The organism is Flavobacteriales bacterium (assembly GCA_016699575.1).
Lineage (GTDB): Bacteria > Bacteroidota > Bacteroidia > Flavobacteriales_F > PHOS-HE28 > PHOS-HE28.
Window position 1 is genome coordinate 864,074 of sequence record CP064979.1, and the last position, 115,343, is coordinate 979,416.

Genomic DNA, 115,343 nt, shown 5'->3' on the forward strand with positions numbered 1-115,343 from the left:
CGTGACGCTGTCGAACGCGGTGCTGAGACGCTTGGCGGGTAGACCTTGGCTCACGTAGTGGAAGCGCTTGTTGGTGCGCTCGGGTCCGCCTTCGCCGGCGAACATCCGCGCGGGGTCCTCGCCTTGACGCTTGAAGGGATAGATGCCCGCGGTGTAGGGGAAGAAGCCGGGCGTATTCTCCTGCATGGCCCAGCGGACCTTGTCGCCCCAGCTGCGGAACTTCGGCAGTGCCACTTTCGGGATCTTCAGGTGACTGAGGCTCTCGGTGTGGTTGGGGACCTTGATATCCTTGCCACGCACGAGGTAGGTGTAGAACTCGCCGCTGTACTTCTCCTCTTCGCTCTTCCAGTTCTGGAGCATGGACCAGAGGTGGGGGTCGAGGTCCTTACGTAGCTCTTCGAATTTGGCAACGAGTGCCTTTAGCTGTTGGCCATTGGCTATTGGCTGATCCGTGGTCGAACCGGGATCAGCCAATAGCCAAGAGCTAGCGGCCAACGGCGCATTCAACAGATCCGGTCCACCGAAGGTGATGACAGCGGAGTACAGACCATAGAGTTGATCCGCAATACCTGCCTGCTTCTGCACGTGGGCATCGTAGCGACGGTTGTTCTCCGAGATCTCGCTCAAGTAGCGGCTCTTCGCAGGCGGAATGATCCACACCTTCTCGCTCATCTCATCGTGCGCGTGAAAAGCGCTGTGGAAGTCGACGCCGGTCTTCTTCTTGATGGTCTCCATCAACCGCACGTACAGGTTGTTGGTGCCGGGATCGTTGAACTGGCTGGCGATGGTGCCCACCACGGGCAGCGTGTCATCGTCGGCGTCCCACAACTGGTGGTTGCGCTTGTACTGCTTCTTCACATCGCGCACGGCATCGAGGGCGCCGCGCTTATCGAACTTGTTGATGGCCACCACGTCGGCGAAGTCGAGCATGTCGATCTTCTCCAGCTGCGTGGCCGCACCGAACTCCGGCGTCATGATGTAGAGCGAAACATCGCTGTGGTCGAGGATCTCCGTATCGCTCTGGCCGATGCCGCTGGTCTCCAGGATGATCAGGTCGAAGCCCGCGGCCTTGAGGATCTCCACCGCTTCCTTCACGTGTTTGCTCAGCGCGAGGTTGCTCTGGCGCGTGGCCAGTGAACGCATGTAAACGCGCTCGCCGCGGATGCTGTTCATGCGGATGCGGTCGCCCAGCAGCGCGCCGCCGGTCTTGCGCTTGCTCGGGTCCACGCTGATGACGCCGATGGTCTTCGTCGGCTGATCGAGGATGAAACGGCGGATCAGTTCATCCACCATGGAGGATTTGCCCGCACCGCCCGTGCCCGTGATGCCGAGGATCGGTGCCTTGTTCGCTTCGGCCTTCTTGTGGATCCCGTCGGCGATCTTGGCGAAGACCTCCGGATGGTTCTCGGCCGTGCTGATCAATTTGGCGATGGCCGGCCAGTCCTGCGGCGTCAGCTTCTTCGCCTCGCCGTTCACCTTGTCGCTGAGGTCGAAGTCGGCCTTCTCCAGCATGTCGTTGATCATGCCCTGCAGGCCCATCGCGCGACCGTCATCGGGATGGTAGAGCCGCGTGATGCCGTACGCGTGCAGCTCCTTGATCTCTTCCGGAAGGATCGTTCCACCGCCGCCGCCAAAGATCTTGATGTGCCCCGCCCCTTTCTCTTTCAGCAGGTCGTGCATGTACTTGAAGTACTCCGTGTGGCCGCCCTGGTAGCTGGTCATCGCGATCGCGTGCGCATCCTCCTGGATGGCGGTGTTCACCACGTCCTCCACGCTGCGGTCGTGCCCCAGGTGGATCACCTCGGCGCCGGTGCTCTGGATGATCCGCCGCATGATGTTGATGGCGGCATCGTGGCCATCGAACAAACTTGCGGCTGTTACAACGCGGATCTTGTTCTTGGGGATGTAAGGAGGGGCTTGGACAAAGGACATGAGGCGAAGGTATCGGGAGCAGGCTGAAATGATCGACCTTGGTTGTCGTTAACAGTCCTGTGAGAATGCGCTGGCAACTTCTTCTTGTGTTCTTCTTGGCCCTCGGCTTCACCTTCATAGGCATCCTCATTGCCCTAGCCCTCAACATCGAGGAACCGCCGCATGACGGAGAGCTTCTTTCCATCGGCACCGTTGCCCTCGGAAATGCGCTATGGTTCGTTCCATGGACGATCATTCAACAGCGCCGGAAGGAGTGAGGATTGGTCCTCGCTGGAATGGTCCTTTTCGGCCTTTGTTGGCTTCCATTTCCATTCAACTATTTCTACCATCCTTCCTTCGACCAGGAGGAATGGAAGAATTCACTGGATCACAACTACATGTATGTGGACGAGCGCTATCCTGCCCACAAGGCAGGCAACATGGTCCCGGATATCATCGAAAGCGGCATCTGCTTGGGAAAGTCAAGGACTGAGGTCGAGGACCTACTTGGGAAGGACCATTTCCACGAAGTTGGATTATGCGATAGCTGCTTCGCCTATTTCTACTCCGGCGGAGGACTATTCGATGGCTGCAATAAGCTCGCCTTTCGGTTCGAGCTCGGACGCTGTGCAGGAGTTTCGTATTGGGGGTGCGATTAGTGGATCACCTCGGCGCCGGTGCTCTGGATGATCCTGCGCATGATGTTGATGGCGGCATCGTGGCCATCGAAGAGGGAGGCGGCGGTGACGACGCGGATCTTGTTCTTGGGTGCGTAGGGAGGGGCTTGGATGAACGTGGACATGGAGGCGAAGCTACCGGTCGCCGTCCGAACCGCGTGGACCTTATGAGCGCTCTAGATCGAGTTCGATCGCCCGCTTGCGCAACAAGGCCGTTTCCGCTGGTGAGGCCGTCAGATCCATGGCATGGTCATAGGCCACAAGCGCTTCATCCTTCCGCTCCAGCTCCCGTAATAGATCACCGCGCGCCGCATGGTAGAGGTGCCATTTCGCTAGCCCCTCCACGGCTTCCAGCGCCTTCAGCCCCGCGGCGGCACCCTGTGCCTTGCTCACCGCAATGGCCCGGTTGAAGCGCACGATGGCCGTCGGTGCCAAGGTGAGCAAGCGGTCGTAGAGGGCGACGATCGTGGACCAATCCGTCTCTTCGAAGGACGGCGCATGTGCATGGATGCCCGCGATGCCGGCTTCGAGCAGGTAGGCGCTTACGTCACCACCGCGCCCGGCTTCTTGCAGAAAACGTTCGGCCAGTAGGATGAGTCGGCGGTCCCAACGGCTGCGGTCCTGATCGGCGAGCAGGATGATGGCACCATCGGCATCCAAGCGCGCCTCGCTGCGCGCCGCATGGAAGAGCATCAAGGCCAGCAACGCATGGGACTGGGACCCAGCGGTGAGCGGGTGGCGCACAAGCATGTCACCGAGGCGCAACGCTTCCTCGATAAGGTCCTCGCGGATCAGGTCCTTGTGATCGGTGCTGTTATAGCCTTCGTTGAAGAGCAGGTAGATGGTGGCGAGCACGGGCTGCAAGCGCAAGGGCAGTTCCTGCGTTGGCGGGAGTTCCACGCGACCGATGGCACGGAAGGCCTCGCGGGCCCGATATAGCCGCTTGTTGATCGTCTCCTCATTGGTGACGAAGGCACGCGCGATCTCCGCTACGCTGAAGCCGCACAGGGTCCGCAGTGCCAACGCCACCTGCTGCTCCTGCGGAATGGAGGGATGACAGCACGCGAAGAGCATCCGCAACTGGTCGTCCGCGATGGTCTCCTCACTGAACGCCTCGGCCACTGTAGCGCTGAGGGTCCATTCGCTTCGCAGCAGCGCCGCGTTCTCCTTCAGCAATTCCACCCCGCGCGACTTCCGTCGCAATTGGTCGATCGCCAGGTTCTTCGCCACGCGATGCAACCATGCCGCTGGGTTCTCCGGCACACCGTGGTAAGGCCAATCGCGCATGGCCTTCAACAGGGTTTCCTGCACCACGTCCTCCGCCAACTCCAGGTGTTGCGTGCCGAACAAGCGCGTGAGCGCGCCGACCATCCTTCCCGCCTCGTGGCGGAAAAGACGGTCGGTGAGTTCCTCTATTGTAGCGCTATCGCTCAAAAGTCCACATGCTGGATGGAGCGCACCTCCACCACACCATCATGCGTGTAGATCGGGCAGCCCTTGCTCATGGCCACGGCCTCGTCCAACGATGCCGCTTCCACGATCACGTAGCCACCAACGACTTCTTTGCCTTCCATGAAGGGTCCGTCGGTCATTTTCATGGCTTTGCCGGAGATGGTCTTGCCACCCGGCTCCAGCGGATCGCCACCGAGGTACTTGCCGGTCTTGGCCAGGTCCTGCATCCAGGTCTTCCAGGTCATCATGTACGCGCCGAAGCCCGCCGGATCGCTCATGGGATCGATGCCGGGTTCGCCGCCGCGGAAAAGGAACATGTACTTGCTCATGGTCGTGTGTGTTGTGGGCCTCTGCCCGTTCGTGTTGGTTTTCACCCTCCTTGACGAACGGGCCGGGAAGATCCGGACAAGTTGTGTGAAGATCGCCATGGTACAAGGCGTTGGATCCAGAACGCCTGCTCCCCTCCCAGCCTTCAACTGCGCACCTTACATTGCCGACAGTTCAAGGCAGTATGACCAGATCAGCGCATCTGCTCCGCATCCTCGAACTCGCCTTCCGCTGGCACGTGGCCCTTTCCATGTTCGTTTACGGCATCGCCAAAACGGTGCAGTTCGATGCCACCGCCGGGAACGATGCGCCGGTGAACAGCCTGAGCGGCCAACAACTGATGTGGGCTTTCTACGGGTACTCGCTCGGGTATGCCAAGTTCCTCGGCGTCGTGGAGATGCTTGGCGCCGGACTCCTGCTCTTCCGCCGGACCACCTTGCTCGGTTGTTTGGTGGTGACCACCGTGCTCGTGAACGTGATCGTGCAGGACATCGTGTTCGGTGTCTTGGAAGGCGCTCTCCGGGCTGCGATCATCTACCAAGTGCTCACCGTGGTGATCCTGCTGCTCAATTGGCAGCGCGTGATGGCCGTGTGGCAGGCGTTCACCACCCCGGTGCGCAGCGCCTCCGCGCTACGCTGGTATTGGCTGGCACTTGGCGCGGCCGCTGTACTGGCGTGCACCTTGTTCCTTGAACACGCGATAACGCATTGAATCCGTCGGGCCGTCGATGGCATGGTGAAGCCCCAACGCGGGGCCGCAATACCGATGCATCAGCAGGCACAGCGGCCGAGGCATTTGGCAGTGCCGCGTCCGACCACCCTGCGCCACGTCAGCGGAACCGATAGATTGGCTGCTCCCTGCCGATGCGCATCCTTCGAAAGCTCTCCGTTCTGTGTTGTTGTTGCCTTGCGCTCGTGGGGTGGTCGCAGTGCGCGAACAACAACGTGCTCACCGGTGCGGCGATCACACCCGCCTGCCCCGGCACCACCAACGTGCCATGCGTGCAAGGCGGCCAGTACGCGCTGGTGAACGTGGTGAGCGGCAATACCTACACGTTCAGCACCTGCGCGGCCACGTTCGATACGGAGATCACGCTCTACAACAACGCGGGCGGCGGTTCGCTGGGCTACAGCGACGACGCCTGTGGACTCCAATCGACCGTGGTGTGGACGGCGACCTTCACCGGCCAACTACGCGTGCTGGTGGATGCCTTCCCGTGCCTGAACAACACCACTTGCGCCCCGCTCAGCATCACCTGCGCCGCACCGCCTGCAGGTGATTGCATCTACACCCTCACGCTCTACGACAGCTTCAGCGACGGCTGGGGAACGTCGTTCGTTGGTGTGAGCATCAATGGTGGCCCCTTCACCAACTACACTGTGCCGCCCGGCCTGCCCTCGGTCTCCTTCCAGATCGGTGTGTTCATCGGGAACATCGTTGTGCTGAACTACAACAACACCGGTGCATTCCAGACCGACAACTCGTATGTGCTGCTGCTGAACGGTGCGGCCTTGTTCAATTCAGGTACGCCGCCAGCGCCGGGCCTTGTGTTCACGAGCACGGTGGATTGCACGCAGCCACCGGCCGCGCAGGAGGATTGCATCGGCGCCATGACGATCTGCAGCAACACGGCGTTCAGCAACAACACCACCAACACAGGCAACATTTCCGATATCAGCATTGCCAACTCGGGCTGTCTCGACATCGTGGAGTACCAAGGAACGTGGTATGTCTTCTCGCCGAGTTCCAGCGGCAATGTGGGCCTCAGCATCGCGCCCTTGGGCCCCGACGACTACGATTGGGCCATCTGGGGCCCCTATCCTCCTGGCTCAACACCGGCCTCCATCTGTCCTCCGGCCGGGCCTCCGATCCGGTGCGCTGCATCGAGCGGCCCGGCAACTTTCGGAGCTACCGGCAGCTACGCCACCGGTATGGGCCACGCCACGTACTCCCCGCCACAGTTTGCGAGCACGGCCGTGAGCTACGGCATCCCGGCAACGCTGAACGTCTGTCCGCTTGTGCCGCCACAATACTGTGGCTGGGTACCCGGCATGCAGGTGACCGTCGGCCAGGTGTACCTCATGTACATCAGCAACTGGAGCCAGAGCAGCCTCGGCTTCAGCCTCGGTTGGACGCTGCAGAACGGCGCCAGTCTCGATTGCACCGTGCTCCCCATCGAACTCCTGTCGTTCGATGCAGCAGTGAACGGCCCAGCCGTGGACCTGCACTGGAGCACGGCACACGAGCAGAACAACGATCGCTTCGTGGTGGAACGCTCGGGCGAGAACAATGACTTCTCGGAGATCGGCGAAGTGGACGCGGTGGGCAACAGCCAGACCACAACCCACTATGGTTTAGTTGATCGCACCCCGCTTCCTGGGGTGAACCATTACCGGTTGCGCCAGGTGGATGACGACGGCCAATGGGAGCATTCGCCTGTGCGCACTGTGATGCTCAGCAACGATGCCGAGTCCATTCATCTCTTCCCAAACCCCGGGCACGATGAGCTGGAGATCCTGGTGGCCAAGGACCGGATGGTGACGGGCGCACAACTCATCGACCCGACAGGTCGCGTTATCCTGGACGAGCCCATGACCGGTGATCGGCTCGTGCTCAACACGGGGGGACTGCCATGCGGCCTGTACGCCGTGCGGCTCATTGCGGTGCAAGGCCAGGAAGTCGCGGCGGCCAGGTGGGTGAAGCAATAGTTGCGGTTTCGGACAGTCGGGCCGGAGTTGGCCTACCTCAACCCTGTTGAGGGGCATCGTAATCTCCAAACTTGACATGCGGGTCGGCAAGGGTCGAGTTTCGATCGACCAAGACTTGAATTCACCCGATGACCCCTCGGCTGCCCAACCACCAGCCCGTGATCGCCTTAGTGGTGTTCGTGGGGTTGCTGTGCATCCGTGCAGCCCCTCCGGTGATCCCTGAACGTGAATACGAGATCCACTTCGTCGGCCCCATCACCGCAGCCGGTGAGAAGTACTTGATCGAAGGCCTTGTCGACCAGGATCCGGAGGTCCGGTTCTGGATCGACCGTCCCACCCAAAGCGCGTTGGCCCGAACGACAGTGCACTTGGACCAGGCTGCGTTGCAAGAAGTCATCACGCCGTCAGGTCTTGTGATCGGCTACATGGGCCTCCTCTCGGAGGACCCGACAGTTCCGGTGGAAGGGCCAGCAAGAGCCTCCTTCCCGGTGTACATCGATGCGGGTGATCCCACGATCGATGCACCCCGATACCTGCAAGCCAAGACCGCTTGGTTCGCCGCTCATAAGCCGTCCGGCAGTCCATTGATAGACCAATGAAGAACCGGGCTCCAGAAACCGGGTCATCGGCACCGATGATCCCCGTGATCACACGCAGTGCGTTCATCTCCTGCTTGATCATGATCGCTGCCCGCGGGCTCTCACAACCCGTCAACGACAATCCTTGCAACGCCACGGTGCTCACCGGGAACGTCACGTGCATCAACGTATCGGGCACCAACGTGGCTGCCACCGCCACGCCTACGGCTGGTCTGCCTGCACCGGGCTGTGCAGGCTACAACGGCGGGGACGTGTGGTACCAAGTGACGGTGAACGGCAGCGGTCAGGTAACGGTGACCACGACCACGAACGGAGGGTTCACCGACAGCGGTATTGCTTTCTATACGGCCGCCAGCTGCGCCGGACCGTTCACCCTGCAATCCTGCGACAACAACAGCGGAGCGGGATCAATGTCACAAGACACGTACGTAGGTGCGCCAGGCACTGTGCTATGGATCAGAGTATGGGAGAACGGGAACAACTCCTTCGGCACGTTCAACATCTGTGCAACAGCCCCGTTGCCACCACCAGCGAACAATGACCCTTGCGGGGCCATCGCCGTGAACGTGACGCCCGCGTGCAGCTTCACCGGATACACCAACGCGAACGCCACCAATACAGCAGGTTTCACAGCACCCGGTTGCGGTGCGTTCGGAGCGGGCTCACTTGATGTTTGGTTCACGTTCGTGGCACCGCCCACCGGCATCGCGATCATCGAAACATCGGCCGGGACAATGACCGATGCCGCCATGGCGCTCTACCTCGATGCCCCTCCTCTGTCTTGTGCCGGCCCCTTCACCCTTGTGCAATGCGATGACGATAGCGGGCCCGGCAACATGCCCTACCTCACCTTCAACAACCTGACACCCGGCGCCACCTACTATCTGCGCGTATGGGGCTACGGCACAGCGTCAGGCACGTTCAACTTGTGCGTGCATGGGCCTTCCGCCGTACCGGCCACGGGTTGCGTTTACATGCTCGAGCTCTTCGACTCGTTCGGCAATGGCTGGGGCAGTTCGTCGGTGGGCATCAGCATCAACGGTGGTCCGTTCACCAATTATTCGGTGACCGGTTCGTACGGGGTGATCCTGCTTGGATTGAACGTCGGCGACATCCTATTGGTGCAGTACACGGCCAGTGGTCCGGACCAGGGCCAGAACAGCTATGAGCTGTCCTATTTCCCATCAGGCAGCAACCTGTACGCTTCCGGTGCAACGCCACCATCCGGCATCGTGTTCACCCAGGTCATCGACTGTGTGCCCCCACCAGCAGCGCAACAGGATTGCGTGGGCGGTGCCACCATCTGCAACAGCCAGGCCTTCAACAACACCTCCAGCAACACCGGGAACGTTGTGGACCTTACCGCTGCCAATCGCGGCTGTCTTGCAGGGAACGAACGGCAGGGCACGTGGTACTACTTCTCTCCTTCGGCCAGCGGCAACATCGGCTTCACGATCGATCCGTCAGGAACGGACGATTATGACTTCGCGGTGTGGGGGCCCATGACCGGCGTTACCTGCCCGCCGCCGGGGCCGCCGTTGCGGTGCAGCTGGGCGTTGCCTTCAGGACCATGCCCCGCTTGCTACAACACCGGTTGTGGCAATGGTGCCGTGGACGTATCGGAGGGTGCGGGAGGCAACGGATGGGTTGCTCCCTTGACCGTCACAGCGGGCCAGGTGTTCTTGCTTTACATCGACAACTACAGTACCACGGGCCAAGCCTTCAATCTGACCTGGAACCTCACCAACGGAGCTTCCCTCGACTGCACCGTGTTGCCAGTTGAACTCATTTCGTTCGAAGCACTCCCGGCCGGTGATGAGGTGGATCTCCAATGGGTGACGGCAAGTGAGACGAACAGCGACCGGTTCGAAGTGGAGCGTTCCAGGGACGGGATCGAATTCACGACCATAGGCAGCGTGCCAGCCGCAGGCACCAGCTCCATGACCACGCATTACGGTTTTATCGACAGCTCTCCTCACAGCGGCCTGAACCATTACCGTTTGCGGCAAGTGGACGTCGACGGACATTGGGAGCATTCGTCCGTGCGCACCGTGATGATGAGCCCCGACGCCCCAGCCGTGCATCTCTACCCCAACCCCGGGCATGACGAACTGGAAATCCTTACGGCCAAAGGCGATGCGGTGGGACGCGCACAACTACTTGACGCGACCGGTCGCACGGTGCTGGAGGCACCCATGGCAGGTGATCGGCTGATGCTCAGTACAGGAACATTGCCGAGCGGCATCTACGCCGTGCGCCTCACCTCGGTGCACGGGAGCGAAATGGGCATGGCGCGCTGGGTGAAGCAGTAGTTTGCGCGGGACGCCTTGATGCGCGTTGCACTACCTTGACCTCCGTAACAACCCACGCACATGAAAAACACCTACTTCTCCTTCGCGCTCGCGGCGCTTTCATGCATGTCTGCCGCCGCGCAGAATCTGATCGTGAACGGCGGCTTCGAGACAGCCACGGTGCCCGTGCCCACCGGCACACCACTGCCGTTCTACCCGAACACCCTTGACGGTTGGGGAGCGGTAACCACCGATGGCGAGTTCATATTGGGAGCCGCCCAAGCGCACACTGGCACCGGCTTCATGAGCATGCTGGACAACGGCGGTGCGAATCCCGGCACACCTTGGTTAGGCACATCAGGTGGTGCCGGTTATGACCGCGGTTACCAGGAGGTGGATGTCGACCCCAGCACTTCCTACACGCTCACCTATTGGTACCGCGCCGGCGATGGCAGCCGCTACGGCTATGGCGCCGGGTCCACTTCCGTGCAAGTGGAAGAAGTGCTGCCCACCAACATTTCGCTGATCAATGCGCAGGAACCCGCCACGAACGTGTGGCAGCAGGCTTCGGTGCAGTTCACCACGGGATTGAACACCACGCGCATCATCGTCATGTTCAGCGCCCTGGGGCCCACGTCCACGGACACTTGGTACGACGATGTGGTCCTGCAGGAGAGCAAAGGTGAAGGCATCATGGAACACGGGCTGTCGGCAAACTGGGGCTTCGACCTCGCGGGTTCCTTGTGGGTGGAGCCATCCACCGTTTCGTCCGACCTGCGTCTGGAGATCATCAACGCTGCCGGTATGCGGGTGATGGCTCCTATCGTTGTGCAAGCCGGTCGTTCCACAGTGGATCTGTCGACCCTGGCCAGCGGTGCGTACGTTGCTGTGTTGCGCAATACAACCGGCTACACGACCCAAAAGGTGATCGTAGGGCGCTGAAGCTATCCGACCGCCGTTGCTGTGATCACTTCCGCTCGTAGTAGAACACGATGCTCGCCTTGGCCAGCATCATGCTATTGAGCGTGTAGCCTACCACCGCGGGTGAAGCGTTGGCATCGAGACCGGTCTTGTCGGCCTTCAGCGCATACACCGTCACCACGTATTGGTGCGGTCCGTGGCCGGGCGGCGGACAAGGACCACCGTAGCCGGGCGCACCGAAATCCGTGCGGCTTTGGATGGCGCCTGCGGGCAGCAGGTTCTTCGCCGGATCGCCTGCGCCTTGTGGAAGGGTGGTTGTGCCGGCGGGAAGGTCGAACACCAGCCAATGCCACCAACCGCTGCCCGTGGGCGCGTCCTTGTCGTGGATGGTGATGGCGAAGCTCTTGGTGCCTTCGGGTGCGTTGCTCCAGCTCAGCTGCGGGCTTTGGTTCTGCCCCGTGCAACCAAAGCCGTTGAAGACTTCCTGCATGGTGGCCTGTCCACCAACGCTGCTGCTGGTGAGGGTGAAGGTCTGGGCGTTCAACGCAACGGCGAACGAGAGCGATGAGAGGAACGTGAAGGTGCGCATGGTCTTGGGTTGGGTGCGCTAACGTACGGTCGGACAGCCGCCGCTCCACCGTACTGGGCGAACGCTACTTTTCCAACGCATCTTCAGAACGGACCATGACCTTCAGCCGCTTACGCACGCAAGCCGACTACGACAACGCCTATGCTCTGAGCGTCCGCGACCCGGAAGCCTTCTGGGCGGCACAGGCCGAGCACTTCACTTGGAAGAAGAAGTGGGACCGGGTGCTCGACTGGAACTTCGATGGGCCCGATGTCAAGTGGTTCAGCGGCGGCACGCTCAACATCACGGAGAACTGCCTGGACCGGCACTTGGCGACGCGCGGCGAAAAGACCGCCATCCTCTGGGAACCGAACGACCCGCAGGAAGCCGCACAACGGATCAGCTACCGCGAACTGCACGATCGCGTTTGCCGCTTTGCGAACGTGCTGAAGCGCAACGGCGTGAAGAAGGGCGACCGTGTTTGCATTTACATGCCCATGATCCCGGAGCTGGCCATGGCAGTGCTGGCTTGCGCACGCATCGGTGCGATACACTCCGTGGTCTTCGCGGGCTTCAGCGCACAGAGCATCGCCGATCGCATCCTGGATGCCGATGCCGCCTTCGTGCTCACCAGCGATGGCATGGCGCGCGGCGCGAAAAAGGGACCGGTTAAGGCCATCGTGGATGAAGCACTGAGGACATGTCCCGGTGTCAGGAAGGTGATCGTAACGAAACGCACCGGAGAGGATGTGTCCATGACCACCGGCCGCGATGTTTGGCTGCATGAAGAACTCGCACATGTGGACGCGACTTGTCCCGCTGAAGCGATGGACAGCGAGGACATGCTCTTCATCCTCTACACCAGCGGGAGCACCGGCAAACCCAAGGGCGTGGTGCACACCTGCAGCGGCTACATGGTGTACGCGGACTACACGTTCCGCAATGTGTTCCAGTACGAGGAGAACGACGTGTACTGGTGCACCGCCGATGTGGGTTGGGTAACGGGGCACAGCTACATCATCTACGGGCCGCTGCTCGCAGGGGCAACAACGCTGATGTTCGAGGGCATTCCAACCTTTCCGGACGCCGGACGCTTCTGGCAAGTGATCGACAAGCACAAGGTCAACATCTTCTACACCGCGCCAACGGCCATCCGCTCGCTCATGGCCCAAGGGCTCGGCTTCGTGAAGCCGAATTCACTTGCTTCTTTGAAGGTCATCGGCAGCGTGGGCGAACCGATCAACGAAGAAGCCTGGCATTGGTACAAGGAGCATATCGGCAAGAACAACTGCCCTGTTGTGGACACATGGTGGCAGACGGAAACCGGCGGCATCCTCATCTCCTCGCTCGCCGGGGTGAACGACGAGAAACCGAGCTACGCCGCGTGGCCGCTGCCCGGTGTGCAACCCGTGCTGCTCACAGCCGATGGGAAGGAGATCAAGGAGAACGACGTTGAAGGCCTGCTCGCGATCAAGTTCCCGTGGCCGAGCATCATCCGCACCACCTACGGCGACCATGAGCGCTGCCGCCAGACCTACTTCAGCAGTTACAAGGGTTACTACTTCACCGGCGATGGCGCGCGCCGCGATGCCAGTGGCCGCTACCGGATCATCGGCCGCGTGGACGATGTGATCAACGTGAGCGGCCACCGCTTCGGCACGGCGGAGATCGAGAACGCCATCAACGAAAGTGAGTTCGTGGTGGAAAGCGCCGTAGTGGGCTATCCGCACGACATCAAGGGCCAGGGCATCTACGCCTATGTGATCGCGGAGAAGAAGATCGACGACCCCGACAAAGCCCGCGCGGAGATCCTTGCCACGGTGGCCAAGGTCATTGGCCCCATCGCCAAGCCCGACAAGATCCAATTCGTCAGCGGCCTTCCCAAAACGCGCAGCGGCAAGATCATGCGCCGCATCCTGCGGAAGGTCGCGGAGGGCGAGATGAGCAACCTGGGCGATACGACCACACTGCTGGACCCGGCGGTGGTGGAGGAGATAAAGGCGGGGCGTCTTTAGTTCACCGCATGCTATGCCCTCGAAGACATCCTCCCGGTACATCAGTCTGCTCAAGCGATCTTTGACCGATTACCACAACGTCGGAACTTCAGAACTGCATCCCCTTTCAACGGTAGAGCCGAACTGGAAAACAGCGCTTCTCCATTCCCTGGACCAGCTGCTGCGCATGCGGAACTTCACCATCTGCAAGATGGAACCCGTAACCGCCGAGGGTCGAACAGGTGGATCGGACTGGCCGGCGAACGCACTGACGATGGTCGGCATGGAACGACTGGACCATCTGGAAGAGTGCATCACGAAGATCGCGGAACAGAACATCCCCGGTGATCTCATCGAAACAGGGGTGTGGCGTGGTGGGGCGGCCATCTTCATGCGCGCCATGCTGAACGAGCTCGCATTGGAAGACAGGAACGTGTGGCTGGCGGATTCCTTTGAGGGGATACCGGTCCCCGACCCTGATGCATGGCCTGCGGACAAGGGTAACGCACTGCACAAAGTGCGGATGCTCAGTGTTCCCTTGTCGGTGGTGCAGGGCAACTTCGCGCGGTTCGACCTGCTCGATGACCGGGTGAAGTTCCTCAAGGGCTGGTTCAAGGACACCCTGCCCATTGCCCCGATCCAGGAACTCGCGCTCCTACGCTTGGACGGTGATCTGTACGGCTCAACGATGGTCGCTTTGGAATGCTTGTACCCGAAAGTCTCCATCGGAGGGTTCGTGATCGTCGATGACTATCACTCCATTCCAGCCTGCCGCAAAGGCGTCGAAGACTATCGGGCAGCGAACGGCATTCCCGACCGCGTCCGTGCCATAGATCGAGAAGCGGTTTACTGGAGAAAGAGCCGATGAAGTTCATCTACTGGTTCGCGTACTTCAACCTCGGGTCGCCAAGCGTTCGATACAGGGCCCAGTATCCTTTGGCCTATTTCGAGCGCGAGCACGGCGTAAAGCATTTGCTCGTCGTTCCGGGTTACTCGCCGGGCAAGCTCCTTTGCTTTCTCGGAGCCTATTTCTCGGCGCTGCTCTTCCGGAAGAAGGGATCCCTCATCGTCATCCAACGCGTGAGTTCCGGTTTCATCTATGCCGCTGCGCTCAAGTTGCTTGTGAAGGTGCGTCGCAAAAGGACCATCTACGACCTCGACGACGCCGACTACCTCGAGCACGATCCGCACACCATCCACTTTTTCGCGGCCAACTGCGAACGCGTTTCGGCCGGAAGCCGGGCCATCATGGAGCACTTGGGCCAGTTCAACAAGAACATATCCTTCGTTACCTCCCCGGTCATCGACCTGGGCATCGTAAAGAAGGAACGGGCGGCGGTATTCACCATTGGCTGGATAGGTGATTTCGGTGGCGGGCACAAGCAGGGGCTGGTACAGCTGGTCTTCCCCGCGCTCAAGTGTTTCACGCTGCTCACCAAGGTCATCCTCATCGGGGTCAGGCAGCAGGAGGATGTGCGATGGATCCGCGAACACTTCGCCGCCAGTCCGCACATCGTGCTGGAATTCCCACAGCCCCCTTCATGGGAGGATGAGCACTGGATCCAACAACGGATCGCCGGGTTCGACGTGGGCGTTGCCACACTGGTGGACACGCCCATCCAGCGGGCCAAGTCAGGCATCAAGGCGAAACAGTACCTGAACAACGGAGTTCCTGTCCTTAGCACCTATCAACCGGAGAACGATCACGTGGTTGTCGACGGAGTGAACGGCTACTTCTTCTCCAACGCGCAGGAGTTCCACGAGCGGATATCCGTACTGCGTTCCATGAGCCATGCGGAGTACACGACGCTTTCAACCAATGCGCGAGCGTCGATCAAGGCGTTCGACCACGCGCACTACTACCGGAACTTCCTCGAGCTCAGTAGACCTGTCTCCACGGACCTGCCGGGCGCGTCCTGCCCGATATGAAGTGTAAGGGCTCCACTGCTCCCCCCGCACGACTAGTCCCGCACATCTAGGAGAGCACCGGCTCCGCCTTCGGGTACTTCACCTTCCCGAATTGCTTCATGTACAGGTCGTAGATGATGCCGTCGGCGAGACCGACCTTGGGAACGAACACCTCTTCGATGTTGGCGGCGCGCATGATGCGCAGGAAAATGTCGGCGGCCGGGATGATCACGTCGGCACGGTCAGGGCGGAGCCGCAAGAGCTTAACGCGGTCATCGAACGAATAACCCGCTATCCGTTCGCGCTGTGTGGTGATGTCCACCGTGGTGAGCGGTTCACCGAACGAGCTGCCCGTTTCCTTGAACAGCCGGTTGATGTTCCCACCGGTACCGATCGCCATCAGGGTGCCATGCTCGGCGCGCAATTCACTGAGGAAGGCATCCACCTCGTTCCAGACGGACGCATCGACTTTGCCCTTCAACGTGCGCACGGTACCCACTTTGAAACTGGCGCTCTTCTTCCGTTCGCCCTTCTCCAGCCAAGTGAGTTCCGTGCTTCCGCCGCCCACGTCGATGAGCAGGTAGTTGCGGTCCTTGAGCAGGTCCTGTGTCCAGAACACGTTGCTGATGAGGTCGGCTTCCAACTTCCCGTTGATGACCTCAATGTGCACGCCGCTTTCCATCTCCACCCGGGCACACACCTCCTCACCGTTGCTGGCCTCGCGCATGGCACTCGTGGCGCAACAGCGCATGTAGCTGAGACCGTATACCTCAGTGAGCAACCGGAACGCCTTCAAGCTCTTGATGAGGTAATCGCGCTTCGCGCTGGTGATGGCGCCGCCGTCGAACACATCCTCGCCCAAACGGATGGGCACGCGCACCAGTGTCTGCTTCTTGATGATCGGGTGGTCGTCCCGTTCGATCACTTCGCCCACGAGAAGGCGCACGGCATTGGAACCGATGTCAATGGCGGCGTACGTGCGGTCGCGGTCCATGCGCCGAAGGTAGCCGCCAAGGGGCTCCGCCATCCGCCGGGCCGATTGTCATGCGAACGCCATTTTCGGTCAAGAGCGTGATCCATCACCCCCCGCTGGATCGTTCGTGGAGCACATTCGCCGCCGAAATGAAAACACCGCTCCTCCTCGCCGCTCTCATCGCCGCCACCACCGTGGCGGCCCAGACTTCCGTAACCGTCACCACCGGCCCGGGCAATGCCCAGCAGACCTGGTACAACCTGAACACCGACGCCACCACTTCAGCCCCGCTGGCGGAATGGGACCTCGCCTTCGAGATCAATGGCGGGTTCAATGCGGGCATCATGGCCAACACGGCCAAGGGGGTGAAGGTTTACCAAGCGCCCGTCGCTGTGGGCGATTGGGGCAGCATGGACACCACAGGCATGGCCGCCAACTGGCAGGGCCTCCACAACAGCGACAAGGACTGGAGCCTCGGGGCCTTCAACAGCGATGTGGACCTCGATGCCTACAATATCGGCTGGGGCATCTATAACACAGTAACGCACGTGGTTGCCGGCGACAGCATACAAGTGGTGGTGCTTGCTGACGGAGCGGCCAGAATGATCCGCATCGACGCGCTGGGCGCAGGTACATACACCTTCACTTACGCGAACCTTGATGGCAGCGACGAGCAAACACATCAGATCGCAAAGGCCGACTACAGCGGCAAGAACTACGCCTATTGGTCCATGACGTCCCACAGCGCCATCGACCGTGAACCGATGAGCGCCGATTGGGACATCTTGTTCGGCAAGTACACGACCAACATCGGCACGTGGTACGGTGTTACCGGCGCGCTGCACAACAAGAACGTCCAAGCTGTACAAGTTGGCGGTGTTCCGACACTCGATGCGGTGTTCCAATGGAACGACCTTGGCAACGACATCAACATCCTGGGACACGACTGGAAGTACTTCGACATGGGCACGTTCCAGTACGTGATCGAGGACTCCCTCACCTACTTCGTGAAGGACGTGACGGGCAACGTGTGGAAGATGTGGTTCACCGGTTTCGGTGGAAGCACCACGGGCGACATCAGCTTCAACAAGCAACTGATCAGCGCGGCAAGCGTTGGCGAAGTGACCAACAGCACCGTGGTTGCGCTATACCCGAACCCGACCAGCAACGGTCAAGTGAACGTTGTAATGGACGGCTTCAACGGCACCACGCGACTGCTGCTGACCGACCTGAACGGCAAATTGGTGCGCCAGCAAAGCAGCAACCAGGGCGGCGTCCTCAGCAACATCGCGTTCGATGTGAACGGTGTTGAAGCGGGCATCTATCTGCTGCGCGTCGACGATGGCGCGACGAACGCAGTGCAACGCTTGGTGGTGCAATAAGGCATGCGCCTCGGCTGGGCATCGCTCTTCATGATCACCTGCCTCGGTGCTGTGGCACAGGTGCAGGTGATCGTGCTTGATGCCGGTTCAGCGCAGCCCGTGCCTTACGCGCACGTTTCATGGATGGCCGGTGCTTCCACTGCTGTGGTAGCTGGTGACGCGAATGGCAAAGCCGCTCTGCCCCTCACTGCTGAACAAGTCACACGAGGGGTGCTGCTGAACGTGCGTGCCCTCGGGTACCATCACGCCACGGACACAATACGGTCGTTGGCACCGTTCACCGTGCGTCTTCAGGCCAAGGCACTGGAACTCGAACAAGCGGTCGTGACCGGCCAATACAAGCCCGGTACTGCGGATCGCGCGGTGCATCGGTTGCGCGTCATCGACGCCAAGCGCATGGAGCGCATGGCTGCGGAAAGTCTCGGCGATGTGTTGCGACAGGAGTTGAACATCCGCCTGGAACAAGACAACATCCTGGGCACGAGCATGCAGATGCAAGGGCTCGGCGGCGAGAACGTGAAGATCCTGGTGGACGGTGTGCCGATGATCGGCCGCCAGAACGGCAACCTCGACCTAGCGCAGATCGACCTCAGCGGGATCGAGCGCATTGAGGTGGTTGAAGGACCATTGAGCGTGAGTTACGGCACGAACGCACTGGCAGGCACCATCAACCTGATCACGCGCAAGAGGGCGCGCTCCTCGTCGACGCTGAACGCCAACGCGTATGCTGAGCACGTCGGCCGCCTGAACCTGGCCGCGACAGCAGGCCGCCGCTTCGGCCGCAACGACTTGCTCCTCACCGTGGGCCGCAACTTCTTCGGTGGCTGGGATCCGCGCCAGGGAGGCGACCTATACAACTTCGAGCCGCAGCTCGCCGACACGAACCGCTTCCAGCAGTGGAAACCACGCGAGCAGTATTTCGCACGCCTCAACTATCGTTTCGCGCTGAACGACCGCTGGACGTTGGGCTATAAAGGCGAAGGCATGCAGGACCGGATCACGAACCGTGGCAGGCCGCGCACACCCTATGGCGAAACCGCATTCGACGAACAGTACCTGACCGAACGGCTGGACAACGCCCTCTTCACCGAGGGCCAGTGGGGAAGCGGCAAACGCTTGAACGCACTTATCGCTCACAACCGCTACCGACGCCTGCGCAACACCTGGCTGCGCGACCTCACTACGCTCGACGAGCAATTGGTGAGCACCGAAGGCATGCAGGACACGTCGCGGTTCACGCTCACCAATGCACGCCTCGTCTTCAGCAGCGCGCCCGACAGCAGCAAGCTGGCCTACGAGATCGGCACCGACCTGAACCACGAGACCGGCGCGGGCGAACGCATCGGCGATGGCAACGGTGAAACGATCGGCGACTATGCCGTGTTCGCCAGCCTGGAGTGGAAACCCTTGTCGCGACTGACGTTGCGGCCCGGTGCACGGTACGCGCACAACACGCGCTACGGCGCACCGCTGATCCCATCGCTCAATGTGCGGTGGCAACTGGACAGCGCCATCACCTTGCGCGCCAGCTACGCGCAAGGGTTCCGCGCACCATCGCTCAAAGAGTTGTACTTCTTCTTCGTGGACGTGAACCATGACATCGTGGGCAACGAAGACCTTGAAGCCGAACGCTCGAACAGTTTCAACCTCGGGCTCACTTACCGGAAGAACATGGAACGAGGGGTGTTCACTGCGGATCTCTCTACGTTCTGCAACGTCATCAGCGACCTTATCACTCTGGTGCAGATCTCACCGACGCGGTACAGCTACGTGAACATCGGCGACTACCGCACGGTAGGCGGCAGCGCCGGCATCGGATGGGACAACGGCCACTGGCTGCTGAACATCGCCGGAGCGTTCACTGGCCGCTACGACGAACTGGGCGAGACCAGTGGTGGCGATGCGTGGCTGTACACACCTGAAGTGCGCGGCACCATAACACGCGAATGGCGGAAGTACGGCTGGAGCGCTTCGGTCTTCGCCAAGTACCAGGGCGAACTGGGCAACTATGTATCCCTCTCGGAAACAGAAGTGGGGCGCAGCACGCTGGACCCGTACGTGATGGCCGATGCCAACATCAGCAAGTCACTTTGGAAGAAGCGGCTGCGCATTGGCATGGGCTGCAAGAACATCACCAACGTCTCCAACATCGGTTCATCGATGGTGGCCGGTGGTGTGCACAGCGGTGGCGGCGGGCAGGTGCCGATGGCCATCGGCCGCACATGTTTCCTCCGGTTGGACATCGATCTGAAGAAGCAAGAATGAAGAACGTTTGGTCCATCGGTGCGGTCAGTGCGTTGCTGCTCAGCAGCTGCTTGAAGGATGAACTGCCGGTTCCTGCGCGTCCGCAAGGCGGAGTGGTGACCGGACAGGCGTGTTTGGGCAGCGACTACGGCGATCAGCTCTGGTACGACCTGGGCAGCAATGCGATCGTGAGCGCGAACAGCAAGAACGCATGGGACCTTGCCTTCGAGTGCAGCGCCGATGGTTGGCTCGTGCGCCTCAACACCGCCCGGTTCATGCGCGCAGCGGAACTGAACACCACGGACATCGCGCAACCGGTTGACACGAACGGGTTCGCGGCATTGTGGCGTATCGACCATAACGGCGGTTCACCGGACTCCACCGCGATCCGCGACTGGCGCACCAACTTGCCGGTGTACGCGCTGGAAATGGGCTTCAGTGACATCGGCTTGCCCATTGGCGTGAAGTTGCTGCGCATCACCTCGGTGGATCCCAACGGCTTCACGTTCGAGACCGCCAACATGAACGGCACCAACGTTCAACAGCACACGGTGGCGAAGGACCCCACCCGCAGCTACGTGCACTTCAAGATCAGCTCAGGACAAGTCGTGAACATCGCACCGCCCACCGGTTCGTACGATCTGGTCTTCACGCAATACACCTACCAGTTCTACGAGCCCTACACGGCCTACTTGGTCACTGGGGCCATCAATGCCTTCAGTGGTGCACGCGTGGCACCGATGGTCACCAGCGATTTCAACGCTGTGACGGTGGCCGATACGCTCGCGCATCCGTTCACCGCCGGTGACGACGCCGTGGGTTACGAGTGGAAGGAGTACGATTTCGACCTCGCCGTCTACACCGTTTTCCCCGAACGGGTGTACATCATCGAAGACAGCGAAGGACAGTTCTTCAAGCTGCACTTCACCGACTTCTACAACGACCAAGGCGAGCGTGGCTGCCCGACGTTCGAGGTGGTGGCGTTGTGATCAGCGCAGCACGATCAGGCGTTCCTCCAACGACTTGATCTTCGCCTCGGCGTCAGCCTTCTTCTTGCGCTCGTTCTCCAGCACCTGGGGCGGAGCACCGGCAACAAAGCGCTCGTTCGAGAGCTTCTTGTCCACGCTGGTGAGGAAGCCGCGGAGGTAATTCAGCTCCTCTTCGGCCTTCTTCGCCTCAGCGGCGGGATCCACATTGCCGCCGAGGTCCACGGCATACTCAGTGGTGCCGACGAGGAAGGTCACGGAACCATCGGCCGGTTTCGCAACGGCGTTGATGGCGCTCACGTTGGCGAGTTTGCCCACCAGCGCGATGGTCGATGCACTTAGCGGTGTCGTGCCTTTCACCTTCAACTCCATTGCCTCCTTCGGGCTCATGCCACGTTCGTTGCGCGTGTTGCGCACGGCGGTCACAAGATCGAATGCGTGTTGGACTTCGGCTTCGAGCTTCGCATCACCGTCGCCGCCCTTCGGCCAGGCGGCAATGATCAGCGCATCCTTTGGGCCTTGGCGCTCGCGCAAGTGGCTCCACAACTCTTCGGTGAGGAAGGGCATGAAGGGATGCAGCAACTTCATCACATCCTCGAATAGGCTGATGGTCGCTTCGTACGTCGTGCGGTCTATGGGTTCGCCTACGCCGTTCACGAAGGAGGGCTTGATGGATTCGAGGTACCAGCTGCACAGATCATCCCAGATCAGCTTGTAGGTGGCCATGAGCGCCTCGCTGATGCGGAACTGCGCGTAGAGGTCGTCGATCTCCTTCGTGGCATGCTCGACGCGTGAACGCATCCATGCACAAGCCACCGCGTTGCCGGCACTCTGCGCGCGATCATCAACGCTCCAGCCCTTCACCAGGCGAAAGGCGTTCCAGATCTTGTTGCTGAAGTTGCGGCCCTGCTCGCAGAGGGAATCGTCGTAAGGCAGATCGTTGCCAGCGGGTGAGGTGAGCAACATGCCCACGCGCACGCCATCCGCACCGAACTTCTCGATCAGCTCCAGCGGATCCGGACTATTGCCGAGGCTCTTGCTCATCTTCCGGCCCAGCTTGTCGCGCACGATGCCAGTGAGGTACACGTTCTTGAACGGCACCTCGTTGCGGTACTCCAGCCCGGCCATGATCATGCGCGCCACCCAGAAGAAGAGGATCTCCGGTGCGGTCACCAGATCGTTCGTCGGGTAGTAGTACTTGATGTCGGCATTGTCCGGATCCTCGAAACCGTCGAACACGCTGATGGGCCAGAGCCAGCTGCTGAACCAGGTGTCCACCACATCCTCGTCCTGCTTGATGCCCGTGGTGCTTTGTCCTTGTGATTTGAAGTAAGCGACCGCCTCGGCCTCGGTCTTGCACACGGCCGCGTCACCGTTGTCGTTGTACCATGCGGGCACCTGCTGGCCCCACCACAACTGGCGGCTGATGCACCAGTCGCGCACGTTCTCCATCCAATACTTGTAGGTGTTGGTGAATTTCTGCGGATGCAGTTTCACCTTCCCATCAAGCACCACTTCCAGCGCGGGCTTGGCCAGCTCGCTCATCTTCACGAACCATTGCAAGCTGAGACGTGGCTCGATCACAGCATCCGTGCGCTCGCTGTAGCCCACCTTGTTCTTGATGTCCTCGATCTTGACGAGGTGGCCTTTCTCCTCGAGGTCCTTCACGATCTTCTTGCGTACGGCGAAGCGGTCCTCGCCCACGTAGAGCTGCGCGGCCGCGCTCAGGGTGCCGTTGGGCTCCAGCATGTCGATCGTTCCCAGGCCGTGCTTCTTGCCCAGCTCGTGGTCGTTCGCATCGTGCGCCGGCGTCACTTTCAACGCACCGGTACCGAACTCGCGCTCCACGTACTCGTCGAAGATGATGGGTATGCTGCGGCCGATCAAGGGCACCAATGCGCGCTTCCCCTTCAGGTGGGCATAGCGCTCGTCTTCCGGGTGTACGGCGATGGCGGTATCACCCAGGATGGTCTCAGGCCGCGTGGTGGCGATCGTGATGTATTCGCCCTCATCCCCTGGCCCCTTCTCCGAGGGAGAAGGGGGGTCGATCCGGTATCGGACATGGAAGAGACGTGAGTTCATCTCTTTCATGATCACTTCCTCATCGCTCACGGCGGTGAGGGCCACGGGATCCCAGTTCACCATGCGCTGGCCACGATACACGAGGCCTTTCTTGTGCAGGTCGATGAAAACATCGAGCACGGCTTCGCTCAACTTCGGCTCCATGGTGAAGCGCGTGCGGTCCCAATCACAGGAGGCACCCAGCTTCTTCAACTGCTCAAGGATCACGCCGCCGTATTTGTCCTTCCAGGCATGTGCATGCTTCAGAAATTCTTCGCGACCGATCGCGCTTTTCTTGATCCCTTGTTCAGCAAGCAGGCGCACCACCTTCGCTTCCGTGGCGATGCTCGCGTGGTCCGTTCCCGGAACCCAGCAGGCATTCTTGCCCTGCATGCGCGCGCGCCGAACGAGCACGTCCTGGATGGTGTTGTTCAGCATGTGCCCCATGTGCAGTACACCTGTCACGTTCGGCGGCGGTATCACGACGGTGTACGGCTCGCGGCCGTCGGGCACGCTTCGGAAGTAGCCGTTGTCGAGCCAGTACTGGTACCACTTGCGTTCCGTGGTGGAGGGGTCGTAGCGCTTGTCGAGTTCCATTGCATCCGCCGTAGCCTTGGCGAAGGCGGATGGTTCCGCTCTTGCACCTCGTTTTCGGCGCTGCGAAAGTAGCCGGGTCCCCTGCCCGTCACTTCCGCTGTTAATCGCCTGTTAAGGTCCGAACCTTGGTTTCCGACCCCCGTACTTTTGGTCGCGTTACCGCTTGGTGCGGAACGTTGAACCGAAAACCAAACACACACCTCAACATGAAGAAGGTTCTTTTTTCCCTCGCGCTGGTGTCGCTCTTCGGCGATGCCATGGCCCAGGACAACACCCGCGCCGTGGGCGGCAACGGTCCGCAACTGACCATCGACAAGGAAGTGCACGACTACGGCACCGTGGCCAAAGGCGCCAACGGTACCAGCGAGTTCACGGTGACCAACACTGGCGACCAGCCCCTGATCATCACCAACTGCAAAGGCAGCTGCGGTTGCACGGTTCCCAAGTGCGACACCGCCCCTATCGCGCCGGGCAAAACCACCATTATCACGGTGAAGTACGACACGATGCGCCCCGGTCCGATCAACAAGAACGTGACCATCACTAGCAATGCCACCAATGCCCCCAACAAGGTGGTGCGCATCACGGGCAACGTGGAAGCCGGTCCTGACACCCCGACCAGCCCTGTGAAGGACGCCAGCCCGATGTCGCCTGTGGCGAACCCGGGTGGTGGCATGTAAGCCGAACACCTTTTGAACGAAGCCCCTGCCGGTTTGCCGGTGGGGGCTTCTTCGTTCTTGGCCATCACCGATCTTCGCCGCCTCAACCGGCCTACCGAACATGCCATCCATCAGCAAGAAAGGCGAGCGTATGCCGCCCAGTCCCATCCGCAAACTGGTGCCCTACGCCGAAGCTGCCAAGAAGCGCGGCACCAAGGTGCTGCACCTCAATATCGGCCAACCTGACATTGCCACGCCGCAGGTCGCCCTGGAAGCCCTCCACCACATGGACCTAAAAGTGGTGGAATACAGCCACAGCGCCGGCAACGAAAGCTACCGCAAGGGCTTGGTGAAGTACTACGCCCAACATGGCATCACCATCACGCACGAGCAGATCATCGTCACCAACGGCGGAAGCGAGGCCCTGCTCTTCAGCATCATGGCCACCCTCGATCCCGGTGATGAGGTCATCATCCCGGAGCCGTTCTATGCCAACTACAACAGTTTCAGCGTTGCTGCCGGTGCGGTGGTGGTGCCGGTGCGCTGTAGCATCGACAATGGCTTCGCCTTGCCGCCCATCACGGAGTTCGAGAAGCTCATCACCCCGAAGACGCGCGCGATCCTGATCTGCAACCCGGGCAACCCCACGGGCTACCTGTACAGCAAGGAGGAACTAGAGCGTCTCCGGGACATCGTGAAGAAGCACGACCTCTTTCTGTTCGCTGACGAGGTGTACCGCGAGTTCTGTTACGATGGCGCAGAACACATGAGCGCGCTGAACTTGGAGGGGATCGACGGGAACGTGATCCTCATCGACAGTGTGAGCAAGCGCTACAGCATGTGCGGTGCTCGTGTCGGGGCGGTCATCAGCCGGAACAAGGAGGTGATGGCGGCCGTCCTGAAGTTCGCACAAGCGCGTTTGAGCCCGCCAACGTTCGGACAACTCGCCTCGGAAGCGGCACTGGCCACGCCGGCGTCCTATTTCAGTGAGGTGATCGGCGAATACCGGCAACGCCGCGATGTGCTGGTGGATGGTCTAAACAGCATTCCGGGCGTGAAATGCCCCAAACCCAAAGGGGCTTTCTATTGCGTCGCCGAGCTGCCGGTGGACGATAGTGACCGGTTCTGCCAATGGCTCCTGGAATCGTTCGAGCACAAGGGCCACACGGTGATGATGGCCCCGGCCACGGGGTTCTATTCAGTCCCCGAACCCGGCCGCCAGCAGGTGCGACTGGCCTACGTACTGGAACAGGACAAGCTGAAGCTGGCCGTGGAGTGCTTGGCCGAGGCGCTGAAGCTCTATCCCGGAGTAACCCGTTCGGTGCCTGCGGAGGCCGCGGCGTCCTGACTACCCCCGCGTACTGGGAAAGCCGACCCGAGGGTCGGCTTTCCTGTTTTCGTCGAACTGTAACCAGGGGTTCGTCGAAGCCGTTGAAGCGCCCGGTCCGATCCCCCCATCGCGGCGAACGGACCGAAAAAAGGACGCTATGCAACGCTTCAGAAACCTCCTGTTGGGCACCATTACGGTTGTCCTTGGCCTCATCGTATCCGGCACTGTGAACGCACAGGACACCAGTGAACGCCGACATGCCTTCCGCTGCAGTGGGATCAATAGCCCCGCCAAGCAGAAACAGCTGACGGAACTATTGCGGGGATTCGACCCGGAAATGGTGGTGTCGGTGGACGAAACGTCCCAGTTGATGAAGCTGTTGACCACCGTTCAACTGGACATAGGTGAGGTGCGCAACATGTGTTCGCTCATCGGAGTGCAACTGCAACCGGTGCAGCGCCGCGATGGTAATTGGGTGAACGAATGATCAATCGAAAATCCCTGACGATGAAATCCACATCGATCATAACAAGTACGGTCCGATCACTAGTGCTGCTTTCGACGTTCGCATCCGCGATCGGCGCCCATGCGCAAAGCAGCAGCGATGGTTGCGGTTTCGCGGTCGCGAACCAATACACCGTGAACAGCTCATGCTCGTTCCAGACCTTCAACAAGCCCACGGCATACGTCAATAACACGAATCCCGGTGGTTGCAACTCCTCGGCCAACGACGACGCGTTCGGCTGGTTCACGGCAACCTCGACGCTCACTGCCATCACGTACGATCCGCTGAACAACCATGATCCAGTTCTGCACGTGCTCAGCGGCACCTGCGGGTCCCCCACCGTGATCGGATGCGCGGACAATGGCGGCAACGGGGTCAACGAAACGGTGACCGTTGCCACGACCGTCGGGGCCAATTACCATTTCCGGGTGCAACGCTATTTCACGAACTCCGCCATGGACGGCTCCATCTGTATTTACAATGTGGTTCCGCCCGCCAACGACGACCCGTGCGGCGCCACCGCGCTCACCTTGGGAACGACATGCTCTTCAACGAGCCATACCAACGTGAACGCGACGTTCACCTCATCCTTGCCTGATCCGGGCTGTGGTGGCTACAGCGGTTCTGTTCGCGATGTTTGGTTCTCCTTCGTTGCCCCCAGCACCAAAACCGTGCACTTCCAAGTGACCTCGGGCACAATGGGAAATCCTGCCATGGCACTGTATACCGCCACGGCTTGCGGCAGCACCTTTTCCTTGATCGAATGCGACGACAACGACGGCATCGGTAATGCCCCGTTCCTGTACCTCTATGATCTCGTTCCCGGAGATACGTACTACCTGCGCGTGTGGGGCAGCGGAGGCGGCCAGGGCACGTTCGACCTCTGCGCGGTGACACCACCCACAACGGCCGACTGTTTCTACGCGCTTCATATGAACGACAGTTTCGGCGACGGTTGGGACGGCAGCACGGTCGGGGTGAGCATCAACGGTGGCGCTACGACCAACTACACCTTGGCGGACGGCAACAAGGGAATGGTGTACATCCCCTTGGACAACGGGGATATCATCACGCTCACGTACACGCCGGCCGGGAGCTGGCAGAACGAGATCAGCTACATACTCCAAAGCGGGCAAGGCGTCCTGTTCTCCGACGGCCCAACCCCGGCCTCGGGCACGGTCTACGCGAACCCCAACGATTGCGTGGCCCCAGACCCACCGCGTGAGGACTGTTACGGCAGTCTGGCCATCTGCGCGGCCAGCGGTAACAGTTCCAATCCAGCGAGCACAGGCTTGAAACCGGACCTGAACCTACATACGCGCGGGTGCCTGAGCAATGACGAGCGCCAAGGCACATGGTTCAACTTCACCGTGTCGGCCTCGGGCACCATAGAGTTCACGATCGTCCCGTCCAACTCGGGCGATGATTACGACTTCGCTTTGTGGGGACCCGAAACCTCCGTTGCCTGCCCTCCGTCCACCTCCCCTTACAGGTGCTCCTACTCTGACGACTCCGGCGATACCGGGCTCTTGGTCTCCTCGACCGATGTCAGCGAAGATGCTAGCGGCGACAAATACGTGCAAGCCATTGATGTGAGCGTGGGAGAGGTGTACGTACTTTACATCAGCAATTGGAGCCAGAGCGGCCTGCAGTTCGATCTGGACTTCAACATGATCAGTGGTGCGAGCATCGACTGCACTGTGCTTCCCGTGGAACTGCTGACCTTCGAAGCCGGCGCAAAGGAGCGTACGGTGGAATTGGATTGGGCCACGGCGTCGGAGGCCGGCAGTTCGCACTTTGTGGTGCAACGTTCGCCCAACGGCGAGGACTTCGCGGACATCGGTACGGTGAACAGCGCAGGAACATCCTTCACCACCACGGAATACGCCTTCGTTGATGACCGGCCGATCGCCGGCACCAACTACTACCGTTTGAAACAAGTGGATACCGATGGTAGTTTCAGCTATTCGGACATTGCCACGGTGAACTTCGGCAGTGCAGTAGTGATCGGAACACCTTACCCCAATCCAACGGACGGTACCGTGAACGTGCCACTGAACGCCAATGAAGACGGCCTGGCCCACTTGGAAGTAAGCGATGCAACCGGCCGTACAGTGCATCGTTCCGCACATGCCATAACCAGTGGTACCAATACATTGAGCTCGGACCTGCAAGGACTGAAGCCGGGCACGTACATGGTCACTGTGATCACACAGGATGGTCTCCCCACACGGTGCGGTCGGTTCATGCTCCGTTGATCCATTCACCCCATTCCCCGAAGAGCCCCCATACGGGGCTTTTCGGCTTTCAAGGCCCTGCCGCCCAACAGGCAACCGATCGACCATGGCATCGTTCGTTGGTTATATTGCCGTCGCTGATATCCATGAGATTCCCATCACTGATCGTCTTGGGCCTGTTGGCCTTTGCACCAGCGTTGCTCTTGGCGCAGGGCCCGAAGAAGACCGTGCTTTTCGGGCGCTGCACCACCACCATCAGCCAGGGCCAGGAAAAGCAATTGCAAATGCTGCTGAACAGCACGGATCCATTGGGCCTGCTGTCCGTCCACACGAACAGGCACCATGTGAAAGTGCTGCATTCAACAGATCTGGCGCAGGGCGCTGTGGCGTCCATCTTCCAATTGGTCGGCCTTGACCTGGAGGTGTTCCAAAGTGCTCCGGGAACAACAGCGAACCGCGCGCCAGACAGCACTAAGGCCCCCGTGTTCGTGGATACGGGCAACCCCGATCTTGATGCGCAGAACTATGCCGCCGCCAAAGCGGCGTGGGCTGAAACGTATCCGCACCAGTACGAAGAGTTCTTTGGGCAATGATGAAGCGTGGTATTGCACTGGTCGCATTGGTCGTCGTTTTGACCGGACCAACGGTGCACGCCCAGTGCCCTGATAACAACACCTTGTTCGGTGTGGCCATCACCCCACCTTGCCCCGGATCAACGACGAGCGGATGTGTGCCGGCGGGCCAGTACATCCTGGTGAACGTGGTGGCCGGCAACGTGTACACCTTCAACACGTGCGCCGCGGCCTGGGATACACAGATAACGCTCTACAACAACGGCGGCGGAGCTAGCCTGGGCTACAACGACGATTTCTGCGCACCCGGGTCGCAGGTTACCTGGACCGCCACCTTCACCGGGCAATTGCGGGTGCTGGTGGACCAGTGGAACTGTACAACCAGCGCGAATTGTGTACCCATCGGCATCGCATGCTCGGCGCCGCCGCCACCGGTCACGAACAACGAGCCGTGCACCTCCGTCAGTCTCCCGGTGAACACTTCCTGCGTTGCGCAGAATTTCTCGAACGTCGGTTCCACCATTACCATCAACCCACCAACACCGAGCTGCGGTTTGATCACGGGTGGTGACGTTTGGTTCAGCTTCGTTGCGCCTCCATCCGGTATTGTGAATTTCCAGACCGCCGCCGGCACATTGCTCGACGCCGTCATGGCCGTGTATTCCGCCACCAATTGCTCAACCGCTCTGGTTGAAGTCGGCTGCGATGACGACTCAGGACCCGGCACCATGCCCTATCTGTCACTTACGGGGCTCACACCGGGCAATACCTACTTCATCAGGATCTTCGGTTTCAGTGGCACCACCGGCACCTTCAGCATATGCCTCACCACGGTTGCACTTCCCGCAGGTGATTGCATCTACCAGTTGAGCATGTTCGACAGTTTCGGTGACGGATGGGACGGTAGCACCGTGGGCATCAGCATCAATGGCGGCCCCTTCACCAACTACACGCTTCCCGGGGGCTCCAACGGCATCGCTCTCATTGGGGTGAACATCGGCGACATCGTTATCGTGCAGTACACCGAGAACAGCTTCTTCCCCGGCGAGATCAGTTATTCCATCGGGCCCGGATGCATCTGGAGCGACGGACCTACGCCCTCGACCGGGATCGTGTTCACGCAAACCGTCGATTGCCAGCCTGCCCCCTCCCCTCCGGAAGACTGTGCCGGTGCGATCACCATTTGCAATAACCAGGCGTTCAACAACAATACGCAGAGCACAGGTTGCGCATTCGATCTGGATGCCGCCAACCAGGGCTGCCTGGCAAGTGCAGAGCGCCAAGGGACGTGGTATTACTTCAGTCCAAGCACCAGTGGAAACGTCGCGTTCACCATTTCCCCGACCGATCCAACGGACGATTACGACTTCGCCATCTGGGGGCCCTTCCCACCGGGGAATCCCATTTGCCCTCCACCCGGTGCACCGCTCCGTTGTTCTTATGCGGCCCCTGCTGGTGATACCGGTCTCAACTACACGGCGGTCGACAATACGGAAGGGGCAGGTGGGGACAAATGGGTGAACGACCTGGCCGTGGTGGCTGGCCAAGTGTATATCCTGTACGTTTCGAATTTCAGCCAGAGCGGTCTGGCCTTCAACCTGAACTGGAACCTGACCAATGGTGCCAGTTTGGATTGTACGGTCCTGCCGGTTGAACTCGTCTACTTCGAGGCGAAAGCCGCAGCGGCGGCAGTTGATCTTACCTGGGGAACGGCTACTGAGCTCAATAGCGACCACTTCCTGGTGGAACGTAGCACGGATGGCGAGTTCTTCACTACGGTGGGCCATGTGCAGGCTGCCGGCAACAGTCTCGTGGATCACCACTACGTCTTCGTTGACCGGAACCCACCCACTGGACTGCTGCAATACCGCCTCAGGCAAGTTGACACGGACGGCCGATCAGCGTACTCCGATCGGGCGACGGTTCTCATGGGCAGCCTGGTCCTGGCAGGTGCTCCGTACCCCAATCCTTCCTCCTCGGAGGTCCGCCTTGACCTCGCCGTGGCCAGCGAGGGGCTTTACCGGGTGCAGTTCATCGACCTCTTGGGCCGAGCACATTTGGACCAACGGTTCAGCGCCCATCGAGGGCAACAGACCATGGTCATGAACGTTCAGCCGTTGGATGCCGGGCCTTATCTGGTGCGGATCGTGGCCCCGGACGGCTCGGTGGTCACGACCGGTAGCTTCGCTAAATACTGACCATCCCCCGGGGCGCGGTTGAAAACCTGCGGGCAACCTGCGCAACCACAGGTCGTCATTCATGCGCAATGTCCCTTGGCTTTCCCTTCCAACCTGTTCATGACTTGCGTCCCGACCACCTTGCGAATGCCTTGGCGGGTCGGCTACATTTGGCGCTTGCCGTTCAGTCCATTGATCCCGATGGCCCACATAACGTTTGCCCCGTAACATGAAGCAACTCTCCGCTCGCGCGCTGTGGACGATGGTCCCCGCCGCATTGCTGGCAACGGCCACCATGGCCCAAAGCACCGCCATTAACACCACTGGCGCGGTAGCCGCAGCTTCGTCCTTGTTGGACATCTCGTCCACGAACCGGGGCTTGCTCATACCCCGCATGACCCAAGCCCAGCGGACGGCGATAGTTGCCCCTAGCGATGGCTTGTGGGTGTACCAGATCCCCAATGCCGGCAATACGCTTCCCAACGGGTTCTGGTACTACGATGCCAGCGCTCCCGATGCCGGCTGGTACCGGATGAGCAGCGGATCGGGGTGGTTGTTGGCCGGTAATTCGGGCACCAACCCGGTAACGAACTACCTGGGCACGACGGACAACGTGCCGCTGGTGATCGCCACCAACGATGTGGAGCGTATGCGGTTGTTCCACAACACGGCGCCTACACCCGCCTCGTTCCTGGGCATCAACAACCCCGCACCCGTCGAAGCACTATCCGTGACCGGCGGTATCCACTTGGGCACCGGCGCTGCGCCCGGCAGTCTCACCACCACCCCAGGTGTCATCCGTTACAATCCCGCTCCCACCCTGCCAGCGCCGTTCCCGGCCATGAACCCGGTGATCCCTTACCACGAGGGAGGCGCTTCCTATACGTATGGCGTGCTACCTGCCGTCAACACCATGGAAAGGCTTGAAAATGCCTTCCTGGAGGTGAACGACGGAAACTATCCCGGCAGTGTATTGCAATGCGGCAGCGGTTCTGCGGAAACCCCGAACAACGGTGGTATCAGCAACGCGGGCGGACCGAACTTCAATGACACCCCCTTCCCGACCAGCGTAGGTCGTGGCTCCAAGTTCCAGTACATCTTCACGGCTGTCGAACTCACTGCCATGGGCTTGTGCCCTGGCTTCATCACCGAGTTGGCTTTCCGCCCGGTGCAGGACGACAACAACTTCCCGGGCCCTCCGGTCTCCTCCGCCAGCATTGGCTTGGAAATTCGAATGAGGAACGTTGTGGGTCCGGTGAACCTCGCGGCCGGATACGACCTTACCCTCAGCCAATCCGCATCCTTGAACGGTGTAGGCGGTCAGACCATTCTTGTGGCCAGTGGTCTTCTGCCCGTACCGCTGACCACACCGTTCAACTGGACGGGCGGCGACCTGATGATCGATCTGAGCTACACCCGCGCACCGCAGGTGGGTATCAGCCCTGCGGTCCAGGTGAACACCGGCTTCGCCAACTGTTCCCGTTGGGGCTGGTTCGGCACGCCGGTTCCGGGTAACACCATCCACACCTCGGCCGCGGCTGGTTTTACAGTGGTGCCTGCCGCTCAAACCGGCTCACATGGCGAACGTCCTGTTACCCGGTTCACGGGGCAGGCCCAGGTGCCGGTGCCCACAGTGCTGCAGGGCGATTATGTGCAGTACAGCGGTGGTTTGCTGGTCGGCTCAGCCGCTTGGGCCAGCACGCCTGGCGTCTTCCAAGGGCCGGGGGTGGTGCGTGCCGAAGTGGCCTGCTATGACGGTAACGTGCAATTGAGCGACCACATTTTCGACCGTTACTTTGATGGTGCCGCCAAAACGGGCGAAGGCCATCTGGCCGGTTCACTGACGCCCTTGGATGAGCTGGAAGGCTACCTGGCGGCCGAACGGCATTTGCCCAGTATGCCCAGCAGGCACCAGTGGGAATCGCGGGGGCCGAGCAGTTTGGGTGAACTATCCACGGGCCTCTGGGAGGCGGTGGAGGAACAAGCCCTGTACATCATTGAACTGAACAACGGCTTGAAAGACCTCGAGACCGCAGCGTTCGGCGAAAAATTGAGCACCACCGAGCTCGCCGACAGGATCGCCATGGTGCAGGACAGCCCGCGATTGACCTCCGAAGAGAAAGCACGGATCATTGCCGGGTTGCGCGGCGCCCAACGGAACCAGCACAACTGATCCAAACACCTCCACAGCACATGAACAACGCTCTATCGATGACCCGCATGCGCAAGCTGACGCTCATCTCCGGTGTTTTGGCGGGATCAACGTTGCTGGCCCAGACCAACAACGTGGCCATCAACAACAACGGTGCTGCACCCAACACCTACGCCATACTTGATGTGCAGAGCACCGGGAAAGGCGTGTTGATACCGCGCATGACCGATGTGCAGCGCAACGCCATTGCCGCACCGGCGCAAGGCCTTACCGTGTACGTGACCGCACCCGATGCCGAAGAAGGCTTCTGGTACTACGAGGCCGGCGTATGGACCCGCATCAATCCGGGTTCTCCTTGGACCCTTAGCGGCAACGCCACCACCGTACCGGGCACCGGTGTTGGACAGAACTACCTGGGCACTGCCGATGCACAACCGCTGGTGTTCCGCACCAACAACATCGAGCGGGCACGCTTGCTTACCACGGGTGAATTCGGCGTGGGCACCACCACTCCGGTGGAGGAACTGGACGTGAACGGTGCTATCATGCTTTCGGGTACCCAGGCCTCTGCTGTTCCCGTGGCAGGTACCATCCGTTACACGACCTACAGCGCCGTTACCCCCATTGCACCGTTCACGGCCTACAGCCAGACCTACCACGAGGGTAATCTGAACGGCACCAACGTTGGTTTCACCGGTTGGCGCAAACTGGAGAACGATTACACCGAGGTGAAGGGGATGAGCTATGCAGCCTCAGGGTCACCCGTGGCGTGCAATCCAGCACCGGCTAGCGTGGCTTTGGGCACGGCCAACGGAGTTGATGCCACATCGAACATTACCCCGTTCGCGAACAACTCCGCCACAACGCATCGCGTGCGCCATCAGTACCTGTTCAGACCGAGTGAATTGGATGTTGAACTCAACCAGTTGTTCAACAATCCAGCCGCAACCCAAGGTCTATGCGCTGGTGCCCAGGTCGCGAGCATTGGTTTCAACGTTATCGTTAATCCTGGTCAAAAGGCGTGGGCCGGGAGCGTCGCCATCAAGCACAGCAGTTTGAACGCGCTTACCGGCGCGATGGATAACACCGTAGATCCAGCTGGCCGTTGTGTTGCGACTGTCGGTTTACAACCGAGTGCCGGTGTTGGCTGGAAGACGTACACCTTCCCAACTCCTTTCGTTTGGGACGGAATCCGGGGGATCGTTATCGAGGTTTCATTTGCTGGCGGCATTTCTGCCATCGCGAATGCGCAAGTGCAAGTGACCACCAACACCGGCTTCAACTCCACTGCTTATAATCATGGAGCCGCCGGCGGGACATGCAACGGTACGGGTGCTTGTGGGAATGTGCCCGGATTGTGTACGAACAATGGCGTATCGGTCATTCGACCGGTGGTCCAATTCAATACCAACGCCAACGGCGTTAGCACCGCCCCACCTGGTACCACATCCAGCGGCGACTTTGTGAACTATCATGGGGCACTTTTGGTTGAAGGCAATCTCCCTTGGGTGTTGCCGACTGTGCTCAATTGGAGCGCTCAATCCGCGCCCTACTACTCCTTCAAAGGACCCGGCACCATTGCGGCCCAACAAGGCATTTATGACGATGCCGTACGCCTGACCGACCATGTGTTCGACCGCCATTTTGATGGTCGTGTGATGTCTTCCGATGCCGCTGAGCACGGCACTGGCCGCAACCTCAGCATCGGTGAAATGACCGCGCATACACGGACGAAGCGTCACCTGCCCACCATGAAAGGCCGGGCGGATTGGGAGAAAAGTGGCGGCTTTGCCTTGGGCGACGTGACCAACCAGTTGTGGGCCACCACCGAAACACAAGCCTTGTACCTCATCGACCTGCAGGAACGGACCGAGGGGTTGGCCGTGCTTTCCGGCACAGGCCCCATCAGTCCAACGCAATTCGAAGCAGCCAAACAAGCGGTGGCTTCCATGGGCACGCTCACAGAGGCCGAGAAGGCCGTGCTCCTCGACGGTTGCAAGCAACGCATCAGCACCACCACCCGCTAAGACGCACATCCTATGAAGACCACTTCTACACGTCTTTCGCTCCTCGCCACAGGTCTGCTGGCCGTGCTTCCTGCGGTTGCCCAGGTGGGCATCAGCCGGAATGCGGCAGCACCTGCGGTTGACGCCATGCTGGATGTGAACGTCGCCAGCTTGGCCACCAAGTTGGGCATGCTCATTCCGCGCATGACCGACGCTCAGCGAATCGCCATTGCGCCCAACGCCACTGCCGAAGGACTATTGGTCTACCAGACCAACGCGCCTGCGGGCTTCTGGTACTGGGATGGCGCCGTTTGGCTGCCCTTCACCGCTGGTGATGCGTGGGGCTTGTTCGGCAACACCGGCACTCTTCCCGGGACGGACTACGTGGGCACGTTCGACAATACGAACTTCCGCATGAGGACCAATGGCGCTATCGCTGTGCCCCCCGTAGGCGTCACCATCACGGCAGGGGTAACGCCGGGGCGTGTTGGGGTGAACACTGGCACCACCACGGAGATGATGGAAGTGAGCGGTGCGATCCTGCTCAACGGCGGTGCCGTTGGTGCCACGGCGGGCAACCTACGTGGGACGCCCGGGGTGTTCCCGGGCACTACCGTGCACCAAGGGTACTTGGGTGCCCCGTTGAATGCTTGGTATCAATTGGAGAACGTGTTCGGCGAGCGCCGGAACCAGATCTATCAGGTGGTGACCGCAGCCTGCAATTACCCTATTGTTGCCGCGCCGAACCCGGATTTCAGTTCCACCAACCTTGTTGGAGACTACGTAACGATCGGCACTGGCGCTGCTGGTATCAGTTCGGCCACCATCGAAACACCCTATGCGACGTTCTGGGAGGACCACAAGGTGCAGTACCTCTACCGGTCCACGGAATTGCAGGCGGTTATTCCGAACGGCTCGGCTGTGCCCACCAGCATCTGCCCCTTGCCGGAGGTCATTGAGGGTTTGGCTTTCAGGACGGGGTCTGCCGGTGTCCAAGCTTGCGCCGGCGCAGAGATCAAGATGGCCAACACAACGTTGACAACGTTGACAACGTTCGCCGCAGGACCGTTGCAGTTGTGTTGGTCCAGTCCTTCGTACTTGGCCGTCAACGGTTGGAACGTTCACCAGTTCTCCACACCGTTCGGCTGGAACGGCACTGGTAACGTCGTTGTGGAGTTCTGCTTCAACAACAACAACTGGACGAGCAACACCGGTATCTACTTCGACGCCACGGCCTACTCGGGCCTGTTCGGCTCATATTGCGATGCGTGCGGCGCACTTTTCGGGGGATTGTGCAACTTCACTTCATGTCCACCGGGAGCACCGGCGGTTGCTGGTGTTACCTGCACCGGGTACAGTCATACTCCAGGCTGCCAGCACACGGCCGGTATGAACCTGTCAACGTGCGACGGTACCTTCCAGTTCACCGGCCAACAAGGGAACGCGAACAAACACCCGCAGATCCGGTTCTACACGAAGGTCGGCTCTGTAGGAAGCACACCTACGTTGGGCGATTACATCTACACGGGTGGGAACGGTGTGGTGATCGGTACCCCTGCTTACGCTGCAGCAAACTTTAAAGGTCCCGGCACACTGCTTGCGCAGAACCAGGTTTGGGGCGGTACCGTGCTCTTGAGCGACCACGTATTCGATAGCTACTACGACGGCGAGGTACGCGCACAGGACGGTGCAGGTGCACGCAGCTATGCCCACCGTTCCATCGAGGAAGTGGAAGCCTTCGTTAAAACCAACCGCCACTTGCCCACCATTGAAGGACGGGATGCCTGGAACCAGAAAGGCGGCTTCAGCTTGGATGAACTCAACACCCAGCTCTGGGTTACCGTGGAGGAACAAGCCTTGCACATCAAGGAACTGAACGAGCGCATGGAGCTCTTGCAGAAGTACTTGATCGAGAAGCGCTTGGCGGAGCTGAAGAAGAAGTGATCGTAACAGCCTAACCTCTGAGCGGCCCGGTATCCCACCGGGCCGCTCGTATTTTGGCACCATGCTGTCCGTTCGGTTCGCCACTTTGTGCACAGCACTTATGGTGCATGCGATGGGCTTGGCCCAAACACCAGCAGGGGCCACCTGGCACTTCGGCATCGGACTGGGCACCGGTATGAACAGCCAGCTCTACACCTGCTTCCTGGTGAAAGTGCACGAGGAGAAGGTGGTGGACAAGGAGGCCATCACCTCGGACCAATTCATCCTGCAGGCCAAAGGCATGGTGCAGAGCAAGGCCAACCCGGGCAACGAAGACCTTTGGAAGAAACACGGCATCGTGCTGTGCGATACCGCTCAGGTCACCACCGTGCAGGAGCAGATCGATGCTTGCAACCCGATGTCGCACCTGTGGAAGTTGCGTTTCCAGGAGTGGCCCCTCCACGATGGTATCGGTCGTCCGGATGCATCCGGTTGGAGTGAAATGCCCATGCGGCCCAGCGATCGCCAGCTGTTGCTGCTGAGCGAGTTCGGCATAACCCACCCAAGTGATATTTGCTTCGGCGAACCCGCCTTTGCGTTGTTGCGGAGCTTGCGTGATCCCGGTTGGGTGGCCAACTACAAAGGGGGCTTATGAGCACGAACACGACGGAGGGATTGCTGCGGAGGCTTACCGCTGGCGACCGTGCAGCCCTGGCGCAAGCCATCACCTTGGTGGAGAGCCAGGCCGATGCTCAACAAGCGAGCGCTGCGGAACTCGTGAGTGCTGCCCTGGCCGTTGGTGTGCCATCGCTGCGCGTCGGCATCACCGGCATACCGGGTGTGGGGAAAAGCACCCTCATCGACGCGCTCGGACATGCGCTCATCAACCAAGGCCATCGGGTGGCCGTGCTGGCCATTGACCCGAGCAGCGCACGCAGCGGTGGTAGCATCCTTGGCGATAAGACCCGCATGGAGCGGCTGGCCGTGCACGAGGCGGCCTTCGTGCGCCCAACGTCCACGGGCGGCAATCTTGGAGGTGTCGGTCGGCGCACCCGTGAAACGATAGCGCTGTGCGAAGCGGCCGGCTACGACCGTGTTCTTGTGGAAACGGTTGGTGTGGGCCAGAACGAACTTGAGGTGGACCACCTGACCGACCTTAACGTCCTTGTTATGATGCCCGGCACCGGGGACGAGCTGCAAGGGATCAAGCGCGGGATCATGGAAGCGGCCGATATCATCGTGCTGAACAAATCCGATGAGGTGGACCTCGCCGTGCTAACACGCGCGCGCAACGACCTGCAGCAGGCTTTGCATCTTACTCACCCGCGCTTTCATGGCCGGATCGCGAAGGTCCTCACGTGCAGCGCTCTCCTGGGCAAGGGTCTTTCCGAATTGATCGCACATATCGACGTCCTGCACGCGGACCGCTTGGCGGCAGGGCTCTGGCAGCAACGGCGATCGGAGCAACTGCGCGAATGGGTTTGGGCATCAGCCGAGGAGCAATTGCTCAACCAATTCCGCAAGGAACTTTCCATGGACCCGGTCCGGACCGGACTGGAGGTGGATGTGACCTACGGCAGGACCAGCCCCGCAGCTGCAGCGCGATGTTTGGTGGACCGGTTCAGAACATCCGGCGCACCTCCTCGCGAAGAACAATAAGTGCCTCGTCGCTCGGGGTGTGGGACAAGCGGGATGCGGTCTCGAACACGTGCTGGCTCAGCTCGGTACCGGACGCATCCTCGCCAGTTTGCTGGTAGGCGATATTGATGATGCGGATGGTCTCCTCCTTGGCTTGCCGCACCTTCTGCCAAGCGCGATCGCTCACGTAGATCTGCTGGGTGATGTTGTGATCGAACTCCTCCCGCACGGTGGCCGTGAGCTCGCTCTGCAGCATACGGCTCGTCATATTGCTCTTGTGCACCCGCAGCACAAGCGGCCCCGGCTTGATGCGCTCCAAGAACAGCGTGAGGCGTTCATAGGCCTGAAGCCGCACTGGAAGCAGGTTCTTGTGGTCCTCCTTCTTGATCTCGGCCAGTTTCAGGTTATTGGCCTCCGTGGCCCGCCCACCAAGGAACTGCCGGATGAGGTAGAACGCCGTGAGGAACACCACAACACTGGGCAACAGCACCAGCAGCACATTGAAAAGCTTGTCGTCCATCGTTCAAAAAGCTGTTGACGAATATCGGTACGCGATCCTTACAGCCCCGGAACGCGGGAAGGGCTTGGTTAGTTTTGGCCGCCGTTGCCGAAGATCCGACCTTCCGCACGGCCCATGCGAAAGGAATGCACCTCTCCCCGACCGTAACAGGCATTGCCGAGCCGGCCACCCTGCTCATGGCACGCCGCTGCCGCGAGCTCCGCGCCCAAGGCAAGGATGTCATCGACCTCAGCTTGGGCGAACCCGACCACGCCCCGCCTGCCTTCGCCCTGAAGGCAGCCGAGGAAGCCCTGAAAGGCAACTGGCACAAGTACCCGCCCGTGAACGGCTACCAGGACGTGCGTGAGGCGATCGCACGGAAGTTCAAGCGCGACAACGGGCTCGACTACGCCGCCGACCAGATCGTTGTGAGCACGGGCGCCAAGCAGGCCATCATGAACGTGGTGCTGAGCTTGGTGGGCCCGGGCGATGAGGTGGTCATCCCCGCCCCGTTCTGGGTAACGTATGCCGAGCAGGTGAAGCTGGCGGGCGGCAAACCGGTGATCGTGCAGAGCACCTTGGAGGAAGATTGGAAAGCGCCCATCGAGCGGATCGCGGCTGCGATCACACCGCGAACACGCCTGCTCATGTTCAGTAGCCCCTGCAATCCCAGTGGTAGTGTTTTGTCTGCTTCCGAACTACAGGCCTTGGCAGAGGTGGTGGCCAAGCACCCAGAGCTGTACGTGATCAGCGATGAGATCTACGAGCACATCGTGTTCGATGGTACGCACCGCTCTTTCGCCGCCTTGCCGGGCATGTACGAACGCACCATCACCGTTAACGGATTGAGCAAGGCATTTGCGCTCACGGGTTGGCGCGTTGGATACATCGGTGCACCGCAATGGATCGCCAAGGCATGCAACACCGTGCAAGGCCAGTTCACCAGCGGTGCGAACAGTATCGCGCAGCGCGTGGCGTTGGCATGCATGGACGCCGACCCGGCCTTGCTCGCCGGCATGCGCACTGACTTCCTCCGCCGTCGCGATCTTGTGCTGGCCGCCATGAATCAAGTGCCAGGCTGGCGTTGCAACGTGCCACAAGGTGCCTTCTATGTGCTCCCTGATGTGCGCAGCAGCATCAACGGCAAGACGATAAAGAACAGCGTAGACCTCAGCCTTCATTTGCTGGATGCCGCTGGGGTGAGCTTGGTGGAAGGGGACAGCTTCGGCGCGGCCGGCACAGTGCGCATCAGCTACGCGACCAGCGATGCTAACCTGACCGAAGCCATGGCGCGCATATCAAAGGCAGTGTCCGCATTGAACTGACAGGCATGCAGAACGCTGCCCGGCTCATCGATGGCATGAAGGGGCTCACCGCCATGGTGGTAGGCGACGTGATGGTGGACGCCTACCTGTGGGGCAAGGTGGACCGCATCAGCCCGGAGGCGCCCGTGCCCGTGGTGGCCGTCAGCTCGCGCAGCGCGAGACTGGGCGGAGCGGCGAACGTGGCCTTGAACCTGCGTGCGCTTGGAGCTACACCTGTTGTCCTGAGCGCAGTGGGCGACGACGAGAATGCCGCTCTGCTCAAGAGGCTCTTCACCGATGCCGGTCTCACCTCCGAGGGATTGGTGACCACGAAGGATCGGCGCACTACCGTGAAGACGCGCGTGATCAGTGGTCATCAGCACATCGTGCGTGTCGACGAAGAGGATGACGCACCGCTTGCCGATGCGCATGGACAGCAGCTCTTGGAAGCAGCCCGCCGCCTGTTCGCGGCAAAACGCCCGGATGTGCTGGTGTTCGAGGACTACGACAAGGGCGCACTGACCCCAACGACCATTGGGGGGCTGATCGCCTTGGCGAAAGAGCATGGTGTGCCAACAGCGGTCGATCCGAAGAAGCGCAACTTCTTCGAGTACCGAGGAGCGGACCTCTTCAAACCCAACCTGAAGGAGCTGCGCGAAGGATTGAAGATCGACCTGCGCAACGGAGACCTTGCAGCGGTGAAGGCGGCGGTGATCCAGTTGGAAGCGCGACTGGGCAATGCGGTTTCGTTGATCACCCTCAGTGAGCATGGCGTTCATGTGCACGGCAGTGGTGAAGAACATACCCTGCCAGCGCACAAGCGCGAGATCAGCGATGTTAGCGGCGCAGGTGACACCGTGATCGCCGTGGCGGCGTTGTGCCTGGCGCAAAGTGCGGGCCTGCGCGATCTTGCTGAACTGAGCAACCTGGCCGGCGGGCTGGTGTGCGAGCATGTGGGCGTGGTGCCCATCGACAGGGATCAACTGCTCCGCGAAGCGCAACGCCTCGCGGCCGCACCATGAGCGTGACGCCATACGGCACGGACGCCACCAAGCGCGAGCAGGTGGAGCACATGTTCGATGCCATTTCACCCAAGTACGACCTGCTGAACCGCGTGCTCTCCATGGGCGTGGACCAGTCTTGGCGACGCAAGACCATCAAGGCGATCGGCGCCGAGCCGGTGGAGCGCCTGCTGGACGTGGCCACGGGCACTGCCGACATGGCCATCATGGCCGCACGCAGGAACGCCGCCCGTTCCATCGTCGGCGCGGACATCAGCGCGGGCATGCTCGAAGTCGGCAAGAAAAAAGTGAAGTCCGCCGGTCTGGAGGAACGCATCGTTCTGCAGCAGGCCGACAGCGAAGCGCTTCCCTTCACCGACAACACCTTCGACGCGGCTTCGGTGGCCTTCGGAGCGCGCAACTTCCAGGACCTGCGCAAAGGCCTCGCGGACATGTGCCGCGTGCTCCGCCCCGGTGGACGCATCTTCGTACTTGAATTCTCCAAACCTTCGGGGTTGATGAGCCCGTTGTTCCGGTTCTACTTCCACTTCATCATGCCGCTCATCGGCCGGTTGGTGAGCAAGGACAGCGCCGCCTACACCTACCTGCCCAAGAGCGTGGATGCTTTCCCGGACGGTGACGCATTCCTGGCGGTGCTGCGGGCCGCGGGGTTCAGGGAGGTTGCCCAGCGGCGTTTCACTGGAGGCATTGCGACTCTTTACTCAGGAAGGAAATGATCCCGGGCCCCGTGCGTTACTGGCCTAACTTCCCCACCGTGATGCGCTTGTCCCCTGCTTTCCGGAAATTCCTCCTTGCGGGCCTCCTTGCCTTCTCGCTGCACGGCACATACGCCCAAAAGCGCATCATCACGCAGAACCTGCCCAACTTCGATCTGCACCGCTTCCACTTCGGCTTCCTGCTCAGCTACAATACCAGCGACTTCTACATGCGCCTGAAGCCAGGGGCGCTCACGAACGACAGCCTATTGTTCCTCGACCATGTGCGGGCACCGGGCTTCAACCTCGGCATCGTGGGTTCCTTGAACATGGGCAACTATTTCAGCCTGCGCTTCCTCCCCACGCTCAGCTTCCAGGACCGCATCCTCCGCTACGGTTTCCGCAGGGCCGATGGCACCGTGGCCGACTTCGACAAGGCCGTGGAAAGCACCTACCTCGAGTTCCCGTTGCACATCAAATTCCGCAGTGCGCGCATCAACAACTTCGCGGTGTACATGCTGGGCGGTGGCAAGTTCAGCATGGACATGGCCACCAAGAAGGACGTGAACAATGAGATCGATGACGAAGTGGTGGTGAAGCTGGAGAAGTATGATTACAGCGTTGACGTTGGAGCCGGGTGCGACATGTTCCTCCCCTACTTCAAGTTCGGCATCGAGCTGAAACACAGCATCGGACTGGCCAACCTGGCTATCGACGACGGCACACGCTTCAGTGTGCCGATCGAGAGCATCCGCACAAAGGTGTGGGTGCTCACCTTCACCTTCGAGGGCTGAGGACCTGTTCCTGCGTTCTTTGCGGCGGATGCGTTGCACCGTTGATATTGCCCTTTCGCCCGCCGCCGCCAACGACCCGGAGCAAGTGCGGGAAGCAGCTGCCGACGCAGCAGGTGTTGTACTCGCCCAAGTTCCGTGCGCGCGGATCGTGAAACGCAGCATTGATGCCCGCGGCCGGCAGGTGCGATTGCGGCTGCGCGTTGAGGTCGGCGACGAACCGTACACCGACGACGAGATACCGGCACTGGACCTTCCCGACGTGTCGCGCGCAGCCCCGGTCATCATCATCGGTTGTGGACCGGCCGGACTGTTCTGCGCGCTACGGTCCATCCAGCTCGGCCGCCGCCCGATCATTGTGGAACGCGGCAAGGATGTTCGTGCGCGCCGACGTGATCTGGCCGCGATCAACAAGGAGTTCGTTGTGGACCCCGACAGCAATTACTGCTTTGGCGAAGGTGGTGCGGGCACGTACAGTGATGGCAAGCTGTACACCCGGAGCAGCAAACGTGGCGATGTGGCTGGCATCCTGCGGACCCTGGTTTCGTACGGGGCCTCACCGGATATCCTTGTCGACGCGCATCCTCACATCGGCACCAATAAGCTGCCGGGCATCATCACCGCCATGCGTGAGTCCATCCTTGCGGCGGGCGGCGAGGTGCGTTTCGGTCATCGCGTCACCGACCTGCTCGTGCGCGATGGTGCGATCAGAGGAGTGCAATGCTCGGACGGCACCGAATTGCTCGCTGAGCATGTGGTATTGGCAACCGGCCATAGTGCCCGCGACATCTTCACGCTGCTGCAACGCAAAGGCATCCGCATCGAAGCGAAACTGTTCGCCATGGGTGTGCGCATCGAACACCCGCAGCACATCATCGATCGCATCCAGTACCACTGCGATGTGCGCGACCCTCTTCTGCCGCCCGCCAGCTACAGCCTTGTGCAACAAGTGAACGACCTGGGCGTGTACAGCTTCTGCATGTGCCCGGGCGGCATCATAGCGCCGTGCGCCACGGCCCAGGACGAAGTGGTGACCAACGGCTGGAGCCCGAGCAAGCGCAACAATCCATACGCTAACAGTGGTATGGTGACCACGGTGGACCCGGCGAATGCCGATCACCGCACCCCCGGCCCCTCTCCAAAGAAGAGGGGAGGAATACCTGCCGAGCTCCAGGGAATGGCATACCAACGCGATGTGGAGCACGCAGCATGGATCGCCGGAGGACGAACGCAACAAGCCCCCGCGCAACGCATGGAGGATTTCATCGGCGGGCGCGCATCCGCCGACCTTCCGGATTGCAGCTACCCACCGGGCATTGTGCCCTTTCGCATTGACCAACTGCTGCCCAAGGACGTTTCGTTCCGCTTGCGCGAAGCATTGAAACGGTCGGGCGGCACCATGCGCGGATATCGAACCAACGAGGCTGTGGTAGTGGCCGTGGAAAGCCGGACGAGTTCCCCCGTGCGTATACCCCGCGACCCCGCCAGCCTGCAACACGTGGAAGTCAAAGGCCTCTACCCGTGCGGCGAAGGTGCTGGCTACGCCGGTGGCATCGTCAGCGCGGCAATGGATGGATGGAAAGTCGCGGAAGCCCTGTGCGCTGTGGCTGTCAGCGACTAACGGAGCTTTGCTGTCAGCCAATGGATCGCCTTGCGAACTCCATGCACAGTGCTGCAGCGGCTGTAGCTACGTTCAGGGACTCCGCACCGCCGAATTGCGGAATGGCAACGACCGCAGAAGCGCACGCTTTCACCTCAGGCGATAGGCCGTGTGATTCGCTACCCAGTACAAGAACGGCCGGACGTTGAAGATCAGCAGAGAACACATTGGCCCCATCGCCATCCGCGAGGTAGATGTGCGCGCCTGCTGAAGACCAAGCACGCAAGCACACGGCCAGTTCATCGTAGCGCACCTGCACGCGCAGGATACTGCCCATGCTCGCCTGCACGCACTTCGGGTTGAAGACTTCCACGGTGCCCTTGCTGCACAGCACACGCTTCACCCCGAAGCGATCGGCAATGCGCAGGATGGTGCCCAGGTTCCCGGGGTCGGTAATGCGATCAACGGCCAATACGAGTTCCTCGTTCGCGGGCGCCTTGTCGGACGCCTCAGGCAAGAAGGGCAGCGCGGCCACCACCTCGTTGCCTGTCTCAAAGGTGCCGAGCTTCTCCAGTTCGTGGTCAGGCAGTACCTCGAACCCTACGCCGGCATGTTTTGCCAGCGGGGCCAAGGCACCGGCCGCACCGGCCGTTGCGAAAACGGCCCGAGGCTTGAACGGTGAAGACAGCAGCTCCGAAACCATCTTATGACCCTGCACCAGGAACAGGCCCAATTCTTCGCGCCCCTTCTTGGAGCGCAGGGCACGCAGCTGTTTGCGTTCGGCCGGGGTGGTCAAGGAGCGCGGATATATTTGGCCGTGCCCCACGAACGCCGGGCAGGCGGGCCGAAAGTAGCCTGCACGTTGCGCCGAGCGCGCCGCGCCCTTGTCCCTCTCCCAGCCCTGTTCCTGGGCTTGCTGCTCTTGGTCTCCTGCGATCCGGCCAAGCGTGTGCCCACCGGCCGCCACCTGCTCACGAAGAACACTGTTGTGGCGCATGGCGATGTGGACAAGGACGAACTCAAGGGCATCATCAAGCAGAAGCCCAACAAAAAGATCCTGGGCATGCGGTTCCACCTCGGTGTCTTCAACATGGTGGACACGGTGAAGATGAACCGTGGCATCAAGGAGAAAACCGCGCGTATCGATAGCATCAATGCTCAGCGGAAACGTGAAGGGCCCGATGGGCGCAATGCCAAGCCTTATCGCAAGACATGGCGTGAATGGTTGCGTGAAACCGTTGGCGAGCCCCCGGTCATCCTCGACACGAGCCTCACCGCGCGCAGCAGTGCACAAATGCGCTTGTACATGCGGAAGGAGGGTTACTTCCACGCCACCGTAAAGGACACAACGCTCCTGCACAAGCCGAACGGGAAACCGTTCCGGCACAGGAAGGCCAAGGTGGTGTACACCGTGGAGCCCGGGCGGCCGTACACCGTTTGCGAGACGGACTTCGCTGTGGATGATCCCCGCATCAGGGAGTACATCCGCGAAACATGGGGCGAAAGCCTGCTGCGCACCGGTATGCGCATGGATGCTGACGTGGTGGATGCTGAACGCAAGCGCGTCACGGACTGGTTGAACGAACTCGGCTACCTGTACTTCACGCGTGATCTCCTCACCGTGGATGCCGACACCACGGTAGGCATTTTGCAGGCCGACCTGCTCTTGCGCGCCGCACGGCCTTACACGAAAACCGGGCGCAACCTTGCGGGTACGCCGCAGGGCACCGTGTACTGGCTTGAAGACGTCGTCGTGGACCTGAGCGGCCCAGCAAGACAACGTGTACGCAGACCAGGAGCCGGACAAGACGGTTCGTCTGTTTGGACCTACGTTGACAAGGCGCCTGCCGACACGCTGCTTTACGAAGGCTGGACCTTCCTCTATCGTGGCAAGCCTCCAATAAGGCCGAAGTCCCTAGTGCGCCACTTGTTCCTGCGGCCGGAGGAACGGTTCAAGCGCAGCAACGAGGACAACACCTACCGGCGGCTCACCAGCCTGCGCGTATTCGACCGTGTTGATGTCCGTTACGACACGCTGTCCGTCGGTGCACGCGACCGTGTGGATGCACGCCTGACCTTGTTGCCAACGCGCACGCAGGGCTTCTCGATCGAAGGCGCCGGAACGAACCGCGGCGGCTTCCTGGGCACGAGCTTGAGCCTGAACTACAAACACCGCAACGTGGCCCGCACCATGGGCCAGTTGACCGCCACGTTCACCTTGGGCCTTGAAGCCCAGCAGAGCATTACCGGGCAGGAGGCCAACACCGACCAGACGAGCACCGCAGTGGGCCGCGATGTGCTCTTCAACACAGTGGAGATCGGGCCTGAGGTGAACTACAAACTACCCCGACCCCTTTTGCTGCAGCGGGTTTTCGGGCCAGGTGCCAACGCCCGTACATCGTTCACCGTGGCCTACAACTACCAACGGCGGCCTGACTACACGAGAGCCGTTGCAAAGTTGTCGCTCGGTCAGGAGTGGTTCGATCGCCCAACCATCCAAGTTGGGGCGTTCATCGATGTCAACCTCGTTACCATCCCCTACCGGTCGCCTGCGTTCCAGAATTACCTGCAACAAGCGAACGACCCCATCCTCACGGATGGCTACACCGACCACTTGGTGCTTCCGCTGCGCATCACGAACGTTTGGACCAGCCGCATCGGACTCGTGGACAACAGCCAGCTCTTCAACCGGTTCAACTTCGAATGGGCAGGCACCCCGTTGCGCGCGATCGATGAACTGGTCCAAGCGCCCGTGGCAACGGACACCACCGGCAACTCCTTCTTCACGCTCTTCGACATCCGCTATGCCGAGTTCTTGAAGTGGGATGAGGACTTCCGCTATCACTACCGCCTGCACGACAAGAGCAGTCTGGCTTTCCGCATTGCCGGTGGAGTGGGCTGGCCGTTCGGCAATTTGGGCGTGCTTCCGTTCGAAAGCAGCTTCTTCGTGGGCGGTGCCAACGGATTGCGGGCGTGGCGCGCGCGGTCATTGGGGCCCGGCAGCTACCGGCAGCCGCTCGATGCATTCGATCGTGTAGGAGAAGTGAGGATCGAAGCCAACGCCGAGTACCGGTTCAAGCTCATCGACTTCCTTGAAGGTGCACTGTTCGCTGACCTTGGCAATATCTGGTTGCTGGACGAAGACCCGAACAAACCAGGTGCTGCCATCAGCAACCAATGGCTCAACGAACTGGCCGTGGGAACGGGCATCGGAGCGCGCCTCAACTTCGATTTCTTCATCATCCGCTTCGATCTCGGCCTGCAGACCAAAGACCCCAGCCTGCCCAAAGGCGAACGTTGGATCTTTGAACCGAAGGATGAATACGAAGCTTGGCGGAATTCCCTTGGCGGCACGGAGCCCTACTCTTACAAGCCCAAGGTGAACTTCAATTTGGGGATAGGCTATCCGTTCTAAGTGCCAAGGTCCAAGTTTCAAGTGCCAAGATCCAAAGCGGGAACCACCTCACTGCAGCAAACTTGAACCCTGTGAATTGGAACTTGGGCTTTGACACTTGCCCTCGTCCGCTTGTCCCTCCCCAGCCCATCCGACTAAGTTTGCCGCCGCAATTGAAACATGCACATGGAGACCCTCAAGACCGGAAAGCTGGAAGAGCTGTTGGGCGCTGAAGCCGATGCGCTGCTGAACCACACCTGCAAGGCCATCGACAAGAAGCAACTGAACCTGCCCGGCCCGGACTTCGTGGACCGCTGTTTCGCCCCCAGCAACCGCACTCCCCAAGTACTGCGGAACATGCAGGCTCTTTACGGTACGGGCCGCCTCGCGAACACCGGCTACATGAGCATCCTGCCGGTGGACCAGGGCATTGAGCACAGCGGTGGCGCCAGCTTCGCTCCCAATCCCATCTACTTCGATGGTGACAAGATCGTTGAACTGGCCATCGAGGGCGGTTGCAACGCAGTTGCCAGCACTTACGGTGTGCTCGCCAGCGTAAGCCGCAAGTACGCGCACAAGATCCCTTTCGTGGTGAAGATCAACCACAACGAACTGATGACCTACCCCAACCAGTTCGACCAAGTGCTTTTCGGCACGGTGAAGAGCGCATGGGAAATGGGTGCTGCGGCCGTGGGTGCCACCATCTACTTCGGCAGTGATAACAGCACACGGCAGATCACGGAGATCGCCAACGCCTTCCAGCAAGCGCACGAACTGGGCATGGCCACCATCCTGTGGTGCTACCTGCGCAGCCCCGGTTTCAAAGTGGACGGCAAGGACTACCACACAGCCGCCGATCTCACAGGCCAAGCCAACCACTTGGGCGTCACCATCCAGGCCGACATCATCAAGCAAAAACTGCCCGAAGTGAACGGCGGTTACAACGCGCTCAACGGTTACGGCAAGACGCACAAGAAGGTGTACAGCGACCTCACCACGGACAATCCCATCGACCTGTGCCGCTACCAGGTGGCCAACTGCTACATGGGCCGCATCGGCCTCATCAACAGCGGTGGTGCCAGCAGCGGTGCCAGCGACATGGCCGAAGCTGTAAAAACGGCCGTGATCAACAAACGCGCAGGTGGCCAAGGCCTTATCAGCGGTCGCAAAGCCTTCCAACGCCCCATGAACGAAGGTGTGGCGCTTTTGAACGCCATCCAGGACGTTTACCTGGACAAGAAAGTGACCATCGCTTGAACAGAAAATCAGAAAGATGAAAGCTGAAAGCTGAAAACGGGGGTGCAAGACCCTTCGGCTTCCAGCTTTCTTCATTCAACTTTCAGCCTTCATCTTTACCCCATGGGCTGGTTCACACGCGTCAAGGAAGGCATCACCACCGCCACCGAGGAGAAGAAGGAAACCCCGGAGGGCCTGTGGTACAAGTGCCCGGAGTGCTCGGAGATCATGACCAGCGAAGACCACGAGAACGCCTTGTGGGTCTGCGCCAAGTGCAACTACCACGAGAAGATCGGCAGCGAGGAGTACTTCGCCATCCTCTTCGACAACAACAAATTCACCGAGATCGGCGCCGACCTGATGGCCGGTGACCCGCTGAAGTTCGAGGACACCAAGAAATACGCCGACCGTCTGAAGAAGAGCCAGGCGGATAGCGGACTGAAGGACGCCCTTCGCGCTGCCTACGGCAAGGTGGACAAGCACGAGGCCGTCGTCGCCTGTATGGACTTCCGGTTCATCGGTGGCAGTATGGGGAGTGTGGTGGGTGAGAAGATCGCGATGGCCGCCGATGTGGCCCTGAAGCGCAAGAGCCCCTTGGTCATCATCAGCAAAAGCGGCGGTGCCCGCATGATGGAGGCCGGCTTCAGCTTGATGCAGATGGCCAAGACCAGCGCGAAGCTCACCCTGTTGGCCAAAAAAGGCATCCCCTACATCAGCGTGGTCACCGACCCCACGACCGGGGGGGTTACTGCCAGCTTCGCCATGCTGGGCGACCTGAACATTGCCGAACCGAAGGCCTTGGTGGCCTTTGCGGGCCCCCGCGTCGTCCGGGAAACCATTGGCCGCGACCTGCCCGAAGGCTTCCAGACCAGCGAATTCCTGCTGGAGCACGGATTCTTGGACAAGATCGTGGAGCGCAAGGACCTGAAAAAAACGCTGGCGGCTTTCTTCGGGTTCTTCAAGAGCTAGATAGCGAGTTCAGTTTGGTATGCGGGGTCCCTGGGAGCGAACCTTAGTTCTACCAGGAACATTTCGATGTGCTGTTCTTTCTTGATCTCGGCGTGAAGGAGGAGAAGGCGGCGGAGGCGGCCTAGCGACTGACAAGCCTGATGAACATGGAGGGCCCTGGCTAATGGCCGGGGCGTGCTGCATTTGGTGCGGGACAGATCATGCGAAAGGGCGCGAGGTGCAGAAGCCCCAGAATCTGGTGTAGCTAGGCATGATTACCGAGGCACACCAATACAGGCTGAGCATCGAACATCTCGATGGGCCTTTGTGCTGAACGACTACTTTCAGCCGTCGGAAGAGAAAGGCATGGGATGATACACACGACAAGCCTATTTGTTAGACGGGGTAGAGCCCCTTGCATGATGGCTCATTCGGCAATCAGCCGAGCGCGTGCGCCGCGCCACAGCCAAGCTGATGCAGTGGAGGCCAACACCCTGTACGCGATCGCCAGCCAGTGCCCCATGGTAGGCGGCAATGCGGTGTACCGCGCACGGGCATTGTATTCCTTGGTGGATGACGAGGAAGAGTTCGACGATCCGGCCATTTGCTTGCAACAAGGCATCATTGTGCGCAGTGCCGACGAGGACGGCGGCAATGTGGTGCAAGTGCTGCCGAACCCGGCGACGGATGAAGCCACGCTGATCTACCAACTGGATGAGGGCGCCACGGGAGAATTCATCATCCGTGATGCAATGGGCCGCGCGATCGCACGGCACAACGTGGGTAGCGAGCAAAACCGGTTCGCGTTCTCAACAACTCAGCTGGCTGCGGGACTCTACCACTTCGTGCTCATAGTGGATGACGAGCAGGTGGGTGATGGGAAGTTGACCATCGTTCGCTGATCGGGCGGTGATGCGAGCATTCACCATTGCAGCGGCCCTGCTGGCAGGACACCTAGCCTGCCAGCACGGTTTGGCGCAATCAGGCCTCAACAACCTTTGGTTGGGGGGGTTCGGAAGTTCGGCTGGACCGCCTTTTGGTGGTACTAACATCGACTTCTTTTCGGGAGCGGCCGACATAACATACATCAACCGCGAAATGGACTTCCGCCGGGCTACGGCAAACATCACTGACAGTTCCGGTCAGTTGTTGTTCGTAACCAACGGCTACTACATCGCCGATGCATCGGGTGATACCATGCTAAATGGAACTGGGATCAACCCCAGCTTTTATACCCAGCAATTCCCGGATGGTCTTCATCTGTCCCAGAGCCATCTGATCCTCCCGAAACCGGGTACAGCAGGGCTGCACTATATGTTTCACGGTAGCTACGACGACCCCAACCTGGGCGCTGCTATGTACCTGTACCTCTCCCAGATCGACATAAGCTTGAATGGAGGTTTGGGTGGCGTAGTGAGCAAGAACCAAGTGCTGATCCAAGACACCTTGAACGTTGGCAAGATCACTGCCGTGAAGCACGCTAATGGACGAGATTGGTGGGTCTTTTGCCATAAGATCAACACTGATGTGTTTTTCAGACTGCTTGTCACCCCGTATGGGGTTGGACCGCATGAGGCGCAAGCCATAGGTATTGTGCGTCCCATGGACGGGGGGCAAGTTTGTTTTTCACCAGACGGAAGCCGTTTCGCTTATTACTGGGGCGAACATGACTTGGACATCTTCAACTTTGATCGGTGTACTGGCCTGTTAGCCGACCACGTTCATATCGATATCGAAGACGAGAACGCGATCGGGGGAGTTGCATTTTCACCGAGCAGCGAGGTGCTCTATGTTTCGTCCGTTGAGGACGTCTACCAGTACGACATGCTCGCCGCAGACATCGAAGCGAGCATGGTGCATGTGGCTGAATGGGACAGCTTCTATTCACCCTCCACCGTTCGCTACCCTGTTCGATCTAGCGCAACTGGCACCAGACGGCAAGATCTACATAGCCACTGGCAACAGCACGGATCGATTGCATGTGATCAATAACCCGGATCAGCTTGGTGTGGCGTGCGATATCGTGCAGCATGGGGTTGTATTGCCGTCATACTTCATGGATAGTTGCCCCAACCACCCCAACTACCACTTGGGCCCCTTGCTCGGCAGCCCGTGCGATACGCTTGGGCTGGGCGTGGCGGAGAAGCCGCCGCCGCTTAGCATAGGGGTTCATCCGAATCCGTCGGCGGGTTCGTTCACGGTTACCTACCCGGCGCAAGCGGTGGTGGGAACATTGGAGGTACGGGACGTGGCGGGAAGGTTGGTGCTGGAGGAGCGGTTGCCACAGTGGAGCCAAGTGCATACGGTGGAGTTGGAGGGTGCCGCTGCGGGCATCTACCACGCTACCTTGGCTTGGGGCGGTAAACGAAGCACAACACGGATAGCGATCACTGGACCATGAGACGGATCTTCATCAGTGCTGCATGGTTGCTGACAGCCGCGGTGGCGCAGGCGCAAGCACCGGAGGCGAAGCCACCCTGCAATGCCACCACGCTTGCTGTGCTGAAAGCCAACCGCCCGGCCACCCCGAGCGAGGAACAGTGGTTGCGCATGATGGAGCGACAGGCCAACCACAGCTTGTTTCCATTGCGGATCGCACAAGCTATGTCCGATACCTTGGACATGCGGGAACTGGACATGCGGTTCCAGTATGCCACGGTCGCGGAGGTCGGATCGCTCCTGCTTGGCCCGGCGGCACCGCAGCTAAACCAGCAGGCCAAGTAAAACCCTGCCGATCAGGGAGCTACGGTAGTTCCAGGACATAGTTCCGCCGCATATCCCTGGCTCCTATATTTGCCGCCCGTTCCGGGAATGGCCCGGTACGATAGACACCCGGAAGGACATGTACCTGACCACCGAAACGAAACGCGAGATCTTCAAGAAGCACGGCGGCGACGCCAAGAACACCGGCGGCAGCGAAAGCCAGATCGCCCTGTTCACTGAGCGCATCAACCACCTCACCGAGCACTTGAAGGTGAACAAGAAGGACCACGCCACGGAAAAGAGCCTGGTGCGCCTGGTAGGCCAGCGCAAGCAGTTGCTCAACTACCTGAAGATGTACAACATCGACCGGTACCGTGCCATCGTCAGCACGCTCGGCCTGCGCAAGTAAGCCGATGCTGTCCGGCTCTCGGGCAGCGCACCATACATACGATCAAGGGGGCAATGGCGGCAACGTCCATTGCCCTTTTTGCTAAGAAAGGACGTACGGGCGGATGATCATCCGCCCCAACAAAGAGAAACCCTCCATAACCAACCGCTCCGGAAAGGCCGGGGCATAAATCGTACGGGCGGGAATTTCCCGCCCCGACCTAAAAACCATGAGACCACAAGGGATCACCAAGACCATCGACCTGGGCGATGGCAAAGCCATCACCATCGAAACCGGTGTGCTGGCCAAACAAGCCGACGGTGCTGTTACCGTTCGCCTCGGCGACACCATCCTGCTCGCCACCGTAGTGGCCACCAAGGAGGCCCGCGAGGGCATCGACTTCCTGCCCCTGCAGGTGGAATACCGCGAGAAGTTCAGCGCTGCCGGCCGTTTCCCGGGCGGCTTCTTCAAGCGCGAAGCACGCCCCAGCGACCACGAGACCCTGACCAGCCGACTGGTTGACCGCGCGCTGCGGCCGCTTTTCCCGGATGATTTCCACGGCGACACGCAAGTGGTGGTGTCGTTGATGAGCAGCGACAAGAAGAACCAGAGCGACTCCATCGCCTGCCTGGCCGCCGCGGCCGCGTTGGCCGTGAGCGACATCCCCTTCGGTGGCCCCGTGAGCGAGATCCGCGTGACCCGCGTGAACGGCAAGTTCATCCTGAACCCCACATGGGAGGAAGCCGCAGGCAACGACATGGACCTGATCGTGGCCGGCACGCTCACCGACATCCTGATGGTGGAAGGTGAGATGAAGGAGATCCAGGAAGCGGACATGATCGCTGCCATCAAGGTGGCGCATGATGCGATCAAGGTGCACTGCCAGGCGCTGAACGAACTGAGCGCCATGGTGCCCAAGAGCCAGGTGAAGCGCACCTACAACCACGAGAACAACGATGCGGCCATCGGCCAGTTGATCCACGACTTCTGCTACCAGAAGTACTACGACATCGCGTTGGTGCCCAGCGCCAAGGAAGAGCGTTCGGCCAATTTCGCCGCTGTAAAGGAGGCCTGCCTGGCCACCTTGGCCGACGAGCAGAAGACCGACAAGGCCATGCTGGCGCGCTTCTTCAAGAAGACCCAGAAGAAGGCCGTGCGCAACGTGGTGCTCGACAAGGGCATCCGCCTCGACGGCCGCAAGACCACGGACATCCGCCCCATCTGGAGCGAGATCGACATGCTGCCCGGCACGCACGGCAGTGCCATTTTCACCCGTGGTGAAACGCAGGCCATCAACACCGTTACGCTCGGTAGTTCGATGGACGAGCAGACCATCGACCTGGCCACCAAGAAGGGCAGCGAGAACTTCATGCTGCACTACAACTTCCCCAGCTTCAGCACGGGCGAAGTGAAGCCGATCCGCGGCCCCGGCCGTCGCGAAGTGGGCCACGGCAATCTGGCCCTGCGCGCACTGAAGCCGGTGATCCCGCCAGCACCGGAGAACCCGTACACGATCCGCCTGAACTGCGACATCCTGGAGAGCAACGGCTCCAGTTCGATGGCCACGGTGTGCAGCGGCACACTGGCACTGATGGACGCCGGCATCAAGATCACGGCGCCCGTAAGCGGCATTGCCATGGGCATGATCAGCGACGGCAAACGCCACGCGATCCTGAGCGACATCCTGGGCGACGAGGACTTCCTCGGCGATATGGATTTCAAAGTGACGGGCACTGCCAAGGGCATCACCGCCACGCAAATGGACATGAAGGTGGACGGCCTGCCCTACGAAGTGCTGGCGCAAGCACTGGAACAAGCGCGCCAAGGCCGCATGCACATCCTGGGCGAAATGCTCAAGACCATTGAGACACCGCGCGCCGACTACAAGCCGCACGCCCCGCGCATCGTCACCTTCGACGTGCCCAAGGAGAGCATCGGGCCCATCATCGGCCCGGGCGGCCGCGTGATCCAGGAGATCCAAGCCGAGACCGGTGCAGTGGTTTCCATCGACGAGGTGGACGGCCGCGGAATCGTGGAGATCAGCAGCGAGAACAAAGCGAGCATCGACGCCGCCGTGGCACGCATCCGCGCCATCGCGTTCCCGCCGCAAGCCGAGATCGGTGTCACCTACAAGGGCAAGGTGAAGACCTTGATGCCGTACGGCGCCTTCGTGGAGATCTTCCCGGGCACCGACGGTCTGTTGCACGTGAGCGAACTCGACTGGAAGCGCGTGGAGCGCGTGGAGGACGTCCTGAAAGAGGGCGAGCTGATCGAGTTCCAAGTGACCGGTAAGGACCCCCGCAGTGGCAAGCTGAAGTTGAGCCGCCGCGTGCTGTTGCCCAAGCCCGAAGGCTATGTGGAGCGCGAACCTGCAATGGAAGGTGAACGCCGCGAACGCCGTGATGATCGCCCCCGCCGCGAGTTCCGTGATCGTGGCCCACGTCGTGACGACCGCCCACGCCGTGACGACCATGGTCCGGCACCTGATCAAAACTGAGGATCGAACAACGAAGATGGAAGGTCGCCGGAAGGCGGCCTTCCTCGTTTTCCGGCCTGGCCTCGCCGGTCGATGATCCGCGCTGGGAGCGGGGATCGTAGATGCACTTGTGGTTCCGGTAACCCGTCGGGCGTTGCCACCGTTCAAAGCCCCGGCTAAAAATCCCCAGTACCGCACATGGCACGTATGAGGCAGTTGAAGATCGTGAAGCAGGTCACGAACCGCGACACACCGTCGTTGGACAAGTACCTGACGGAGATAGGCAAGGTGAAGTTGATCACGGCTGCCGAGGAAGTCGAGCTGGCGCAACGCATCAAACGCGGCGACCACACCGCACTGGAAGCGCTCACCAAAGCCAACCTTCGTTTCGTGGTATCGGTGGCCAAACAATACCAAGGCCAGGGCCTCACCCTGCCCGACCTCATCAGCGAAGGCAACCTCGGTCTCATCAAAGCGGCCACCCGCTTCGACGAGACGCGCGGTTTCAAGTTCATCAGCTATGCCGTGTGGTGGATCCGCCAACAGATCCTCCAGAGCCTGGCCGAGCAAGCACGCATCGTGCGCCTACCCCTCAACAAGATCGGCTCCATCAACCGCATCAACAAGGCCTTCGCCAAGTTGGAGCAGGAGCACGAACGCGCACCAACGGCCGCCGAACTGGCTGAGGTGCTGGAGATGACCCTCGAAGAGGTGAAGACCAGCCTCAACAACAGTGGCCGCCACGTGAGCATGGACGCCCCCTTGCGCGAGGGAGACGACAGCGGCACCATGCACGACGTGATGAAGAACGGCGACGTGCCCGATCCGGAAGAGGCCCTCATGAGCGACAGCCTGAAAACGGAGATCGAACGCTCATTGGATGCGCTCACCAGCCGCGAAGCCGATGTCATCCGCCTCTACTTCGGATTGAAGGGCAACCAGCCCCACACGCTGGAAGAGATCGGCCAGAAGTTCGAACTGACGCGCGAACGTGTGCGCCAGATCAAGGAGAAGGCCATCCGCCGATTGAAGCACCAGGGACGCAGCCGCACCTTGAAGGCGTACCTAGGTTAGGAACAAGCACCATCAGAGAAGCCGATCGCCGGGCCCGTAAGCCTGGAGGTCGGCTTCGATCATTGGTGCCCGTCCTCGCAGGTACATTCGCGGCCGATGCCGCACATCATAGCCCCTTCACTCCTCTCCGCCGACTTCGCCGACCTGAAAAGCGCCGTGCAGATGGTGGAGGAAAGCCCTGCGCCTTGGCTGCATCTGGACGTGATGGACGGCGTTTTCGTTCCCAACATCAGTTTCGGGCTGCCGGTGATCAAGGCCATCCGCAAGTACAGCAAGAAGGTCTTCGATGTCCACTTGATGATCGTGCGGCCCGACCAGTACATCAATGCCTTCCGCGACGCCGGGGCCGATGTGCTGACCGTTCACCTGGAAGCTTGCACGCATCTGCACCGGAGCATCCAAGCCATCAAAGCGGCCGGCATGAAAGCAGGTGTGGCCATCAACCCGCACACACCTGCCAGCGCGCTCGAGGAAGTGCTCGGCGAGGCGGACCTGATCTGCGTTATGAGCGTGAACCCTGGCTTCGGTGGGCAGTCGTTCATCGAGGGCACGTACGCCAAGTTGAAGCGCTTGGAGGAGATGAAAGCCGCGCAGCGCTCCAGTGTGTTACTGGAAATAGATGGTGGCGTGGGCACCGGCAACGTGACCAAATTATTGGAGCACGGCGCTAACGTGCTGGTGGCCGGCAACAGTGTGTTCGGCGCGCCTGATCCCAAGAAGGCCATCGCCGACCTGAGCGCCGTTCGTTCCTGAAGATCGGCCGTTCCCCGATCGGCGCTGCACACGGCCTGGCCGATGGGCGTCGAAAGCGCAGGTACCTTCGTCCTCGGCCCTGACGCAACTTCTTCAACGCGTGCTGCACACCACACTCGAACGATCGGCAACGCCCACCGTGGAAAGCACCGTCCTTTCCTGCGCTGAGCGTGCGATCATCCGCGCCCTCATCTATTTCGACCTTTTCAAGCATCCGTTGCGGCGCGATGAGATCATGGCGTTCAGCTCCCTGCACGAAGGACCATCAGGAGACCTTGATCGTGCTCTGGTGAACCTGTTGACCAAGGGACTGGTCGCAGAAGCCGACGGCCACTACGCTCTCAGCCGCACCGGTGAACTTGCCTCCAGGCGAATGTGTTTCTCGGAGCGTGCACAAAGCCGCATGGCCAAGGCGCACCGCAACTCGAAGCTCATCGGCTCTTTCCCGTTCGTGCGGGCCGTTATGCTCAGCGGCAGCATCAGCAAAGGCGTTTTGGACGAGCAGGGAGACATCGACTACTTCATCATCACCGCACCACGCCGGTTGTGGGTGGCGCGCACGCTGCTCGTGCTGTACAAGAAGCTCTTCCTCCTGAACAGCCGTCGCGATTTCTGCGTGAACTACTTCATCGACACGGACCACGTGGCCATTGAGGACCGCAACATCTTCACGGCCACCGAGGTGGTTACGCTCATCCCCACTTACGGGCCGGACGTGTGCAGGGAATTTTTCGACGCGAACGGATGGGCATTCGAGCGGTTCCCGAACATGCCGCGGGAGCGGAACCTGCCGCACCACGCGCCCCCCCGACAGCGCCAGGTCATCTCCGAGCGTTTGCTGTGCGGCTCTTTGGGCGAGTGGCTTGACGACGCGTTCATGCGCCTGACCTACATCCGCTGGAAGCGCAAGTTCAGCGGTATGGATGCGCGCAATTTCGAACACGCGCTCCGCACGCGGAAGTACGTGAGCAAGCACCATCCGCAGGGTTTCCAACAGCGGGTGCTCAAAGCACTGCAGGAAAGGATCCGCCAGTTCGAGCGGGAGCATGGCCTCTCACTTGCCTGAGCCATGAAGGTGCTACTGGCCAACGCCTACTACTACCGCTTGGACCCCAAGCAGTGGCGCGATGCCCGGCCCTACCCTCCGCTCGGCACGCTCCAAGCAGCGGCCAACCTCCGCAGCCTGCACGAGGTCCGCGTGTTCGATGCTTGCCTGCGGCACTCTCCGGAGGAACTGGCCACGGAAGTCGACCAGTGGAAGCCGGACGTACTGGCCATCTATGACGACGGGTTCAATTACCTGACCAAGATGTGCCTGACGGTGATGCGCGAAGCATGCATGCGCATGATCGCCATAGGCAAAGAGCACGGCTGCAAAGTGTTGGTGAACAGTAGCGACAGCACGGACCACTATCACGATTACCTGGCTGCCGGCGCCGATGCGGTGATCATGGGCGAGGGCGACGCCGCATTGAACGATGTGATCGCGGCATGGAGCAATGGCACCGCTGACCTGTCGAGCATTTCAGGACTCGCGTTGAAGGGTTCTGGTGGTCCAACGTTCACCACCAAACGACCTGTGCTACGCGACCTGGATGCATTGCCAATGCCGGCATGGGACCTGATGGACGTGGCGCCCTACCGTTCCATCTGGCGCGGGTCGCAGGGCCGCTTCAGCATGAACGTGGCCACCACGCGCGGTTGCCCCTTCAAATGCAACTGGTGCGCGAAACCGATCTATGGCAACCGGTACAACAGCCGCAGTCCGGCCCATGTGGCGGACGAGATCGCATGGCTTCACGAACATCATCACCCGGACCACCTCTGGTTCTGTGACGACATCTTCGGATTGAAGCCGGGGTGGGCCCAACGGTTCAGCGAGGAGCTTGACCAGCGCGGGGTGCGCATCCCTTTCAAGATCCAAAGCCGCGTGGACCTGCTGCTGGAGGAAGGTGCTGTGAAGGCGTTGGCTGCGGCTGGGCTTGAAGAGGTATGGGTAGGGGCCGAAAGTGGCAGCCAAAAGATCCTGGACGCCATGGACAAAGGCACCACCGTGCAGCAGATCGGCGATGCGACGCGTCTATTGCGCAAACACAGCATCCGCGTGGGCTTCTTCCTCCAATTCGGGTACTTGGGCGAAACGGACGCCGACATCGACGCTACGCTCGGCATGGTGGAAGAGCTGCAGCCGGACGACATCGGCATCAGTGTGAGCTACCCACTACCGGGCACCCCCTTCTTCGAAAAGGTGAAGGACCAGCTCGGCAGCAAACAGAATTGGACCGACAGCGACGAGTTGGCACTGATGTTCCGCAACACGCACCGGCCCGCCTTCTACAAACGACTGCACCGGTACGTGCACAAGCGCTTCCGTCGGCGGCAAGCCCTCAACGAATGGCGCAACATCCTGCGCGCCCCTCTGCGTAAGAGGCCCGATCTTCGCCGCGCTGCCAGCGCCGCCTACTACCTGCCCGCTGCTGCGCTCGACAAGATCCGTTTACAACAACTCCGTTCCAGGGAAAGCCGACCATGAAAGCCGTCTTCGATCCGCTGGCCCCGTCGTACGACAGGGAGTTCACGCACAGCCGCATAGGGCTGTTGCAGCGGCAAGCCGTGTGGGACCATTTGTCGCCGTTGTTGCTGGCTTCGCGCGGCATGGAGATCCTGGAACTGAACTGCGGCACCGGCGCCGATGCGATCTTCATGGCACGGCACGGACACCATGTGTTGGCCACGGATATCAGCGGCGAGATGCTGCGTGTGGCGGACGAGCGGATCCTGCAGCACGGCATGGAGGATCGCGTGACAACGCAACAACTTGCGTTCGACGATCTGCGCGGGCGTTTCGAAGCCGACCAGTTCGACATGGTGTTCAGCGACTTCGGCGGCTTGAACTGCATTGATGCGAACGATCTGGCCGCGCTTTGCGACCCAATAGCCGATGCGCTTCGGCCGAAGGGAAGACTTGTCGCGGTTATCATGCCGGACCGCTGCATGGCGGAATCGGGATACTTCCTCATGAAGGGGAATTGGAACGAGGCCTTCCGCCGTGGGCGCCACGAACCACTGTGGGCGAGCCTAAGCGGAAGTGGTGTGATGACCTGGTACCACTCGCCGAAGAACGTCGCGCGCCTCTTCAACCACCGTTTCCGTGTGGTGAACGTGAAACCGATCGGCTTCTTCGTGCCGCCGAGCTACTTGGAACCCTTCTTCGCGCAGCGACCGAACACCCTGCGACGGTTGAACGCGTTGGACGAGCTGATAAACGACTGGCGCTGGACGGCCCGCTATGCCGACCACTACCTCATCGACCTGGAACGCAGGCCGTGAAGGTTTTCCTCACGCACGGGTATTTCATCCACGAGGATGCGCGCGAACTGCGCATCATGAAGCCCTACCCGCCGCTGGGATCGCTCTATGTGGCTGCACACCTGCGCAATTGCGGGCATGAGGTGAAGGTGTACGACAGCACCTTCGGAAGTCGCGCTGGTCTGCTGGAACAGCTCCGGATGTTCCGACCGGAATGCGTCGCGATCTACGTTAACCTGATGACGCGGGCCAATGTGGTGAGCTTGATGAAGGAGATCAGGAAAACCGCAGGGCTTGAACACGTTCCCATCGTCCTCGGTGGTCCTGAAACGCGCAATCACGCAGCGAACTTCCTTGCGTCGGGGGCAACCGCCTGCGTGGTGGGTGAAGGTGAGCGCACGGCCGAGGAACTGATGGCCGCCATCGGCAACGGAGCGCCCCTGAGCAGCGTTGACGGCATTGCCTACCGCGAGCAGGACGGCGCCGTGGTCTTCACAAAAGAGCGGGACAAGCTGAAAGAAGTGGACGCTTTGCCGCTGCCTGCGCGCGACCTCATCGACCTGGACCATTATCAGCGCGCTTGGAAGGAACGCCACGGGTACAGCGCATTGAACGTGAGCACCATGCGCGGCTGTCCGTACACATGCAAGTGGTGCAGCCGCGCCGTGTACGGCCTTAGCTACCGGCGCCGCTCACCGGTCTGCGTGGTGGATGAGCTTGAACACGTGCGGAACATCTATGCACCAGACCGCATCTGGTTCGTGGACGACGTGTTCACCATCAGCCATAAGTGGTTGCTCGGATTCGCGGAAGAGTTGGAGCGACGAGGCTTGGTGATCTCCTACGAGTGCATCACCAGGGCCGACCGGATGAACTCGGAAGCCATCTCGTTGCTGAAACGCAGTGGCTGCGTGCAGGTGTGGATCGGTGCGGAGAGCGGGAGCCAGCGCATCATCGACGCCATGGACCGCCGCGTTGACGTAGCCCAAGTACGTGAAATGCTGCGCGAGAGCAAACGCGCGGGCATCGGCACGGGCACCTTCATCATGCTGGGCTACCCCGGCGAAACGGAGGCCGACATCAGGGAAACCGTGCACCATCTGAAAGTGAGCGACCCTGACCAGTTCACCATCACGGTGGCCTACCCCATTGCAGGCACCGAGCTCCACGCCGAGGTGCGCGAGGACATGACCAACTCCCCTGACTGGGGCACCACCAGCGACCGCGATCAGGACTTCCGCAGAAGCTATGCCCGGTGCTACTACCCGCACGCCGTGCGCTACGTGACGCACACCGTGCACGCCCATCAGCAGTGGCGCAAGGGCAGGCCGCTGAGCGCCGCAAAGCACGGGGCGCGCGCACTGTGGGGCCGGGTGGGCATGTTGTTCAAGAAATAAGCCCCGGACGAGGGCCCGCGCCCGCCGCGCCATACTTCATTTGTCGCCGAACAAATACGCACCATGCGCCGATCGCTGATCTCCCTTCTCGCCTTCACCTCCCTGACCGGTTTTGCCCAAACGCACGACTGCGCTGCGCACCGTATCACGCAACAACGCTTGGCAGAGCTCGGTGCCAGCGCGCGCATAGCCGACCACCTGCCCAACGCCTTTCCGAAGGGCGGGGGAAACCCGGTGATCCCCGTGGTGGTGCACGTGGTTTGGAACACGGCCGCCGAGAACATCAGCGACGGAACGATCACCGCGATGATCGCACAGATGAACCTTGACTACAGTGAGCAGAACAGCGACGTGGGAAATGTCCGCGCAGACTTCGCCGGTGTGGTGACCAATACGGGCATCCAATTCTGCCTGGCCAGCGTGGACCCGAACGGCAACCCGACCACGGGCATTGTCCGGAAGAACACAACGGAAACATGGTTCGACCCGGACACCGAGACGAACGACATGAAGTACAACCCCCAGGGCAGCCCTGCATGGGACCCGGACAGCTACCTGAACATCTGGGTGTGCGACATCAGCAGCGGCCAAGGTGGCGGCGGTGTAACCACGGGGTATGCCTACCTGCCCGTTGGCGGCATCGTAGGCACCGGTGATGACGGCATCGTCCTGGACTTCGACTACGCCTTCAATCCGGGTGCGCGCACTGCAACCCACGAAGCGGGCCACTACCTCGGCCTTCAACACCCTTGGGGCGACAATGGTGGGTGCGTGGACGACGATGGTTTCGCCGATACGCCGGACACGGACGGCCCGACCTTCAGTTGTTTCCCCACGAACCAAATGAGCTGCAGCGTGCTCACGCAGTACGAGAACTTCATGGACTATGCGGATTGCAGCCTGATGTTCACCGATGATCAAGGCGCGTACATGAACGGCATCATCAATGGAACGCGTAGCACACTGCTGGCCAGCGGTGGCTGTGGTGGCAGCACGGGCACAGGTCCATGCATTCCTACCTCAACAAGCGGCACCAACTTCGGCGACTATGTGAGCGGTGTGGTGCTGGAGACCATCAGCAATACGGGGACCGGGGGTACAGGCACGCCCACCTACGTGGACTACACCAACCTGAGCACCACTTTGGAGCGCGGTGCCACCTACAGCATCGATGTTACCAGTGGCAACTACAACCAGAACATCCTTGGCGCGTGGATCGACTACGACGGCAACGACACGTTCGGCGCAGGCGAGGAGCTAGGTAGCGGATTAACAGCCAGCACCTTCGAGACCCTCACCTTCACCTTCACCGTGCCAGCGAACGCGGCACTGGGCAGCACCTACCTGCGCGCTCGGTGCGTGTTCCCTGGCAACGGTCAGATCACTACCGCTGACCCTTGCTACAACTTCGTTTACGGAGAAACCGAGGATTACACGGTGGTCATCACGGACGCCCAGAGCGGCCCCTGCATACCAACCTCCACCAACGGCACCAACTTTGGCGACTTCGTTAACGGCGTGATCCTTAACACCATCAGCAACACGAACAGCGGCAGCACGGGCGGCCCAACCTACCAGGACTATACCTCTCAATTGACCCAACTCGGGAGGGGCGCCACCTACGACATTCTGGTGCAAAGCGGCGATTTCGAGGAGGATCTGATGGGGGTCTGGTTGGACTTCAACGGCGACGATCAATTCGACACGAACGAGCTCATCGAGGATTGGGTGACCACTGCGGAGTTCGAGAACCATGTGGCCAACTTCACCGTGCCGAACAACGCCGCACTCGGCATTACCACGCTGCGAGTACGTTGCATGTACCCCGGCAACGGCCAGATCACCACCAGCGCCCCCTGCTACAACTACGACTTCGGTGAAACGGAGGACTATTCGGTGCTCATCGACCTGAGCACGGGGATCAATGCAGCGGGCACCTCATTGGGGGTGGCCTACGGTGCCGGCGATGTGCACATTTCTTGGGATGGCAACGGGGCTTCAGTGCGTGTATTGGACGGCGCCGGCCGGATCGCACTGGCCACTACCACGACCACGAACCGTTGGACCGCGGCGTTCGGCAGCCTCGCTCCCGGTCTCTATGTTGTGGAGGTCGCAACCGCTGAAACCACCATGGTGGGCAAGGTCATTATGCATTGATGGGCACTTTGCCATGGTTCGGGCCTGCGGTTACCGCGATCCGTCGAACCATGGCTTGAAGCCGGTAACACCGACGTGGACGGGGCGTAGAGATGGTCAACGACGACCGTCATGCGCCCCGTTCCTGTGTTCACCCGTCTCCTGCCGCTGGTCTTGCTTTCAGTGCCTGTTCAGGAGGCATTCACACAATCGAGCGGTCTTGGGTTGAAGGCCGGTGGCCAGATGAACACGGCCAGTGCCAATGGCACCCGGGCCCGGCCCATGTTCGGAGGTATGCTCGGTCTTTACGGGACGATCTACGGTGGGGCGGCCTTCGAGATACAGCCCGAACTGCTGGTGAGCATGCATGGCCGCGTGCTCAAGGACAACAATAATGGCTACGCAGCTTTGCGGCTGTACTATGCGCAGCTGCCCATTACGCTGAAGTACTTCTTCGGCAACACGTTCAACGTTCAAGGCGGGCCGCAGATCGGCAAGCTGATCGGTGCTGCGCAACTGGGCGACACCACCACCAATGTGCTGCCCGATGTGAACCCTTGGGACATGGGTTTCAACCTCGGGCTTGCCGCCGACATGCACAGCGGCTGGGACTTCACACTACGGTATTACAACGGCCTCAGCTCCGTCATCCTGAACGAGGGTGCGCTGTTGCCTGTGCACCGTAGTACCCAGATCAGCGTGGGCTACCGCTTCAAGCAATGGCGGCACAAGTCGCGCCGGGGCCGGGTGCGGCATTGACACGTCCACCTGGTCCGGTTCAGAAGTCGGCGGTACCCAGCGGTCCTGGACCCGAGGGTAACACCACTTTTGGTGTACCCAGCGGTCCTCATGCTTTTCCAGCGCATTGCCAAGCATGCTGCAGAACGTCCCATGTCCGTGGCGCTCTCGGCGCCCGGGCGCGAGCCCCTGTTGTACCGCGATGTACCCGCCGTTCTGGAAGGACTGCGCCAATGGACAGCGGACAAGGGTTGTGCCCAAGGAGATGTGGTCGGGTTGGTGATGCCGAACGGGCCTGAAATGGCACTGACCTTACTGGGGTGCTCCATGCATTGCACGGTCGCCCCCATCGATCCGGCATTCGGCGCCACGGAAGTGAAGGCCGTGCTCCAACGCGTGGGTGCACGTGCCGTGGTGGTCGCGGCACGCGCACGAAGCCCCATGGACGCGGCTGCACAGCTGGGCTTACCAGCATTGGCCACCCCGCTTGCGGAGATAGGTCCCATCGGCAGGAGCAACGATCTCGCCTTGCGGACGAACCGCATATCCCCGGTATCCCCGGACCATGTGATGATCATGCTGCAGACCAGCGGCACCACGGGGCAGCCGAAACGGGTCCCGCTGCGCATGGCCAACATCGGCGGTCAAGCCTGCAACATGAGCGATAGCATGGGCCTTGCGCCGACGGACAGCGGGTTGGTGATGATGCCGCTCTTCCACATGCACGGCTTCTCTTGCATCACGGCCGGCCTGTGGAGCGGTGGGCGGAGCATTTGTACGCCAGGTTACGACCCATCGCGCTTCTTCAACTGGTTGTTGGAACAAAGGCCCACTTGGTACAGTGCGGTCCCCACCGTGCACGCCGATATCTGCCAGGTGCTCGAGCGCGAGCCAGCGCGTGCCAAGGGCCACGCGCTGAAGTTCGTGCGCTCGTTGAGCGCAGCGCTGCCCGCGGAAGTGCGCCAATGCACGGAACAGCACTTGGGCGTGGCCATCGTGGAGCACTACGGTCTGAGCGAAGCGCTCAGTCCCCTTACCATCAAAGAAGCCACGAGCGCACCCGGTGCGGTGGGCAAACCCTACCGTTGCGTGATCATCATTGCCGATGAACAGGGCGCGCCGTTGGCGTCCGGCCAGGAAGGTGAAGTGCTGGTGCGGGGCGATGTGGTGATCAAGAGGTATGCCGAAGATGAAACCGTGAATGCCGCGAGCTTCCACAATGACTGGTTGCGCACCGGAGATCTTGGCAGGCTGGACGCCAACGGCAACTTGTACATGACGGGTCGGATCAAGGAAGTCATCAACCGCGGTGGTGAAAAGATCAGTCCGCACGAAGTGGAGAGCGTTGTGGCAGCCTATCCTGGTATCAAGCAAGTGGCCGTTTTCGGTGTTGCGCACAGTACGCTCGGAGAGGATGTGGCCATGGCCTACACGGTCAACGGAACCTCAGTGGCCGAAAGCGACCTGCGGCGATGGCTGCAATCCCACCTGGCCCCGCACAAGGTTCCCAAGCGTTTCGTGCGGGTGGACAACCTGCCAACAACGGCAACGGGCAAGATCAAGCGGGCCCAGATGGCTGCTCTTTTAGGCCTGAGCGCTTCACCGGCTTTGGCCCAGCCCGAAGCACGCATCAACTATGAGGAGATACCGACCACCATTCCCGAACACGCCCGGCACGTAATACCGGAGCGGTCCCCGACCAAGCACTTGGAGCAGGCCGTGGCAATGCTCTGGGCACAGGTCCTGCGTCGGGAACGGATCTACCTCGACGATGATTTCTTCGCCCTTGGCGGCGATAGTCTCACAGGTGTTCGCCTATGCAGCCAGCTCAATGATCTGCATGGCTACGATGTGAGCCTTTCGCACCTCTTCCGAGCACCGACCTTGGCGCAATTCGTGGCGCTGCTCGGCAGCCAGGGCAGGCAAGCCCGCTGGACCAACCTGGCACCCATCCGCATGCACGGCGCGCTCACACCGTTCGTATGCATCCACGGCGACGAAGGCAACTACAACCTCCCGCGTTATCTGAGGGCCGACCGGCCTTTCATCGGCTTCATGCACCAAGGCGAGGACGGCCGTGGCATGAAATACAAGAGCATACCGGCCATAGCGCAGCACTACGTGGATGAGCTCACCTCTGCCCTTCCCCACGGGCCGTACATCCTGTCCGGGTTCAGCATGGGCGGCATCATTGCCTTCGAGATGGCGCAGATCCTGAGGCGCATGAACCTGCAGGTAGCTCTGCTGACGATCATCGATACGCGCGGCCCGCGTTTCCCTTGGTGGCGCTATGCACCGAGGACGAAAGTGGCCGACACCAAGGGGACCATTCTCCGTCCACGCTGCGAGGCCTTTCTCCGTCGGGGGGAACCCATCCCTTACTCCCTGCGGAACTTCTACATCATCAATACCTATAGGAGGGCCATGGCGCGCTACAAAGCCCGCCCCTATGCGGGTGATGTGCTACTGATCCGCAGCAGCCAGCGCACTGGAAAAGAACCCACGGGCTGGAACGGCCTCTTCGCCGGCAAGCTGTTTTTTGAGGTCAGCGAGGGTGCGCACCTTACCATGCTGCGCGAACCGAACGTGCGTGAGTTCGCCGGGCTGCTGGAAAAACAGCTCAAGAGCAAGGGGCTCTGAAGCCCGTGAAGCGGCTTGTGCGTTCCTTCGCGGCATGGCAGGCAAACGTGTGGTTGCGATCCTTGGAGGTGGCCAGCTCGGCCGCATGTTCCTGGAGAACGCCCTGCGGTACAACGCCGAAGTGCACGTGCTGGATCCCGATGCGGAGTGCCCGTGCGCTGGTCTGGCAACACGTTTCGCTCAAGGCCGGTTCGACGACACCGCGACGGTGATCGAATTCGCCAGGTCCGCCGATGTGGTCGGCATCGAGATAGAACATGTCTCGGTCGAAGCGTTGGAGGTAATGAAAGCACAAGGAAAAACGGTCGTCCCCGACCCTGATGTACTGCGTATCATCAAGGACAAGGGCTTGCAGAAGGAGTTCTATCGCAGGCACGGCATCCCCACGGAAGAATTCGCGCTCCTTGATGACAAGTCGCAGATAGGGCAACACGCGCACCTGCTCCCCGCCTTCCTGAAATCGCGCACCGGCGGTTACGATGGCAAGGGCGTGATGCCGATCAATGCTGTGGATGAGGCTGCAAGCGCGTTCACCGGACCGATCGTGCTGGAGAAGCGGACGGACATTGCGTTGGAACTGGCCGTTACCGTAGTGCGTTCCGTGAAAGGGGCCCATGCCATCTACGATCCAGTGGAGATGGTGTTCGATCCGCGCTTCAACCTTGTAGATCACTTACGCTCGCCCGCACGCATTGATGCAGCCACGGAAGCAGCAGCGAAGCAGCTGGCGCTTCAAGTGGCCGAAGCCTTTGGCGCGCCGGGCATCTACGCCGTGGAAATGTTCCTGACCACGAGCGGACACCTTCTGGTGAACGAAACCGCGCCACGCGCGCACAACAGCGGGCACCACACCATTGAAGCGTGCATGAGCAGCCAGTTCGATCAGCTCCTCCGGGTGTACATGGGATGGCCGTTGGGTGATACCGCACTCCGTGGCCACGCCGCCATGATCAACCTTGTGGGTGAAGGCGGTACGGGGCCCATGGAAGTCAAAGGCCTCGATGACGTGCTGCACGTCGGTGGAACGTTCCTGCACCTGTACGGCAAGAAGGAAACGCGCACCGGCAGGAAGATGGGGCACGTGACCGTGGTGGCCGGTTCCGATGCGGCGCTCGACCAAGCCATAGCTGTCACCAAGGTGCATTGCCGGGTGCAACCCGCCTAGCGTTCGGCCGTCCGGGCCGGCATCCATCCGGTTCCTGGTCATGCGGTCACGTCCGCCAAACCCACGGTAGAGGGTAGCTTCGCGCCCTTCCCCACGGCCAAGGCCGGGAAGTGGCGACCGATGACGAAGGAAAGCAGTACGATAAGCCGGAAAGCGGCCGTGGCGGAGGCCGCCCGGCCCAAGGGCATCATCCGCGTGGAAGGTGCACGGGTCCACAACCTGAAGAACATCTCGGTGGATATCCCGCGGGGCAAGCTCACCGTGGTTACCGGCCTCAGCGGAAGCGGAAAGAGCAGCCTTGCGTTCGACACGCTGTACGCTGAAGGCCAGCGCAGGTACGTGGAGAGCCTCAGCAGCTACGCGCGCCAGTTCATGGGCCGCTTGGAGAAACCCGATGTGGACCGGATCCTGGGCATCAGCCCGGCCATTGCCATCGAGCAGAAGGTAGTGGCCAGCAATCCGCGCAGTACAGTGGGCACCAGTACGGAGATCTACGATCACCTGAAGTTGCTCTTCGCCCGGGTGGGGCGCACCTTCTCCCCCATCAGCGGGCGCGAAGTGAAACGTCACACCGTGGCCGATGTGGTTGCTGCGGTGAACGGTTTCGACTACGGAACGCCCGTGCTCATCATGTGCCCTGTGCAGCCGCCTGCGGGCCGCAAACTGCCGGAACACCTGGACGTGTTGCAACAACAGGGCTTCGCCCGCGTGTTCGGACCGGGCGGCGTGAAGCGCATCGACGAGCTGCTGGCCAACAAGAAGATCGATGCCGGTCCGTGGGACCTCGTCATCGACCGTGTGAACGCCACACCCGGTGATGAAGAGAACGAGAGCCGTATTGCGGACAGTGCCGAGACCGCCTTCCACGAAGGACTGGGCGAGCTCAAGGTCTTCGGTGAAGTGAGCAGCAAGCCGACCGAGTTCACCTTCAGCGACAAGTTCGAACTGGACGGCATGAAGTTCGAAGAGCCGAGCACCAACCTCTTCAGCTTCAACGACCCCGTAGGCGCATGCCCCAAATGCGAAGGGTTCGGCAGCATCATCGGTATTGATGCCGATCTGGTGATCCCGAACAAAGCCCTGGGCGTCTACGACGACTGCGTAGCCGCCTGGAAAGGGGAAAAGCTGAGCGAGTGGCGCGACGCGTTCATCGCCAAAGCCGAGGGATTCCCCATCCACCGTCCTTACAGGGAACTGACCAAGGAACAGCAAGCGCTCCTGTGGCACGGTGGCAAGGGCGTCAAAGGCATCGATCAGTTCTTCCAGTACTGCGAGGAGAAGAGCTACAAGATCCAATACCGCGTGCTCATCAGCCGTTACCGGGGCAAGACGACCTGCACGAGCTGCAATGGCGAACGCTTGCGCCGCCCGGCGACCTACGTGAAGATCGCGGGGCGCTACGTCGCCGAATTGACCCGCATGCCGGTGAAGGACTTGCTGGAGTTCTTCCACGGCCTTGAGCTGAGCGTCGCCGAACAGAAGATCGCGGAGCGTTTGCTGAAGGAGATCACCAACCGTTTGGGCTACCTGTGCGATGTTGGGCTGGGGTACCTGACCCTCGACCGCCGCAGCAACACGCTCAGTGGCGGCGAAACGCAGCGCATCGACCTGGCCACATCGCTCGGAAGCAGCTTGGTGGGCAGCATGTACATCCTGGACGAGCCGAGCATCGGCCTGCACTCGCGCGACACGCAACGGCTCATCCATGTGCTGCTGAAACTGCGCGACCTCGGCAACACGGTGATCGTGGTGGAGCACGATGAAGAGGTGATGCGTGCGGCGGACCACATCATTGATATGGGACCCGAGGCCGGTACGCACGGCGGTCGCGTGGTCTTCAGCGGGCCGCACGCTGATCTGATCACCAGCGACAGCCTCACGGCGAAATACCTGACCGGTCGCGAACGCATTCCTGTGCCAACACGGCGGCGACCGGTCAAGGACATCATCGAGATCACCGGCGCCGGGGAGAACAACCTCAAGGGCATCGACGTCAAGTTCCCGCTGAACGTGCTGTGTTGCGTGACCGGGGTGAGCGGCAGCGGCAAGACGACCTTGGTGAAGCGCATCCTGCACCCGGCGCTGCGCCGTCATCTGGAGGGTTTCAGCGAAAGGCCCGGCGAGCACGGCGAACTGCGCGGCGACCTCCATCGCATCCAAGCCGTGGAGATGATCGACCAGAACCCGATCGGGCGTTCATCGCGGAGCAACCCCGTCACCTACGTGAAGGCCTGGGACGAGATCCGGCAGCTGTACAGCGAGATCGACGTGGCCAAAGTGCGCGGCTACAAGCCGAGCCACTTCAGCTTCAATGTGGACGGTGGCCGCTGCGAAGTGTGCCAGGGCGAGGGCGAGGTGCACATCGAAATGCAGTTCATGGCGGACATCAGCCTAACCTGCGAGGCATGCCACGGCAAGCGATTCCGCGAGGAGATGCTCGATGTGAAATTCGACGGGCGCGACGTTGCGCAGGTCTTGGACATGACGGTGGACGATGCCGTGGATTTCTTCGGCAAGCACGCCAGCACCGTGCATGCGGCCATGCGCGTGGTGAACAAGCTGGTGCCGCTCAAGGAAGTCGGCCTCGGGTACGTGAAACTGGGCCAGAGCAGCAGCACCCTCAGCGGTGGCGAGGCACAGCGTATCAAACTGGCGAGCTTCCTCACCAAGGGCCAGGACGAGCGGCCCACCGTGTTCATCTTCGACGAGCCGACCACCGGCCTGCACTTCCACGACGTGGCGAAGCTTCTCGCGGCACTGAACGCGCTCATCGCCAACGGTCACAGCGTCATCACCATCGAGCACAACGCCGAGGTGATCAAATGCGCCGATCATATCATCGACCTTGGGCCCGAAGGCGGCGAAGCTGGCGGCAACGTCGTGTTCACCGGCACGCCGGAAGAACTGGTGAAGCACAAAGGGTCCTACACGGGGAAGGCCGTCAGGCTGAACTGATCAGGCCACCGCCCTCTGCATCGACCCTGGTGTGGTGGACCCTTCACAAGGTGCTGCCCACCACGTGCACGTATCCCTCATCCTTGCCTTCAACAACCCCGCCATTGCAAGGGATGCTGTACTCCAGGAGATAGAAGTACACCCCATCGGTCACTGGCTTGTTCGCGTCGTTGCGGCCGTTCCATGGCCGGTAGCTGCCGGAGGTCTCGTACATCTTCATGCCCCAGCGGTCCCACACCTTCAGCGTCACGTGGTCCCGGGCATTGGCGATCGGGAAGAACGTATCGTTGACACCGTCGCCGTTCGGACTGAAGATGTTGGGTGCTGAAACCAACGCCGAAACATCCGGGGCGGTTTGTATGACAACTTGTTGCTGATAGGTGTCCGAGAGCGAGCAATTGGGGTCGTAGATCGAAAGCTGGATCGTGTAGTTGCCCGGCCCACTGTATGCATAACTCGTCTGTGGACCTTGCAGGCTGGTCCCATCCCCCATGTCCCATGTGTAGGTGGCACCAGCAGGCGCATCGCTCCCATCGATGATCTGCACCTCGGCCTGGGCGCATGGATCCGGGGCGATGACCTGGAACAAGGCGTTCAAGGGATCGGCCAGTTGCAAAGTGACTTCTTGGGTGGCCGTATCGGTCCCGCACGGTCCATCGACAATGAGCTGGATATCGTAGGTGCCGGGCTCGTCGTAAGTGTGGGTCGGGTCGGAGGTGGTGTAGGTTGTGCCATCCCCCATGTCCCACTGGTAGGTGACAAGCCCCGTTGCGCTCTGGTTATCGACCTCGATGGACAAGGAGCAGCCCACGGGTCCCACGATATCCACATCGAAAGCCGCCAGGTCCACCGCTGCATTGAAGAGCTGCACATCGTCCAAAACCAGTTCGGTGCAGGTGGAACAAATGTGGCCCCAGTTCGTGAACTTGAAGGTGTGCGATGCACTGTTGGCCAGGAAGGTGATGGCGTAGCGCGTTCCGACCTCGCCCACGTCCGCTCCATGGGACTGCAGCATCATGGTGCCGAAGCCGATGTCCAGACCGAACAGACCATCGTTGAAGAAAGCCCCGAAGTCCTCCCCACCGCACCAGAACTCCAACGTGTAAACCGAGCCGACCGTCAGACCGCCCACGGTCTGTTCGATGCTCACTCCGGTGGCTCCACCGTAGTCCGACCCGTTGTACGGGTAACCTGCTGGAACTCCAACCGTGTAGCAACCGCTGTCGGTCAGGCAACTGATGTCCTCCATGTTGTTGCTGCATGTATTGCAGAAAGCATTGCCCAAATAGACCGCAGACGTTCCTTCCGGAACCAACCAGGTGCCCGTGGACACGATCTGGGCATAGGTGTTGGCACCACCACCGCTCACCATCCAATCCGTCACGTCACAGGTGTACCACAAGGAGGTCGGGCATATCAAGCCACCGCCACCCCCACAGGACGACAACTCCATGTTGCCGTTGGTGATCAGATTGGGGAATCCGGTATTGAGCGGTTCGTTCTGATCGAAGCAGCTGATGCAGATCACCTGCGCACAGGAAGTAAAAGCTGCGAGCATCAGCCCAGGAATGAGCATGGTCCTGATAGCGGCGGAAGTTGCCATGTGGAAGTGGTTGGTGGTGTGATCGGTCCGCGCTTGCGTCATGATACGAAGATCGGCCGGTTGCGAACGGGAGACGCCGCAAACACCAAAACTGTTGCTTGCGGCGTGCGCTGAACACTTGCGAAAAAACGTCGGCGCATCACATGGTGCTGCCCACCACGTGAACATATCCCTCCTCCTTGCCTTCGATCCGCTCGCCCGTGCACGGAATGCTGTATTCCAGGATGTAGAAGTACACGCCGTCCGGAACCGGCTTGTTCCCGGGTGTGCGGCCGTTCCAAGGTCTGTAGGCGCCAGCCGTCTCGAACATCTTCATGCCCCAACGGTTCCACACCTTCAAGGTCACGTTGCTGCCCGCACCATCGATCGGGAAAAAAGTGTCGTTGTAGCCGTCCTGGTTCGGACTGAAGATGTTGGGCACCAGGATGCCGTTGCCCACCAGCGGGCTGGCCAGTACCGGTAAGTTCAGCGTGAACGTGTCGTCCTCATCGCACAGCGGATCGTAGGCCGTGAGCGTGATCGTATAAGTGCCCTGCTGACCATAGGTGTGCGTGACTTCCGTGCCCGACAGCACCGTACCATCACCCATGTCCCATGTGTACACAAGTCCGGCGGGTCCGGTGCTCATGTTCTGCGTGCTCACGATGAAGCCGGAACATTGGTCCACTTGAACGACCGAGAACAGGGCCTCGATGCCAGCTGGCTCCGTAACCGTGACGGGAATGGTGGTGCTGTCCGTACCGCCGCAGGTATTGTCCGTAACGGTGAGCGTGATGTCGTACGTGCCCGGCCCCGCGTACGTGTGGGTAACGTTCGTGGTGGTGTAGGTGGCCCCATCGCCCATGTTCCACAGATAGGTATTGTTCGGACCGGTGGAGTTGTTCACCGTAACGACCATATAGGGTTCGCAGCCGCCAGCTTGTGAAACGGTGAACTCGGGCTCCACAGGTTGGGCCGTACCGATCACGACCAACAAGGTGGCAGTGTCGGCAAGATTGCACGAGGCGGGGTCGATGGCGATGAGCGTGACGATGTACGTACCAGGGTCCTGGTACACATGGCTCGGGTCATCCACTGTGCTCGTGGGTGAGCCATCACCGAAGTCCCATTCGATGGTGGCGTATTGCCCAACGGCATCGAAATCGATGGTGGCCGGAGCACACCCGGTGTTGCTGCTTGCACTGATGTTCGCGTTCACACCGCTCTGCTCGAAATCGATCTTGAACACGCCAACGTCCCAGCCACCGGGCTGTGTGCTGCTGAAGGCAGTGCCAGTGGTCGGGAAGCCACCGCTGGTACAAACAGCTTGGTAAACCACTCCATCCGGGTCGAAACGGCTCGTTCCGCCGTCAACATGGCTTGCACCTTCATAATAGGTGGCGTAGAGCAGGCCGGTCATGTCGAGGTCGTAAACGGCCAAATAGAAGCCCCCGCTGTTGTACAACGCGTTCGGCGAAACCACCATTCCCGTGCTTACTGAGTACCCACTGATGTATATGTGGTTGCAGTGGTCCACGAGAAAAGCCACAGGGACGATGCCGCCGAATCCGCCACCACTTCCGGCGACGACCGTTTGGCAAACCACTGCGGACAAGTCCGGCTCGAATTGCGCCACGAATGCGGGTCCGCTGGTTTCCGAATAGGTACCCACGGGCTGGACCGTGATACCACCATCGGTCTGTCCGTAGATGTAAACGTCATCTTCATCGTCCAACTGAAGGAAGAACGGATCGTCGTTCTGCGCCCCGCCCCAATAGGTGGCATTCACCACAGTGGCACCGTCGTTGAGCATGTGCACCAGGAACGCATCATGGCCTCCTGCGTTGGCCGCTTGCAGGGCTCCGGCAGTGGCCGTCAGTCCATTGCCGCTCGTGCCTGCGCTCACGTAAACATGGCCATTGCTGGCCACCTTCACACCGAAGCACATATCGTCTGCATTGGACCCGATGATGGTTGACCAATTGAGGCTGCTCAAGTTGTTGTTCAAGCTCAAGAGCACACCGTCCTGTTGCCCGCCTTGGTACACGGTCTGGTATGCACCGGGCGTGGTCGGGAAGCCTGCGCCCTGCGTGCACGTGGCCAACAGGATATTGCCAGCGGCATCGCTGATCACTTCGCCGCGGAAACGATCGTCGTAGTTGTTCGTGATGACATTGCGCCCATCGCCCGCAGGGCCGCCCAAATAGGTCGATCCCACCAAAGCGGATCCATCCACGGTCAATTTGGTGACCACCACATCATCCTGTCCCCCGAAAGAGGATTGGACCGCATTGGCCGTTACAGGATAATCAGAGGATTCCGTGCTCCCGAACACGGTGAGCTCACCGGCCGGTGTTACCACCATGCTGTGCGGGTACTCGCTCGCGGTTCCTCCCAAATAAGTCGCGTAGAGCAAGGTGCTTCCGTCCGGCGAAAGTTTGCTTACGGCGATGTCCACACCGAAACCGCCATTGGCGTAAGTGACATCGAACGCTCCCGGCGTTGCCGGGTATCCTTGCCCGAAGCAGCGAGCCCCGGTGTAAATGTTACCGAGGTTGTCGTACGTCGCACTGTGTCCATAGTTCTGGGTAGTACCAATGTCCCCTGTGCCGCTCAGTGTGCTCGCAATAAGCACCGGATCGATGACGATGGGCCGCTGCATGTTCGTGCCCGGGCCGAACGCGAAACCGACCGTACCGTTCTGCAACGTGAAGCGGCAATCGATCTTCTCATGATCACCGTCCGCATACCAAGCCACCGGTGCCATCTCCAGCAGGTCGCTCACACTGGTGCGCAGCACCAATCTGCCCGCTTCGTCTTTCGCAAGCGCATCAAGGCCCTCGTATCTGAACCTCACGTTGGCCGCATCGGCGTTCGCTTCGAGCATTACATCGTACTTGAAGGCGCCTTTTTCACTGTGCAGCTTAAGGTCGATCCCCGGCCAGACGTCTTCATAAAGCACTTCACCGAAAACCCCGACGTGTCCCGCCCACTTGCGGGGATCGTTGCCCAGGAAGTAGTTGAGGTAGGTGGTGCTCCGGTCGAAGGACGTAACGGCCGGGTCCCCGTTGGCATCCACGAACAACATACGCCACGCGTGACCATGCAACTTGAAGTCCGCCTGTGCCTTCGAATCCGCATGCAGGAGGTCGTGCACCCGTTCGCCCGCGTCCGCTTGCAACATGCTCCACGTGATCCCGTCCGGCTCGGCGAACATGCTAGCAGTACCGAACTCCGCGCGGAATTTCACGTGCTGGGGCCACTGGCCTTTGTTCTCCACGAAGCGTTGGGCGGGCCGCGCCGGAGAGGCATGCGCGTGAGCATCCGGGCCTTGGGCGTTCATTTGGGCCCATAGGCCGAAAGCGATCGCCATTAGTGCTGTGCGTTCCATGTTGTTGCAGATGAAAAGAAGACGCCTCGTCATTGTACCACGTTGCTCGCAGGAGCGCGCCTCACTTCACAACGGTTACATGCCCGATGATGCTGGTCCCATCATTGGAACACTCGCCGTTGTACTTGAGCTTGTACACGTACACGTCCTGCTTGATCTGGCCATTGTACTGTCCGTTCCAAGCATTGGACAAAGTCGTGGTTGAGAAGATCTGCTCGCCCCAGCGGTTGAAGATCTGGAGCTCCATGTCCTTCTCGCCATAGCCGGTAATGGTGAACTCATCGTTGACACCATCACCATCAGGAGTGAAGGCATTGGGCGCGAACAACCGAGCATCGGCGTCCAAGGAGAGGACCTGCACACTGTCCTCATGGACGCATCCGTATGCGTCCCACACCTGGTAGGCGTAATAGGTCGTGTCCTCCCAACCTCCCTGGTGCCACACATTGTCCGTTTGCCCTGTCGCGCCGTCGGCCCATAGATATGCTGCGCCGCTGTAAGGAACGGTTACATCGATATAGGTGCCGGGACAGGCCGTGCGCGAGCTTTCAAGTTCAAGGGTCGGCGCTTCAATGACTTCCACGGTGTCCGCCCCGGTGCAACCATCGTAGTTCACCTGCACCCAATAGCTGCCTGCCGATTGCACCACCAGACTATCGTTCGTGGACCCATTGCTCCATAGGAAAGAACCACCCGCGGTTCCGGTAGCCGCGATGACGGTGGACAGGCCCGGACAGATGATGCCGTCCGTGGCCGCAACGATCGGGAGCTCATCGATCACGGTGACGTTGACGCTGAGCGAATCGTCGTCGCCGCACCCGAGGTCTTCCACCAGCAGCTCAACGGTGTAGGTTCCCGGAACGGTGTACACATGCGTCACGTCGGTGGTGCTGTATGTGGTGCCATCGCCCATGTCCCATGTATAGGCCACACTATCGCCCGAGCTCAGGTTGAGACCTTCGAGGGTGAGCGAGGTGCAGTTGCCGATCTGGTCCGTGGTGAAGGCGGCCACGATGGGCTCGATCGGATCGATCGTCACGGGCACCACCATCGTGTCGTTGGGGAAACACCCTGCCAGGCAGTTCACGACCAAGGTCACATTGAAGGTCCCCGGAGCAGAATACGTGTGCACCACATTGGTGTCCGTGTAAGTAGTACCATCACCCATATCCCACAGGAAACCGAGGAACGTGCCGGTGCTCTGGTTATCGCTCGTGATCACGAGTTGTTGGCAATCGAACACCTGCTCGATCGAGAACAACGCATCAATGGGGAGCAAGGGCAGCACGTCGATGACGAAAGCCACCGTGTCACTGCCGTTGCAGGTCAGCGCGTCGGAAGCAACGAGCGTGATCGTGTATTGCCCCGGCCCGGCATAAAGATGGTCGTCCACGTTGGCGGTCGTGTAGGTGGTACCGTCCCCCATGTCCCACAGATAGCTCGGGTTGATGCCCGCGCTCAGGTTCACGCAATCAACCAAGGCCTGGCTACAGTTCGGCACCTGCGTGGCCGTGAAAGCCGCTGAAACGGTGTCGGGAGGAAGGACCGTTACGGTTTGAAGCACACTGTCCGGGGTACTGCAACCGGTGGGATCGTACACGAGCAGTTGGATATCGTACGCACCTGTGGTGGCATACACGTGCACTACGTTGGTGTCCATGTATTGGGTGCCGTCGCCCATGTTCCAGATGAACGCCAGCGGGGCCCCGGTGCTGGTGTTGGAGGTGGACACTTCGAACACCGTGCAATCCGAACTGTTCACGGCAGTGAAGGAAGCGTCGAGAGGTTGCGCGAGCCCGATGGTGATCGGGAACGAAACGGTATCGGCCAGGTTGCAGCTCAGGCTGTCGAAGGCGATGAGCGTTACGGTGTAAACGCCGGCGGTGGTGTACAGATGGCTTGGGGCATTCGTTGTATCCAGCGCACTTCCGTCCCCGAAATCCCAGACCCAGTTCGTGCCTGTGCTTGTGTTGCTGAAGTCGATAACGATCGGGGCGCAGCCTTGGTTGAGGCTGCTGGCACCGGCTGCGTTCACACCGGCTACCTGGAAGTCGATCTTGAACACCCCGATATCCCAACCGACGGTCTGGTTGGTGGCCCAGGCCCAGGCCGTCGTTTGCAAGCTGCCCGTGCCACTGCAAACCCCTTGGTAAATGATGCCATCCTTGTCGAAACGGCTCGTTCCACCGTCCACGTGACTTCCGCCGTAGTACGTCCCGAAGAGAAGCCCGATGAAATCGACATCGAAGGCCGCGAGGTAGAACGAACCCGTGCTGTACAGGCTATTGGGAGTAAGCGGCAGGCCAGAGGAGCTGTTGAACCCGCTGATGTAGATATGATCACAATGATCGACCAGGAACGCCACGGGTACTGTGCCCCCGCCGAACCCACCCCCGCCGATGGTCGAACTCACCGGCACTGTGGCCAGGTCGCTCGCGAATTTTGCGACGAAAACGGGGCCGGGTGTGCCATAGGTGCCGACCGGTTGGATGGGGATGGTGCCGTCCGACTGGCCGTAGATCCACACGTTCCCGGCATTGTCAGTGTCCAGGAAATAAGGGCGATCGTCATCAGTCGTTCCGTAGAAGGTGCTCGCCTGCAGCACGGTACCCGTGGGGTTCATCTTCGCCACCCAGCCATCGCGCCCACCGATCTGGGCTGTCTGGTACGCACCAGGGGTTGTAGTGAAATTGGCACTTTCAGTACTGCCGCAGACGAACAAGCTACCGTTGCTCAATCGCAAGCCGAAGGCACCATCATCGCCGCTACCTCCCAAGAAGGTGCTCCAGAGCAGGGCGTTGCATGGACGGTTCACGGAAAGCACTACGCCGTCCTGCCCACCGCCCAACGTTGGTTGAACGGCTCCGGCCGTGGTGGGGAAGTTCGCGCTCTCCGTGAACCCCGCCACGAGCACGTTGTCCGATGCATCCAGATATATCTCGCCCCGGTAGGCCTCGCCATAGTTGCCCCACATGGCGTTCGTGCCATCGCTGCCCGAACCGCCGAGGAACGTACTGCCCGTGAGCGTGGCGGCATTGGCGGAGAATACGGTGACCGTCATGTCGTTACCACCACCGTTGTGCGTGGTGTCGTACGCACCGGCGGTCGTAGGGAAGTTGGTGCTGGCGGTGGAGCCCATGACGCAGAGTTCACCGAAGCTGTTGACGATCATGCTGTGCGGATTTTCACCGGCACTACCTCCGAGGTAGCTCGCCCAAACAAGGTTGCTGCCATCGGGGTTGTACTTGCTGAAGCTCATGTCGGTCCCGCCACCGCCGAACGCGGTCTGGAAGGCGCCAAGCGTAGCCGGATAGCTCGGTCCGAAGTTGCGGGCGCCAGTGTAAATGTTCCCTGCATCATCGTAGGTGGCGCAGTGCCCATAGTTGCTGGCCCCGCTGCAGCCGCTCAACGTGCTTGCGATGAGCACCGGATCGATGGTCACGGACCGCTCTTGGTCATACGCGTCCAGGCGGAAACCAAGGCGGCCGTCGACCAGTTCAAAGGCACAGCCGATGGCCTCTTTCAACCCATCGGAATAGAACGCCACCGGCGCCATTTCGACCACCTCACCGACCGACGTGCGCATCACCAGACGGCCTTGCTCGTCCACTAGCAGACCGTTCAAACCGTCGAACGTGAAGCGCACGTTGCCAACATCGGCCAGCGGTGCGAGCAGCACATCGTATTTCAGGTTGCCCCCGTCACCGTGGAACTGCACGTCGACCCCTTCCCACACCTGCTCGTAACGCACCCCACCTGCCACCGGGACATTTCCGCGCCATTTCGCACGGTCATTCCCAAGGAAGTAATTGTGATAGAAGCTCTTCACGTTGGTGGGACCAACACGCGCCGACGACGAACCGCCAACGAAGCGCACCTTCCAGGAATGTCCATTGAAACGGATGGCCTGTTGTTGCTCCAGGGTTAGTTCGCCAGCATCGTGCATTACCTGGTAAGCGTCCTCTTGCAACTTCACCCAAGTCACCCCGTCGTGCTCAAGGAAAGCCGTGGCTCCCACGGCATCGGCACGGAAAAGGAACGGCTGGTCCCACTGTCCTTGGTTCGTCACGAAATGAACCTGCGCAGGTGCATGGTCATGACCTTCATGGCCTACCTCGGCGGTCCCGTATGTTCCGAAGGCCGGGTAAACCAAGCAAGCAGCAAAAAGTGAGATGGAGAGTTTGAACATGGCGGTACCGGAATTCAGGTGGTCATTTGACGGACCCGATCCCGGTACCGTTGCCCGCCTGGCCGGCCGGAAGACCAATTGCCTTGACACATGGCAGACAAGTCGGGCAAGTACCATGAAGGGCCGGTATTTCCGGCCCTTCGAGGTTGACCGGATCAAGGTTCAGCGCAGCAGGGTCACATGCCCGATGACGCTGGTCTCCTCATTGGTGCAAACGCCGCTATAGGTCAGCTTGTACACATACACGTCCTGCTTTACCAGTCCGTTGAACTGACCGTTCCACGTGTTGGCCATAGTAGTGGTGCTGAAGATCTGTTCACCCCAACGGTCGAAAATGAGCAGTTCCATGTCCTTCTCGCCATAACCGGTCACTGCCAATACATCGTTGATGCCATCACCATCGGGGGTGAAGGCATTGGGGATGAACAACCGGGCGTCGCTGTCCAAGGACGCGACTTCCACGCTGTCCTCGTGCACGCAGCCGTACTGGTCCCAAACCTGGAACCCATAGTAGGTGGTGTCCTCGTACCCACCGGGATGGATCAGGTATTCACTCTGCCCGTCCCCACCGGTGGACCATAGATAGGCCGTTCCGTCGAAGGGAATGGTGAGCACAATGGCGGAGTTCGGGCAGGCCACCATACTGTACCCGAGGTCCTGCGGCGGCGCTGCGATAACCTCGACGGTGTCACTGCCCACACAATTGTTGTAGGTCACCGTTACCCAGTAGTCGCCGGGCTGATCGACAGTGATGATCGGATCAGTACTTCCGTTGCTCCAGAGGTAAGTGGCGCCCGCCGCCAACGTCGCGTCGACAGTGGTCGACGAATCCGGGCAAATGGCGCCGGAGGTAACGGCCGTCACCAGCACGGTATCGACCAGCACGATGGGAATGCTCACGACATCATCGTTGCCGCAAGCGAGGTCTATTACCGTTAGTTCGATGGTGTACAAGCCGGCCGCGGCGTAGGTGTGCACCACGTTCGTATCCGTGAGGATGGTCCCATCGCCCATGTCCCATGTGAAACTGATGCTATCACCGGTGCTCAGGTTCAGGGTCTGCACCGCAAGCAGATCGCAGTTACCGACCTGGTCCGCGGTGAACGCAGCAACGACCGGCGTCAGCGGATCGAGCGTTAAGCTGAAAGTCGCGGTATCATTGGGGAAACAGCCCGGATCCGAGATCGCGACCAAGGTCACTTCGTAGGTACCAGGCGTGCTGTAGGTGTGGGTGATGCTGGTGTCGGTGTAGGTGGTCCCATCGCCCATGTCCCACAGGAACGAAAGGAAGGTGCCGGTACTGGTGTTCGTGGCGCTGACGATGGCCTGCCCGCAATCGATGATCTGCTGTGCAACGAATTGTGCGTCCGGCGGCAGCACTGGCAGGATGTCCACCACGAACGTGGTCGTATCGGCGGTGGGACATGCGAGCGTATCGGTAGCGATGAGCGTGATGGTGTATTGGCCGGGTGCCGCATAGACGTGGCTGGTGACGTCGGTCGTCGCGTAAACGGCACCATCGCCCATGTCCCACTGGTACGAAGGCGCGGGACCTACGCTCTGGTTCACGCAATCGACCGTGGACTGGTTGCAATCCGGCACTTGAAGTGCTGTGAAAGCCGCGGACAGAGGCGGTGATGGAGAGAATGTCACCTGCACGACCATAGTGTCGTTCGGCACGCAACCGAGCGAATCGCTCACGATCAACTGCACATCGTAGGTCCCCGTGCTGGCGTATGCATGGACCACGTCCGGTACGTTCAGGTATGCGTTCCCATCGCCCATCTCCCAGTCGAACACCATGTTGGAACCGGTGCTGTTGTTGGTCGTTTGCACGCTGTTCGATGAGCAATCGGAAAAGGACGCCAGCGTGAAATCCGCAACGATCGGCTGCGGTAACAGGAAGACCTGCGTAATGGACATGGTGTCCGGCGGATAACAACCGAGCGAATCCGTAACGGTGAGGAGCACGGTATAGGTACCCGGTGCCGCATAAGTGTGCACCACACTGGTGTCGTTGTAGAGCGTCCCATCGCCCATGTCCCACTCGAAGATCAGGTTGGTGCCCTGGCTCAGGTTGGTGGTCTGCACGGCCGGGTTGATGCAGTCGGGCACGCTGATGAGCGTGAAGTCGGCCTGCGGAGGGAGCAGCGAATCGACCACAACGGTCATGCTCATCGTATCCACCAGGTTGCAGGCCAGCGGGTCGCTTGCAATAAGCGTAACGATGTATGTGCCGGGTGTGGTGTAAGCATGGAACGGAACGAAGGGCATCTGATAAACGACCCCGTCGCCCATGTCCCATTCAGAGGTCACGAACTGACCAGTGCTCAGGTTCGTGGTGCTTACGATGGTGCCCACGCACGAAGGGGTCACCTGCATCGTGAAATCCGCGACCACCACCGATGGTGCCGGGATGTTCACGAGTATGGTAACGGAGTCCGGAGCACTGCAACCACTGGGGTCGTAAGCGAGCAGTTCCACGAAATACACCCCCGGAGCAGCGTAGGTATGCACCACATTGGTATCCGTGTACTGGGTGCCATCACCCATGCTCCATACAAAGGAGATGGGGTTGCCGGTGCTAAGGTTGATGGTTGCCACCTGTGGCAACGTGCAATCCGGCCCGGTCTGCCACAGGAAATTGGCATCGATGGTTGTTCCGCCCCCGACTACCACGGTCAACTGGGTGGTGTCGGAACCGTTGCAGCTGCCCGGATCGTAGGCTATGAGCGTTACGGTGTAGTTGCCCGGAGCCGTGTACAAATGCGCGGGGGAGTTCGTAAGGTCCAATGGGCTTCCATCCCCGAAATCCCATTCCCACGCCGTGCCCGTCCCCGTGTTGGTGAACTGCACGTTCAAGGGGGCGCATCCCGAGGTCGGCGCAGCAGTGGCACCCGCCAGTACCGATTGCCCACCTACCAAGGTCACCACCACCTGGGCCGTATCGCTTGTACCGCAACCCTGCGCGCCGGCCGTAAGCGTCACCGTGTAGGTGCCGGGTGCAGGGTACGTGTAGGTAACATCAGTGCCTGTCAGCACGGTTCCATCGCCCATGTCCCAGGAAAAAGGGCCTCCACCCAGGGTAGTATTGTTGGATGAGACCGACAGCCCGCAAGGTGGCACGTTCATCGTGAAGGCGGCTTGTGGGGCCGTGGCAAGGAAGAGCTGCACATCATCAACGATGAGCTCCGAACAGGAGGAGCACATGTGGCCCCAATTCGTGAACTTGATGGTGTGGGAGGTATTGGCCGCCACGAACGTGATAACGTAACGCCGACCTATCTCACCGGGCGATGTGCCGTTGCAACGCAGGAACATATTGCCGAACCCGATGTCCAATCCGAAGATCCCGTCCAGGAAAAATGCTCCAAAATCCTCGCCCCCTGCCCAGAACTCGAGCACATAGGTTGAGCCAACGGTAAGGCCGTTCACGGTCTGCTCAAGGCTGACCCCCGTGGTGCCGCCATAGCCGCCCGAATTGTTGTTCGGGTAGCCCGCGGGAATACCGATGACCACACATCCGCTGTCCGCAACACAGCTCGTGTCGTTGACAATGGGCGTGCACACCTCGCAGAAGGAATTGCCCAAATAGGCAGCAGTGACCCCCTCCACAATGGTCGAGAAGCTGTTGTCCACGGTCTGTGAATAGGTGTTCACGTCGCCACCTGTGCAGAGCCAGTTGGTGATGTCGCACGAGTAGTTGAAGGAGTTGGGGCAGATATAATTACCGAACCCACCGCCGCAGGTGTTAAGCTCCATTCCGCCGTTCACGACCAGGTTGGCTTGGCCCGTGTTCACGGCGTTGTTCTGCGCATAACACTCCACACAGACGATCTGGGCCATGGCCCGGCTGCCCATTTGAAATGCAAGGACCGCTAGAAGTGCTCTGTAGATCATTGTTGAACGTTCGTTCTGGAAGGCCGCAACTTACTTCATCGGCATGGGACGGCCGTCTTGACCGGACCATGACGGAGCCTTGACCGGCCAACGCTGCCTGAGGTTGCTTGGCCATTGAGCGCGGGCGAACGCAAGCCCCGACCGGTCAGCGGAATTGCAGGTCGTAAAGACGCTTATAGGCTCCGCCATAGGCCAAGAGCTCCTGGTGGCTGCCTTGTTCGATGATCCGGCCTTTGTCCAGCACGATGATGCGATCCGCGAACTGAACGGTGCTCAGGCGGTGGGCGATGACGATGCTGGTGCGCCCTTTGGTGATGCGCTCGGTTGCCTGGGTGATGAGCTGTTCGCTCAGGCTGTCCACACTGCTGGTGGCTTCGTCCAAGATGAGCACCACGGGTTTGTGCACATAGGCGCGGATGAAGGCGATCAATTGCCGTTGGCCCGTGCTGAGCACGCTGCCGCGCTCCCTCACGCTCGTATCGTAGCCTTCGGGCAGCTGCATGATGAAATCGTGCGCACCGACCGCCTTCGCGGCTTCCATGACCTCCTCGCGCGATATGCTGTCATCATGGAGCGTGATGTTGTTGTGCACCGTATCGCTGAAGAGGAAAACGTCCTGTGGCACCACGCTCATGCAACGACGAAGGCCGTCGAGCTTGTAGGTGAGTATGTCCCGGCCGTCCACCAACACCGCGCCGCGCTGGAACTCGTAAGCCCGGCTGAGCACGTTCACGATGCTGCTCTTTCCGCTGCCCGTAGCGCCGACCAGGGCCACCATCTCGCCCGCCTTCGCGCTGAAGGTGATGTCCTTCAACACCCAGCTCGGCTCCTGTTGACCATTGCTTCCGGGATGGTCCTCATAGGCGAACCACAAGCCCCTTACCTCCACATCGCCCCTCAAACCATCTGTTGAGAACGTCCCTTCGTCGGGAATGACGGCCTGCGTGTCCAGGACCTTGAACACGCGCTCACTGCCCACCATGCCCATTTGCAGGACGTTGAAGCGGTCGGCCAGTTGGCGGATAGGCCGGTAGAGCAGTTGGATGAACATGATGTAGGCTACTACATCGCCATAGGTGACATCGTCGGTGAGCATGCCCTTCACTCCCCACCAAACAAGCAAAGCGATGCTCAGCGCCGCAAGGATCTCCACCACCGGAAAGAACACGCTGTAGGCCCACACACTTCGGATGTTGGCATCGTTGTGCTCTTCGTTGATCGCTTCGAACTTCTTCATCTCTTCCTTCTCCTTGCCGAAGAGCTGCACGATGCTCATGCCTTGGATGTGCTCCTGCACGAATGCGTTCAGCCGAGCCACTTGTGTGCGCACGTCCTGGAAGCTCTTGCGGATGCTGTTCTTGAAGATGTTGGTGGCCCAGAGCAAGAGCGGAACGGGCAACAGGCTGAGCAGCGCCAGTTGCCAGTCGTAAACGAACATGACGAGGATGACCACGACCAGCTTCAGCAGATCGCCGAGGATCATAAGCAGGCCCTGGCTGAAGATGTCTTCGATGGTTTCCATGTCGCTCACCACGCGCGTCACCAGCGTACCGATGGGTGTGCGATCGAAATAGCGCAGACGGAACTGCACCACATGGCGGTATAGCTTGTCGCGCAGATCCAGCATTACCGATTGGCCGAGCCAGTTGGTGAGGAAGGCTTGGTACAACTGCATCACCGTTTCGAGGATGAGCAGTACGACCACGATGATGGTCACCCACCATAACAACTCGGCTGTTCCTTCTCCAACGGTATCCGCAATGGTGCGCGCCGTCCACGCCATGGCCCGTTTGCCCCAGCCATCATCCTCGGTGACGGTTATGATCTTCGCATAGTCGGTTGCCGCGATGTCGACCACCCAACCCAGCACGATGGGCCGCACCACGCCCACGATGCTAAGCAGGATGGTGAGCGCGAACGCCCACCAGAACGCACCGCGGTAGGGCCGCACGAACGACATCACGCGCCGGAAGAGGCCAAGGTCGAAGGCTTTGCCGCTCGCGCTGTCGCTCATTGGGGGATGTACGGATAGCTAACGCAGTGCAAGTAAAGCCCGCAGGCCGGGGCCGCCTTTCCTGCGGCGGATCGGTCCATGGCGCTGATCACGTGCTGCATGTGCTCAGGTGGCTCGGCACCCGTGCCGATGCGAAGGCCGGTACCCACAATGGCGCGAACCATGTTGCGCAGGAAGCGGTCCGCAACGATGAAGAACTCCTCTCCCACAGGTGTGCACCGCCATTCCGCTTTGCGCACATCGCACAGCATGGTCTTGTTGTCGCTGCCGGCTTTGCAGAAACTGGTGAAGTCCTGCTTGCCGATCAAATGCGCGCAACCGGCGTTCATGGCATCAACATCCAACGCCGGACGGAAGTGGTATGAACGGTCGGACAGGAAGGGATCCTTGCGGTGATGCACGCGGTACACATAGCCGCGTTCCGTTGCGTCGAAACGTGCATGCGCATTGTCCGCCACGGGCCAGAAGCGCTTGACGCCGATACTCTCCGGCAGAAGACTGTTGAGGCTGTTCAGCAGCCGCTCGTCCATTGGTGTGCGCGCATCGAAATGCAGGAAGAACTGCTCGGCGTGCACGCCACTGTCCGTTCTTCCGCAGCCGACCACATTGATGTGCGGCTCGCGCAGCACAGTGCGAAGTGCGCTCTCCATTGCTTGCTGCACGCTGGGGTCGCTGGGCTGGTTCTGCCAGCCGCTGAAGCGCGTGCCATCGAAGGCGATCTCGAGGAAGTAGCGCGGGAGGATCTCCATGTGGCCATGTGACCATTTGACCATGAGGTCATGTGGCCATGTGCTGAAGGGGCGCGAAAGTAGAGGGCTGATGTCGCGTTCCATCCGCCAGTGCGCAGGGGGCGCCGATCGCATGCATCGCTAGCTTTCCGGCATGCGCGGTGTCCTGCTCCTGCTTGCATTGTTGACGGTGCCACCATTGGTCGGCCAGTACATTCTCAACACCAGTTTATTGCGCTTGGCGGCCGACGGCATCCATCTGCACGTCGACACGCTCTTCACGGACGGCAACCCCAGTGCCGACGCCGGCACCACGCAGGTGGGTGTTTTCGGCGGCGTGGATCCGTTGCGCTTCCAGAAGCCGGTTCCAGAGGCATTGTTCGGGCTCTTCCGCGCCAATGAAGCCGCTGCCCACGCTGGGCCGCACGTCGCGTTGCGGTTGAACGTGCTCCGACTGGAGGAACACCGCAGCGATGCTGAAGGCGTTGGCACAAGTTCAGTGCACTTCACTTTCTATATGGAGGAAGGCGGTGACTGGTTCATCGTGGATGAGCAGGGATCCACGCTGAGCGATCTCGACCTGACTTCCACCGAGGGCTTGCTTCCCTTGTTGGGCGCCTCCATCAAAGAGTGTGTCGATGGTTTTCTGCGGAACCACGTCACCGGGGCAACGGTGCGGCTGCCTGCGCAGCTCGGCGCCAAGCGTGCCGACGAGCCTGCGTTGGAACCGGCCATCGTGCGGGCCACCTCGTTCCGCAAAGGGCTCTTCCACGATTTCGAGCACTTCAAAGCCAACCTGCCCGATACGCTGACGCCCTTCGTCATCAACCCGCTGCGCACGGCGAATGGCAACCCGAAGCGCGCGCGCCTCGAACTTTCCTCGGGCGACCCGCGCGTGCTGTGGGGCTTCTGCGATGGCAAGCGGCTCTATGTGAACGCAGGCCGTTTTTTCGTGGAACTGTTGCGCGTGGGCAAGGACTTCACCACCGTGCTGCCCACCCCTGAGCCCAAGGAGAACACCTATGCCGCCATGGCCCTGCCCATCCCCGGGCTCTACGGTGCGCTTTTCAACTCTGTTGCCACGTTCATACTGACCCCGCCGCCCGCGACCGGTCCGGCCTATTGGGCCTACAAACTGGACCTGCTCACCGGCCGATTGAACATCAGCGGTTTCGCCGTGCCGAAAGTGATGACCAGTCGGCACTACTTCATCCTGGATGAGGACAGCCCCGATGGCTCTTCCGTCACCATCCGGTCAGGCGACAGCCTGCTCGTACAGCTCAAGCCCGGCACATTCTTCGAGTTCAGTCCGGAGCGGCGATTGGAACCGATCACCCTCACCTTGAAAGCATCTTCGGGCCAAGCCGCAATGATCTCCCTCGACACGTACCGGCTCGACCCACAAGCATTCACCTTGCGCATCAGGAAAGACGGTTCGTTGGCGGTGAAGGAACCACCCGAACACATGACCGCCACCGTGATCGATGAATTGAGGGAACCCGATCGCGCACCGCTGCCGGAGTGAACACCGATCAGGCCAGCGGATCGGCCAACAGCAGTTCCGGGTACTCGAACGGTTCGCTGGCCGCGGCCGAGTTGCCCGCACCGTCCTTGCCCAGTAATGGTCTCACGGGATGTGCCACCATGCCATCTGCAGGGAACGGTTTGATGAGGCCCTTGATCGCTTCTTCATCCGATGTGCTTGTGATGGTGGCCAACCATAACGCCTCGTCGTCCGGGCTGAGGATGACCGGCATGCGCGGGTCGGACGGTCCGCTCTTGCCTGACCCGGGATTGTTGTGTATGCGGCGGAGCAGTTCGTTCGCTCCTGTGGTGACGATGCTGAACGTGTGCACGCGTTCACCGCTCTCCGGGTCCTTCCACACCTCCCACAACCCGGCCAAAGCGAAGTGATCGCGGTCCTTCAAGCGTATGAAATACGGATACGTCTTCTTCCCGAAGTGATGATGCTCGTAGAACCCTTCAACATGCACAAGGCATCGCTTGCTGGTCGCCGAAGAACGGAACGCAGGCTTCTCGAAAATGCTCTCGCCCCTTGCGTTCAGTGTTTGGTTCCAGAGCTGCTTGCGTTGTGCGTCGTCCTTCACCCATGCTGGCACCAGTCCCCAAAGCGAGAGCTGCGGATCGCACGGTGCATCGTCGGTGTACACCACCATCCGTGGATGAGCAAAGGCGTTCGCGAAATGATGCCCACCTGGAGCAAGCAGTTCAGGGAAAGGGCTGAGCAGGCGGGTGAGCTGCTCCACGGCCTTTTGGTCGCCGCGGCTCTTGGCAATGCGCAACGACATTTCCGTGCGGGCCTTCACACCGTAACACATGCGGCGAAGATGGGCGGCGGAATACGTTCCTTCGGCCCATGCGCTTCCTGCCCCACGAACACGCCGATGTGACCGCTGCACTGCGGGAACACGGTATTGATACAGCAGCGGTGCTGTTCGTGAAGCGTCGTGGCAGGTTGCATGTGGAACTGCCCGGCCGCAGCGATGCCTTCGCGTTCTTCCGGGAGAAAAGCACCAAGCTCGATGAGCTGGGCCGCTGGCAGGATCGCGTGGACTACTTCATTGGCGCGGACAAGAAGAACCCGTGCGACTGGTCAACAGTGCTGGGTTCGTTCAAAGCCTGGTTGGCGCAGCGTTGAAGTTCATCACGCTGCTACATTGTCGTCCGCCGGTTGACGTTTTCCACGTCAGCGAACGCCGGTGCCGGATCCGTTGAACCATGAAGCATGTCCTTTCCGCTTGAAGAGATCACTTCCGACTTTCGCGAAGTGAACGAACGAACCGCCGCGCAAGCCGATGCGCACGACCTGTCCCGCAACGGCGGGATCGAAACGGAGATGGCCGCACTGGCCGCCCGCTTCGTCAACAGCACCAACCGCCACGTCTTCCTCACCGGCAAGGCGGGCACCGGCAAGACCACCTTCCTGCACAAGTTGGCCGGCAGCACGCACAAGCGCTATGTCATCCTGGCGCCCACGGGCATTGCCGCGCTCAACGCGAAGGGTGTCACCATCCACAGCCAGTTCCTGCTGCCCTTCGGCGCCTTCCTGCCGGAGAAGCAGCGGCCGCTGGACCTACCGGACGGCGCCTTCCACGACCAGGATTCTCTGACACGGCGTCATCCGCTCAATACGATCCGCCGCAACGTGCTGCGCGAACTGGACCTGCTCATCATCGATGAAGTGAGCATGCTGCGGGCCGATGTGCTCGACGCGATCGACTTCCGCATGCGCGCCGTGCGGCAGAACCGTTACCAAAGCTTCGGTGGTGCGCAAGTGCTGCTCATCGGCGACCTGTACCAATTGCCGCCCGTGGTGAAGGACGATGAGTGGCGCGTGATGCAACGCTACTACGCGAGCATGCACTTCTTCGAGAGCCAGGTGATGAAGCAACACGGCTACGCGCACATCGAACTCGACAAGATCTTCCGGCAGCATGACGACAACTTCATCAGCGTCCTCAACAACCTGCGCAACAACACCGTTTCGCAGCACGACGTGGACACCCTGAACGCGCACTACCGGCCTACCATCAGTGCCGCGGAAAGCGAAGGTGTCATCACCCTTACCACGCACAACTACAAGGCCGACGAACTGAACCAGCGCGCGTTGGCGCAGCTGCCCGGAAAAGCCCACGCGTTCGAGGCGGACATCGACCCCGACTTCCCGGAGAGCATGTACCCAGTACTGGCGAGGATCGAATTGAAGGTGGGTGCCCAGATCATGTTCGTGAAGAACGACATGGAAAAAGCCTACTTCAACGGCAAGCTGGCACGGGTGGAGAAACTGGACGATGACGGGATAACAGTGCGCATGTACGATGGTGCCGGTGACAAGCCCGCCCAAGGCACCTACAAGTTGAAGCGCGAGATCTGGGAGAACAAACGGTATGTGATCGATCCATCCACCAAGGACCAGAAGGAAGAGGTGCTGGGCACCTTCGAGCAATACCCGATCAAGCTGGCCTGGGCCATCACGGTGCACAAGAGCCAGGGCCTCACCTTCAGCAAGGCCATCATCGACGTTGGTCAAGCCTTCGCACCGGGACAGGTCTATGTCGCGCTTTCGAGATTGCGCTCGCTCGACGGTCTCATCCTGCGCACGCGCATCGACCCGAGCGTAGTGAGCAACGACAAGGATGTGGTGGCCTTCACGCAGCGCGGCTTTGAGCAAGAGCCGTTGAGCCAACAACTGAAGGCCCGGCAGCGCGAGTACCTACAACAACTGCTCACCGGCACCTTCGACCTGGGCGATCTGCTGCGCAAAGTGGAATACACGCAGAAGGACCATCCGGAGACGGCACAGTTCGAGGATGAAAGCATGAAGACCGCGCTGCAGGTACTGCGCGATGTGCTGCGCACAGAAGAAGAGAACACCCAGAAGTTCCGCAACCAGTTGATGCGGCTCTTGGCCGAGGACAAGCGCGAGGAACTGCTCATGCGGATCGAAAAGGGCGGTGCCTACTACAGCGACATCCTTTGGGTTCGGATGAAGGCGCTGTTCCAACACATGGCGCAGGCCGAAACGCTCAGCCGCACCAAGGAGTACGTGACCGCCTTGCGCGAGATCGACGGCATGCTGATGAAGCGCATTGCCACCATCGCCAAGGTGGGTTACGTCACCACCTGCATCCTCAACGGCGAGGAGGTGAAGAAGCAAGAGGAACTGGAGCGTGGACTATCGGCCAAGCGCGCGGCCATGGTGGGCGAAGCGCGCGCATGGGCCGAAGAACACCGGCCGAAGAGCAGCGGCAAGACCGGTCGGAAGCGCAAGCAGCGTTCAGGCACTGACGACGTGCCGGATGGCGCCGGTAGCGTAGACCCACCGGGTCGGCCCGCAAAAGGCGCCACCTACGAGAAGACCTACGCACTGCACAAAGCGGGATGGACGTTGGACCAGATCGCCGCTGAACGCAGCATGGCCAAGAGCACCATCGAAGGGCACTTCGCTCGGGGCATCGGAGAAGGTCTGTTGGACATCGAAAGTCTGATGCCCGCAGGAGAACGCGACGCCATTGCGGACTGGATGCGTGAGCACCCGACCGAAGGCCTCAACGGCGCACAGAAGAACTTCGAAGGAAAGTTCAGCTACGGGCAGCTCAGGATGGTGCAGGCGTGGGTGAAGAAAGGAGAGTGAGCGATGTGCACCAGCAGCGACCCCGTCCGCAGGAGCCTCTTTTCCAGATGGATCCGCCGGGCGTGGTTGACCCTAGCGGCTTGTGCCTTCGTTGTGGTGCTGGCCGCCGTGCTCTTCCGCGTCGACGGCTTCGTCAGCCTAGCCAATGAGCCGATGGTGGCCACCCTGTACTGCGCTATGGTCGCCGCGATGCTCCTGGGGTTTCTATGTTCTGTACTACTTCTCGTGGTGTATGGAATTCGGGGCTACAAGCGGTGGTCGCGACCGCGTGTTGACCGGAGATAGCCCGGCACTCCGGCCGGGCTGTTCATCGGTCGATCAACGAACGTTAACGACCTTCATTGCCATTGCGTGGAACAACAAGCGTTGGTCCCCGCATGGCCGCTTCGCACCCAACTACCTTCACCCCCGCACACCAGAATGCGCATTCGCGCGTTGTGCCTTCTCACCAACCCTATCCGCTCCCTGATATGAACGTTCCCATCCTCTGGGCCGACGACGAGATCGACCTCCTGCGCCCCCACGTGCTCTTCCTGCAAGAGAAGGGCTACGCCGTGGACACCGTGAACAACGGCATCGACGCCGTTGACAAGGTGAAGGCCAAGGAGTACAGCGCCATCCTGCTTGATGAGAACATGCCCGGCCTCAGTGGCCTGGAGACCTTGCAGAAGATCAAAGCCTTCGCGCCCCAAACGCCCGTGGTGATGATCACCAAGAGCGAGGAGGAACACATCATGGACGATGCGATCGGCAGCAAGATCAGCGACTACCTGATCAAGCCGGTGAACCCCAACCAGATCCTGTTGGCGCTGAAGAAGCACATCGACGGGCGCCGCCTGGTGAGCGAGAAGACCAACACCAACTACCAGCGCCAGTTCGGGCAGTTGAGCCTTCGGATCAGCGACCGCCTGAGCATACAGGAATGGAAGGAGCTCTACAGCGACCTGGTGCGCTGGGAGCTGGAATTGCAAGGCGGCCAGGACAGCGGCATGGTGGAGATCCTGCGCAGCCAATGGAACGATGCCAACGAAGTCTTCTGCCGTTACGTGGGCGACCGATACATCGACTGGGTGAACGGCAAAGGCCAGGACATCCCGCTGCAGAGCCACCAGTTGTTCCGCACGAAAGTCGCGCCGCACCTGAAGGACGGGCAGCCGCTCTTCATGGTGCTCATCGACAACCTGCGGCTGGACCAATGGCGCATCCTGGAACCCATCATCGGCGAGTACTTCCGCGTGGAAGAGCAGGACGTGTTCTTCAGCATCCTGCCTACCGCCACGCAATACGCCCGCAACGCGCTCTTCGCCGGGGTGATGCCGAGCGAGATCGAGAAGCGCTTCCCCGGCAAGTGGATCGGGGAGGAAGAAGAGGGCAGCAAGAACGCGCACGAGGAAGAGTTCCTCGGCGACCAGTTGAAGCGCCTGGGCAAGAACGTGAAGTACAGCTACCACAAGATCACCAACCTGGCGCAGGGCCGCAAGTTGGCTGACACGCTGGACAATCTGATGGGCAACGGCTTCAACGCCATCGTGTACAACTTCGTGGACATGCTGAGCCACGCGCGTACCGAGATGGAAGTGATCCGCGAGCTGGCCGAAGACGAACCCGCCTACCGCAGCCTCACCAAGAGCTGGTTCGAGCACAGCCCGCTGCTGGACATCATCAAAGGCATTGCGCAGCGCGGTGGCCGCATGGTCATCTGCACCGACCACGGCACCGTGCGCGTGACCGAACCCACCAAGGTGGTGGGCGACCGCAACACCACCAGCAACCTGCGCTACAAGCACGGCAAGAACCTCACGTACGAAGCGCGCGAGGTCTTCGCCATCAAGGATCCCGCGAAGGCGTTCCTGCCGCGCACCAACGTGAGCACGGTGTACGTGTTCACGCGCAAGAACCAGTACTTCGTCTATCCGAACAACTACAACCAGTTCGTCAACTTCTACCGCAACACCTTCCAGCACGGTGGCATCAGCATGGAGGAGATGATGGTGCCGGTGGCGTACTTGACGCCGAGGTGAGCAAGGGCGTTCAGCCCAAGTGACAAAGCACAAGTGTCAAGTGCCAAGGCGCAAGGCAGAAGCAACACTCTCGTCATCCAGAGGAGTCCCCGACGAGGGATCCCGCCTGAACCCGTGGTGTAACGCTGGCGTGGCCCAGCTCTCCCGTCATCCCGACGAGGAACCTGTCCTGACGAAGGAGAGAAGGAACCCCGCCAGGACCAATGGCACATAGCTGGCGTAGCCGGATCCCGTTGTGTCCGAACATCACGCGGGATCCCTCCTTCGCCGGGATGACCCAACAATGGCGTTGTGCCGGGCAACTCAAGTCCTTGCCCGCCGAGCCACCATTGCGTGCACCACATAGAGCAGCCCTGGCACCGCGAGCCACAAGAACTGTGGCCGCAACAAGTCGGGGCGCAGCACCAACAGGCCCGCGAGGCTGAGCACGACGAGCGCACCACCAAGTAGTTCCCACTTGTACGCCAGCGCCAGACCGATGCTCGTGCACACGGGGAAAAGCAGAAATGAGAGCATGTCCGCCTTGTTGTTGAACTCCCATGCGTTCGGGCCGTTCGCGTCGCCAGAGAGGTGACCGAAGAGCATGAACAACAGGAAGCCGAGCAACAAAGTGCCGGTGACGCGGGCTAACCAGTACACCGAACGTTCGGCGAAAGATGCGTGTGCCATTCGGACAAAGATGCGCCAGCACTGCGATCGGGCAACACTGTAAGAACCTGCTTGGGATCTCTTGAACGCAGGGCTCCAAGGCTATTTTCCGTTCAGGCGCATCCGGAATATCATCGCGTAGCGGTGCCTACGGGATCATTTTCCGGCGAAGCATGGGCGGAAAAGAGACCGGAGAGCGGGTTTGAAGAGATGCCAAACAGGCTCTAAGACCGGCTTGGCGCCAGGCCTTCTCCACAAGAGGTGCCCATGGCCTCATCGGAGGTTTCCCTTGACCTCCGTCCCCCTGCACCGACACTTTTTCCTCAACGCTGCGATTTGCACAACTCACGGGTGGCGGTCTTCGGTGGCCCATGCAGGCAGGTACTTTGCACTCGCCCGGCGGGCATCCGTTCCATGAGCCAACTTCCCCTGATCGCCGTGTTCCGTGGAGGCTACACTGGTGAAAGCGTCATCAGCATGCAGAGCGCCAAGCGCATGATGGACGCCATCGACACCACGCGCTTCCAACCGCTCTACATCACGGTGGCGCGCGACCAATGGACCTGCGCCACGGCGGAGGAACGGCCAAAACCGCTGGACCGCGGAAAGCTGTCCGTGATCCTGGACAAGGAGATGCGACCGTTCAGCGCAGCGCTCATCGCCATCCACGGCGCTCCCGGCGAAGACGGCAAACTGCAAGGGTATTTGGACATGCTCGGCGTTCCATACCAGACCGGTGGTGTGCTCACCATGGCCGTCAGCTTCAGCAAGTTCAGCACGGTGAGCCTGCTGCGGCAGATGGGCTTCAAGGTTGCGCCATCAGTACTGCTGCACCAAGGCACGGCGCACAGCACCGAGAGCATTTTGGCTGAAGTCGGCCTGCCATGCTTCGTGAAGCCCGACGAAAGCGGCAGCAGCTTGGGCATCAGCAAAGCGAAGACCCGCGAGGACCTTGCGCCCGCGTTGGACAAAGCCTTTGCCGAAGGACGTACCGTGATGGTGGAAGGCGCGGTGACCGGGCGCGAACTCACGTGCGGCGTGATCCACCTGAACGGCACCACCACCGCCCTGCCCATTTGCGAAGTGCGGCACACACACGAGTTCTTCGACTACGAAGCGAAGTACCACGCCAAGGACACCGAGGAACTGGTGCCTGCCCCCCTGCCCGATGATGTGACCGCCTTGGTGCAGGAGCGCAGCCGTCGGATCTACGAAGCACTTGGCTGCCGTGGCATGGTGCGCGTGGACCACATCTGGACCGGCACCGAGCTCTGCACCATCGAAGTGAACACCACGCCCGGCTTCAGCGGAGCGAGCATCTTCCCGAAGATGTTGGAGGTTGCGGGCATCGGCGTGGCCCCTGCGGTGAACGGCCTCATCGAAGGCATGCTGGCCGGGCGTTGAACACCCCGGCCCATGCGGGCGCTAGCGTAGTTTCGACCGCTGAAAGGAGATCGTATGAACCCCATCCCAGAGCCCATCACGCTACCAGCGCACAGCCTGCATGTGGGCCTGTTGCTCGGGCCCGGGTTCGCCGGTTGGTGCGCGCACGAACGCAGCAGCGGCAAACTGATCACGCTGCACACCGCCTTCCGCGCTGAGCTGCCACATACCGATCTGATACCACGCGAAGCAGCTTCAGCCTCGTGCGTGGTACTTCCCGAGTGGAGCATCCTGGTGCCCGAAAGCGCGTTGGTGCCCGGTTCGGAGGCTGTTCACTGGGGAGCATCGTTCGGACGCGAGCCGCTGGGCACGTTGCGAACGGAAGGGCTGGAACTGTTGGATGCGCAAACCATCCACACGCACGATCCGGCCATGGAACGCTCGGCACATTCCTTCTTGCCGCACGCGCGCACACTCAGCCTTCAAGCCCTGTTGGTGCGTGCCGCCATGGCACAGCGCACCGACCGCGACGTGCTATTGGTGCACTGCTCCACCGACCGCATCGATGTGGTGCTGGCGGTGCACGGCAGCATCCTGCTCAGCAACACCTTCCCGGCACGCACACCGGAAGACGTGCTGTATTTCGCATTACTGGCCGCCGAGCGTTGCAAACGCAAGCCCGAGGAACTGCAACTGCTGCACGCCGGTCCGCTGGCACACGACCGCAACGTAGTGCTGCTCGAACGTTACTTCCAGCATTGCGCACCCGCAACTGCGGCGACCACACCGGGCCAGACGAACGCACAGCACTGGTTGGCGCTAACGGAACAATTCGCATGCGTGTAACGAGCGGCCGCTTCAAAGGCAGGAACATCCGCGCGCCGAAAGACCTCAGCGCCCGGCCCACCACCGACTTTGCCAAGCAAGCGCTCTTCAACATCCTGCAGCACAGCGTGGCCATGGAGGGCATCCGTGTGCTTGACCTGTTCGCAGGTACTGGGGCCATCTCGCTGGAGTTCCTTAGCCGCGGTGCGGTGGAAGTCATCAGCGTGGACCATGACGAGAAGGCCTACCGCCACCTGCAACGTTCGGCGCGCGACGCTGGCATCGATGCGTGGCGCTTGGTGCGTGTCGATGCGCTCACCTACTTGCGCGCTGCACCCGGCCCGTTCGACATCGTGTTCGCCGACCCGCCTTTCGCCATGGAAGGCGTGGACAAGATCCCGGGCATGGTCTTGGACAGTGGGATCCTTGCGGAGGACGGCCTCTTCATCTTGGAGCACAACCGCGATGTGAAGACCGAAGCCTTGCCCGGCTTCACCAAACACCGCGACTACGGCACCGTCCACTTCAGCTTCTTCAAACCCGTCACCCGATGAGCCAGCGCATCGCCGTCTTCCCCGGTTCGTTCGATCCCGTCACCATCGGGCATGCCGATATCGTGGCCCGCGCCTTGCCGCTGTTCGACCAAGTGGTGGTGGCCATGGGCGTGAACACGACCAAGAAGTACACCTTCCCGTTCGAACAACGCATGCAGTGGCTCCGCGAGGTCTTCGCACCGCACCTCTCCGTGGAAGTCACGCATTTCGAGGGCTTGACGGTGGACCTGTGCAAACGGCTCGGTGCAGCGTTCATCCTGCGCGGCGTGCGCAACGGCACGGACCACGACCATGAGCGCACCATCGCGCTGATGAACAAACAACTGGCGGGCGTGGAGACCATCTTCCTGCCCGCCGCAGCACAGCATGCGCACGTCAGTAGCACCATCGTGCGGGAACTCCATGCCAACAAAGCGGACATTACTGCGTTCTTGCCCAAGGGAATGAAGCTCTAATGCGCTCTGCCTTCGTTATAGGTTGTTGGTTGTTGGTTGCCCGGCTGTGCGGGGCGCCCTGCACCATCACGTTGGAAGCATCGGACCATATTGGACAAAGCGCCGTGCTCTACCGCTACGCGGATCTTTTCAGCATGCGGCGCGAGGTGCTGGCCGTGGGCGAAGTGGACGGCACCGGCAGCGTGACCCTCACCGGCGAAGTGGCGGAGATCGTGAAAGGACAGATCCGCGTCGGCATGGACGTGGCCGAGCTTTTCCTGAAGCCCGGTGCGCAGTACACCATACGCCTGCTGCCGCCAGACCCTGCTGCCGGGCGTTCGATGAGCGGCGCACACCTGCGGCCCATCGAGTTCCTCGAACTGGAAGGTCTCGATATCAACGCGCTGACCAGCGACCTCAACGGCCACCTCGACATGTTCCTGATCGAGGACCTCGCCACGGACCAAGAGGCCGGCATGCAGGCGTTGGACCTGATGCGGAAGGAGGGCTCCGTGAAACCCGACAGTGCGCAACGTCCGGCCACGCTCTTCATCACCCCCGACCTCAGCGACGCCAAAGTGGACAGCTTCGAGCAGAAGCTACGGAAGTACTACGACGGGGTGAACGACCCGTGGTTCGAGGCGTACATGGCCAATGCCGTGGCCGGGCTGCGCTTCGGACCGAACGCCAACGACAGCGTACTGTTCGCTCGTACGTTAAAGGACAAACCCGTGCGCTACAACGATCCGGAGTACGTCCGCTTCTTCCTTTCATTCTTTGAAGACCACTTGATGAGCAAAGTGTTCCCGCGTTCCGCCAATGCCCTGGTGAGTGTGGTGAACAACGCATCTGCTGACAGCCTTCACCTGCTGCTGCGGAAGAGCGAATACCTGCACGACGACCGCCTGCGCGAACTCGTGATGCTATCGGAACTGCACGGCAATTACCACGGCAAGACCTTCCAGCGCGCTGGCATCAAACAACTGCTGGAGCGGACAGCCCGCAGTTCAGTGTTCAGTGAGCACCGCACCATTGCCACCAACCTCTTGTGGGACCTGACGAGCATGGCCAACGGCGACACCCTGCCGAGCATCATGGCCTGGACTTCCACCGGTGAAAAAACGGAGCTTGACACGCTGCTCACCGAAGGCCCCATCTATCTGGCCATCACCGCGAGCTGGTGCACCTATTGTGAATTGGAAATGAGCGCCATGGAGAAGCTGCACGCCGAATACGGCAAGGTGGTGCGTTTCATCACCCTCGACATCGACGGGACCACCACCAGCTTGGAAGCGCAGAAGCGGCTGCACCCGCAACGCACATGGACGCACCTGCTCGCAGCCAATGACCCGCTGCTCATGGACAAGCTTCGCCTGCGCACCGTGCCAGCATTCTTCCTGCTCGATGGCCGCACGCTGAAGCACTCACCGGCCAAGGCACCCAGCGCGGGCATTGCCGCGGAGTTCCACCGCATTGTGACTACCCAGCCGCAGGAAGGAGGAAGGAGGGTGTGGGATGAGTGAGGCTGAACTTCCTCTGATCAACCCGGTCATGCACCAACGCATCCAAAGGCTCCGCTGCGTAGGGCAGCTATTCTTGAGCGCGCTTCTCATTTGCGCTCATCACGGCTTGGTGGCGCAGAGCTCCGGGGAGCGTAAAGCTGTGCCGTTCAATTATCCCCTCCTTCCGGAACAAGTCCTGAATCCCGAAAGCGCTTCTCCGGAAGGATGGCATCTCATTCAGGTCGCGGAGGGCGACTTGAACAACGACGAGAGACCGGACTTCGTAATCGCAGTCCAATATCAGGACTCGGTAGTCCATATGCGCCCTGATAGCGGTTTCTCTTCCGCTCAGCCGAAGGTCCTAGCTGTGTATTTAAGCACATCCGAGAAGGAGTTCTCATTGCTAGAACAGAGCAACTCCTTCCTTCTTCGAGCTGATGAGGGCGATATGATGTCTCCGGAACTTGAACTCCGCTTCGCGCAGGACACGTTGCATATCCTGTTCCAGTTCACGCGCAGTTCGGCGGACTATTCATTCCAATTCCGCGAGGGTCAACTCGAATGCATACGTTTCAACAACGGCGGTGTATCAGGGGGCAGGCTTCATTTCCAACGCATGGACCTCGTGCGCAATACGGCGTTACTACAAGAGGGAGAGATCGACCAAGACGATTTCGATCACGAAGAGGTTATCCAGATACCTCCACACCCGGCCCTCACGATCGGTCGATTGGGGATGCCGTTCAGAACCGAATTGGCACCGCGGGTCTGGCTCTAGGGAGAACGAGCCGTCCTGCCGGGCGGACAGCTGGAGAACTGTGAGCTCTACTCCTCCAACAACCTGTGCATGTCGGCGATGAGCCGGTCCACCTCCTTGGTGTTGGTGCCGTCGTAGAAACCGCGCAGGCGGCCTGCGGTGTCGGCCAGCACGAAGTTCTCGGTGTGCACGAAGTCGTCGGGGCCGCCGTCGCCTTCGTCAAGTGCGGCGAACCAACTGTTGCGCGCGAGGCGGTAGATCTGGCGGCGGTCGCCGGTCATCAGGTGCCAGCGCCGCGGGTCGGCCTGGTGGAGCTTGGCGTACTCGGCCAGCACGGGCACGCTGTCCATTTCGGGCGTCACCGAATGCGAGAGCAGAACTACGCGGTCATCGTCCTTGAAGGCCTCCTGCACACGCACCATGTTCATGCTCATCTCGGGGCAGATGCTGGTGCAGGTGGTGAAGAAGAAGTCGGCTACGCGGATCTTGCCGCGCGTATCGGCCAGCGTGATGGTATCGCCGTTCTGGTCGAAGAGGTGGAAGTCGAGGATGTGGTGCTCGTCCTTGGTCTGCCGCTGGCGCTTCTCCGTGAGCCGCACATCGAGGTCGGCCGGGTGGATGACGGGCAGTTCGTCGCTCGGTTTCAGGAAGCCGAAATAGATGACGAGCACGGCGGCAACGGCCACCAGGGCCAGCATCAGCACGCGGGTCAACAAAGGCGACTTCATCGTTTCCAATAGTACTCGTAAGCCACCGAAACAATGGTGCGGTACAGCGGGGCGCGCACGCCGATCTCGCGGTCGTGGCGTAGGATGAGCTCCACGGAGCTGTTCTTCTCCTTGCCAAGTTCCCATTGCGCACCGAGGTCGTAGCGGATGCCCGCGAAGTAGTTGCCCTTGTACCAGATGCCTGTGAAAGTCTCGCAGCTCACGTACGGGTCGATGCGGAACTTCTTGGTGCGCCAGCTGATGGCGAAGCGGTTGCGCCACACATCGCGTAGGCGGTACACGGGAATGAACTCGTGCTGGAAGGTGGTACGGAGCGAACCTTCGAAGCGCTTCCACTCTCCTTGCAGGGTAACGGCCCCATCGAGGCGATAGCTGTTGCTGCTGTATGCGTCGCGGATGTTGTAGCGGTGGTCCATGCCGAGCCTGATCCACTTCTTCAAGCGGTAACGCAGGGACAGGTTCAAGTAGAAGGATTTGCCGTTGCCGAGGTTTTCATTGCTGCGGTAACCGGTCTCTAGGGCAGTGCGGAACTTCTTCCGGAAGCCGGTTTCACCCGGCCTGCCCGGTAGACTGAAAGGTCGCGTTTCCAGTGCGATGCTCGTCCACAGCTCAAGGTCGCGCTCGGGTTTCGCACGCGGCTCTTGGGCGCGCGCGACCAGCGCCGTGCACATCAACAAGACGAGCAGCGCAGACCGGAACATCACCACTTCTCGATGTTGAACGTACCGGCGTCCACCACCTCCTTGTTGTCGCCGATCTGCACGGTGCGCTTCACCGCTTCAAGGCCGCTGGGGCATTCGTTCTGCGGGCACTCGCTATAAGTGAAGATGGTGTAGGTGCCTTTGCGCAACCAACTGAACACGAAGGTGCCGTCCGGGTCGGTGTCCACATCATCGTCAAAATAGTCGTTGTCGCCGTACACGATGTAAACCCTGTAATCAGGCGTGTAGTACTCGTGGCCGTTGGGCTGTCCCGTGTTGTCATCGTACTCCACGGTGTACACGCGGCCGCGTATCTCCGCCTTGCCGCCGACGCCTTCCTCCTTCTTGCAGCCCGCGAGCAGCATGGCGCAGGCACCCATCATCACCAGTGAAGCCTTCATGAAATGCAGGTTAATGCGGCGAATGTAGAAGGGGGAGGTGCATGGGATAGGTCCATCGGATGCGGCGATACCGAATATCCACTGCGATGCTTGGAGGCGTTGTGGGACTCATCCCCCTGCCCCCTTCAAAGGGGGACAAGCACGCGCAACCCAGCCGCACCCGGCGAGCGAACAAGCACGCGCGGGCTCCTTGCCTGGGCAGCGCATTAAGGCCGATGCGGTTGAACCCTATGCGTAGATGCCCCTCACCTGCTCGGCGTACTTGGCAAGTATCTGCTTCCGGCGCAGGCTTAGTTTGGGGGTCATCTCGCCGCCGTCGATGCTCCACTCCGTCGGCAGCAGGGCGATCTTCTTCACCTGCTCCCAATGGCCGAGCGGCGTGCACACCTGCTCCACGCTCTTCATGATGCGCTCCGCGATGCGCTTGTCCTTGATGATTTCCGCCGACGTGGTGTAGGGAATGCCCTTCAGTTCGCAGTAGTCCTTGAGGAAGGCGAAGCTGGGCACAATGAGGGCGGCCGGGAACTTCTCGTTCTCGCCGATCACCATCACCTGCTCGATGAAGCGCGAGGCCTTGAGCATGTTCTCGATGACCTGCGGCGCGATGTACTTGCCACCGCTGGTCTTGAACATCTCCTTCTTGCGATCGGTGATGCGCAGGAAGCCGTCATCGAGCACCCCGATATCGCCGGTGTGCAACCATCCGTCGGCATCGAGAGCAGCGGCGGTGAGTTCCGGCTCCAGGTAGTAGCCCATCATGATGTTGGGGCCTTTAGCCAGGATCTCGCCGTCCTCGGCAATTCGCACCTGCACGTTCTTCAAAGGACGACCCGTGGTGCCGAAACGGAAGCCATCGTTCTTCTCGCAGTTCACGCTGATGACGGGTGAGCTCTCCGTGAGGCCATAGCCTTCCATGAGCGGGATGCCTGCTGCGTTGAAAACGCGGGCCAGACGCGGTTGCAGTGCGGCACTGCCACTGGCCACCACCCGCACCCTACCGCCCAAAGCAGCCTGCCACTTGCTGAAGATGAGCTTCCGTGCTACAGACAACTGCACATTGTACCACCAACTGCGGCCGTGCACTTCGTAACGGTGGCCCAGGTCGAGCGCCCAGAAGAACAGCTTGCGTTTGATGCCCGAGAGCTCCTCGCCCTTGCCCACGATGCGGTCGTACACCTTCTCCAGCACGCGCGGCACGGCGGTGAAGACGTGCGGCTGCACTTCGCGGATGGCATCGCCGAGGTTGTCCATGCTCTCCTGGAAGCGGATGCTGACGCCCGCGTACATGTACAGGTACATCAGCATCCGCTCGTAGATGTGGCTGAGCGGGAGAAAGCTGATGCACAACGCCTCGTGGTCAACCGGCAAGCGCTCGATGCTGCCTTCGATGTTGCTGAGGATGTTGCCATGCGAGAGCATGACGCCCTTGGGCCTGCCCGTGGTGCCGCTGGTGTAGATGATGGTGGCGAGGTCGTCCCGCTTCACCGTATCGCCGTATTGCTTCAGCAGGTTCTTGTCCTGGTCCTTGGACAAGTCGCGCACTTCGCTCCAGTGGCGCACGCCGGTCAGCTGGTCGAAGGTGAAAAGGTGCTGGAGCGCGGGCGACTGCGACTGCGCGTGCAGGGCTTTGGCGTGTATCTCGGCATTGCTGCTGAAACACACCTTGGTGCCGCTGTGCTTGAGCACGTAGGCATAATCCTCGGCGCTGGCGGTGGGGTACAACGGCACGTTGATGGCGCCCATGCAGAGGATGGCGCGGTCCACAATGCACCACTCGGCGCGGTTGCCACTGGCAATGGCCACTTTGTCGCCGGGCTTGATGCCCAAGGCCATCAGCCCCATGGCCACCTGCTCGCTCAGTGCGATGAGCTCTTGGGTGCTGTACGTCTTCCAAGCGCCATCGTGCTTGCTGCCGACGGCATCCTGTTTCGGGTACTTCTCCAGTTGCAGGAGCGGTATGTCGAAGAGGCGTCGGGTTTTCATCGGTTTCTCCTTCGTGCTGGGGTCGGGTAAAGTAGAACGCCCGGCGGAACACCTCACGAACCAGATGAACTATTCGAGTACATTCGACAGACCAAAACGGGCCGTGACATGACTTCTAGACTTCTGCACCAACTTCTCGTTGGCATTTTCGCGCTGACCGCATGCACGGGGGGGCTCGCTCAACACGATCAGTGGGCGCTTGGCGCCCAACGATTGGTTTTCGGACCGACAGGACCAGTGCCAACGCCATTGCCATCGCTGCCTGGCAATGACCCGTTGGAATATCATGGTGCAAAAGCCCAATTCGCACAACAGCTGATATGGGACCACGAAGGCAACCTGGCGGCTTTCATTATCGATGGGAACATATACGACGAAGAGGGGTACCTGATAGCGGACTCATGGTCGCCGATCCCTTGGCTCGGAACGGAATACCCACCGACGAACTGCACGGACTGCGTGCCGAGCGGTACAACGGAAATCGTGATAGTCCCTATACCTGGTCAGTGTTTCAAGTTCCTGATCTTCACCACACGTATCGGCGATGGTGAGGGCGTCATCTTGGTGCCGCCGAGCTGGGGCCGCCACTTCGTTTCCATTCTAGACCTAACCGAGAACAATCCTCACTTCGACCCTCTCATGTTTCCCGGTCGGAAAGGAGCGCTGGCAGACCTCTCTTCGATTTCGTACTACGATGTTGCGAGCGTTTGCTCCGGCGGTTTCTTCGGGCCGTCCTTTCAGGTTGGGGAGCTCCAGTACCTGAATCCCCTGTCCGACGTTGCCATGTCGCTACACATGGACGCAGTGGACCTTGGTTGGGATCAGGAGAAATGGCTTTTCGTAACCGATGGTTGGAAGTTGAAGCGATACAAGATCGGCCTAGCTGCTCTGGAAGAAATGCTGCCGCAGCAGATCATTGTTCTAGGAACGGACTTTGAAGGCAACCGCTATCCGCAAGGCGAGCTTGAGGCGATATTGAAGGACTCGGAGTTGCGCGTTGCGTTCACGAGCAAAAGCGGCACAGCTGGGGGCAACACTTTGAGCCGTATATCCTACAATCGTTACGACCTGTCCGGGACACCGCTATCGACTGATTGGATCAACGTCTCCAACTTCCCCGATTACGAAAGCTGCCTCCGCATCAACGGACTGGAGTTCTCTGAGAATGGCGACTACCTGTACTACTTACGGAGTGAAGACCCTGAGTTGGGCTATGTAGACCTTTCGACGCTGACCGTCGTGCCGCTAACCGGCATTGACATGTTCGACCATCGCAACAGTGAACTGGAAAGCGATGAATATGGAGGGGTCGGTGGTCCCCCTCCGTTCAACGGCATGTATGCCATGGCCCCTGATGGGCGACTGGGCAGGTTGGAGTTGACCAACACGCCTGCTGCTGTGACCTGGGACCCGGATTACCTGCAATTCGGTCTGGGCGATGTTGCAACAAGTTTCTGGGTGGATTACGCTCCTTCGATCGTGCCTCAGTTCAATTCCGATTGCCCCAACAGCTACCACCTCCTGACTTCCCAAACTGACAACTTCACCCCTTATCCTCCGGACCTTCCTGTAGTTTGCTGTGAAGACCTCATAGCATATAAGGGCTATGCGGTCAATGTAACTGCGGGCAGCACGGTCTGGGCGCCCGGTGGCAACCCATTCGGCAACACCATCGGCGACGCTTATGTGATGGGTGACTTGATAGTGCCGAACGGCGCAAACCTCACCATCAACAACATGACCCTCCGCTTCGAGGCGGGCGCCCGCCTGATCGTTGAGGCTGGTGCATACCTGTTCTGCAGCGGCTGCACCCTCACTACCGCATGCCCCGGTCGCTGGAAGGGCCCCGAAGTACGCGGCAACAGCAACCTTGCCCAAACACCCTTCAGCAACCAAGGCCGCTTCCAGACCCTCAACGCCCTTGTCGAGAATGCAGAGGTGGGTGCATTTGTGGCCAAGCGGAATGGCAACGGAGGTTTGGATCCAGCGGGTTACCGGGGCATTGTGCAATCATCCAACACCACTTGGAAGAACAATGTGATCGACGTGCAGATTCCTAGCGCCAACGGGGCCGGCTGGACAACCTGGAACCAAACGCGATTCCAGAACTGCGATTTTCTGACCGACCAAGGCTGGCCCGATGCGTGGTTGCCTTACGCACACGCTTGGCTCCGCGACTGCGGCGTGATCCGCTTCACCAACTGCAGGTTCAGGAACACGAACACCACCTTCGTTGGGCAGGATCGTGGCTTTGGCGTGTTCGCTGCATCGAAGGCAGGACCCCGAGTGATCGGCAACAACAACCCGGCCGTGAGCTTTTTCGAGGGCCTGTGGTGCGGAGTGGCCGTCGCCAAGCACCGCCACTATTGGGTCCGCAATATGGACTTCCGAACAAGCCCGTACGGTATCGTTGACTTCGGCCCAACCCATGGCGAAGTCACTGGCAACACCTTCAACATACCTGAACGCGGTGGGCAAGGCCCTTCTCCTGTGGGCCTGCTGCTCTACCAAACCGCCAATTACGTGGTGGAAGACAATCTTTTCCAGAGCAGCGCGCCCGATGCCAACGCCGGAATCGCCTTCTGGGGTCCGTCCGAAACGCAGAACCGGATCTACAACAACAACTTCGAGCACCTAGCGCTGGGCACTTACGTGATCGGCGACCATCAGGATGAGCAGAACGTGAACGTCATTGGGCTGCAAAAGCTCTGCGGCGACTACACGGACAATAACGTGGACTATGGCATGGCCTTCGGATCGGCCATAGGCGGGGAGCAAGGGGATGCCTTCAACCAACTCGCCTTGGCTGGCAACCGATTCTTCAACACCCCCGATTGCAGCAACAACTTCGACATGGCCTTCGTGAACCCGCAGCCCGGCAGCTTCTTCAACTACAATCGCCACGATGACGCGGATTGCGATGTGATCTGTGAGGATCCGTTGTACATGGCCGATGTAGTACCCTTCACGGGACTAACGTTCGACGAGGCTCTTCACTGTGCTGGTGGATTTGGAGACGGCGGCGGCATCAACATCGTGAACGTTACGGCTGACATGAAGGCGGCCAAGACACAATTCGAGAGCGCCTTGGCGCAATACAACGGTACCGTGAACGGCGGCAAGGGTGCCGATCTACTAGCGCTGATCAACCAAGAGAGTCCTTGGTTGTCCAGCCATGCGTTGCGCGATTCGCTCCTGGCGAACCACCCATTGGGCGAAGAAGTGTTGTTGGCCATGATCCACCGGGAGGAACCCATGAACGGTTGGCATATCACGCAGGTGATGTTGCAGAACGCAGTGGTAGAGGGTGGTGTGGTGGAGACTCTACGAGGAAAGGAACTAGTAAGCCCGTACCAGATGGCGCTGATCGAACAGGCCCAAGCCAGCGGCAATACCAGTATTAAGGATGTGCTGGAAGACGAAATGCACGAGCAGGGGAACCGGCACTACATGGCGCAGGTGAACTGCCTGCGCTACTGGATGAGCGACACGGTCACCACAACAGCCGAAGACAGCATTCTGATGGTGCTGGAACACGGAATAGGCACAGGAGGGCGTCTGGCATTACTACTCTACCACCTAGAGGGGGGCAACTGGAGCGACATGGAACCCATAATGCTTGAGCCGTGGTACCTCGAACACAAGCACACCTATCTCAGAGACTACGTCAGTAGTATGCGCAGTGCGTTCGGTGACCCGGAGCAGCTCAGCATTGCTGAAATACAGCACTTTGAGCTGATCACTGGAAGTAGCGATGCCGGTAGTGGTTTGTGCTGGGGAACGCTGTTGGAATTGGACAAATGGCGGGACTTGCCGGAACTTGATATTCCTTCGGGATGGAGGACGATGAGCCACAATGGCCCAATGGTCTACCCCCTGAAGAGCACCGTTGAATTCAGGGTGGACCCGAACCCAGCAAGTGGAACAGCTTGGGTGAGTTGGGACAATGATATGCTGATAGATCGCTTGAGCCTGTACGGACCCACCGGGGCACTATTGGCAGAGTATCGAACGAGCGATGGCGCGGCGCTGTTCGAGTTAACGGTCAATGATCTTCCGGCCGGACTGTATCTCTTACGCGGCACTAGCGAGGGGGTAGTGGTTGGGGAGCGAAAGCTCACCGTGGTCCGTGAGCAACGATGATGGTCATGCGTTTCAGAGGACTCGGCGTATACTTTGTCGCAGTGGCATCATGTCCTTGCTTGTCGCAAGGCACGTTTAACGTAGTACAGAACTATAGCCTTTCCATAGGCTCCTTGGATGCGGGCGGTGCGATCGGGCGTTCGGTGTACGAGACCGCAACCGGGTACAACGTGGTTGGGAGCGCAGTGGTACCCGGTAATCTCGGAAAGCCCTTCGTGACTTTTTTCGATACGGACGGGGCTTGTGTCGGACAGGAACAGCACTACGGAGCATCGCCATACGACTACGACCATGGTTATTCAGATCCCGTTTGGAGCGAAGATGGCCTGAAGAAGGTTGTGATGACCGAGTTCGAGTCTGGCAACTTCAGTTACTCCAGGCAAATACTGGTGGCCTACAACGACCTTGGCGACACTGCCTACACGCACTCGCTCATTGATACGGGCTACATGGGAATGAGACAAACCTGCATCTTGTCCGACGGCCGGGTAGCTGCATGCGGGTTCAGCGACCCGGACTCCGTTCCTGCTCGTGCACTGTTGCTATTGGCGGATACGCTCGGACAGAACGTGGAGGCTATCACATACGCGAACACCGTAATGGCCCTAGGCGTCAGGCCGCTGATGCCGAATGGCGCGGTGCTCAGCGGATTTGTTGCGGGCGTGAGCGATGGATTGTGGGTAATGCGACTGGACAGCGCAGGAAACACCCTGTGGAGAAGGAATTTCGGGGGCAGTCAACACGCCTATGACAATGTCAGCGCCATCCAGACCCAGGATGGTGGTATTGTGGCCACGGGCAGTTTTATGCCCCTGCCGGGTAGTTGGAATTCACCACAGTGGAACTACTTCCGCAAGTGGGACATCAACGGCAACGTGCAGTGGAGCAAGCAATACAACCAAGCGCAAGACGCGACTACGTTCGACATTGAGGAATTGCCAAACGGGGATCTGGTGGCCAGCGGTTCGGAGAACACCCATTGGGGATTGCTCATTAAGTTGGAACCTGATGGAGACCTGTCTTGGCTTCGACGGTACACCTACTACACCAGCAACGGTTCCCAGCACGGGCTCTATGATGTGGAACCCACCAGTGACGGAGGTTTTGTTGCTACTGGGGTTTCTAGGCAAGGAGTCAGTGACAGCCTTCCCGGCCTTCAGATGGTATGGCTACTGAAAGTGGACAGTGCAGGCTGCTTGGTGCCTGGCTGCGGCAACATAGGCGTGGAGGAAGTGGCCTTGGGCCTGGAAAATGCGCTGAGCGTGTACCCCAACCCGGCAAGGGACCAAGCACAGGTGATGTTGGACCTGCCACAAGACCTTGAGGTACGCGGTGCGCTGCAGCTTGTGGTGGTGGATGGCCTTGGCCGCACGGTGCTTGAAGTACCGGTCGGCAATGCCCGGACCTTGCAACTTGAACTAGCAGGCTTGGCGGCCGGTGTGCACTACGTGCACTTGAGGGATGAAACACGGTGGTTGAGCGGGACGAAACTCGTTGTGGAGTAGTCCATCACTCCACCGCCTCCGCATACTTCCGCACATACTCCTCCACGCTCTTCGCCTTGTACTGCATGATGAAGCGCGGGTGCTCCAGCGGCACGATGCGTTGGAAGAAGCGGTGCTCAGCGTTGAGCTCTTCGAGGAACTTGAGGTTCTTGCCCGTGCCGATGCACAGCACCTTGTCCGTGCGCATGCCCGCGTCCACCACATTGCGGATCCATTGCGCGGCGAAAGGACGGATGGCCTTCATCAGCGCGGGGTCGTCGTAGTAGTTGAGGTTGATGGGCGTTCCCTTGGGACCGTCCTTCACGAAGCCGAGCGGGCAGATGGCGCTGACGTACACGCGGCGGTAGAAGACCTGCGCCCCACCGGCAGCGCGCACCGCGCGGTAGAAGAAATCGCTGCTGGGCTCGTGGGTGCGGATGCCGTTGACGGTGATGCCAAGGTCGCTTTCGCAGCGCTTGGTATCGGTGAAGCAAAGGCCGGTGCTGCCCGCACCCAACCGGCCGGGGTTGATGCCGAGCATCAGTAAGCGCGGATCGTCATCGGCGAAGAGGCTGGTGTGGAAGTCGCGGACGATGCGGCGCACTTCGGTGGCATGCTCGCCGTTCATCGGGTCCAGGACGCCGATGTCCTTGGGCAAGCGCACGCCGCTGAGCGAGGCGTTTAGGACGAGCGGCAGCAGGCGGTGAGCGAGCATTGGACAAAGATCATGAAGTCAGGCACCGCAGATGAATGCAACCACGGATGAGGATGATACGGATGATAAACGCGCGGACGACCATAGAGTTCGGTCAGGTCGTCCATATCATCATCATCCTCTTCATCCGCTGATGAATTCGAACTACTTCGGCGCGGTGCGGTGGATGTAGATGCCCAGCAGCAGGAAGATGGTGTTGGGTATCCACACGGCGATAACGGGTGCCATGCCGGCGTTGGTGGCGGCCACGGTGGTCATCTTCATGGCGAAGATGTAGAGCACGGCCAGCACGATGCCCAATGCGATGTGCAAGCCCGTGCCGCCGCGCACCTTGCGGCTGGCGAGCCCCACGCCGATGAGGATGAAGACGTACGTGGCGAAGGGATAGCTGGTGCGCTGGTGCATCTCCACTTCGAAGAAGGCCGTGTCGCCGCCTCCGCGGGCGCGCTCAGCAGCGATGAACTCCGCCAGCTGCGGCGTGCGCATGGCGGCGGCGTTGCCGGGGCGTTGGCCCACATCGCTCGGAACCAGTGCGAGCGCGGTATCGAGCATGGCACCCCGCGTGATGCTCTCCTTGCCGCCCTCGATGGTGCGGATGTAGTAGTCCTCGACTTTCCAGTGGCCGGTGAGCGTGTCGTACGTGGCGCGGTCGGCGAAGAGCTTCCAGCGAAGGGCGTTGCCGTCCCACTGCTCCAGGCTGAAATGGAAGCCGCGCTTGGCCTGCGCATCGAAGGTCTCGAAGTAGGCGATGCTGCCGGGGGTGATCTCGCGGTGGATGTTGCTCTCGTCGATGAAGAAGGTGGCGCGGATGTGCTCCTCCTCGAAGGCGAGGCGCACCTTGTTCGCATCGGGCAGCAACGTGTGGTTGACGACCAGCGCCACGATGGTGAGGAAGGTGCCGCTGACCATGTAAGGCCGCAGGAAACGGTTGTAGCTGACGCCGCCGCTAAGCATGGCGATGACCTCGCTGCGGTGCGCCAAGCGGCTCGTGCACAGCACCACCGCAATGAAGATGAGCAGCCCGCTGAAGAGGTTGGCGTAGTAGATGATGAAGTTGACGTAGTACTGGCTGACGATCTCGCCGAACGTCGCGGTCATCTCGCTGAAGTCCTCGGTCTTCTCGCTCACGTCGAACACCACGGCAATGGCCATGATGACGGCGAGGATGAAGAAGAACGTCCCGAGGAAGTTCCGGATGATGTACCTGTCGAGGGAGGTGAACACGGAGGGACGAAGATGGTGCTTCGCTGCGCTCGCACTGACGAGGAATGAACGGTTCCAAGTGACAAAGCCCAAGTGTCAAGTGACAAGGTTCAAGGGGGAGGGGAAGACATATGTCACAAGTCTCAAGTTTCAAGTCCCAAGTACAAACTGCGAGCCGCTGGCCAAGAGCGCTGACCTTGGTCGACGCGCGACGGAGCCCACGGCCAGAGGCTAATGGCTACGAGCCTGAGTTCATACGTTGCTTCAGCACGGGCAAGAGCTGTGCCTTCCACGACATGAACGAGCCATCGAGGATGCGGGTGCGGGCTTCGCGCATCAGGTCCAGATAGAAACCGAGGTTGTGCAGGCTGGCGATCTGCGGGCCGAGCAATTCGCCGCTTTGGAAGAGGTGGCGCACGAAGGCCTTGGTGTACGCGGTGTCCACCCAGGTATTGCCTGCCGTGTCGAGCGGACCGTGGTCATCGGCCCATTGCTGGTTCTTGATGTTGAGGATGCCGTTGCGGGTGAAGAGCATGCCGTTGCGTCCGTTGCGGGTGGGCATCACACAATCGAACATGTCGATGCCGATCGCGATGTTCTCCAGCAGGTTCCACGGCGTGCCCACGCCCATGAGGTAGCGCGGCCGGTCCTTCGGCAGGATGTCGCAACAGAGCTCGGCCATGGCGTACATCTCCTCCTCGGGCTCACCCACGCTGAGGCCGCCGATGGCATTGCCCTCCCGGCCCTGCTGCGCCACGAACTCGGCGCTCTGCTTGCGCAATGCGGGAAAGGTGCTGCCCTGCACGATGGGGAAGAGCATCTGATGGTGGCCGTACATGGGCACGGTGCTGTCGAACCGCGCAATGCAGCGCTGCAACCAGCGGTGCGTCAGGTGCATGCTTTTCTCGGCGTAGGGCAGCTCGCAGGGCCATGGCGTGCACTCGTCGAAGGCCATCACGATGTCGGCTCCGATGGTGCGCTGGATGTCCATGACACCTTCCGGGGTGAAGAGGTGGCTGCTGCCGTCGATGTGGCTCTGGAACTTCACCCCTTCCTCGGTGATCTTGCGGATGTCGCTGAGCGAGTGCACCTGGAAGCCGCCGCTGTCGGTGAGGATGGCACGGTCCCAGCCGCTGAACTTGTGCAGACCGCCAGCATGCTCCATGACTTGCGTACCGGGCCGCAGGTAGAGGTGGTAGGTATTGCCGAGGCAGATCTGCGCATCGAGGTCCTCACGCAGGTCGCGCGGGTGCACGGTCTTCACGGCGCCTAGCGTGCCTACCGGCATGAAGACAGGTGTTGGTATGACGCCGTGGTCGGTGCGCAGCTCGCCCACGCGGGCCTTGCTCTGCGGGTCGGTGTGTTGGAGGGTGAAGCGGGACACGGGCGGCGAAGATGCAACGGGGGTTGATGCTCCGGCCATCGGGTTAGCTTCATGGCCTCAATCGTCCGCCATGCTGAGGAACTTTCTCTTCCTGTTCGGGGTGCTGTGCGCCGGACTCGTGCACAACGCCTCCGCGCAGTTGGTGTTTGTGCCGGACATCAACTTCCGCGCGGCGCTGAACAACCGCGTTGCCGGGCTCGTTGATGCCAACGGCTACATCGATACACAGAGCTTCGCAGTGCAGACGGCCGTGGTGTTAGGAAACGCCCAAGGCGTGAACCCCTTGCTGATCGATTGGACCCCTGCGGACCTCACGGGGCTGGAAGGACTTGTTGCGCTCTATTCGTTGGCTATTGACGGTGAGCCCGGCACGATGCCGGTCGTGACGTTGCCAGTGTTACCCTCCTCATTGCACCACGTGCACTTGCGAGAACTGTCCATTAACGTGTTGCCTGCGTGGCCAGCACCGTTGGAAACTTTCGCGATGATCGATATCGATGGAATGGCGGGGCTTCCTCCGCTCGCGCCGACCTTGACTGCGTTGCACCTTGAAGGCTGCGATCAACTCGCGGTCTTGCCCACCCTCCCTAGCGGCCTTGATGAACTGTCGCTCCGGAACCTCGCGCTCCTTACAGTTATCCCGAATTGGCCGGTGAACACCACCGCGATAGAATTGGATGGATTGCCCGCACTGGCCCAAGTACCTTCGTTCCAACCGACCGACAACGGGCTTGTGATCGCATTCAGGAACCTTCCGGTGGCTCAATTGCCTGCTTGGCCTCAAGGGCTGGAGGAACTCACGCTCATGGACCTTCCGAATGTGGTCTGCCTATCCGCGCTTCCGAACAGTTTGCTTGAACTGAATGCCGGCTGGGATTTCAATTACTGCCTGCCGAACATTCCACCGAACGTTCAGGTTTTCCTTGGAGGATTCCAGGTCGGCGTGGGCAATTCCTGGCTCTGCACGCTTGTGAACTCCAATTGCCCGCCGGGGGCACCCGTGGCCATTGGGAGTGTCTTTCTGGACAGTAATGGCAATGGGCTGTGCGACAGTGGTGAGTTGCCGTACACGCAAGCAAGCCTGGCCACAAGCGGTACGGTAGCAGGCCCTGCCACCGATGGCACCTACTCCGTTACGCTGCCCATCGGCTCCCATGCCATCAGTTGCATCCCGAACACCGCATACGTCAGCAACATCGCGCCTGCAACACATACAGCAACGTTCATCGGAGTGGCGGAAGTGGACTCGTTGAACCACTTCGCCATCACCCTGCAGCCGAACATCCAGGACCTGGTGGTTGACCTCACCCTGCTCACCCCGCCCGTGCCAGGGTTCTACAGCCAGGCGAGGATCAGCTACATCAACGCAGGCACACAGGTGGAGAACGGTTCCGTCACCTTGATCCACGATGCCCTGCTTGCCTTCTCCAGCAGCACACCTTCACCCGACAACGTGAACGTCAATGTGATCACGTGGAACTTCACGCAATTGCAGA

86 protein-coding genes (2 of these 86 running past the window's edge) are annotated in these 115,343 nt (G+C 60.4%); 62 read left to right on the top strand and 24 right to left on the bottom strand.

Annotated elements, in window-relative coordinates:
* A protein-coding gene (locus IPJ76_03650; GenBank protein QQR87328.1) for a methylmalonyl-CoA mutase family protein crosses the window boundary here: on the bottom strand, positions 1-1,932 show its 5' portion. It extends 1,572 nt beyond the left edge of the window; the window shows 1,932 of its 3,504 coding nt (coding positions 1-1,932); it begins with the start codon at positions 1,930-1,932; its stop codon lies beyond the left edge, outside the window.
* Between the two features lie 65 nt (positions 1,933-1,997).
* Here IPJ76_03650 and IPJ76_03655 point away from each other — a divergent pair, with 65 nt between their 5' ends.
* Together IPJ76_03655 and IPJ76_03660 are read left to right on the top strand one after the other, a co-directional pair.
* Complete coding sequence (locus IPJ76_03655; protein ID QQR87329.1) at positions 1,998-2,189, top strand: hypothetical protein; 192 nt, start codon at positions 1,998-2,000, stop codon at positions 2,187-2,189.
* 18 nt (positions 2,190-2,207) lie between these two features.
* Positions 2,208-2,570: a hypothetical protein gene (locus IPJ76_03660; protein QQR87330.1), complete on the top strand. Its 363-nt coding sequence runs from the start codon at positions 2,208-2,210 to the stop codon at positions 2,568-2,570.
* On the opposite strand, the gene IPJ76_03665 is transcribed toward IPJ76_03660, so the two are convergent.
* Genes IPJ76_03665 through IPJ76_03675 form a run of 3 tightly spaced genes read right to left on the bottom strand, consistent with a single transcriptional unit; the run spans position 2,567 to position 4,369 of the window.
* A complete protein-coding gene (locus IPJ76_03665) occupies positions 2,567-2,713 on the bottom strand; it encodes a hypothetical protein (GenBank protein ID QQR87331.1) in 147 nt (48 codons plus the stop codon). The genes IPJ76_03660 and IPJ76_03665 overlap by 4 nt on opposite strands.
* 40 nt (positions 2,714-2,753) lie before the next feature.
* Positions 2,754-4,022: a sigma-70 family RNA polymerase sigma factor gene (locus IPJ76_03670; protein ID QQR87332.1), complete on the bottom strand. Its 1,269-nt coding sequence runs from the start codon at positions 4,020-4,022 to the stop codon at positions 2,754-2,756.
* Positions 4,019-4,369, bottom strand: a complete 351-nt coding sequence (locus IPJ76_03675) for a hypothetical protein (protein ID QQR87333.1) — start codon at positions 4,367-4,369, stop codon at positions 4,019-4,021. The genes IPJ76_03670 and IPJ76_03675 overlap by 4 nt, the downstream gene beginning before the upstream one ends.
* A gap of 182 nt (positions 4,370-4,551) precedes the next feature.
* On the opposite strand from IPJ76_03675, the gene IPJ76_03680 reads away from it, so the two are divergent.
* The 5 genes from IPJ76_03680 to IPJ76_03700 all read left to right on the top strand — a co-directional run bounded on the left by IPJ76_03680 (position 4,552) and on the right by IPJ76_03700 (position 10,908).
* The gene (locus IPJ76_03680; GenBank protein QQR87334.1) at positions 4,552-5,079 is read left to right on the top strand and encodes a hypothetical protein; all 528 of its coding nucleotides are present in this window, start codon (positions 4,552-4,554) and stop codon (positions 5,077-5,079) included.
* A gap of 152 nt (positions 5,080-5,231) precedes the next feature.
* Positions 5,232-7,076: a hypothetical protein gene (locus tag IPJ76_03685; GenBank protein ID QQR87335.1), complete on the top strand. Its 1,845-nt coding sequence runs from the start codon at positions 5,232-5,234 to the stop codon at positions 7,074-7,076.
* Positions 7,077-7,204: 128 nt separating this feature from the next.
* Entirely contained in the window at positions 7,205-7,675 is a 471-nt protein-coding gene (locus IPJ76_03690; GenBank protein ID QQR87336.1) for a hypothetical protein, read from the top strand.
* Positions 7,676-7,755: 80 nt separating this feature from the next.
* Positions 7,756-9,987, top strand: a complete 2,232-nt coding sequence (locus IPJ76_03695; GenBank protein ID QQR87337.1) for a T9SS type A sorting domain-containing protein — start codon at positions 7,756-7,758, stop codon at positions 9,985-9,987.
* A gap of 60 nt (positions 9,988-10,047) precedes the next feature.
* Positions 10,048-10,908: a T9SS type A sorting domain-containing protein gene (locus tag IPJ76_03700; protein ID QQR87338.1), complete on the top strand. Its 861-nt coding sequence runs from the start codon at positions 10,048-10,050 to the stop codon at positions 10,906-10,908.
* A 25-nt stretch (positions 10,909-10,933) separates the two neighbouring features.
* On the opposite strand, the gene IPJ76_03705 is transcribed toward IPJ76_03700, so the two are convergent.
* Positions 10,934-11,476, bottom strand: coding sequence for a YbhB/YbcL family Raf kinase inhibitor-like protein (locus tag IPJ76_03705; GenBank protein QQR87339.1), 543 nt, complete (start codon positions 11,474-11,476; stop codon positions 10,934-10,936).
* Positions 11,477-11,571: 95 nt separating this feature from the next.
* Between IPJ76_03705 and acs the strand changes: the two genes are divergently transcribed.
* From acs to IPJ76_03720, 3 genes are read left to right on the top strand one after another with little or no spacing between them, the layout of a single operon-like run.
* Positions 11,572-13,470, top strand: coding sequence for an acetate--CoA ligase (gene acs, locus IPJ76_03710; GenBank protein ID QQR87340.1), 1,899 nt, complete (start codon positions 11,572-11,574; stop codon positions 13,468-13,470).
* Between the two features lie 13 nt (positions 13,471-13,483).
* Entirely contained in the window at positions 13,484-14,317 is an 834-nt protein-coding gene (locus IPJ76_03715) for a TylF/MycF family methyltransferase (GenBank protein QQR87341.1), read from the top strand.
* Positions 14,314-15,378 (top strand): hypothetical protein, encoded by a 1,065-nt coding sequence (locus IPJ76_03720; GenBank protein ID QQR87342.1) that lies wholly within the window; start codon positions 14,314-14,316, stop codon positions 15,376-15,378. The genes IPJ76_03715 and IPJ76_03720 overlap by 4 nt, the downstream gene beginning before the upstream one ends.
* Positions 15,379-15,424: 46 nt before the next feature.
* Here IPJ76_03720 and IPJ76_03725 read toward each other — a convergent pair whose 3' ends face one another.
* Positions 15,425-16,351, bottom strand: coding sequence for an exopolyphosphatase (locus IPJ76_03725; GenBank protein ID QQR87343.1), 927 nt, complete (start codon positions 16,349-16,351; stop codon positions 15,425-15,427).
* A gap of 128 nt (positions 16,352-16,479) precedes the next feature.
* On the opposite strand from IPJ76_03725, the gene IPJ76_03730 reads away from it, so the two are divergent.
* From IPJ76_03730 to IPJ76_03740, 3 genes are read left to right on the top strand one after another with little or no spacing between them, the layout of a single operon-like run.
* The gene (locus tag IPJ76_03730; protein QQR87344.1) at positions 16,480-17,712 is read left to right on the top strand and encodes a T9SS type A sorting domain-containing protein; all 1,233 of its coding nucleotides are present in this window, start codon (positions 16,480-16,482) and stop codon (positions 17,710-17,712) included.
* Between the two features lie 3 nt (positions 17,713-17,715).
* Positions 17,716-19,977: a TonB-dependent receptor gene (locus tag IPJ76_03735; GenBank protein ID QQR87345.1), complete on the top strand. Its 2,262-nt coding sequence runs from the start codon at positions 17,716-17,718 to the stop codon at positions 19,975-19,977.
* The gene (locus IPJ76_03740) at positions 19,974-20,945 is read left to right on the top strand and encodes an HmuY family protein (GenBank protein QQR87346.1); all 972 of its coding nucleotides are present in this window, start codon (positions 19,974-19,976) and stop codon (positions 20,943-20,945) included. Before IPJ76_03735 ends, IPJ76_03740 begins: the two co-directional genes overlap by 4 nt.
* Here the strand turns inward: IPJ76_03740 and IPJ76_03745 are convergent, their stop codons facing one another.
* Complete coding sequence (locus tag IPJ76_03745; protein ID QQR87347.1) at positions 20,946-23,600, bottom strand: valine--tRNA ligase; 2,655 nt, start codon at positions 23,598-23,600, stop codon at positions 20,946-20,948.
* A gap of 206 nt (positions 23,601-23,806) precedes the next feature.
* Here IPJ76_03745 and IPJ76_03750 point away from each other — a divergent pair, with 206 nt between their 5' ends.
* From IPJ76_03750 to meaB, 11 genes are all read left to right on the top strand, one after another.
* The gene (locus tag IPJ76_03750; protein QQR87348.1) at positions 23,807-24,280 is read left to right on the top strand and encodes a DUF1573 domain-containing protein; all 474 of its coding nucleotides are present in this window, start codon (positions 23,807-23,809) and stop codon (positions 24,278-24,280) included.
* 100 nt (positions 24,281-24,380) lie between these two features.
* A complete protein-coding gene (locus IPJ76_03755; GenBank protein QQR87349.1) occupies positions 24,381-25,607 on the top strand; it encodes a pyridoxal phosphate-dependent aminotransferase in 1,227 nt (408 codons plus the stop codon).
* Between the two features lie 139 nt (positions 25,608-25,746).
* Positions 25,747-26,076 (top strand): hypothetical protein, encoded by a 330-nt coding sequence (locus tag IPJ76_03760; GenBank protein QQR87350.1) that lies wholly within the window; start codon positions 25,747-25,749, stop codon positions 26,074-26,076.
* Between the two features lie 20 nt (positions 26,077-26,096).
* A complete protein-coding gene (locus IPJ76_03765; protein QQR87351.1) occupies positions 26,097-28,352 on the top strand; it encodes a T9SS type A sorting domain-containing protein in 2,256 nt (751 codons plus the stop codon).
* A gap of 125 nt (positions 28,353-28,477) precedes the next feature.
* The gene (locus IPJ76_03770) at positions 28,478-28,924 is read left to right on the top strand and encodes a hypothetical protein (protein QQR87352.1); all 447 of its coding nucleotides are present in this window, start codon (positions 28,478-28,480) and stop codon (positions 28,922-28,924) included.
* Complete coding sequence (locus tag IPJ76_03775; GenBank protein ID QQR87353.1) at positions 28,921-31,101, top strand: T9SS type A sorting domain-containing protein; 2,181 nt, start codon at positions 28,921-28,923, stop codon at positions 31,099-31,101. The genes IPJ76_03770 and IPJ76_03775 overlap by 4 nt, the downstream gene beginning before the upstream one ends.
* Positions 31,102-31,309: 208 nt before the next feature.
* A complete protein-coding gene (locus tag IPJ76_03780; protein QQR87354.1) occupies positions 31,310-33,253 on the top strand; it encodes a hypothetical protein in 1,944 nt (647 codons plus the stop codon).
* A 47-nt stretch (positions 33,254-33,300) separates the two neighbouring features.
* Positions 33,301-35,259, top strand: a complete 1,959-nt coding sequence (locus IPJ76_03785) for a hypothetical protein (protein ID QQR87355.1) — start codon at positions 33,301-33,303, stop codon at positions 35,257-35,259.
* Positions 35,260-35,271: 12 nt separating this feature from the next.
* Entirely contained in the window at positions 35,272-37,182 is a 1,911-nt protein-coding gene (locus IPJ76_03790; protein ID QQR87356.1) for a hypothetical protein, read from the top strand.
* Positions 37,183-37,243: 61 nt separating this feature from the next.
* Positions 37,244-37,816 (top strand): hypothetical protein, encoded by a 573-nt coding sequence (locus tag IPJ76_03795; GenBank protein ID QQR87357.1) that lies wholly within the window; start codon positions 37,244-37,246, stop codon positions 37,814-37,816.
* Positions 37,813-38,820, top strand: a complete 1,008-nt coding sequence (meaB, locus tag IPJ76_03800; protein QQR87358.1) for a methylmalonyl Co-A mutase-associated GTPase MeaB — start codon at positions 37,813-37,815, stop codon at positions 38,818-38,820. The genes IPJ76_03795 and meaB overlap by 4 nt, the downstream gene beginning before the upstream one ends.
* On the opposite strand, the gene IPJ76_03805 is transcribed toward meaB, so the two are convergent.
* Positions 38,783-39,319 carry a hypothetical protein gene (locus IPJ76_03805; protein QQR87359.1) on the bottom strand — a complete coding sequence of 179 codons (537 nt, stop codon included), beginning with the start codon at positions 39,317-39,319 and terminating at the stop codon, positions 38,783-38,785. The two genes, meaB and IPJ76_03805, sit on opposite strands and share 38 nt — an antisense overlap.
* A 125-nt stretch (positions 39,320-39,444) precedes the next feature.
* On the opposite strand from IPJ76_03805, the gene IPJ76_03810 reads away from it, so the two are divergent.
* Genes IPJ76_03810 through IPJ76_03830 form a run of 5 tightly spaced genes read left to right on the top strand, consistent with a single transcriptional unit; the run spans position 39,445 to position 44,731 of the window.
* A complete protein-coding gene (locus IPJ76_03810) occupies positions 39,445-40,623 on the top strand; it encodes a pyridoxal phosphate-dependent aminotransferase (protein ID QQR87360.1) in 1,179 nt (392 codons plus the stop codon).
* Positions 40,624-40,628: 5 nt separating this feature from the next.
* Positions 40,629-41,624: a D-glycero-beta-D-manno-heptose-7-phosphate kinase gene (locus IPJ76_03815; protein QQR87361.1), complete on the top strand. Its 996-nt coding sequence runs from the start codon at positions 40,629-40,631 to the stop codon at positions 41,622-41,624.
* Entirely contained in the window at positions 41,621-42,340 is a 720-nt protein-coding gene (gene ubiE / locus IPJ76_03820) for a bifunctional demethylmenaquinone methyltransferase/2-methoxy-6-polyprenyl-1,4-benzoquinol methylase UbiE (protein ID QQR87362.1), read from the top strand. The genes IPJ76_03815 and ubiE overlap by 4 nt, the downstream gene beginning before the upstream one ends.
* 41 nt (positions 42,341-42,381) lie before the next feature.
* Positions 42,382-43,113, top strand: a complete 732-nt coding sequence (locus tag IPJ76_03825) for a PorT family protein (protein QQR87363.1) — start codon at positions 42,382-42,384, stop codon at positions 43,111-43,113.
* Between the two features lie 28 nt (positions 43,114-43,141).
* Positions 43,142-44,731, top strand: a complete 1,590-nt coding sequence (locus tag IPJ76_03830; GenBank protein ID QQR87364.1) for an FAD-binding protein — start codon at positions 43,142-43,144, stop codon at positions 44,729-44,731.
* Between the two features lie 13 nt (positions 44,732-44,744).
* On the opposite strand, the gene IPJ76_03835 is transcribed toward IPJ76_03830, so the two are convergent.
* The gene (locus IPJ76_03835; GenBank protein ID QQR87365.1) at positions 44,745-45,506 is read right to left on the bottom strand and encodes an RNA methyltransferase; all 762 of its coding nucleotides are present in this window, start codon (positions 45,504-45,506) and stop codon (positions 44,745-44,747) included.
* 21 nt (positions 45,507-45,527) lie between these two features.
* On the opposite strand from IPJ76_03835, the gene IPJ76_03840 reads away from it, so the two are divergent.
* The 20 genes from IPJ76_03840 (at position 45,528) to uvrA (ending at position 72,022) form a co-directional block, all read left to right on the top strand.
* Positions 45,528-48,125, top strand: coding sequence for a BamA/TamA family outer membrane protein (locus IPJ76_03840; protein ID QQR87366.1), 2,598 nt, complete (start codon positions 45,528-45,530; stop codon positions 48,123-48,125).
* Positions 48,126-48,284: 159 nt separating this feature from the next.
* On the top strand, positions 48,285-49,361 hold the full coding sequence (locus IPJ76_03845; protein ID QQR87367.1) for a class I fructose-bisphosphate aldolase: 1,077 nt from the start codon (positions 48,285-48,287) through the stop codon (positions 49,359-49,361).
* Positions 49,362-49,463: 102 nt separating this feature from the next.
* Entirely contained in the window at positions 49,464-50,309 is an 846-nt protein-coding gene (locus IPJ76_03850; GenBank protein ID QQR87368.1) for an acetyl-CoA carboxylase carboxyltransferase subunit beta, read from the top strand.
* 458 nt (positions 50,310-50,767) lie between these two features.
* On the top strand, positions 50,768-51,190 hold the full coding sequence (locus IPJ76_03855; protein ID QQR87369.1) for a hypothetical protein: 423 nt from the start codon (positions 50,768-50,770) through the stop codon (positions 51,188-51,190).
* A 10-nt stretch (positions 51,191-51,200) separates the two neighbouring features.
* Positions 51,201-52,280 carry a hypothetical protein gene (locus IPJ76_03860; protein ID QQR87370.1) on the top strand — a complete coding sequence of 360 codons (1,080 nt, stop codon included), beginning with the start codon at positions 51,201-51,203 and terminating at the stop codon, positions 52,278-52,280.
* Positions 52,270-52,689, top strand: coding sequence for a T9SS type A sorting domain-containing protein (locus IPJ76_03865; GenBank protein QQR87371.1), 420 nt, complete (start codon positions 52,270-52,272; stop codon positions 52,687-52,689). The genes IPJ76_03860 and IPJ76_03865 overlap by 11 nt, the downstream gene beginning before the upstream one ends.
* On the top strand, positions 52,686-53,012 hold the full coding sequence (locus IPJ76_03870) for a hypothetical protein (protein ID QQR87372.1): 327 nt from the start codon (positions 52,686-52,688) through the stop codon (positions 53,010-53,012). Before IPJ76_03865 ends, IPJ76_03870 begins: the two co-directional genes overlap by 4 nt.
* 118 nt (positions 53,013-53,130) lie before the next feature.
* Positions 53,131-53,400, top strand: a complete 270-nt coding sequence (gene rpsO, locus IPJ76_03875; GenBank protein QQR87373.1) for a 30S ribosomal protein S15 — start codon at positions 53,131-53,133, stop codon at positions 53,398-53,400.
* Between the two features lie 208 nt (positions 53,401-53,608).
* The gene (locus tag IPJ76_03880; GenBank protein ID QQR87374.1) at positions 53,609-55,876 is read left to right on the top strand and encodes a polyribonucleotide nucleotidyltransferase; all 2,268 of its coding nucleotides are present in this window, start codon (positions 53,609-53,611) and stop codon (positions 55,874-55,876) included.
* Positions 55,877-56,062: 186 nt separating this feature from the next.
* Positions 56,063-56,929, top strand: a complete 867-nt coding sequence (locus IPJ76_03885; GenBank protein QQR88389.1) for an RNA polymerase sigma factor RpoD/SigA — start codon at positions 56,063-56,065, stop codon at positions 56,927-56,929.
* Positions 56,930-57,025: 96 nt separating this feature from the next.
* Complete coding sequence (locus tag IPJ76_03890) at positions 57,026-57,682, top strand: ribulose-phosphate 3-epimerase (GenBank protein ID QQR87375.1); 657 nt, start codon at positions 57,026-57,028, stop codon at positions 57,680-57,682.
* 100 nt (positions 57,683-57,782) lie between these two features.
* Positions 57,783-58,748 carry a nucleotidyltransferase domain-containing protein gene (locus IPJ76_03895; protein ID QQR87376.1) on the top strand — a complete coding sequence of 322 codons (966 nt, stop codon included), beginning with the start codon at positions 57,783-57,785 and terminating at the stop codon, positions 58,746-58,748.
* A 3-nt stretch (positions 58,749-58,751) separates the two neighbouring features.
* Positions 58,752-60,215 (top strand): radical SAM protein, encoded by a 1,464-nt coding sequence (locus IPJ76_03900; GenBank protein ID QQR87377.1) that lies wholly within the window; start codon positions 58,752-58,754, stop codon positions 60,213-60,215.
* Positions 60,212-61,012: a class I SAM-dependent methyltransferase gene (locus IPJ76_03905; GenBank protein ID QQR87378.1), complete on the top strand. Its 801-nt coding sequence runs from the start codon at positions 60,212-60,214 to the stop codon at positions 61,010-61,012. Before IPJ76_03900 ends, IPJ76_03905 begins: the two co-directional genes overlap by 4 nt.
* Entirely contained in the window at positions 61,009-62,388 is a 1,380-nt protein-coding gene (locus IPJ76_03910) for a radical SAM protein (GenBank protein ID QQR87379.1), read from the top strand. The genes IPJ76_03905 and IPJ76_03910 overlap by 4 nt, the downstream gene beginning before the upstream one ends.
* A 63-nt stretch (positions 62,389-62,451) precedes the next feature.
* Positions 62,452-64,545 carry a hypothetical protein gene (locus IPJ76_03915; protein QQR87380.1) on the top strand — a complete coding sequence of 698 codons (2,094 nt, stop codon included), beginning with the start codon at positions 62,452-62,454 and terminating at the stop codon, positions 64,543-64,545.
* A 111-nt stretch (positions 64,546-64,656) separates the two neighbouring features.
* Positions 64,657-65,283: a PorT family protein gene (locus tag IPJ76_03920; protein ID QQR87381.1), complete on the top strand. Its 627-nt coding sequence runs from the start codon at positions 64,657-64,659 to the stop codon at positions 65,281-65,283.
* 72 nt (positions 65,284-65,355) lie between these two features.
* Positions 65,356-67,902, top strand: a complete 2,547-nt coding sequence (locus IPJ76_03925) for an AMP-binding protein (protein ID QQR87382.1) — start codon at positions 65,356-65,358, stop codon at positions 67,900-67,902.
* 34 nt (positions 67,903-67,936) lie between these two features.
* On the top strand, positions 67,937-69,067 hold the full coding sequence (locus IPJ76_03930; protein ID QQR87383.1) for a 5-(carboxyamino)imidazole ribonucleotide synthase: 1,131 nt from the start codon (positions 67,937-67,939) through the stop codon (positions 69,065-69,067).
* A 120-nt stretch (positions 69,068-69,187) separates the two neighbouring features.
* Complete coding sequence (gene uvrA, locus IPJ76_03935) at positions 69,188-72,022, top strand: excinuclease ABC subunit UvrA (protein ID QQR87384.1); 2,835 nt, start codon at positions 69,188-69,190, stop codon at positions 72,020-72,022.
* Between the two features lie 43 nt (positions 72,023-72,065).
* On the opposite strand, the gene IPJ76_03940 is transcribed toward uvrA, so the two are convergent.
* The 6 genes from IPJ76_03940 to truA all read right to left on the bottom strand — a co-directional run bounded on the left by IPJ76_03940 (position 72,066) and on the right by truA (position 87,847).
* Complete coding sequence (locus IPJ76_03940; protein ID QQR87385.1) at positions 72,066-73,667, bottom strand: PKD domain-containing protein; 1,602 nt, start codon at positions 73,665-73,667, stop codon at positions 72,066-72,068.
* Positions 73,668-73,764: 97 nt separating this feature from the next.
* On the bottom strand, positions 73,765-76,995 hold the full coding sequence (locus IPJ76_03945) for a PKD domain-containing protein (protein QQR87386.1): 3,231 nt from the start codon (positions 76,993-76,995) through the stop codon (positions 73,765-73,767).
* Positions 76,996-77,056: 61 nt separating this feature from the next.
* Complete coding sequence (locus tag IPJ76_03950; protein QQR87387.1) at positions 77,057-81,184, bottom strand: PKD domain-containing protein; 4,128 nt, start codon at positions 81,182-81,184, stop codon at positions 77,057-77,059.
* A 162-nt stretch (positions 81,185-81,346) separates the two neighbouring features.
* Positions 81,347-85,084: a PKD domain-containing protein gene (locus tag IPJ76_03955; protein QQR87388.1), complete on the bottom strand. Its 3,738-nt coding sequence runs from the start codon at positions 85,082-85,084 to the stop codon at positions 81,347-81,349.
* 145 nt (positions 85,085-85,229) lie between these two features.
* On the bottom strand, positions 85,230-87,098 hold the full coding sequence (locus tag IPJ76_03960; protein ID QQR87389.1) for an ABC transporter ATP-binding protein: 1,869 nt from the start codon (positions 87,096-87,098) through the stop codon (positions 85,230-85,232).
* The gene (gene truA / locus IPJ76_03965; GenBank protein ID QQR87390.1) at positions 87,095-87,847 is read right to left on the bottom strand and encodes a tRNA pseudouridine(38-40) synthase TruA; all 753 of its coding nucleotides are present in this window, start codon (positions 87,845-87,847) and stop codon (positions 87,095-87,097) included. The genes IPJ76_03960 and truA overlap by 4 nt, the downstream gene beginning before the upstream one ends.
* A gap of 133 nt (positions 87,848-87,980) precedes the next feature.
* On the opposite strand from truA, the gene IPJ76_03970 reads away from it, so the two are divergent.
* Complete coding sequence (locus IPJ76_03970) at positions 87,981-89,351, top strand: hypothetical protein (GenBank protein ID QQR87391.1); 1,371 nt, start codon at positions 87,981-87,983, stop codon at positions 89,349-89,351.
* A gap of 7 nt (positions 89,352-89,358) precedes the next feature.
* On the opposite strand, the gene IPJ76_03975 is transcribed toward IPJ76_03970, so the two are convergent.
* The gene (locus tag IPJ76_03975; GenBank protein ID QQR87392.1) at positions 89,359-90,165 is read right to left on the bottom strand and encodes an SOS response-associated peptidase; all 807 of its coding nucleotides are present in this window, start codon (positions 90,163-90,165) and stop codon (positions 89,359-89,361) included.
* Positions 90,166-90,203: 38 nt separating this feature from the next.
* Between IPJ76_03975 and IPJ76_03980 the strand changes: the two genes are divergently transcribed.
* The 3 genes from IPJ76_03980 to IPJ76_03990 all read left to right on the top strand — a co-directional run bounded on the left by IPJ76_03980 (position 90,204) and on the right by IPJ76_03990 (position 95,002).
* Positions 90,204-90,485 (top strand): hypothetical protein, encoded by a 282-nt coding sequence (locus IPJ76_03980; GenBank protein QQR87393.1) that lies wholly within the window; start codon positions 90,204-90,206, stop codon positions 90,483-90,485.
* 198 nt (positions 90,486-90,683) lie between these two features.
* Positions 90,684-92,981 (top strand): AAA family ATPase, encoded by a 2,298-nt coding sequence (locus tag IPJ76_03985; protein ID QQR88390.1) that lies wholly within the window; start codon positions 90,684-90,686, stop codon positions 92,979-92,981.
* 470 nt (positions 92,982-93,451) lie between these two features.
* A complete protein-coding gene (locus tag IPJ76_03990) occupies positions 93,452-95,002 on the top strand; it encodes a PglZ domain-containing protein (GenBank protein QQR87394.1) in 1,551 nt (516 codons plus the stop codon).
* 303 nt (positions 95,003-95,305) lie between these two features.
* On the opposite strand, the gene IPJ76_03995 is transcribed toward IPJ76_03990, so the two are convergent.
* On the bottom strand, positions 95,306-95,671 hold the full coding sequence (locus IPJ76_03995; protein QQR87395.1) for a hypothetical protein: 366 nt from the start codon (positions 95,669-95,671) through the stop codon (positions 95,306-95,308).
* 393 nt (positions 95,672-96,064) lie between these two features.
* On the opposite strand from IPJ76_03995, the gene IPJ76_04000 reads away from it, so the two are divergent.
* The 6 genes from IPJ76_04000 to IPJ76_04025 all read left to right on the top strand — a co-directional run bounded on the left by IPJ76_04000 (position 96,065) and on the right by IPJ76_04025 (position 101,126).
* Positions 96,065-97,054: a D-alanine--D-alanine ligase gene (locus IPJ76_04000; protein ID QQR87396.1), complete on the top strand. Its 990-nt coding sequence runs from the start codon at positions 96,065-96,067 to the stop codon at positions 97,052-97,054.
* Between the two features lie 54 nt (positions 97,055-97,108).
* The gene (locus tag IPJ76_04005; GenBank protein ID QQR87397.1) at positions 97,109-97,879 is read left to right on the top strand and encodes a DUF3822 family protein; all 771 of its coding nucleotides are present in this window, start codon (positions 97,109-97,111) and stop codon (positions 97,877-97,879) included.
* A complete protein-coding gene (gene rsmD, locus IPJ76_04010; GenBank protein ID QQR87398.1) occupies positions 97,870-98,412 on the top strand; it encodes a 16S rRNA (guanine(966)-N(2))-methyltransferase RsmD in 543 nt (180 codons plus the stop codon). Before IPJ76_04005 ends, rsmD begins: the two co-directional genes overlap by 10 nt.
* Positions 98,409-98,867 carry a pantetheine-phosphate adenylyltransferase gene (gene coaD / locus IPJ76_04015; GenBank protein ID QQR87399.1) on the top strand — a complete coding sequence of 153 codons (459 nt, stop codon included), beginning with the start codon at positions 98,409-98,411 and terminating at the stop codon, positions 98,865-98,867. Before rsmD ends, coaD begins: the two co-directional genes overlap by 4 nt.
* 134 nt (positions 98,868-99,001) lie before the next feature.
* A complete protein-coding gene (locus tag IPJ76_04020) occupies positions 99,002-100,369 on the top strand; it encodes a redoxin domain-containing protein (GenBank protein QQR87400.1) in 1,368 nt (455 codons plus the stop codon).
* A gap of 28 nt (positions 100,370-100,397) precedes the next feature.
* On the top strand, positions 100,398-101,126 hold the full coding sequence (locus IPJ76_04025) for a hypothetical protein (protein QQR87401.1): 729 nt from the start codon (positions 100,398-100,400) through the stop codon (positions 101,124-101,126).
* A gap of 47 nt (positions 101,127-101,173) precedes the next feature.
* Here IPJ76_04025 and IPJ76_04030 read toward each other — a convergent pair whose 3' ends face one another.
* The 4 genes from IPJ76_04030 to IPJ76_04045 form a co-directional block, all read right to left on the bottom strand.
* Complete coding sequence (locus IPJ76_04030; protein ID QQR87402.1) at positions 101,174-101,833, bottom strand: SCO family protein; 660 nt, start codon at positions 101,831-101,833, stop codon at positions 101,174-101,176.
* The gene (locus IPJ76_04035) at positions 101,830-102,534 is read right to left on the bottom strand and encodes a DUF2490 domain-containing protein (GenBank protein QQR87403.1); all 705 of its coding nucleotides are present in this window, start codon (positions 102,532-102,534) and stop codon (positions 101,830-101,832) included. Before IPJ76_04035 ends, IPJ76_04030 begins: the two co-directional genes overlap by 4 nt.
* Positions 102,534-102,935, bottom strand: coding sequence for a hypothetical protein (locus tag IPJ76_04040; GenBank protein QQR87404.1), 402 nt, complete (start codon positions 102,933-102,935; stop codon positions 102,534-102,536). The genes IPJ76_04035 and IPJ76_04040 overlap by 1 nt, the downstream gene beginning before the upstream one ends.
* A gap of 228 nt (positions 102,936-103,163) precedes the next feature.
* The gene (locus tag IPJ76_04045; protein ID QQR87405.1) at positions 103,164-104,918 is read right to left on the bottom strand and encodes a long-chain fatty acid--CoA ligase; all 1,755 of its coding nucleotides are present in this window, start codon (positions 104,916-104,918) and stop codon (positions 103,164-103,166) included.
* A gap of 783 nt (positions 104,919-105,701) precedes the next feature.
* Here IPJ76_04045 and IPJ76_04050 point away from each other — a divergent pair.
* On the top strand, positions 105,702-109,061 hold the full coding sequence (locus IPJ76_04050) for a hypothetical protein (protein QQR87406.1): 3,360 nt from the start codon (positions 105,702-105,704) through the stop codon (positions 109,059-109,061).
* A gap of 59 nt (positions 109,062-109,120) precedes the next feature.
* A complete protein-coding gene (locus IPJ76_04055; protein ID QQR87407.1) occupies positions 109,121-110,566 on the top strand; it encodes a T9SS type A sorting domain-containing protein in 1,446 nt (481 codons plus the stop codon).
* A 4-nt stretch (positions 110,567-110,570) separates the two neighbouring features.
* On the opposite strand, the gene IPJ76_04060 is transcribed toward IPJ76_04055, so the two are convergent.
* The 3 genes from IPJ76_04060 to tgt all read right to left on the bottom strand — a co-directional run bounded on the left by IPJ76_04060 (position 110,571) and on the right by tgt (position 113,886).
* Complete coding sequence (locus IPJ76_04060) at positions 110,571-111,260, bottom strand: DUF4918 family protein (protein QQR87408.1); 690 nt, start codon at positions 111,258-111,260, stop codon at positions 110,571-110,573.
* Between the two features lie 144 nt (positions 111,261-111,404).
* Positions 111,405-112,484, bottom strand: a complete 1,080-nt coding sequence (locus tag IPJ76_04065; protein QQR87409.1) for an LptF/LptG family permease — start codon at positions 112,482-112,484, stop codon at positions 111,405-111,407.
* Positions 112,485-112,701: 217 nt separating this feature from the next.
* Positions 112,702-113,886, bottom strand: coding sequence for a tRNA guanosine(34) transglycosylase Tgt (gene tgt / locus IPJ76_04070; GenBank protein ID QQR87410.1), 1,185 nt, complete (start codon positions 113,884-113,886; stop codon positions 112,702-112,704).
* A gap of 31 nt (positions 113,887-113,917) precedes the next feature.
* On the opposite strand from tgt, the gene IPJ76_04075 reads away from it, so the two are divergent.
* On the top strand, positions 113,918-115,343 hold the 5' portion of the coding sequence (locus tag IPJ76_04075; GenBank protein ID QQR87411.1) for a DUF11 domain-containing protein. The gene runs 821 nt beyond the window's last position; 1,426 of the gene's 2,247 nt are visible here — the first part of the coding sequence; the start codon lies at positions 113,918-113,920; its stop codon lies beyond the right edge, outside the window.

Bases quoted from the DNA above. Each gene is read 5' to 3' on its own strand.
- IPJ76_03940 (QQR87385.1), bottom strand. From the start codon at position 73,667: ATGACGCAAGCGCGGACCGATCACACCACCAACCACTTCCACATGGCA.
- IPJ76_04005 (QQR87397.1), top strand. From the start codon at position 97,109: ATGAACCCCATCCCAGAGCCCATCACGCTACCAGCGCACAGCCTGCAT.
- IPJ76_03905 (QQR87378.1), top strand. From the start codon at position 60,212: ATGAAAGCCGTCTTCGATCCGCTGGCCCCGTCGTACGACAGGGAGTTC.
- IPJ76_04040 (QQR87404.1), bottom strand. From the start codon at position 102,935: ATGAAGGCTTCACTGGTGATGATGGGTGCCTGCGCCATGCTGCTCGCG.
- IPJ76_03770 (QQR87352.1), top strand. From the start codon at position 28,478: ATGAGATTCCCATCACTGATCGTCTTGGGCCTGTTGGCCTTTGCACCA.
- IPJ76_03790 (QQR87356.1), top strand. From the start codon at position 35,272: ATGAAGACCACTTCTACACGTCTTTCGCTCCTCGCCACAGGTCTGCTG.
- IPJ76_03745 (QQR87347.1), bottom strand. From the start codon at position 23,600: ATGGAACTCGACAAGCGCTACGACCCCTCCACCACGGAACGCAAGTGG.
- uvrA (QQR87384.1), top strand. From the start codon at position 69,188: ATGACGAAGGAAAGCAGTACGATAAGCCGGAAAGCGGCCGTGGCGGAG.
- IPJ76_03765 (QQR87351.1), top strand. From the start codon at position 26,097: ATGAAATCCACATCGATCATAACAAGTACGGTCCGATCACTAGTGCTG.
- IPJ76_03755 (QQR87349.1), top strand. From the start codon at position 24,381: ATGCCATCCATCAGCAAGAAAGGCGAGCGTATGCCGCCCAGTCCCATC.
- IPJ76_03730 (QQR87344.1), top strand. From the start codon at position 16,480: ATGAAAACACCGCTCCTCCTCGCCGCTCTCATCGCCGCCACCACCGTG.
- IPJ76_04045 (QQR87405.1), bottom strand. From the start codon at position 104,918: ATGAAAACCCGACGCCTCTTCGACATACCGCTCCTGCAACTGGAGAAG.
- IPJ76_03960 (QQR87389.1), bottom strand. From the start codon at position 87,098: ATGAGCGACAGCGCGAGCGGCAAAGCCTTCGACCTTGGCCTCTTCCGG.
- IPJ76_03720 (QQR87342.1), top strand. From the start codon at position 14,314: ATGAAGTTCATCTACTGGTTCGCGTACTTCAACCTCGGGTCGCCAAGC.
- IPJ76_03775 (QQR87353.1), top strand. From the start codon at position 28,921: ATGATGAAGCGTGGTATTGCACTGGTCGCATTGGTCGTCGTTTTGACC.
- IPJ76_04020 (QQR87400.1), top strand. From the start codon at position 99,002: ATGCGGCGCGAGGTGCTGGCCGTGGGCGAAGTGGACGGCACCGGCAGC.
- IPJ76_03930 (QQR87383.1), top strand. From the start codon at position 67,937: ATGGCAGGCAAACGTGTGGTTGCGATCCTTGGAGGTGGCCAGCTCGGC.
- IPJ76_03725 (QQR87343.1), bottom strand. From the start codon at position 16,351: ATGGACCGCGACCGCACGTACGCCGCCATTGACATCGGTTCCAATGCC.
- IPJ76_03695 (QQR87337.1), top strand. From the start codon at position 7,756: ATGATCGCTGCCCGCGGGCTCTCACAACCCGTCAACGACAATCCTTGC.
- IPJ76_03860 (QQR87370.1), top strand. From the start codon at position 51,201: ATGCGAGCATTCACCATTGCAGCGGCCCTGCTGGCAGGACACCTAGCC.
- acs (QQR87340.1), top strand. From the start codon at position 11,572: ATGACCTTCAGCCGCTTACGCACGCAAGCCGACTACGACAACGCCTAT.
- IPJ76_04035 (QQR87403.1), bottom strand. From the start codon at position 102,534: ATGTTCCGGTCTGCGCTGCTCGTCTTGTTGATGTGCACGGCGCTGGTC.
- IPJ76_03715 (QQR87341.1), top strand. From the start codon at position 13,484: ATGCCCTCGAAGACATCCTCCCGGTACATCAGTCTGCTCAAGCGATCT.
- IPJ76_03885 (QQR88389.1), top strand. From the start codon at position 56,063: ATGAGGCAGTTGAAGATCGTGAAGCAGGTCACGAACCGCGACACACCG.
- IPJ76_03810 (QQR87360.1), top strand. From the start codon at position 39,445: ATGCACCTCTCCCCGACCGTAACAGGCATTGCCGAGCCGGCCACCCTG.
- IPJ76_03675 (QQR87333.1), bottom strand. From the start codon at position 4,369: ATGAGCAAGTACATGTTCCTTTTCCGCGGCGGCGAACCCGGCATCGAT.
- ubiE (QQR87362.1), top strand. From the start codon at position 41,621: ATGAGCGTGACGCCATACGGCACGGACGCCACCAAGCGCGAGCAGGTG.
- IPJ76_03890 (QQR87375.1), top strand. From the start codon at position 57,026: ATGCCGCACATCATAGCCCCTTCACTCCTCTCCGCCGACTTCGCCGAC.
- IPJ76_03955 (QQR87388.1), bottom strand. From the start codon at position 85,084: ATGATCTACAGAGCACTTCTAGCGGTCCTTGCATTTCAAATGGGCAGC.
- IPJ76_03870 (QQR87372.1), top strand. From the start codon at position 52,686: ATGAGACGGATCTTCATCAGTGCTGCATGGTTGCTGACAGCCGCGGTG.
- IPJ76_03950 (QQR87387.1), bottom strand. From the start codon at position 81,184: ATGTTCAAACTCTCCATCTCACTTTTTGCTGCTTGCTTGGTTTACCCG.
- IPJ76_04025 (QQR87401.1), top strand. From the start codon at position 100,398: ATGCACCAACGCATCCAAAGGCTCCGCTGCGTAGGGCAGCTATTCTTG.
- IPJ76_03975 (QQR87392.1), bottom strand. From the start codon at position 90,165: ATGTGTTACGGTGTGAAGGCCCGCACGGAAATGTCGTTGCGCATTGCC.
- IPJ76_03970 (QQR87391.1), top strand. From the start codon at position 87,981: ATGCGCGGTGTCCTGCTCCTGCTTGCATTGTTGACGGTGCCACCATTG.
- IPJ76_03740 (QQR87346.1), top strand. From the start codon at position 19,974: ATGAAGAACGTTTGGTCCATCGGTGCGGTCAGTGCGTTGCTGCTCAGC.
- IPJ76_03655 (QQR87329.1), top strand. From the start codon at position 1,998: ATGCGCTGGCAACTTCTTCTTGTGTTCTTCTTGGCCCTCGGCTTCACC.
- IPJ76_03880 (QQR87374.1), top strand. From the start codon at position 53,609: ATGAGACCACAAGGGATCACCAAGACCATCGACCTGGGCGATGGCAAA.
- IPJ76_03945 (QQR87386.1), bottom strand. From the start codon at position 76,995: ATGGAACGCACAGCACTAATGGCGATCGCTTTCGGCCTATGGGCCCAA.
- meaB (QQR87358.1), top strand. From the start codon at position 37,813: ATGAGCACGAACACGACGGAGGGATTGCTGCGGAGGCTTACCGCTGGC.
- IPJ76_03735 (QQR87345.1), top strand. From the start codon at position 17,716: ATGCGCCTCGGCTGGGCATCGCTCTTCATGATCACCTGCCTCGGTGCT.
- IPJ76_03920 (QQR87381.1), top strand. From the start codon at position 64,657: ATGCGCCCCGTTCCTGTGTTCACCCGTCTCCTGCCGCTGGTCTTGCTT.
- IPJ76_03705 (QQR87339.1), bottom strand. From the start codon at position 11,476: ATGCGCACCTTCACGTTCCTCTCATCGCTCTCGTTCGCCGTTGCGTTG.
- coaD (QQR87399.1), top strand. From the start codon at position 98,409: ATGAGCCAGCGCATCGCCGTCTTCCCCGGTTCGTTCGATCCCGTCACC.
- IPJ76_03995 (QQR87395.1), bottom strand. From the start codon at position 95,671: ATGGCACACGCATCTTTCGCCGAACGTTCGGTGTACTGGTTAGCCCGC.
- IPJ76_04050 (QQR87406.1), top strand. From the start codon at position 105,702: ATGTCGCTACACATGGACGCAGTGGACCTTGGTTGGGATCAGGAGAAA.
- IPJ76_03760 (QQR87350.1), top strand. From the start codon at position 25,747: ATGCAACGCTTCAGAAACCTCCTGTTGGGCACCATTACGGTTGTCCTT.
- IPJ76_03915 (QQR87380.1), top strand. From the start codon at position 62,452: ATGCGCCGATCGCTGATCTCCCTTCTCGCCTTCACCTCCCTGACCGGT.
- IPJ76_03685 (QQR87335.1), top strand. From the start codon at position 5,232: ATGCGCATCCTTCGAAAGCTCTCCGTTCTGTGTTGTTGTTGCCTTGCG.
- IPJ76_03815 (QQR87361.1), top strand. From the start codon at position 40,629: ATGCAGAACGCTGCCCGGCTCATCGATGGCATGAAGGGGCTCACCGCC.
- IPJ76_03785 (QQR87355.1), top strand. From the start codon at position 33,301: ATGCGCAAGCTGACGCTCATCTCCGGTGTTTTGGCGGGATCAACGTTG.
- IPJ76_03845 (QQR87367.1), top strand. From the start codon at position 48,285: ATGCACATGGAGACCCTCAAGACCGGAAAGCTGGAAGAGCTGTTGGGC.
- IPJ76_03780 (QQR87354.1), top strand. From the start codon at position 31,310: ATGAAGCAACTCTCCGCTCGCGCGCTGTGGACGATGGTCCCCGCCGCA.
- tgt (QQR87410.1), bottom strand. From the start codon at position 113,886: ATGGCCGGAGCATCAACCCCCGTTGCATCTTCGCCGCCCGTGTCCCGC.
- IPJ76_03850 (QQR87368.1), top strand. From the start codon at position 49,464: ATGGGCTGGTTCACACGCGTCAAGGAAGGCATCACCACCGCCACCGAG.
- IPJ76_03750 (QQR87348.1), top strand. From the start codon at position 23,807: ATGAAGAAGGTTCTTTTTTCCCTCGCGCTGGTGTCGCTCTTCGGCGAT.
- rsmD (QQR87398.1), top strand. From the start codon at position 97,870: ATGCGTGTAACGAGCGGCCGCTTCAAAGGCAGGAACATCCGCGCGCCG.
- IPJ76_03830 (QQR87364.1), top strand. From the start codon at position 43,142: ATGCGTTGCACCGTTGATATTGCCCTTTCGCCCGCCGCCGCCAACGAC.
- IPJ76_03980 (QQR87393.1), top strand. From the start codon at position 90,204: ATGCGCTTCCTGCCCCACGAACACGCCGATGTGACCGCTGCACTGCGG.
- IPJ76_03900 (QQR87377.1), top strand. From the start codon at position 58,752: ATGAAGGTGCTACTGGCCAACGCCTACTACTACCGCTTGGACCCCAAG.
- IPJ76_03985 (QQR88390.1), top strand. From the start codon at position 90,684: ATGGCCGCACTGGCCGCCCGCTTCGTCAACAGCACCAACCGCCACGTC.
- IPJ76_03805 (QQR87359.1), bottom strand. From the start codon at position 39,319: ATGGACGACAAGCTTTTCAATGTGCTGCTGGTGCTGTTGCCCAGTGTT.
- IPJ76_04060 (QQR87408.1), bottom strand. From the start codon at position 111,260: ATGCTCGCTCACCGCCTGCTGCCGCTCGTCCTAAACGCCTCGCTCAGC.
- IPJ76_03680 (QQR87334.1), top strand. From the start codon at position 4,552: ATGACCAGATCAGCGCATCTGCTCCGCATCCTCGAACTCGCCTTCCGC.
- IPJ76_03690 (QQR87336.1), top strand. From the start codon at position 7,205: ATGACCCCTCGGCTGCCCAACCACCAGCCCGTGATCGCCTTAGTGGTG.
- IPJ76_03665 (QQR87331.1), bottom strand. From the start codon at position 2,713: ATGTCCACGTTCATCCAAGCCCCTCCCTACGCACCCAAGAACAAGATC.
- IPJ76_04030 (QQR87402.1), bottom strand. From the start codon at position 101,833: ATGAAGTCGCCTTTGTTGACCCGCGTGCTGATGCTGGCCCTGGTGGCC.
- truA (QQR87390.1), bottom strand. From the start codon at position 87,847: ATGGAGATCCTCCCGCGCTACTTCCTCGAGATCGCCTTCGATGGCACG.
- IPJ76_03700 (QQR87338.1), top strand. From the start codon at position 10,048: ATGAAAAACACCTACTTCTCCTTCGCGCTCGCGGCGCTTTCATGCATG.
- IPJ76_03825 (QQR87363.1), top strand. From the start codon at position 42,382: ATGCGCTTGTCCCCTGCTTTCCGGAAATTCCTCCTTGCGGGCCTCCTT.
- IPJ76_03660 (QQR87330.1), top strand. From the start codon at position 2,208: ATGGTCCTTTTCGGCCTTTGTTGGCTTCCATTTCCATTCAACTATTTC.
- rpsO (QQR87373.1), top strand. From the start codon at position 53,131: ATGTACCTGACCACCGAAACGAAACGCGAGATCTTCAAGAAGCACGGC.
- IPJ76_04000 (QQR87396.1), top strand. From the start codon at position 96,065: ATGAGCCAACTTCCCCTGATCGCCGTGTTCCGTGGAGGCTACACTGGT.
- IPJ76_03795 (QQR87357.1), top strand. From the start codon at position 37,244: ATGCTGTCCGTTCGGTTCGCCACTTTGTGCACAGCACTTATGGTGCAT.
- IPJ76_03990 (QQR87394.1), top strand. From the start codon at position 93,452: ATGAACGTTCCCATCCTCTGGGCCGACGACGAGATCGACCTCCTGCGC.